The following is a 112,955-nucleotide window of genomic DNA, read 5'->3' on the forward strand; positions in this document are numbered from 1 at the left end:
CGCATCCTTCAGGCTTTCCGCCTGGTGCTGCTCGCTCACCTCCGACATCGCCTCGACGAGGCTCTCGCCCGTCACCAGCTGCTGCTGCGCTTCCTTCACGTCGAGCGGCTGGCTGTTCGCCGCCTTCGGATGCGTCGTTACGTACAGGCCCTGGCTGGCCCGCACCGCGCCGTACGCATCCGAGCGCAGGTCGAAGCCGCTGCCGAGATACGCCCCGCGTGAATTGGCGTTGTGATCGATGATGTAGCCGAGATGCAGCAGGCTGTTCGCGCTGCTGCTCATCAGCTGCACGCGGTTCTGCCCGGTCGCGTCGTCCATCACGAGCTGGTTGTAGCCGCTGCCCGAATACTCCTTCGACCGATACCCGGACAGGATCCCGTCGGTATGCCACTGCGGCTGGTTCGCGCCGTTGTACACGCGCCCGACTGCCAATGGCCGGTCGCAGTCGCCGCCGACGTAGTCGATCAGCACTTCCTCGCCGATGCGCGGCACGTGCACGCCGCCGTAGCCGCCGCCGGTATCCGACTGCACGACGCGCACCCAGCACGACGCGTTCTCGTTGCCCGGGTTCAGGCGATCCCACACGAACTGCACGCGAATCCGGTTCAGCGCATCGGTATAAACCTCTTCGCCCTGCGGCCCGACGACGATCGCCGTCTCGAGATGCATCTCGGGCTTGCGGTGTTCGAACGGGCTGCGGTAAGGCACGCTCACGCGTTGCGCCTCGACTTCAACCAGATAGAAGCCCGTCGATCCGTCGTCGTGCGGCACGCGAAACGCGGGATCGGCGCCATAGCCGTCCTGCGCCTGCGTCAGCGCTTCGCGCAGGCTGTACGGGAAATCAGCGCGGTCGCCCGCGACAGGCAGGTTGTTCTCGATCCACCACGCCACCTCGATCGCGACGAACTCGCGCTGATCGGCCGGATCGCGATCGTGCTCCGGATGATCGGCCAGCGTGAAGCGCCGCCCGGCGTCGATCGCGCGCACACCGCCCGCGGCACGAAACCGCTTCGCCTGCGACTCCCACTCCTCCATCCGCACCTTCGTCAGATGGTCGCCACGCGGCTGGTCGAGATACGTATAGGCGCCGGTGTATTCGTAGACTTCGAGCTGATCCGGCAGTTCGCCCTGTCCGCCCATCGTCGGCAGCGACGTGCCTTTCGGGTTCGACGGCTGCGAGGGATGCTTGTAGTCGAACGTGCGTGTCGTGTGCGTCACGCTCTGCAGCGTGCGCGTGCCCGACCATTGCGTGAACGCGTCCGCTTCGCTGGCCGCGCCGCCGCGGTAAAAGCGCACGGTTTCCGGCGACAGCGGCGCGAACGCCTGCAGGTTGTCGGTGATGACGAGCGTATGCGACTTGCCGTCGTCGGCCTGCTGCCATGTGCAGTAGAGCCCTTCGCTCTCCATCAGCCGATGCACGAAATGCCAGTCGGTGTCGTGCTGTCGCGTGTACGAGCGGTTCGGCAGCGGCTTCGTCAACGCGAAGCGGAAGCGCCCCTGCGCCTGCGGATGCTGGTTCAGCACGTCGCTGATGATCTGGTCGACGGTCGTATCGTTCCAGAGCCGCTGATCGCGACGGAACTTCAGGAAGTGGGTGAAATCGGCGAACGTGAGCTGATAGGTCGCGAGCCCGCCGTCGGCGCCGAGCCGGCGCGCGGTATGCACATACCCGCTGATCGGCCGGTAACCGAGATCGCCCTGCTGGATCCAAAGCGTGATCGGCTGCGCAATCAGCTTTTTAAGTTCCACATCGCTATCGGTCGACAGCACGTCGAGCGTGAATTCGTACGCGCGCCCGATGCGCGAGCAGCCGACCGCCCGCTGCACGGTCAGGACGTTCTCTCCCAACGGCGTATCGAGCTTCAGCAACCGGTCCTGCTGAAGCAATCCGCCGCGCAATGCGGCGATTGTGTTCTGCATGTTCATGAACGGCCTTTGTTCTTTTTGACGCGCCCTCGGATGGCGCGAGCATTCAACTTCGCCGGCGCGATTTTACAGACAAATTCCCGTTCGCCCATGAACCGGCCCCCGTTGCAACGCGCGCGATCCGGCCACTCCGATGAAATCGATTGCAATCAGGGCCAATTCGACTTCCGGCGCGGCGCGGTTGCGAGTAGTGTCTACGTGTCGGTATTGCGGCCGCCGCGCCCGACGGCGCGCGGCGCTCAACCCACACCACGCTGAACCCTGGAGATCTGTAATGAAACGTTCGAAGTTCCTGCTGTCCGGCCTGCTGCTCGCGTCGGCCCTCGGCTTCACGGCCGTCGCCGCGCATGCGGACGACCTGCTCGACTCGGTCAAGAAAGCCGGCGTGCTGCGCGTCGGCCTCGAAGGCACCTACCCGCCGTTCAATTCGCGCGGCACGTCGGGCCAGCTCGAGGGTTTCGATGTCGACGTCGCGAACGCGGTCGCCGGCAAGCTCGGCGTGAAGACGCAGTTCGTCCCGACCGAATGGAGCGGCATCATCGCGGGTCTGCAGGCCGGCAAGTTCGACGTGATCGTCAACCAGGTCACGGTCACGCCGCAGCGCAAGGAAGCGCTCGACTTCAGCCAGCCGTACACGTACTCGGCCGCACAGCTGATCCAGCGCAAGGACGACACGCGCAACTTCAAGTCGCTCGACGATTTCAAGGGCAAGAAGCTCGGCGTGACGCTCGGCACCAACTACGACCAGATGGCGCGCACCGTGCCGGGCATCGAGGTGCAGACGTATCCGGGCGCACCGGAGAAGCTGCGCGACCTCGCCGCGGGCCGGATCGAGGCGACGCTCGACGACCGCCTGATGCTGCCGTACATGATCAAGACGTCGAACCTGCCGCTGCGCGCGGGCGCGGTGCTGAACGGCGGCAAGCAGGAAATGGCGATCCCGTTCCGCAAGGGCAACCCGAAGTTCGAGAAGGCGATCAACGACGCGCTCGATTCGCTGCACAAGGACGGCACGCTGAAGAAGATCTCGATGCACTGGTTCGGCAGCGACGTGACCGTACCGGTCGCGCAGTAAGCGGCCCGGCGCCGCAACGCGTCACGCCCTTCGTCACGATGAAGGCGTGACGCTATCCCTCAAGCCGCTTCGTCGAAGCGCGCCAGCAGCATCTGGCCGACCGGTGTCGGCGCAGGGCGCGCGGCCACGGCGTTCATGCGCATCTGCGTACCGTCGAGCGGCCGCTTCTTGACCTGTACGGCGAGGGCCGGATTCGACGGATCGACGCCGTCCGGCGCACGTGCAACGTGCAACGCACACCAGCATCGAGAATTCATGGGGACTCGGCATGGCCCCTGTCTCCCGATCGTCCGCGATCCGGTTCGAACCGGTGTCGATCATACTTTCGAATGAAATGGCGCGAGGCACGACCACGTTCACCGCGCGCCCGAGCGCCATCCCGATCAGTACGCCCCACACCGCGAACGACAGCGTCACGAAACCGCTCGTCGCCGCCCACGGCGCGTGCACGGCGACCGCGTAATGGATGCAGGTTTCGGCGACGATCTACGCGCGCGCGGCGTGACGTACAAAACGATCGACGAAGGATTGGAGGCTGGACAGCGCCTGGCGGGCCACAGAGGACCGGGCATGACTGCGCGCTACGTGCGCGGCACGCGCCCAGTGAAACCGTCTCGATAGCTATTCTGGTACTCGATCCATCAGAGCGAGGAAGATCGGCGGTCGAGGATAAATTGATGCCGTACGAGCGACGCGGGGAAAGCTGACTCCGTTGAAAAAATATTCGCTCTTTTGTCGATTTCCTGCCGCATCGACCGTCGTTGTATTGAGGGCGAATGTTCGCGCTCAATATCTACTGGAATTCGCTAACCGTAAGGAGAAACGCCATGCGCGTGATGGTCATCATCAAAGCAACTCCCGAATCCGAAGCTGGCCAGTTGCCGAGCACTGAACTGCTTACCGCAATGGGCAAATACAACGAAGAATTGGTCAACGCTGGAATCATGCGAGGCGGCGACGGGTTGAAGCCGAGCTCGAAAGGCGCTCGCGTGAAGTTTTCCGGTGCAGCACGGACTATCATCGACGGCCCGTTTGCTGAATCCAAAGAGCTGATCGCCGGCTACTGGATCTGGGAAGTACAGTCGATGGCTGAAGCAATCGATTGGGTACGGCGCTGCCCCAACCCGATGACCGGGGAATCGGAAATCGAGATTCGCCCGTTCTTCGAGCCCGCAGACTTCGGCGAAGCCTTCACGCCTGAACTGCAAGCAGACGAGAAGCGTCTCCGCCAGCAAATGGACTCGCAGACGCGCTGACGTTTTCCCGCGGCAGAGCCCGTCCATGCGTGTGCCGCTGCCCCTTTTTCGATCGCATTGGAAACGTGAGGGGGCATTGGAAACGCGAAGGGGCTACGCAAACATCGCGTAACCCCTTGCGGAATATGGTGCCGGCTGCAGGACTCGAACCCGCCACCTGATGATTACAAATCAACTGCTCTACCAGATGAGCTAAGCCGGCGTAAGCCCGAGATTCTACCTCATTTCACGATCTTGAGGCGAGGCCTGCTACCACCTTTCGAACCGTCGCCATCGCCGTCGGTTTTCGGCGGTTCGTCGGCGCCTTCGGAAGGCTCCTCGTTCGCACCGCTGTCGGCAACCGGCGTCAACGCGGCAGGCGACTCGTCATGCTGCGCGTCATCCGCCGGCGCGTCCTCGTCGAACGCGCCCGAATCCGCGCCCTCGCCCGCCACCGCATCGACCTGGAATGCCATGCCCTGCCCGTTCTCGCGTGCATAGATCGCGAGCACATTGGCAACCGGAATCTCGATCTTGTGCGCCTTCCCGGAGAACCGGGCCGTGAACTCGATCCACTCGTTGCCCATCTGCAACTGGCTCGTCGCCTCGAAGCTGATGTTGAGCACGATCTCGCCGTCCCGCACGAACTGACGCGGCACGCGCGTCGAGTTGTCGACTCTCACCGCGATATGCGGCGTGTAACCGTTATCGGTGCACCATTCGTACAGTGCGCGCAGCAGATAAGGCTTCGTTGAAATCTCTTGCATCACAATCCTCGAACCCGGAGCGGGGGCGCGGCGCACCGCGCCGCCCTCTCCGTCATGCCCTCATTGCATCATCAACGACGCATGACCTTTTCGGACGGCGTCAGCGCTTCGATGTAGGCCGGACGGCTGAAAATCCGTTCAGCGTACTTCATCAGCGGCGCGGCGTTCTTCGACAGCTCGATGCCGTAGTGATCCAGACGCCACAGCAGCGGCGCGATCGCGACGTCGAGCATCGAGAATTCCTCGCCGAGCATGTACTTGTTCTTCACGAAGATCGGCGCGAGCTGCGTCAGGCGATCGCGAATCGCAAGACGTGCCTTCTCGTGGTTCTTCTCCGCAGCCTTGCCCTTCTCGTTCTCGAGCGTGCTGACGTGGACGAACAGTTCCTTCTCGAAGTTGAGCAGGAACAGGCGCGCACGTGCGCGTTGCACGGGGTCGGCCGGCATCAGTTGCGGATGCGGGAAGCGCTCGTCGATGTACTCGTTGATGATGTTCGATTCGTACAAGATCAGGTCGCGCTCGACCAGAATCGGCACCTGACCGTACGGGTTCATCACCGAAATGTCTTCCGGCTTGTTGAACAGGTCGACGTCACGGATTTCGAAATCCATGCCCTTCTCGAACAGCACCAGCCGGCAACGCTGGGAGAACGGGCAAGTTGTGCCGGAATACAGAACCATCATGTTTGCGTTTCCTCAAAAAAGCCGAGGGCCGGCACGCGGCGAAACCCCTTTCGGGACTCCGCCTTGCGCCGGCCCCACGCCGGTCAGGCGTGTTTACTTGATATCTTTCCAGTACGCGGCATTGAGCCGCCAGGCCAGGAAAGTCAGGACACCGAGAAAGATCAGCACCCACACGCCGAGGCGTTTGCGGGTCTGCTGGGCCGGCTCGGACATCCACGTCATATAGGCCACCAGGTCGGCAACCGCAGCATCATAATCCGGCGACGACAGCGTCCCCGGCGTGACCTGCTGGAAGCCGACGAGCGTGTGGACCTTCTCGCCCGTCTCCTCGTCCGTCTTGTCTTCGAATTTGGCGATGCGCTGCCCCTGCAGCTGCCACAGTACATGGGGCATGCCGACGTTCTCGAACACCGCGTTGTTCCAGCCGGTCGGCCGCGTATCGTCGCGGTAGAAACTCCGCAGATACGTATACAGCCAGTCGCGGCCGCGCGCCCGCTCCTCGACCGACAGGTCGGGCGGCGAGGTGCCGAGCCAGTTCTTCGCGTCTTCGGGCCGCATCGCGACGGACATCGTGTTCCCGACCTTGTCGGTCGTGAACAGGAGATTCGTTTCGATCTCCTTCGGGGATATGCCCAGATCCGTCAGACGGTTGTAGCGCATCAGGTTCGCGCTGTGGCAGTTCAGGCAATAGTTTACAAACAATTGCGCGCCGTGTTGAAGCGAAACGAGATTTTCCGTGTTATCGGGCGCCCGGTCGAGCGGAAAATTACCTTCCGCCCGAACCGCCGGCGCCGCCAGCAGCGCACACGCGGTCGCACCGATCAGCGCGAGCGTCGAAAGCAGTTTCTTCATGTCGTTCTCTCCTCGCTCACGTTAATGGGGCTTGAAGCGCACCCGCTCCGGCGGCTGCTTGAACGTGCCAAGCGGCGTCCAGACGGGCATGCCGAGGAAGAACGCGAAGTAGATCAGCGCGCAGCCCTGCGCGATCAGCGTCGCGGCCGGCGATGGCGGCCGTGTGCCGAGGAACGCGAGGGTCAGGAACGCCGCGACGAAGATCCCGAGGAACACCTTGTGGAACAGCGGCCGGTAGCGGATCGACTTCACCGGGCTGCGGTCGAGCCACGGCAGGAAGAACAGCGTGATCACCGCCGAGCCCATCACGACGACGCCCCAGAACTTCGATTCCGTCAGGTACATGAACACGACGATCGCCGCGGCCAGCACCGGCAGCCCGGCCTTCCACTTGCCGCGCGCACGGATCAGCGCGAGCACGCCAAGCAGCGCGATCACGATCATCAGCACGATCTTGAACGGGTCGGTGGTTGCCCGCAGCATCGCGTAGAACGCGGTGAAGTACCAGACCGGCGCGATCTCCGGCGGCGTCTGCAGCGGGTTCGCCGGGACGAAGTTGTTCGCCTCGAGGAAGTAGCCGCCCATCTCCGGCGAGAAGAACACGATCAGCGCGAACACCATCAGGAACACGCACACACCGAGGAAATCGTGCACCGAGTAATACGGATGGAACGGAATGCCGTCGAGCGGAATGCCGTTCTCGTCCTTTTTCGCCTTGATCTCGATGCCGTCCGGGTTGTTCGAGCCCACTTCGTGCAGCGCGACGAGGTGCGCGACCACGAGGCCGACCAGCACGAGCGGAATCGCGATCACGTGGAACGCGAAGAAGCGGTTCAGCGTGACGTCGGACACGACGTAGTCGCCGCGGATCCAAAGCGACAGGTCGGGGCCGACGAACGGGATCGCCGAGAACAGGTTCACGATCACCTGCGCGCCCCAGAACGACATCTGGCCCCACGGCAGCAGGTAGCCGAAGAACGCCTCGGCCATCAGGCACAGGAAGATCGCGCAGCCGAAGATCCACACGAGCTCGCGCGGCTTGCGGTACGACCCGTACAGCAGCCCGCGGAACATGTGCAGATAGACGACCACGAAGAACATCGATGCACCGGTGGAGTGCATGTAGCGGATCAGCCAGCCCCACGGCACCTCGCGCATGATGTACTCGACCGACGCGAACGCGAGCGTCGAGTCGGGCTTGTAGTTCATCGTCAGGAAGATGCCCGTGACGATCTGGTTGACGAGCACCAGGAGCGCGAGGGAGCCGAAGAAGTACCAGAAGTTGAAGTTCTTCGGCGCGTAGTACTCGGAAACGTGCTTTTTCCAGGTGGACGTGAGCGGGAAGCGCTGATCGATCCAGCCGGTGAGACCTGTCGTGGAGACTTCCTTGTTATCGGCCATCACGCTTCTCCTTTCTCGTCCTTGCCGATCACGAGGGTCGTCGCCGACGTGAACATGTAGGGCGGGATGTCGAGATTCTGAGGCGCCGGCTTGTTCTTGAACACACGGCCGGCGAGGTCGTAGGTCGAACCGTGGCACGGGCACAGGAAACCGCCCGGCCAGTCGTCCGGCAGGTTCGGCTGCGGACCCGGCGTGAAGCGCTGGCTTGGCGTGCAGCCGAGGTGCGTACACACGGCCATCACGACGAGGATGTTCTTGCGATCGGCCCGCGAGCGATATTCGTTCGCGCAATACGCGGGCAACGGCATCGAATACGGGGATTTCGTGGTGGGGTCGGCCACTTCCTTGTCGGCCTTGACCACGTCGGACAGCATGTCGTCGGTGCGGTTCAGGATCCACACCGGCTTGCCTCGCCACGGCACGGTCACCATCTCGCCGGGCTTCAGGCCGCTGATGTCGACCTCGATCGGCGCACCGGCCGCTTTCGCTTTCGCGGACGGCGCAAGCGACGCCGCGAAAGGTATGACGGTGGCGACGCCTCCTACGCCACCTGCTACGGATGTCGCAATCAGCCAGGTACGGCGGCCGCTGTCGACGCGTTTCTCTTCCTTGTCTCGCATCTCACGCCCCACTTCTGAGTTGGATTTTCCGTCACGACTTTCCATTCCGCCGCTAGTTTGCTCGAATGGAGTCGCCATTTACAAGGCCCGGAGATGAAAATCCGTTCGAAGTGATTGATAGTCAAGGGTTTTCCCCCACTATCGGAGCGATTAAATCATTTCTCTTTTAAGCATTCGCTACATTTCAGAATGTCGATGCACCGCCGCAATTCCGGCGGTCAGACCGGATTATGGATATCGATAAAAAGGTGTTCGATATCGAATTCCTCGGACAAGTGGGCGCCCAGCGACTGGATTCCGTAGCGTTCGGTCGCATGGTGCCCTGCCGCAACGAACGCGACGCCGCTCTCGGCCGCCGTGTGCGTCACGTATTCCGACACCTCGCCGGTCAGGAACACGTCGGCGCCGGCATCGATCGCCGCGTCGAAATAGCTTTGCGCGGCGCCCGTGCACCATGCGACGCGGCGCAGCTGCATGTCCACGTCGCCGAGCACGAGCGGCGTGCGGCCGAGCGTGCGCTCGACCTTTGCGACGAAATGCTCGAGCGTGACGGGCATCGGCAGCGTCGCCATCCAGCCGAGATCGCCTTCGCCGAAACGCTGCTCGCCGATCAGCCCGAGCCGCTCGCCGAGCTGCGCGTTGTTGCCGAACTCGGGATGCGCGTCGAGCGGCAGGTGGAACGCGAACAGGTTCAGGTCGTTCGCGAGCAGCAGCTTGAGCCGCTGGTACTTGCGGCCCGTGATCTGCGGGGCCTCGTTGCGCCAGAAATAGCCGTGGTGAACGAGCACGGCATCGGCCCCCCATTCGAGCGCGGCTTCGAGAAATGCGACCGACGCGGTCACGCCGGTGGCGATCTTCTCGATCTTGCGGCGCCCCTCGACCTGGAGGCCGTTCGGGCAATAGTCCTTGAAGCGGGCGGTTTCAAGGGTATTGTTCAAGTACAATTCAAGTTCGATCCGATCCATATAAACCTCTAATCCATTCAGATGCTTAGACGCTTCTGGCTGTTCTTCGCGCAGGCGGTTACGGTACTGCTCGCGCTGATGTTCATCGTCGTGACGCTCAAGCCGCAATGGCTGCAACGGCAAGGACAGCTCGGCAAGCAGCTCGCCACGCCGATCGTTGCGCTGCGGGAAGTCGCGCCGGGCATCGGCGGCGCGCCGGCGACCACTTCGTACGCCGAAGCCGCGCAGAAGGCGATGCCGGCCGTCGTCAACGTGTTCTCCAGCAAGGACGGCTCGCTGCCGCCCGATCCGCGCGCGAAAGATCCGCTGTTCCGCTACTTCTTCGGCGACCGCAATGCCCGCAAGCAGCAGGACGAGCCGGCCGCCAACCTGGGCTCGGGCGTTATCGTGAGCCCTGAAGGTTACATTCTAACGAACCAGCACGTCGTGGATGGCGCCGACCAGATCGAAGTCGCGCTCGCCGACGGCCGCACGGCCACCGCGAAGGTGATCGGCAGCGATCCCGAGACGGATCTCGCGGTGCTGAAGATCAACATGACGAACCTGCCGACGATCACGCTCGGCCGTTCCGACCAGTCGCGGGTCGGCGACGTCGTGCTTGCGATCGGCAACCCGTTCGGCGTCGGCCAGACGGTCACGATGGGGATCATCAGCGCGCTCGGCCGCAACCACCTCGGCATCAACACGTTCGAGAACTTCATCCAGACCGACGCGCCGATCAACCCCGGCAACTCGGGCGGCGCGCTGGTCGACGTGAACGGCAACCTGCTCGGCATCAACACGGCCATCTATTCGCGCTCGGGCGGCTCGCTCGGCATCGGCTTCGCGATTCCCGTGTCGACCGCGCGCACGGTGCTGGAAAGCATCATCACGACCGGCTCGGTCACGCGCGGCTGGATCGGCGTCGAACCGCAGGACGTCACGCCGGAGATCGCCGAGTCGTTCGGGCTGTCGCAGAAATCGGGCGCGATCGTCGCCGGCGTGCTGCAGGGCGGTCCGGCCGACAAGGCCGGCATCAAGCCGGGCGACATCCTGGTCACGGTCAACGGCGAGGAAATCACCGATACGACGAAGCTGCTGAACACGGTCGCGCAGATCAAGCCGGGCACGCCGACCAAGGTGCACGTGGTGCGCAAGGGCCGGGAGTTCGACGTGAATGTCGTGATCGGCAAGCGTCCGCCGCCGCCGAAGCAGACGCTCGACGACCAGGACAGCGACACCGAATGACGTCCGGGGCGTGCGGCCCGCGCCGCACGCAGCCGGAAAAGAAAAAGGGCAGCCGGCGGCTGCCCTTTTGCATTGCATCCAAGCCCTCGCGTTGCCGGAGCGACGGCCCTCGCCGCCCATGTTCCGGCCGGCAACGCCGCCGGGTCGCCGGGCCCGGCTGGAAGGCCAACCGCGGCACGCGGCCGCGGCGCGCTGCGGTCAATGTGCGGCTTCGCCGTTCCCCGCTTCGCCTTCGTCGGCCGGCTTCTTCGGCACGAAGAACCGCGCGGCCAGGATCCCGGCCTCGTACAGCACGATCAGCGGCAACGCGAGCATCAGTTGCGAGAACACGTCCGGCGGCGTGACGACCGCCGCGACGACGAACGCGCCGACGATCACGTACGGCCGGATTTCCTTCAGCTTCTTCACCGTCAGCACGCCCATCCGGACGAGCAGCACGACGATGATCGGCACCTCGAACGTGACCCCGAACGCGATGAACATCCCGAGCACGAAGCTCAGGTAATTGTCGATGTCGGTCGTCATCTCGGCGCCGAGCGGCGCGTTGTAGTGCGCCATCACGCGGAAGATCGTCGGGAACACGAGAAAGTACGCGAATGCCATCCCGCACAGGAACAGGAAGTAGCTGCTGCCGACCAGCGGCACGACGAGCTTCTTCTCGTGCTGGTACAGGCCCGGCGCGACGAACGCCCAGATCTGGTACAGCACGACCGGCAGCGCGATCACGAGCGCGACGAGCATCGTGACCTTCATCGGTACGAAGAACGAGCCGGTCACGTCCGTCACGATCATCTTGCCGTCCTTCGGCAGGTTCTCCATCAGCGGCCGCGCGAGCAGCCGGAAGATGTCGGGCGCCCAGTAGACGAGCCCGACGAACACGACGATCACGGCCAGCCCCGCGCGAATGATGCGATCGCGAAGCTCGACGAGATGGGAAATGAAAGTTTCTTCCGGGGCGTCGCCCGGGTTCTGCTGGGGGTCGCTCACACCGGCCCTCGGTAGGATTGACGAGCGAGCATGCGCTCGGCTCAGAAGAAGCGCGTCGGCCGGCGCAGGCTGGCCGGCTGGTGGCGCGCGACACGCGCGGCGCCCGACTGCACGTGCGTGCGGCGGGTGGTCGCGCGCTTGTACCAGACAGGCGTCGCCGCCTGCTTCACACGCCAGTTGCGGCGCTTCGACGCGAGCGCGGCGGGACTGCCGCGCCAGGACGGCGCCGCGGGCATGCCGGAACCATCGGAGCCGGCGGCGCCTGCCGCTTCGTCAAGGCCGCCGACCGCGGAATGCCACGTGTCGTTCAGTTCCTTCTCGTGCTCGCGCAGGTTGTCGTGAATCGTCGTCTCGACATTGCGCGCGGCCGCCTCGAAATCGGTCTTCATCGTCCGCAATGCGTCGAGTTCGATTTCGCGCGAGACCTCGGCCTTCACGTCGTTGATGTACCGCTGCGCGCGGCCGAACAGCGCACCTGCCGTACGCGCGACGCGCGGCAGGCGCTCGGGGCCGAGCACGACGAGTGCGACGACGCCGATCAGCGCCATCTTCGAAAGACCGAGATCCAGCATCGCAAATGCCTGTCAGCGTGCCGGCGTTACGCCTTGTTCGAATCGGAACGCGTCGTGTCCTTCGCGTTGACGTCGACCGAGCCCGAGCCCGAGCGCGGCAGCTGCTGCGCATCCGCCGGTGCCTCGCCGTCCTTCATGCCGTCCTTGAAACCCTTTACGGCGCTGCCGAGATCGTTGCCGATGTTGCGCAGCTTCTTCGTACCGAAAACCAGCGCGACAATCAGCAGCACGATCAGCCAGTGCCAAATGCTCAATCCACCCATGATGAAACCTCTCCTCAACCACACCGCCACGCGGCGCAAATCGCCGGCAACGCGCCGGCTTCGACTATCGATGCGGGGATACGCCCCGCGCCGTCAACCCATCCGCTGCCAGGGGCGCGGACCGGCCAGGATATGCGCGTGCAGGTGGTAGACCTCCTGCCCGCCGCCGGGGCCCGTGTTGATCACCGTACGGAAACCGGTTTCGCCCCCCGTATACGCGACGCCCAATTGCTCGGCGAGACGCGAGACGAGCAGCATCAGCCGGCCGAGCATCGGCGCATCGGCCTCGCCCGCCGCCGACAGCGTCGGCAGGTGCCGGCGCGGAATCACGAGCACGTGCGTCTCGGCCGCCGGGCGGATGTCGCGGAACGCGACGAATTCGTCGTCCTCGTGCACCTTCGTGCTCGGGATCTCGCCTGCCGCGATCTTGCAGAACAGACAATTCGGATCGTGACTCATGTTGCTCCTGCGAAACGCTCGCGCGCGGCCGTCAGAACCACGCCTTGGGATCGAGCGCCTTGTTGTCGTTCAGGTACAGCCAACCCTTGATGATACGGTACAGCGTCCAGATCCATGTGACAAACATCACTGCGAATCCGATCACCACGAACGCCAGCGCGAACCCTATCACGTACGCGAAAAACGCGCGCCAGAACGTGCGGATCTGCCATTCGAAGTGAGCCGCGTACGGCGTGCCGGCCACATCGTCGCGCTTCACGTAGTTGATGATGATCGCGATGATGCCCGTGATGCCGCCCGTCAGCCAATGGAACGCATAGAGGCCATAGAGCACGTGAGTCAGCGTGCGCAGCCCGTTCAGGCGTTCGGCGTCCGCCGCCCCCGGCACCGCAGGCGTCGGAAACTGGTTCGACGTATCGTTCATGATGCTACCCCCGTTAGATGACAATTCTTACAGCTTACCGCACTGTCGCCACCGCAGCGGGCCGCTGCATGTCACCCGCCGTTTTCCTCGCGCTCGCGGCGCTTGCGCAGCGCCTTTTCCTCGATGCCCGACAGCCCTTCGCGACGCTCGAGCTCGGCGATCACGTCGGCCGGGCTCAGGTCGAAGTGCGACAGCATCACGAGGCAGTGGAACCACAGGTCGGCCACCTCGCCGACGAGCGCGGTCGGCGCGCCGCCCTGGCGCACGTCCTTCGCGGCCAGTACGACCTCCGTCGCCTCTTCGCCGATCTTCTTCAGCACCGCGTCGTCGCCCTTGTGGAACAGGCGCGACACGTACGATTGGTCGGGGTCGCCGCCCTTGCGGCTATCGATCACGGCGGCGAGGCGCAGCAGCGTGTCTTCGGTCGATTGCGTCATTTGTAGATGTGTTCGGGATCTTTCAGCACCGGCTCGACCGCGACCCAGTCGCCGTTGTCGACGGTGCCTTCGAATTTCTGGAAGAAGCACGAATGCCGGCCGGTGTGGCATGCGATGCCCGACACCTGCTCGACCTTCAGCAGCACGACGTCCTCGTCGCAGTCGAGCCGCACCTCGTGCACGTGCTGCACGTGGCCCGACTCCTCGCCCTTGAACCACAGGCGCTTGCGCGAACGCGAATAGTAGACCGCGCGCTGCGTCTCGATCGTCTTCGCCAGCGCCTCGCGGTTCATCCACGCGAACATCAGCACGTCGTTCGTCGCCGCTTCCTGCGCGATCACCGGCACGAGGCCGTTGTCGTCCCAGCGGACCTTGTCGAGCCACGCGGGCAGGGATGTCGTTTCGGTATTCATCACAGCCTCACCGGGATGCCCTGGCCGGCCATGAAGCGTTTCGCCTCGCCGACCGTATGCTCGCCGTAGTGGAAGATGCTCGCGGCCAGCACCGCATCGGCGCGGCCGTCCTTGATGCCGTCGGCCAGGTGCTGCAGCGAGCCGACGCCGCCGGAAGCGATCACCGGCACCGGCACCGCGTCCGACACGCCGCGCGTGAGCGCGAGGTCGAAACCCGACTTCGTGCCGTCGCGGTCCATGCTGGTGAGCAGGATCTCGCCCGCGCCGAGTTCGGCCATCCTGCGCGCCCATTCGATCGCGTCGAGGCCCGTGTTCTTGCGGCCGCCGTGCGTGAAGACTTCCCAGCGCGGCGTCTCGCCGTCGGCCGACACGCGCTTCGCGTCGATCGCGACGACGATGCACTGCGAGCCGTACTTGTCGGCCGCGTCGCGCACGAGTTGCGGGTTCGCAACCGCCGACGAATTCATGCTGACCTTGTCCGCGCCCGCGTTCAGCAGGCGCCGCACGTCCTCGACGGCGCGCACGCCACCGCCGACGGTCAGCGGAATGAACACCTGCGACGCCACGGCTTCGATGATCGGCAGGATCAGGTCGCGCTGGTCGGACGTCGCGGTGATGTCGAGGAACGTCAGTTCGTCGGCGCCCTGCTCGTCGTAGCGGCGCGCGATTTCGACGGGGTCGCCCGCGTCGCGCAGCTCGACGAAGTTGACGCCCTTGACGACACGCCCGGCAGTCACGTCCAGGCAGGGGATGATGCGTTTAGCTAGAGCCATGATGTTGCGCCAAATGCCGCGCTGGGACGGCCGGTTGCGGAAGCCTCGCGCGAGGCTCCCGGTCGGAGCCGCCGCCTGCGGGCGGCCCCGGCGAACGGGACAAGCGCGCTTACGCGTTGTCGAGTTCGCCGTTCAGTTCGTCCGCGCGCTTTTGCGCGGCCGCGAAATCGAGATCGCCGGAGTAGATCGCACGGCCGCAGATCACGCCTTCGACGCCGTGCTCTTCCACTTCGCACAGGTTCTCGATGTCCGTGAGGTTCGACAGGCCGCCGCTGGCGATCACCGGGATGCCGACCGCCTGTGCGAGCTTCACGGTCGCCTCGATGTTGATGCCCTGCAGCATCCCGTCGCGGCCGATGTCCGTGTAGACGATCGATTCGACGCCGTAGTCCTCGAACTTCCGCGCGAGATCGATCACTTCGTGGCCGGTCAGCTTGCTCCAGCCGTCGGTCGCGACCTTGCCGTCCTTCGCGTCCAGCCCGACGATGATGCTGCCGGCGAACGCGGTGCACGCGTCCTGCAGGAAGCCCGGGTCCTTCACGGCCGCGGTGCCGATGATGACGTAGGACAGGCCCGCGTCGAGGTATTTCTCGATCGTCTCGAGGCTGCGGATGCCGCCGCCGAGCTGTACGGGGATTTCATCGCCGACCTCTTCGAGGATCGCCTCGATCGCCTCGAGATTCTTCGGCTTGCCGGCGAACGCGCCGTTCAGGTCGACGAGATGGAGCCGCCGGGCGCCGAGATCGACCCACTTGCGGGCCATCGCCGCCGGGTCCTCGGAAAAAATCGTGGCCTGGTCCATATCGCCCTGTTTGAGGCGCACACACTGACCGTCTTTGAGATCGATGGCCGGAATCAGCAACATAGCTATCGGGTGTCGTCGTGGAAAAAGAAAAGAATCCGGCGCGTACCGGCCAATCCGGTACCGCGCCGTCTCGCTAGTTTAGTACAACTCTTTCGGCGCTTTGGCGTGCCAGCACCGTGTGACAGGCCTCTGCGGCCCGCCGATTGTGGCACGCCCGCGACATTTACGGCTTCCAGTGTACGAAGTTGCGATACAGACGCAACCCGACCTCCGCGCTTTTCTCGGGGTGGAATTGGGTCGCGAAGAGGTTATCCCGCGCGACCGCGGACGTAAACGGCGCGCCGTACGCCGTTTCGCCGACCGTATGCGCCGGGTTGTCCGGGCGTACGTAATAGCTGTGCACGAAGTAGAAATACGCGTCGTCGGGCACGCCGTCCCACAGCGGGTGCGGCTGCAACTGGCGCACGCGGTTCCAGCCCATCTGCGGCACCTTGAAGCGCGAGCCGTCGTCCTGCAGGCGGCCGTCGAGCTCGAAGCGCACGACCTTGCCGGGCAGCAGGCCGAGGCCCTTCGTGTCGCCCTCCGCGCTCCAGTCGAACAGCATCTGCTCGCCGACGCATACGCCGAGCAGCGGCTTCGTGCGCGACGCCTCGAGCACGGCCTCCTGCAGGCCCGATTCGCCCAGGCAGCGCATGCAGTCGGGCATCGCGCCCTGGCCGGGCAGCACGACACGGTCGGCCGCGCGGATCGCGGCCGGCGTGTCGACGATCGCCACGTCGGCGGCCGGTTCGGCCTTCTTGAGCGCCTGCGCGACCGAGCGCAGGTTGCCCATCCCATAATCCACAATCGCAATCGAAGTTTTCATCTCAGTGCAGGCAGTAGCGCCCTCAGTCCATTGACGATGAATTCCACCGCCAGCGCCGACAGCATCAGACCCATCAGCCGCGTGGCGATGTTGATGCCCGTGCGGCCGATCCAGTTCGCGATCGGCTCGGCGAGCCGCATCGCAACGAAACACAGCAAAGCCAGGGCCGCGCCGATCGCGACCAGCCCGACCCGGTCATACCAGTGACGCGCGTTCGCCGCATAGATGATCACCGTGCTGATCGAGCCGGGGCCCGTCAGCAGCGGAATCGCCAGCGGCACGACCGCGATGTTGTCCTTCAGCTCGGCCTCGTGGCGCTCCTCCGGCGTCGATCGCGTGTTGCCGATCTGCGCGTTCAGCATGTTGATCGCCATCAGCAGCATGATGATCCCGCCGCCCACTTCGAGCGAGCCGACCGAAATGCCGAAGAAGTCGATGATCTGCTGCCCGAGCAGCGCCGTCACCGTCATCACGCAGAACACCGACACCGACGCGATCCGGATCGTGCGGCGCCGCTCGGCGTCCGTCTGCTGCGCCGTCAGGCTCAGGAAGAACGGCACCGCGCCGATCGGGTTGATCAGCGCCAGCAGCGAAATGAACGATTTGAGCAGATCCATCGCAAGCCGGCGCCGCGCGCCGAAGCCGTCAGGTTGTCCTTGGCGTGCCGCCCGTGCGGAAGGTCAGAGGCTGCCTTTCGTCGACGGGATCTGCCCCGCCGCACGTTCGTCGAGCTCCACCGCCGCGCGCAGTGCCCGGCCGAAGGCCTTGAACACCGTCTCGAGCTGATGGTGCGCGTTGATCCCGCGCAGGTTGTCGATATGCAGCGTGACGCCCGCGTGGTTCACGAAACCGCGGAAGAACTCGATCGACAGGTCGACGTCGAACGTGCCGATCCGCGCGCGCGTGAACGGCACGTGGAATTCGAGGCCCGGCCGGCCCGAGAAGTCGATCACGACGCGCGACAGCGCCTCGTCGAGCGGCACGTACGAATGGCCGTAGCGGCGGATGCCCTTGCGGTCGCCGATCGCCTTCGCGACGGCCTGCCCGAGCGTGATGCCGACATCCTCGACCGTGTGGTGGTCGTCGATATGGGTATCGCCATGCGCTTCGACCTCGAGATCGACCAGACCGTGTCGCGCGATCTGGTCGAGCATATGGTCGAGAAACGGCACGCCGGTAGCCAGCTTCTGCTGGCCCGTACCGTCGAGATCGAGCTTCACACGGATCTGCGTTTCGCTGGTATTGCGAACGACTTCCGCCACACGCATGGCAATTCCTTGACTGGGTCGATGTAAATGGGGATTGATCGTACGCGCTGCGGCGCCGGCTGGATCAACCGGGCAGCGCGAGTTTCAAAGCCGCCAGCAGGCGCGCGTTTTCGTCGGGAGCACCGACGGTCAGCCGCACGCATTCCGCCAGCAACGGATGCATTTTACTCACGTTTTTGACCAAAACCCGCTCGGTGAGCAGCGCATCGAACACGGCGGCCGCATCCGGCACGCGCACCAGCAGGAAATTGCCGGCGCTCGGAAACACCGTCGTGCCCGGCAGCGCGGCCACGGCCTGCGCAAGCCGAGTGCGCTCCGCGCGCAGATCGGCGGCCTGCGCGTCGAGCACGTCGAGGCGGTCGAGCAGGAAATCCGCGGTGGCCTGGGTCAGCACGTTGATGTTGTACGGCGGGCGCACCTTGTCGAATTCGTTCAGCCACGCGGGCAAGCCGACGAGATAGCCGAGGCGGATGCCCGCGAGGCCCAGCTTCGACACCGTGCGCATCACGACGACGTTGTCGAACTCGGCGGCGCGCGGCAGCCACGAACGCTCGGCGAACGGCTGATACGCCTCGTCGATCACGATCAGGCTGTGGCGCGCGGCGGCAACGATCCGTTCGACGTCGGCGTCGTCGTACAGCGTGCCGGTCGGGTTGTTCGGATACGCGAGATAGACGATCGCCGGCCGGTGCTCGGCGATCGCCGCGAGCATCGCATCGACGTCGAGCGTCAGGTCGGCCTTCAGCGGCACGCCGACGAATTCGAGCTGCGCGAGCTTCGCCGACAGTTCGTACATCACGAAACCCGGCACCGGCGCGAGCACCTTCGCACCCGGCTTCGCGCAGGCGACCGAGATCAGGCTGATGATCTCGTCCGAACCGTTGCCGAGCAGCACGTCGCATGCGGCCGGTACGCCCATCGCGTGGCGCAGCTTGTCGAGCAGCGCGGCCGGGCGCGGCGCCGGGTAGCGGTTCAGCGCGACCTGCGCGAGCCGCTCGCCGAGCGCCGCGGCGAGCGGCTCGGGCAGCGGATACGGATTCTCCATCGCGTCGAGCTTCACGAAGCCGCTCGCGTCGGGCACCGGGTAGCTCGTCATCGCGAGCACGTCGCGGCGGATGATGTCTTGTGGCGTCGTCATGGTCTCAAGCCGGCGTGCATCGCGCCGGCGTCAAATGGTCGGCAAGGCGGCGGACGCCGCCCTGCGCGTGTGTCCGGCTTCGGGGGGAGCCGGCCGGCGCCGGCGCATGCGCGCCCGCCCCGGCCCTGCGCGGCACGATCAGCCCTTCATCCGGAACTCGGCGCTCTTCGCATGCGCCTGCAGCCCCTCGCCGTACGCGAGCTCGGACGCGATCTCGCCGAGCGTCTGCGCACCTTCCGCGCTGACCTCGATCACGCTCGAGCGCTTGATGAAGTCGTACACGCCGAGCGGCGACGAGAAGCGCGCGGTGCGCGAGGTCGGCAGCACGTGGTTCGGCCCCGCGCAGTAGTCGCCGAGGCTCTCGCTCGTGTAGCGGCCGAGGAAGATCGCGCCCGCGTGGCGGATCTGCTGGCCCCACTGCTGGGGCTCCAGCGCGGAAATCTCGAGGTGTTCCGGCGCGATGTCGTTCGCGATCCGGCAGGCCTCGGCCATGTCGCGCACCTTGATCAGCGCGCCGCGGCCTTCGAGCGACGCGCGAATCACGTCCCGGCGCGGCATCGACGGCAGCAGCTCGTCGATCGCCTTTGCGACGCGCTCGAGGAACGCGCCGTCCGGGCACAGCAGGATCGACTGCGCGAGCTCGTCGTGCTCGGCCTGCGAGAACAGGTCCATCGCGACCCAGTTCGGATCGGTCGTGCCGTCGCACAGCACGAGGATTTCCGACGGCCCGGCGATCATGTCGATGCCGACCGTGCCGAACACGCGGCGCTTCGCCGACGCGACGTACGCATTGCCCGGGCCGCAGATCTTGTCGACGGCCGGCACCGTCGCCGTGCCGTACGCGAGCGCGCCGACCGCCTGCGCGCCGCCGATCGTGAACACGCGATCGACGCCGCCGAGCAGCGCCGCGGCGAGCACGAGGTCGTTCTTCACGCCGTCCGGCGTCGGCACCACCATCACGATCTCGCCGACGCCCGCGACCCGCGCGGGAATCGCGTTCATCAGCACCGACGACGGATACGCGGCCTTGCCTCCCGGCACGTACAGGCCGACGCGGTCGAGCGGCGTGATCTTCTGGCCGAGCACCGTGCCGTCCGCTTCCGTGTACTGCCAGCTGTGCGTGCCGCACTCGATCTTCTGCTTCTCGTGATACGCGCGCACCCGTGCGGCGGCCGCTTCCAGCGCCGCGCGCGCCTTCGGCGCGAGGCCGTCGAGCGCCGTCTGCAGCGCGTCCTGCGGCAGTTCGAGCGCGGCGACGCTGCCCGCGCTCAGCCGGTCGAAGCGGTTCGTGTATTCGAGCACCGCGGCGTCGCCGCGCGACTTCACGTCGGCGAGGATCTGCGCGACCGATTGCTCGATCGCCGCATCCTCGCTCGCCTCGAATGCGAGCAGCGCGCGCAGTTCGGCGCCGAAGCCTTCGCTCGTCGAATCGAGCTTGCGGATGGTGATGGACATGGGAGTTCCGTTACGGTGATGCGCTCAACCGCCATTCTGCGACGCGCGTTCGAACGCGTCGAGGATCGGCTTGAGCGCCGTGCGCTTCAACTTCAGCGCAGCCTGGTTCACGACGAGGCGCGACGAGATCGCCATGATCTCCTCGACCTCGACCAGATTGTTCGCCTTCAGCGTGCCGCCCGAGCTGACGAGGTCGACGATCGCGTCGGCCAGCCCGACCAGCGGCGCGAGCTCCATCGAGCCGTACAGCTTGATCAGGTCGACGTGCACGCCCTTCGCGGCAAAATGCTCGCGCGCCGTCTCGACGTACTTCGTCGCGACGCGCAGGCGTGCGCCCTGGCGCACCGCGCTCGCGTAGTCGAAGCCGGCCGGCACGGCCACCGACATCCGGCAGCGCGCAATGTTCAGGTCGATCGGCTGATACAGGCCCGAGCCGCCGTGCTCGACCAGCACGTCCTTGCCGGCCACGCCGAAGTCGGCCGCGCCGTACTCCACGTAGGTCGGCACGTCGCTCGCGCGCACGATGATCACGCGCAGGTTCGGGTCGGTCGTCGGCAGGATCAGCTTGCGCGACGTTTCAGGATCCTCGGCCACCTGCACGCCGGCCGCGGCCAGCAGCGGCAGGGTTTCCTCGAAGATCCGGCCCTTCGACAGGGCGAGGGTCAGCGGCGCGCTCATGCGTGGCTCCCGGAAAGGCGGCGCACGTTCGCGCCGACAGCGGTCAGTTTGGCTTCCATGCGGTCGTAGCCGCGGTCCAGGTGATAGATGCGGTCGACCAGCGTTTCGCCCTCGGCACGCAGCCCGGCGATCACGAGGCTCGCCGACGCGCGAAGGTCGGTCGCCATCACGTTCGCGCCCGACAGTTTCTCGACGCCCGTCACGAGCGCCGTATTGCCGTCGATCGTGATGTTCGCGCCGAGCCGGTTCAGTTCCTGCACGTGCATGAAGCGGTTCTCGAAAATGGTTTCGACGACCTGCGCGGTGCCCGTCGCGACCGTATTGAGGGCCATGAACTGCGCCTGCATGTCGGTCGGGAACGCCGGGTATTCCGACGTGCGGATCGTCACGGCCGACGGCCGGCGGTCCATCTTCACGCGCAGCCAGCTGTCGCCTTCCTCGATCGACGCGCCGGCCTCCCGGAGCTTGTCGATCACCGCGTCGAGGATGTGCGGGCGCACGCCCGTCAGCGTCACGTCGCCGCCGGCCGCCGCGACCGCACACAGGAACGTGCCGGCCTCGATCCGGTCGGGGATCACCGAGTGGCGCGCGCCGTGCAGCCGCTCGACGCCCTGGATCACCAGGCGATCGGTGCCGATGCCGTCGATTTTCGCGCCCATCGCGACCAGCAAGTGTGCGAGATCGCTCACTTCCGGCTCGCGCGCGGCGTTTTCGATCACCGTCTCGCCGTCGGCCAGCGTCGCGGCCATCAGCAGGTTTTCGGTGCCCGTCACCGTGATCATGTCGGTCACGATGCGCGCGCCTTTCAGGCGCTTCGCGCGCGCTTCGATGAAGCCGTGCTCGATGCTGATCTCGGCGCCCATCGCCTGCAGGCCCTTGATGTGCTGGTCGACCGGACGCGCGCCGATCGCGCAGCCGCCCGGCAGCGACACCTTCGCCTCGCCGAAGCGCGCAAGCAGCGGCCCGAGCACGAGGATCGACGCACGCATCGTCTTCACGAGCTCGTACGGCGCCACGAGGTTGTCGACGCGCGACGCGTCGAGCCGCACGCGGCAGCCTTCCGTCTCGCTCGCCACGCCCATCTGGTTCAGCACCTTCAGCGTGGTGCGCACGTCCTTCAGGTTCGGCACGTTGTCGAGCTCGACCGGATCGGCGCTGAGCAGCCCCGCGCACAGAATCGGCAGCGCGGCGTTCTTCGCGCCCGACACGACGATCTCGCCCGACAGGCGGTGACCGCCCTCGATCACGAGCTTGTCCGTCCCGTGGCCATGCGCTTCCCCGTTGGCGGCCGGGTGTGCCGTGGCGACGCTCTGGACGGCGTCGCGCTCGTTGACGGTGACTTGCACTCAGTGATTTCCGGTTATGCGTTCTGCCATTCGGCGGGCGTCAGCGTCTTCATGCTGAGCGCGTGAATTTCCTGCTTCATGCGATCGCCGAGCGCCGCATAGACGAGCTGGTGCCGCTGGATCGGCCGCTTGCCCTCGAAGGCCGCCGACACGATCGTCGCGAAGAAATGCTGGCCGTCGCCCTCGACTTCCAGATGCGTGCAGGCGAGACCGCCTGCGATGTATTGCTTGACCTGTTCGGGAGTCGGCAACATGGTGTAAGGCTCCTGTCGGCGCGCGCCGCCCCCGGGGGCGGCACTGCCTGTCGATATCAATGACGCAGTTTGTAGCCGGTCGCGAGCAGCCGCATCGCGATCACCGCGAGCAGCATGAAGAAACCGGTAACGATCGCGAGGCTCGCGAACGGGTTGATGTCGGACGCGCCGAAGAACCCGAAACGGAAGCCGTCGATCATGTAGAAAAACGGGTTGAGACGCGAAATCTCGCGCCACACGGGCGGCAGCGAGTGCGTCGAATAAAACACGCCGGACAGGAACGTCAGCGGCATGATCAGGAAGTTCTGGAACGCGGCCAGCTGGTCGAACTTCTCGGCCCAGATCCCGGCGATCAGGCCGAGCGTGCCGAGAATTGCCGAGCCGAGCAGCGCGAACGCAATGATGAACAACGGCGCCGCGAAGTGCATCGGGACAAACCAGATCGTCACGACGAACACACCCGTGCCGACCGCGAGCCCGCGCGCCACGGAGGCGAGCACGTACGCGCCGAAGATGTCGCGGTACGACAGCGGCGGCAGCAGCATGAACACGAGGTTGCCGGTGATCTTCGACTGGATCAGCGACGACGAGCTGTTCGCGAACGCGTTCTGCAGCACGCTCATCATCACGAGGCCCGGTACGAGGAAGCTCACGTACTCGACGCCCGGATACACTTCGACGCGGCCCGACAGCGCATGGCCGAAGATCGTCAGATACAGCAGCGCCGTGACGATCGGCGCGAGCACCGTCTGGAACGACACCTTCCAGAACCGCAGCAGTTCCTTGTACAGCAGCGTCCGAAACCCGCTTCCCGGCACTCGCCGGGCCGTACCGGGAATGCCTGGCGCGCCCTCGGGGGGCAGCGAACGCAGCGCGCGTGGGGATTCCTGTTTCATGCCAGACCCTCGATCACCTCGGCTCCGTTCATCACCTGGACGAACACGTCCTCGAGGTCGGCCTTGCGGACCTCGATCTCGTCGAATGTGCAGCCTGCCGCGCGGCATTGCGCGAGGATGCGTTCGACCTCGTCGTAACTCGCAAGACGCAGCAGGTGCTCGCCGGGCGCGCGGGCGGCCGGGTCGGACTCCAGCCCGCGCAGCTCGGCCGGCAGCGCGCCGGTCGCGAAGCGCAGGTAAAGCTGCAGCCCCGCGAAGCGGCGCAGCAGCGCGTCGGTGCGGTCGAGCGCGACCACCTCGCCACGGCGCAGCATCGCGATCCGATCGCACAGCGACTCGGCTTCCTCGAGGTAATGGGTGGTCAGCACGATCGTGTGGCCCTCGCGATTCAGGCGCGAGATGAATTTCCACAGCGTCTGGCGCAGTTCGACGTCGACGCCGGCGGTCGGCTCGTCGAGCACGATCACGGGCGGCCGGTGCACGAGCGCCTGCGCGACGAGCACGCGGCGCTTCATCCCGCCCGACAGCGCGCGCATGTTCGCGTCGGCTTTCTCGGTGAGGTCGAGATTGGCCATCACTTCGTCGATCCAGTCGTCGTTGCGGCGCAGCCCGAAATAGCCGGACTGGATCCGCAGCGTCTCGCGCACGGTGAAAAACGGGTCGAACACGAGTTCCTGCGGCACGACGCCAAGTGCGCGACGCGCGCCGCGGAAGTCCTTGAAGACGTCGTGGCCGCGCACCGAGATACTGCCTTCGTCGGCCCGGGCGAGCCCGGCGAGGATGCTGATGAGCGTGGTCTTGCCTGCGCCGTTGGGGCCGAGCAGACCGAAAAACTCGCCTTCCTCGACCGACAGGCTGACGCCCTTGAGCGCCTGAAGCGACTTGTAGCGCTTCTTGACGTGACGGATTTCTATGGCTGACATGACTGTGCGCGACACCGGGGCCGCGACGCCTATTCTGTGCTTGCTACGAAAGAAAACGAGGGCCGGATACCGTCTGGCTGCCCGGCAAAACGCTTGATTATAGGGCAAACCGGCTGGTGGAGCCGGCGCCGGAGGCGCGCGGCGTGAAGCTTGCGCGCGTCGGCTGGCGCGGCAGGCTCCGGTCGGACAGGGTCAATGTCGCCCGGTGCCGTCGATGAGGGCGTCGACGCCATAGGCGCGCGCGAGGCTGGCGAGCTTCGAGGGAAGATTGAGGATGTCGAGGGTCGCGCCGCGCGCTTGCGCGGCCCGTTGCCATGCGAGCAGCACGGCGAGCGCGGACGAGTCGAACTGCGTCAGCGCCGCGCAATCGACGGCGGTCGCGCCCGCGCCGATGCGCGCGAGACCGTTCGCGAGCGCGGCCTTCGCGCTCGCGACGGTCAGCGAGGTGCCGGCGTCGAAGCCGCTCACGACGCTTGCTTGCCGGCGGCAAGTTGCTGGTTGCGCTGCGTGAGGAACTGGATCAGGCCGTCCACGCCGCTTTGCTGGATCTTCTCGTTGAACTGCTGCTGGTACGTCTGGATCAGCCACGCGCCGAGCACGTTCAGGTCATACACCTTCCAGCCGTTCGCCGACTTGTACAGGCGATAGTCGATCTGGACCGGCTGGCCGTTGTTCATCGCGACCGTCTTGACCACCACGTCCGTATCGGCCGGATCGGCGCGGAACGGCGGGTACTGGATCTGCTGGTCCGGCTTCAGCTGGGCCAGCGCACCCGAATACGTACGGATCAGCAGCAGCTTGAACTGCTCCTGCACCTGTTGCTGCTGCTCGGCCGTCGCGGTGCGCCAGTTGCGGCCCATCGCGAGCTGCGTGGTGCGGCGGAAATCGGTGTACGGCAGGATGTCCCTGTTGACGATCGAGATGATGCGGTTGGTGTCGCCCTGCTTGATCGTCTGCTGCTTGACTTCGTCGAGGACCTGCTGCGTGGCCGTCTTGATCAGCGCCTGCGGGGTCGACTGGTCGACTTGCGCTTGAGCCACGCCGCCGAACGAGAACAGCGCCGCGAAAACGGGGACCAGGAACAGTTTTTTCATCATAGTGACCTGCATGAATGAGTCGATGCGGAGATTGGAGCAGGTAGCTTACGCGTTAGTTCGCGTACGCCACCGACTGAATCGTTTCCGGCTGTAACGAGTGTTATCGGGTCAGAACCTGATGCTCGGCAAGCGGATCCCGCCCGGCGACGGCGGCGCCACCTGCATCGGCGGCACGCTCGTCTCGCTGGCCGGGTTCGGCGCCGCGGCGGCGGAAGCGGCCGCCGGCGCGGCGGCGCCCGCCTTGCCGGATGCAGCCGTCGCCGGCGCCGGTGCCGCGCCGTCGTCCGGCAGATCGTACTTCGGCAGCGCATCGCTGCTCGACGTCGCGCCGGCTTCGCCGCGCGCATTGCTGATCAGCATCTGGCGGCGCTGCAGGTACGCGTTGCGCACGAACGAATACTTGTCGAGCGCGGCGGCATCCAGCACGTCGCCCGCACCCAGCAGGTTCGAGCGCGTGTTGACGAGGTTCACGCCGAACAGGCCCCAGCTCACGCCGTCCGGCTTCACATACGTCAGCGGATTGCCGACGTAGTCGACGCCCAGGCCGGCCGTATCGCGCAGCGTGCTCGGGCCGAGCAGCGGCAGCACCAGGTACGGGCCCGACGGCACGCCGTAGCGGCCCATCGTGATCCCGAAGTCGGCCGTATGCTTCGGCAGCTTCGCGATGGTCGCGACGTCGAACAGGCCGCCGACGCCGAACACCGTGTTGATCACGACGCGCATGATGTCGCCGACGCCGTCCGCGATCCGCAGCTGCACGATGTTGTTGGCCGCGACGTACACGTCGCCGATGTTCGAGAAGAAGTTCGTCACGCTGTCGCGCACCGGCTGCGGCACCACGTACTGGTAGCCCTTCGCGACCGGCTTCAGCGCGTACGTGTCGACCGTGTCGTTGAACTTGTACATCGTCCGGTTGAAGCCTTCGAGCGGATCGCCCTTGGTCGGCGTCTGCACGGTCGCGCAGCCGCTCAACGCGGCGACTGCCGCTACCGCCAGCGCGGCGTGCCTGATGCGGATCGTCTGCATGTTCATTACCCTCTTGCGTTCTCTCGTGTGGTTATTGGGCTGCCGAAGCGGGCGCGGCGGCCACGGCCGACGCCGGAGCCGGTGCAGCCGGTGCGCCGGCTGCCGGCTTCGCGCCGCCCGCATCGGCGGCCTTGCTGTACAGGAACTGGCCGATCAGGTTTTCGAGCACGATCGCCGATTGCGTCATCGTGATCGTATCGCCCGCCTTCAGCATTTCCGTGTCACCGCCCGGCTCGAGGCCGATGTACTGTTCGCCGAGCAGGCCCGACGTCAGGATCTTCGCCGACGAATCCTTCGGGAACGGGTACTGGCCGTCGATATCGATCGTCACCAGCGCCTGGTAGGTGTTCGTGTCGAACCCGATCGTCTTCACGCGGCCGACCACGACACCCGCGCTCTTCACGGCCGCGCGCGGCTTCAGCCCGCCGATATTGTCGAATTTCATCTTCACCGAATAGGTCGGCTGAAACGACAGCGAGCTCATGTTGCCGACCTTCAGCGCCAGGAACAGCACCGCAAGGAAGCCCACCACCACGAACAGGCCGACCCAGAAGTCGAGAGCAGTCTTTTTCATCGTCATCCCAAAATTTGGCTTGGCTGAGGCTTAGCTGAACATCAGCGCGGTCAGCAGGAAATCGAGGCCGAGTACGGCGAGCGAGGCGAACACGACCGTCTTGGTCGTCGCGCGCGACACGCCTTCGGGCGTGGGCTTCGCTTCATACCCCTGAAACAGCGCAATGAAGGTCACGGCGAACCCGAACACGATGCTCTTCAGCACGCCGTTGCCGACGTCGGCCCAGACCTGGACCCCGCCCTGCATCTGCGACCAGAACGCGCCCGGATCGACGCCGATCAGCACGACGCCGACGAAGTACCCGCCGAGCACGCCGACCGCGTTGAAGATCGCGGCGAGCAGCGGCATCGCGATGATGCCCGCCCACATGCGCGGCGCGATCACGTTCTTGATCGGGTCGACCGCCATCATCTCGAGCGCGGTGAGCTGCTCGCCGGCTTTCATCAGGCCGATCTCGGCCGTGAGCGACGTCCCCGCGCGGCCCGCGAACAGCAGCGCCGTGACGACCGGCCCGAGCTCGCGCACCAGCGACAGCGCGACCAGCAGGCCGAGCGCCTGCTCGGAGCCGTAGCGGTTCAGCGTGTAATACCCCTGCAGGCCGAGCACGAAGCCCACGAACAGCCCCGACACGGCAATGATCACGAACGAATAGTTGCCGAGGAAGTGGATCTGCTTCGTGACGAGCCGCGGCCGGCGCAGCAGCGGGAAGAATTCCAGCACGAGACGCACGAACAGCCGCGAGCCGTAGCCCGCGCGCTCGAGGCCGCCGATGACGTAACGTCCGATCGCGCTGATCATGCGCGCCCTCCGCCGAGCCCGAAATCCGCTGCAAGCGGCGGGCTCGTGTAATGAAATTTGAACGGGCCGTCCGGCGCGCCGTCGATGAACTGCCGCACGCTCGGATCGGTCGACGCCCGCAGCTCGTCGGGCGTGCCCTGCGCGAGCACGCCGCCGTTGGCCAGGAAATACACGTAGTCGGCGATCGCGAACGACTCGGGCACGTCGTGCGTGACGAGGATCGACGTGGCGCCCAGCGCCTGGTTCAGCGTGCGGATCAGGTTCGCGGTGATGCCGAGCGAGATCGGATCGAGGCCCGCGAACGGCTCGTCGTACATGATGAGCTGCGGATCGAGCGCGATCGCGCGCGCGAGCGCGATGCGGCGTGCCATCCCGCCCGACACCTCCGACGGCATCAGGTCCCGCGCGCCGCGCAGCCCGACCGCGTTGAGCTTCATCAGCACGAGGTCGCGGATCAGGTCTTCGGGCAGGTCGGTATGCTCGCGCAACGAGAACGCGACGTTCTCGAACACCGACATGTCGGTGAACAACGCGCCGAACTGAAACAGCATGCCCATCTTGCGGCGCAGCGCGTACAGGCCGTCGCGCGTTTGCGCGCCGACATCGGCGCCGTCGAACAGCACCTGGCCGCGGCGCGCGCGCACGAGGCCGCCGATCAGGCGCAGCACGGTCGTCTTGCCGCAACCCGACCCGCCCATGACCGCGACGACCTGCCCACGCCCGAAGCGCAGGTTCAGGTCGGACAGGACGAGGCGGTCGCCGTAGCCAAAGTCGACGTCGCGAAGTTCCAGCAGGGTCTCGGTAGGAGTGGGGCTCACGGAGCTGGCAGTCCTTTTACGCAGAACGCCGAATTATAGGGCCTGCCTTGGAATGATGTCGTGACGCCGTTTCGGACCCCGCGGTCAATGATTGTCAAATGGTCCGGAAAAACAGTGCTGCAACGCTGCAATCGCCGCCCGGTAATCGCTCGCGCCCGTGATCGCGCTGACCACCGCCACGCTGCCGACGCCCGTCGCCAGCACGGCCGGCAGCGCGTCGAGCCCCACCCCGCCGATCGCGACAAGCGGCACCTGCGTGCCCGCGAAGCGCACGTAGCGGGCAATCCGGGCGAGGCCCTGCGGCGGCGCGGCGACCGCCTTGGTCGCGGTCGCGAACACGGGACCGAGCGCGAGGTAGCTCGGGCGCGCGTGCAATGCCCGCAACATTTCGTAATAACCATGGCTCGAAAGTCCGAGCCGCAGGCCCGCGCGCGCAATCGCGGCCAGATCGGCCGTTTCGAGGTCTTCCTGGCCGAGATGAACGCCGTACGCGCCTTCATCTGCAGCGATCTGCCAATGATCGTTGATGAACACGCGCGCATCGGGATAGCGGCGCCCGGCCGCGACCGCCCGTGCGATTTCCCGGCGCAACGCGTCCGGCGGCGCGCCTTTCACGCGCAGCTGCACGGTCCGCGCGCCGCAATCGAGCACGCGCTCGACCCATTCGGCGTCCGGCACGACCGGATAGAGGCCGAGTTGCGCCGGGCACGGCGCGAACGCCGGTTCGGGGGCGGCCGGCAGGCCGGCGGCGCGCGGGAACCGCGCGGCGTCGACCGGCCACGCATCGGCGGCCCGCGCCTCGTCGCCGTCGCGCCACGCCAGCGCGAGCACCAGCGCGTCGACCGGCGCGAAACCGCAATCCAGAAACGCGGCGAGCGCCGCGATCCAGTCGTCCGCGAGCGGATGCGCGGCTTCGAGCGCGTAGCGCGCGCCCGCCGCGTGCAGCACCGCGCCCCGCTCATCGAATTCGATCGCAACCGCATCCGGCGCCGCGGGCCGCGAAACGGCCGACGCACGCGCCCGCGCGTCGTGATCGCCCGCCGACACGATCAGCACGTCGCCTTGGGCCGGCGCGCCCGGCACCGCCACGCAGAGCCGCCACGGCGCCGCATCGCCCGGCCAGTCGCCAAGCCGCGCGCGAATCTGCTCGGCCGCTTCGGCCAGTTCGTCGGCCGGCGGCCAGAATGCATCGGCGAAGCGCGCGCTCATACACCACCTCCGTCCTGGTGCCAGAACGGCATCCCGACGACCGGCGTGCTCGCGTGCGCGGTCTCGCGCGTGTCCATCGGGCCGGCGAGATACGCGGCGCGGCCGGCCTCGACGCCCTGCGCAAATGCGCGCGCCATGATCTCGGGGTGGGTGGCCTGCGAGACTGCCGTATTCAGCAGCACGCCGTCGAAACCCCACTCCATCACCTGGCACGCGTGCGACGGCACGCCGAGCCCCGCGTCGATGATCAGCGGCACGTCGGGCAGCCGCTCGCGCAGCACGCGCAGGCCGTACGGATTCACGACCCCCTTGCCCGTGCCGATCGGCGCGCCCCACGGCATCAGCGCCTCGCAGCCGACGTCGAGCAGGCGCCGGCCGATCACCAGATCCTCGGTGCAGTAAGGCAGCACCTTGAAACCGTCCTTGACCAGCAGCGTGGCGGCTTCGATCAGCCCGATCGGGTCGGGCTGCAGCGTGTAGTCGTCGCCGATCAGTTCGAGCTTGATCCAGTCGGTGCCGAACACCTCCCGCGCCATGTGCGCGGTCGTCACGGCTTCGGCGACGGTCTGGCAGCCGGCCGTGTTCGGCAGCAACGGCACCGCGTGGCGCTTGAGCAGGTCGAAGAAACCGGCCTCCGCCGTGCCGCCCGTCATCTGGCGGCGCAGCGCGACCGTCACCATCCCGGGGCGCGACGCCTCGATCGAATCGGACAGCGACTGCAGCGACGGATAGCGCGACGTGCCGATCAGCACGCGGCTTGCGAAGGTTTCGCCGTACAGCGTCAGCGCGTCGGCGGAGAGGGGGGACGTCATGTCGTTTTCCTGGAAGAGCGGGGACGAACCGGCGGCGCTCAGCCGCCCGCGACGGGGTGCACCACGTCGAGCTTGTCGCCCGCCGCGAGCACGCGCGCCGCATGCTGCGTGCGCGCGACGAAGTTGCCGTTCAGCGCGACCGCGTACGGCGGACGCGCGCCGTACGCGACGAGCGCGTCCGCCACCGTCGCGCCGTCGGGCAACGTCAGGGTCTGTTGGTTGATCTGGATATCCATGAGGCTTCGTCGGAATCGGGTGGCGGCGCGCGTCAGGCCGGCTGGCGCGCGTCGTCGCGGTGATGAAGGAGCGTCGGCCAGCGCGCGGCGTCGCGCCACGCGGCGAATGCGTCGGCGTCGCCGAACGCGCCGCCGAGCGCGGCTTCGGCGAGCGCGGCCGCCGCGTGCGCGACTTCCGGCGCGATCATGAAGCCGTGCCGGTACAGGCCGTTGACGGCGAGCGTCGACGCGCCGTCCCAGATCACCGCCGGGCGATGATCGGGCAGCGTCGGCCGGCACTGCGCATTGAGTTCGAGGATGCGCGCCTCGCCGAATGCCGGGTGCACGGAGAATGCCGCGCTCAGCAGTTCGAGCGCGGAGCGCACGCTGACGGGCGACATGTCCTCGCCCTCCACCTCGGTTGCGCCGATCACATAGAGATCGTCCTGCTTCGGCGCGATGTACAGCGGATAGCGCGGATGCAGCAGCCGCACGGGCCGCGTGAGCCCGATGCCGGGCGCATGCACGCGCGCGACTTCGCCGCGGATTCCGCGCAGCGCCGGCAGCGCGGGTTTCGCGCCGAGCCCGCGGCAATCGATCGTGAAATGCGCGGCGGGCAGGTGCGCGTCGTCGATCGCGACGTGCCAGTGCAGCTCGACGCCGCGTTCGGCAAGGCCGGCCGCGAGCGCCCGCAGCGCCTGCCGGTTGTCGAGCTGGCCTTCGCGCGGCAGCAGCAGGCCGCGCGCGAAGCGGCCGGCGAGCGCCGGCTCGGCCGCGTCGACTTGCGCGCCGGCGAGCGACACGAAGCCGCCGTCGAACAGGTCGGCCGGCGCGTTCGCGCGCACGCGCCGCTCGAACAGCGGCGCCTCCCCGCGGTCGGCGTGGTGCCAGACGACGAGCGTGCCGTGATGCTGGAAGAAGACGGGCTCGGGCAGTTCCGCGAGCCACTGCGGCCAGCGCGCGAGCGACGCGACGCCGAGCTCGGTGATCAGCAGCTCCGCGCTCGCCGCTTCCGCGAGCGGCGCGAGCATCGCGGCCGCGATCCACGCGGCCGACTGTTCGCCGTCCGGGCCGCCGCGTTCGTAGAGCGCGACGCGATGCCCGCCGCCCGCAAGCCGCCACGCGACCAGACGACCGACGAGGCCGCCGCCGAGCACCGCGAAATCGGGCCGGGAATCCAGGGCGTTCATCGTGCGCCCTCCACGCGAGCGCGCGCGACGAACGTCGATACGCACGCGCCGCCGCGAGCGAACACGCCCGGCATCGGGCCGGGAGACATGCAAAAGACTGAAGATTGTGCGGTCATCATTCCTTCCGTAACGCGCAATGCGCGTACCCAAAAGGACGAAACCGGCAGCATAGGCCGGCCGGGCGGGACTCGGGCGCTGACCATGTGGGATGGCAGCCAGCGCGGCCCGGCGGGATCAGAAACTTCCCTCGCCGGTATTACCCGGATCGGGTGCGAAGGGTCTTTCTCAGCCTCGCCGCGCTACCCGGAACATCTGCCGGCCGCGCCACGAAGCACCCCTGTTTCGTCGTCGGCCATTAGACCATAAAAGCGGAAAGCGCCGCAAACTGTCCCCCTTGCGGCAAATTCGCCGCCGCGCCGCGCCGCTCTGGCACAATGCCCGCAAGCGGCCGGTTGCCGCGTCACCGCCGGCCCTTAAGTGCCGTTTAAGACGCGCGGGCGACCATCCGGACACCCGCCGTCAGTCGGCGCCGCGTCCCGGCATGCCGTATCGCGGCGCGCGCCCGGCTTCGCCCGGCCCGCGCGCCGGCTACTCATCAGGAAGCACATGACCCAATCGATCGATCCCGTCCGCTCCGCCTCCGACGCGCCGCAGGACGAGCGCCCGATATCCGCGTGGAGCCTCATCAAGCCCTACTGGATATCGTCCGAATGGAAAATCGCGTGGGGCCTGATGGTCGCGATCATCGCGATCAACCTCTGCGTGGTCTGGATCAACGTCCGGCTGAACAAGTGGAACGCGGAGTTCTACAACGCGCTGCAGTCGAAGGACGTCCACGACTTCCCGAACCTGCTGATGCAGTTCTCGGCGCTCGCATTCGCCTTCATCATCCTCGCCGTGTACGGCCGCTACCTGCGGCAGATGCTCGGCTTCCGCTGGCGCCAGTGGCTCACCGACCGCTTCCTCGGCCAGTGGCTCGGCGATCGCGCGTTCTACCGGATCGAGCGCGACCGGCTCGCCGACAACCCCGACCAGCGGATCACCGACGATCTCCAGTCGTTCGCGACGACCACGCTCGCGCTGTCGCTCGACCTGCTGTCGACGGTCGTCACGCTCGTGTCGTTCATCACGATCCTGTGGTCGCTCGCCGGCGCGCTGACGTTCACGCTCGGCGCGACGCCGATCTCGATTCCGGGCTACATGGTATGGGCGGCCGCGCTGTACGCGGTGGTCGGCTCGCTGATCATCCAGAAGGTCGGCCATCCGCTCGTATCGATCAACTACCAGCAGCAGCGCGTCGAGGCCGATTTCCGCTTCGGGCTGATCCGCGTGCGCGAAAACGCCGAGCAGATCGCGTTCTACGACGGCGAGAAGACCGAGACCGGCAACGCGCAAAACCTCTTCATGCGCATCCGCGACAACTGGTGGCGCGTGATGAAGTACACGAAACGGCTCACGTTCGTGCTGAGCTTCTACGGGCAGATCGCGATCATCTTCCCGCTCGTCGTCGCCGCGCCGCGTTATTTCGCCGGTGCGTTCTCGTTCGGCGTGCTGATGCAGATCTCGTCCGCGTTCGGCACCGTCAGCGATTCGTTCTCGTGGTTCATCAACAGTTACTCGACCCTCGTCGAATGGCGCGCCACCGTCAACCGTCTGCGCGAATTCAAGCGCGTGATGGGCACGTCGCACCTGAGGGAAAGCCTGTCGCCCGCGACCGAGCACGGCGGCATCAACCTGCACTACGTCGACGCCGCGAAGCTGTCGACGTCGTCGCTCAGGCTCGCGCTGCCGAACGGCAACGCGCTCGCGAACATCGGCAGCGTCACGATCGAGCCCGGCTCGCGCTGGCTCGTGATCGGCAAATCGGGTTCCGGCAAGAGCACGTTCATGCGCGCGCTCGCGGGCCTGTGGCCGTTCGGCGACGGCGCGATCGACGCGCCAGTCGGCGCGCGGATGATGTTCGTGCCGCAGACGAGCTACCTGCCGATCGGCACGCTGAAGGCCGCGCTCACCTACCCGGCGACGCCCGACGCATTCAGCGACGAAGCCTGCCGCGACGCACTGCGCGCGTGCCGCCTCGAGGATTACGTCGAGCGCCTCGACGAGTCCGCCCACTGGACCCGCGTGCTGTCGCCGGGCGAGCAGCAGCGTCTTGCCGGCGCGCGCGTGCTGCTGCACAAGCCCGACTTCCTGTTCCTCGACGAAGCCACCAGCGCGCTCGACGCCGACAACGAAGCCCGCCTCTACCACCTGTTCGCCGAGCGGCTGCCCAGGGCCGCGATCGTCAGCATCGCGCACCGCGAATCGCTGGCCGCGTTCCACGGCGGCACGATCAACGTCGAACGCATCAACGACGACGACAAGGTCGCCGCGTGAGCGCACGCGCCGCGCCCCCCGTGCGGATCGCGCTGATCACCGGCGCCGGCTCGGGGATCGGCGCGGCGCTCGCGCGACGGCTCGCGGCGCCCGGCGTCGCGCTGGCGCTGCATGCGCGCGGCGCGGACGATGCCGCACGGGCCCGGCTCGCCGAAGTCGAGCGCGCGTGCACGGCGGCCGGCGCGGCATGCATCGCGCTTACCGGCGATCTCGCCGAGCCGGGCGTCGCCGCCTCGCTCGTCGACGCCGCCGCCGCCCGCTTCGGCGGGCTCGATCATCTCGTCGCCAACGCGGGCTTCGCCGCACGGCAGACCTTTTCCGGCCTTGCCGCCGACACGCTCGCGTCCGCGTTCGCGGCCATGCCCGGCGCGTTTTCCGCGCTCGCGGGCCGTGCGCGGCCGCTGCTCGAGACGTCGGTCGCGCCGCGGATCGTCGCGGTCAGCTCGTTCGTCGCGCACCGCTACCGCGCCGATGCGCCGTTCGCGGCCACCGCCGCCGCGAAGGCCGCGCTCGAGTCGCTCGTGCGCTCCGCGGCCGCCGAATTCGCCGGGCACGGCATCACCGTCAACGCGGTCGCACCGGGTTTCACGCGCAAGGACCACGGGCCGAGCGCCGGCAACGCCGCCGCGTGGGCGCAGGCCGAACAGGCGACGCCGCTCGGCCGGATCGCCGAGCCCGACGACGTCGCCGCGCTGATCGCGTTCCTGCTGTCGGACGCCGCGCGGCAGATCACCGGTCAGATCGTCCACGTCGACGGCGGCCTGACGCTCTGACGCGGCGCCGCCCGCCCCCGCTCCTCATATTCCCGGGCGAATCCGCATCGGCTTTTTGGCCAGCGGCCTCGCGACCGTAAAATGACTGCCGCACGGCGGCGCGCCAGGGGACGAGACAAGAGGGGGCAGCAAGCATGCAGGCATTCCAGTGGTTCACCGAATTGTCGACGCGCGAGCGCCGGACGCTGTTTGCCGGATTCGGCGGCTACGCGGTCGATGCGTTCGACTTCATGATCTACTCGTTCCTGATTCCGACGCTGATCGCCGCCTGGGGCATGACGAAGAGCGAGGCCGGGATGATCGCCACGAGCTCGCTGATCTCGTCGGCAATCGGCGGCTGGGTCGCCGGGATCCTCGCCGACCGCTACGGCCGCGTGCGCGTGCTGCAGTGGACGATCGCGACGTTCGCGCTGTTCACCTGCCTGTCCGGCTTCACGCATTCGTTCTGGCAGCTCCTCGCGACGCGCACGCTGCAGGGGTTCGGCTTCGGCGGCGAATGGTCGGTCGTGACGATCATGATGGCCGAGACGATCCGCTCGCCCGAGCATCGCGCGAAGGCCGTCGGCACCGTGCAGAGCAGCTGGTCGTTCGGCTGGGCCGCGGCCGCGATCCTGTACTGGGCGTTCTTCGCGCTGCTGCCCGAGCAGGTCGCGTGGCGCGCATGCTTCTGGATCGGCATCGCACCCGCGCTGTGGATCCTCTACATCCGCCGCAACGTGACGGACCCCGACATCTACACGGCCACCCGCCGCGCGCGCGACGAAGGCCGCGTATCGGGCCACTTCCTCGAGATCTTCTCGCCGCCGCACCTGCGCGCGACGCTGTTCGGCAGCGCGCTGTGCACCGGGATGCTCGGCGGCTACTACGCGATCACGACGTGGCTGCCCACCTACCTCAAGACCGTCCGGCACCTGTCGGTGTTCAATACCAGCAGCTATCTCGTCGTGCTGATCGTCGGCTCGTTCGTCGGCTACGTGGTCGGCGCGATCCTGTCCGACCGGCTCGGCCGCCGTGCATCGTTCATCCTGTTCGCGATCGGCTCGTTCTCGCTCGGCATGACGTACACGATGCTGCCGATCACCGATACCGCGATGCTGCTGCTCGGCTTCCCGCTCGGCATCGTCGTGCAGGGGATCTTCGCGGGCGTGGGCGCCTATCTGTCCGAACTGTATCCGGGCCCGATCCGCGGTTCGGGCCAGGGCTTCTGCTACAACCTCGGCCGCGGGCTCGGCTCGTTCTTCCCGATCCTCGTGGGCTCGCTGTCGCAATCGATGTCGCTCGTGAAGGCGATCGGCCTCGTCGCGGGGGGCGGCTACCTGCTCGTGATCGTCGCCGCGCTCGTGCTGCCGGAAACGCGCGGCAAGTCGCTCGCCGACGCGCCGGCCGTCGCGTCGTGAACGCCCGCGTCGCTCCGGACACCGCATGCACGTGATCGTTCTCGGCGCCGGCGTGATCGGCGTCACCACCGCCTGGCATCTGCGCGAAGCAGGCTGCGACGTTACCGTGATCGACCGCGAGGCCGACGTCGCACAGGCGACGAGCTTCGGCAACGCGGGCGTGATCGCGCCCGGCTACGTGACGCCGTGGGCCGCGCCCGGCATGCCCGGCAAGATCCTCAAGTACCTGTTCAGGCCCGCTTCGCCGCTGATCTTCCGGCCAACGCTCGACGCCGCGCAGTGGCGCTGGATCGCGCGCTGGCTGCGCGAATGCGAATTCGAGCGGTTCCGCGTGAACAAGCAGCGGATGCAGCGCATCGCGTATTACAGCCGCGCGTGCCTGCACGCGTTTCGCGACCGGCATCCGTTCGACTACGGCGCGAGCCGCGGCTACCTGCAACTGCTGCGCGGCCCGTTCGACGTCGAGATGGCGCAGCCCGCGCTGAACGTGCTGCGCGACGCCGGCATCGCGTTCCGTGAACTCGACGCAGCCGGCTGCGCGGCGGTCGAACCGGGCTTGCGCTGGGCGCGGCAGGCGCCCGTCGGCGGCATCTACCTGCCCGACGACGAAGCCGGCGACTGCGCACGCTTTACACGGGAACTGCGGACGCTGTGCGAAGCGAACGGCGTGACGTTCCGGTTTCGCACTGAAGTGCAGGCGCTCGATGTTGCAGCAGGCCAGGTGCACGGCGTGAGGATCGTCGGTAACGACGACGAGGATGGCGATACGCTGGGTCGGGCCCGTCCGGATCCGCGCGCAGCGAGCGCCGAAGGCAAGCAACGCGACACGCGGCTCGTCGCCGACGCGATCGTCGTCGCGCTCGGCGTCGACAGCGCAGCCCTGCTGCGGCCGCACGGCATCGACGTGCCGCTGTATCCGGTGAAGGGTTACTCGGCGACGCTCGCCGTCGTCGACGACGAAAAGGCGCCGCGCGCCGCGCTGATGGACGAATCGCTGAAGACCGCGATCACGCGCTTCGGCCCGACGCTGCGCGTCGCCGGCACGGCGGAACTCGGCAACCGCCACGCGACGTTGCGCCGGCAGGCGCTCGACACGCTGATGAAGGTGCTCGACGACTGGTTCCCGCATGCGGCCGATCGCGCGTCGGCGCGCTTCTGGGCCGGCCGCCGGCCGATGACGCCCGACGGGCCGCCGCTGCTCGGCGCGAGCGGGATCGACGGGCTCTGGCTCAACGTCGGCCACGGCTCGACAGGCTGGGCGATGTCGATGGGTTCGGGCAAGGTGCTGGCGGATCTCGTCACGGGGCGCACGCCGGAGATCGACCTGTCGGGCCTCACGCTCGCACGCTACGGCCGGTAGGCCGTACGCCGCCAACGCCGTCTGCGACGTGCCGGCGCGATACGCGCGGCGCCCGGCCATCGCGATGCGGCGCGCGCGCCGCTCACCGCGCCGCCGGGCCGATCGGCGCCGACACGATCGGCCGATGCGACACACCCTCTTGCGACAGCCGGCTTTCAAACAGCGTCAGCGCCTCGATGCGTACCGCGACCGGTCGCCCGGTCGCACCGCCGTGCGCGGGCTGGCCGACCGCGTCGCGCGGCAGCCGCGCGAGCGTCACGTGCGGCCGGAACGGCCGCCGGTCGGCCGGTACGCCGAGTTCGTCCAGCAGCGCTCCCAGCTCGACGTTCAGCGCCACGCATGCGGGTTCGGCCGCGAGCTCCGCGACGATCAGCCTCGCGCGCGGCAGGCTCGGCCACCACGCGATCCGCTCGACCGGCAGCACCGGCAGCGCGTAGGCAGCCGCAAGCGCGGGCAGGCGCGCGGCCAGCGCATCGCAACGATCCCGCTCGATCGCGCCGATGAATGCGAGCGTCATGTGCAACTGCGCGGGCGGCGTGCGCCGCGCACCGCGGGTGACCGGCAACCGGTGCAGCGCGTCGCGCGAGGCCGCATCGGGCATCAGCGCGACGAACGCACGGAGCCGGTCGCCGTTCACGACTCGCGCACCGCGGCGCGCGGCACGCCCGCCGCGTCGCCCGAAACCGGGCGCTGCGGCAGCGGGCCGTGCTCGCCCCACACGTCGGCCGGCAGCACGCGCGCGAGTTCCGGGATCGTATTGCGCGTGAACACCGGATCGGCGACGCCGGCCGCGCGCTGGCGGCGATAGTCGGCCCACGCGGCGTGCGCATACTTGCCGAGCGCGAGGATCGCGATCAGGTTGATGATCGCCATCAGCCCCATGCTAGTATCGGCCATCGCCCACACGAGCGGCAGTTGCCCGACGCTGCCGAACATCACCATGCCGAGCACCGCGATCCGGAACAGCGGCAGCACGCCGCGCCGCTTCGTGATGAATTCGACGTTGCCTTCCGCATACGCGTAATTGCCGATCACCGACGAAAACGCGAGGAAGAAGATCGCAACGGCCATGTAGATGCCGCCCCAGTCGCCGACGTGGCTCGAGATCGCGCGCTGCGTGAGCGCCGCGCCTTCCATGCCCGTGCCGATTTCGTACTGGCCCGACAGCAGGATCACGAATGCGGTCGCGCTGCAGATCACGATCGTGTCGACGAACACGCCGAGCATCTGGATCAGCCCCTGCGTGACGGGGTGCCGCGTGCTGGCCGTCGCGGCCGCGTTCGGCGCACTGCCCATCCCAGCCTCGTTCGAGAACAGCCCGCGCTTCACGCCGATCGCGATCGCCTGGCTGACCGCATAGCCGGTCAGGCCGCCCGCCGCCTGCTCGAAGCCGAACGCGCTCTTCACGATCAGCGCGATCACGCCCGGCACCAGCGTGATGTGCGTCGCGACCGCGTAGACCGCCAGCGCGAGATAGCCGATCGCCATCAGCGGCACGATCACCTGCGCGACCGTCGCGATGCGGCGGATTCCGCCGAAGATGATCGGTGCGGAAAGCAGCACGAGGCCGAGACCGACCGTCTCGCGGCTCCAGCCGAACGACGTATGGAATGCGTCGGCGATCGCGTTGGACTGCACCGCGTTGAACACGAAGCCGAACGCGAGGATCAGCGACAGCGAGAACAGCACGCCGAAGCCGCGCGAACGCAGCCCCGTCTGGATGTAGTACGCAGGGCCGCCGCGAAAGCTGCCGTCCGGATGGGACACCTTGAAGATCTGTGCGAGCGTTGCCTCGACGAACGCGGACGACATCCCGACCAGCGCGGTCATCCACATCCAGAAGATCGCGCCCGGCCCGCCGACCGTCAGCGCGACCGCGACGCCGGCGATGTTGCCGGTGCCGACGCGGCTCGCGAGCCCGGTCGCGAACGCCTGGAACGACGAGATGCTGCCCGGCTCGCCCTTGCTGCCGACCAGTTTCATGCTGAGGAACAGCGCCTTCAACTGGATCATCCGGAACCGCAACGTGAACCACGCGCCGACGCCAAGCAGCAGCGCGATCAGCACGTAGTTCCACAACACGCCGTTGACGGCGTCGATCAGCCCTTGCACGAATGCTTCCATCCGGTTTCCTTGTAAATAGGGTCAGTCACATGCGGCCACCGCGAATGCGGCCCGAGGGGCGACATGATATGACAGTTTTCAAGGATTATTACAAAACGAAAGAAATAGAGATGCTGAAAAATCGCACCCGAATGACATCAGGTTAGACGACGCTTCGCGAAAATGCGGGACACCGGCGCGACGACACGATCTCGTCGCCCGCAGGTTCGCGTCCGCTCGGCGGGACAATCCGGACGTCGAAATGACTTCGGATGCCGCTCGCCCGAGACCGGACCGGACACGGCCCGGACTACCCGAACAGGACACGAGCGGAATGCAGTTTCGCCAACCAGAGACGCATCAGCACGTGCCCATGATCCCGACCCTCGCTCGCTACGCCATCCGTGCCGCACTGATCCTCGTCACGGCGGCCGCCGCGCTCTTCCTGCTGCTGCTTGCCGCCATCGTGATTGCCCGATACGAACCCGACAGCGGCTACTGCCCCGACGCGCCAATCGCGGAGCTTGAAGCGAAAATCCTCGCGTTCGCCAGGGAGCAACGCATGGAGCTGAATGGCGCCGAATTCGTCGGCATACCGCGCTACCGCGCCGACAAGCACGGCTGGTGGGCATTCGATCTGAAGTCGCACGACGAAAACTACGTCGCAACGATCGATTGCGACGGCCGCATCACCGGCTTCGGGACGATCCGGAAACTGTCGTTCGATCCGCCGCCACGGTCGGCGCAATGACCTCGCCCGCCCGGCCAGCCATAAAAAAAACCGGGCGCCCTTTCGGACGCCCGGTTCTCATCGAAACCCGCTCGCGGTATTCAGCTCAGCGCGGCAGGTTCGAATGCCCCATCAGGTACGCATCGACCGAGCGTGCGCACTGGCGGCCTTCGCGGATCGCCCACACCACCAGCGACTGGCCGCGGCGCATGTCACCCGCCGCGAACACCTTGTCGACCGACGTGTAGTACGAGCGATCGCCTTCGGTCGCCGCACGCGCGTTGCCGCGCGCGTCCTTCGCGACGCCGAACGCCTCGAGCACCGGCGCGGCCGGCTGCGTGAAGCCCATCGCGAGCAGGACAAGATCGGCCTTCAGTTCGAACTCGGAGTCCGGCACTTCCTGCATCTTGCCGTCCTTCCACTCGACGCGTGCGGCGATCAGCTTCTCGACCTTGCCGTTCTTGCCTTCGAGACGCTTCGTCGCGACCGCCCAGTCGCGCTCGCAGCCTTCCTCGTGCGACGACGACGTGCGCAGCTTGATCGGCCAGTACGGCCACACGAGCGGCTTGTTCTCCTCTTCCGGCGGCTGCGGCAGCAGCTCGAACTGCGTGACCTGCTTCGCGCCGTGGCGGTTCGACGTGCCGACGCAGTCCGAACCCGTATCGCCGCCGCCGATCACGATCACGTGCTTGCCCTTCGCGAGCAGCTGGTCGACGAGCTTGTCGCCCGCGTTCACGCGGTTCTGCTGCGGCAAGAAGTCCATCGCGTAGTGCACGCCCGCGAGTTCGCGGCCCGGCACCGGCAGGTCGCGCGGCGTTTCCGAACCGCCCGCGATCACGACTGCGTCGAATTCTTCCTTCAGCGTGTCCGGCGAGATGGTTTCCTTCGCGAGGCTGCCGATCGACTCGGGCAGCGGCTCCTTGCCGATGAACACGCTGGTGCGGAACGTCACGCCTTCCGCTTCCATCTGGCGCATGCGGCGGTCGATCAGCCACTTCTCGAGCTTGAAGTCGGGAATCCCGTAACGCAGCAGGCCACCGACGCGGTCGTTCTTCTCGAACACCGTCACGTCGTGGCCCGCGCGCGCGAGCTGCTGCGCGGCGGCGAGGCCCGCGGGGCCCGAACCGACGACCGCGACCTTCTTGCCCGTCTTGTGCTCGGCCGGCAGCGGCTTCACCCAGCCTTCCGCCCAGGCCTTGTCGATGATCGCGTGCTCGATCGACTTGATGCCGACCGGATCGTCATTGATCCCGAGCGTGCACGCCGCTTCGCACGGCGCCGGGCAGATGCGGCCCGTGAATTCCGGGAAGTTGTTGGTCGAATGCAGGACTTCGATCGCCTGCTGCCAGTCCTGGCGGTAAACGAGATCGTTGAAATCCGGGATGATGTTGTTGACCGGGCAGCCGTTGTTGCAGAACGGGATGCCGCAATCCATGCAGCGCGCGCCCTGGACCTTCGCGTCCGCGTCGGCCAGTGCCGCGACGAATTCCTTGTAGTGCTTCACGCGCGTGAGCGGTGCTTCGTACGCCTCGTGGCGGCGTTCGAACTCCAGAAAACCGGTTGCCTTGCCCATAAGGTGCTCTTCTGTTCGGTGTATCGGGTGGGGGAGCCGCGCACGGCCGTCAGGCGTGCGCGGCATTCGCTATGTCGTTCGTCGCTCAGGCGGCCAGCACTTCCTTCGCCGCCTTCTTCGCACCGATCTCGCCCAGCGCGCGCTTGTATTCGTGCGGGAACACCTTCACGAACTGGCGGCGCGCCGCATCCCAGTTTTCCAGCAGCGACTTCGCGCGCGGCGAACCCGTGAACTGGAAATGACGCTCGACGAGCCCCTTGAGCAGCGCTTCGTCCGTCGTGCCTGCGTGCCAGAGCGCGCGGTCGACCGTACGCTCCTGCTCGGCCTGCTGCAGCACCGGATCGAGCGCGACCATCGACTTGTTGCACTTCGCCGCGAACGTGCCGTCCGGGTCGTAGATATACGCGACGCCGCCCGACATGCCGGCCGCGAAGTTGCGCCCCGTCTCGCCGAGCACGACGACCGTGCCGCCCGTCATGTATTCGCAACCGTGATCGCCCGTGCCTTCGACGACCGCCGTCGCACCCGAGTTGCGCACGCAGAAGCGCTCGCCCGCGACGCCGCGGAAGAACGATTCGCCTTCGATCGCGCCGTACATCACCGTGTTGCCGCAGATGATGTTTTCCTCGGACTTGCCGCGGAAGTCGTTGGTCGGGCGGATGATGATCCGGCCGCCCGACAGGCCCTTGCCGACGTAGTCGTTGCCGTCGCCGACGAGGTCGAGCGTCACGCCCTTCGCGAGGAACGCGCCGAAGCTCTGGCCCGCCGTGCCCTTCAGCTGGATGTGCACCGCGTCGTCGGCCAGGCCGTCGTGCCCGTGCTTCTTCGCGATCACGCCCGACAGCATCGCGCCGACCGTGCGGTTCACGTTCCGCACCGGCTGGATGAACGACACGTGCTCGCCGCTCTCGATCGCGGCCTTCGCCTTCTCGATCAGCACGTGGTCGAGCGCGCGCTCGAGGCCGTGATCCTGCACGTCGACGTGACGCGGCGCGACCTCCTCGCACTCTTCCGGCTGGTAGAACACGCGCGAGAAGTCGAGGCCCTTCGCCTTCCAGTGCTCGATGCCCTTGCGCGTATCGAGCAGATCGGCGCGGCCGATCAGGTCCTCGAACTTCGAGACGCCGAGCTGGGCCATGATCTCGCGCACTTCCTCGGCGACGAAGAAGAAGTAGTTCACGACGTGCTCGGGCTGACCCTTGAACTTCGCGCGCAGCACCGGATCCTGCGTCGCGACGCCGACCGGGCAGGTGTTCAGGTGGCACTTGCGCATCATGATGCAGCCCTCGACGACGAGCGGCGCCGTCGCGAAACCGAATTCGTCCGCGCCGAGCAGCGCGCCGATCACGACGTCGCGGCCCGTCTTCATCTGGCCGTCGGCCTGCACGCGGATGCGGCCGCGCAGGCGGTTCAGCACCAGCGTCTGCTGCGTTTCGGCGAGGCCCAGTTCCCACGGCGTGCCTGCGTGCTTGACCGACGACAGCGGCGAGGCGCCCGTGCCGCCGTCATGGCCGGCGATCACGACGTGATCGGCCTTCGCCTTCGCGACACCGGCCGCGACCGTGCCGACGCCCACTTCCGACACGAGCTTCACCGAGATGCTCGCGCTCGGGTTCACGTTCTTCAGGTCGTGGATCAGCTGCGCCAGATCCTCGATCGAGTAGATGTCGTGGTGCGGCGGCGGCGAGATCAGGCCGACCCCCGGCACCGAATAACGCAGCTTGCCGATGTACTCGGACACCTTGTGGCCCGGCAGCTGGCCGCCTTCACCCGGCTTCGCGCCCTGCGCCATCTTGATCTGGATCTGGTCGGCCGACGCGAGGTACTCGGCGGTGACGCCGAAGCGGCCCGACGCGACCTGCTTGATCTTCGAGCGCAGCGAATCGCCGTCCTTCAGCGCGATGTCGCTGACGATCTCGTCGCCGATCACCGACTTCAGCGTCTCGCCCGACTTGATCGGAATGCCGCGCAGTTCGTTGCGGTAGCGCTTCTCGTCCTCGCCGCCTTCGCCGGTGTTCGACTTGCCGCCGATCCGGTTCATCGCGATCGCGAGCGTCGCATGCGCTTCGGTGCTGATCGAACCGAGCGACATCGCGCCGGTCGCAAAGCGCTTGACGATGTCCTTCGCCGATTCGACGTCGTCGATCGGAATCGCCCTGGTCGGCTCGACCTTGAACTCGAACAGGCCGCGGAACGTCATGTGACGCTTGGTCTGGTCGTTGATCAGGTGCGCGTATTCCTTGTACGTCTGGTACGAGTTGCTGCGCGTCGCGTGCTGCAGCTTCGCGATCGAATCCGGCGTCCACATGTGGTCTTCGCCACGCACGCGGTACGCGTACTCGCCGCCCGCGTCGAGCATGTCGCGCAGGACCGGGTTGTCGCCGAACGCGTCGCGGTGCAGGCGAATCGCCTCTTCCGCGACTTCGAACAGGCCGATGCCGCCGACCTTCGACGCGGTGCCCTTGAAGTACTTCTCGACGAGGTCGCTCGACAGGCCGAGCGCTTCGAAGATCTGCGCGCCCGTGTACGACATGTACGTCGAGATGCCCATCTTCGACATCACCTTCTGCAGGCCCTTGCCGACCGCCTTCGTGAAGTTGTAGACGGCCTTCTCCGGCGACAGGTCGCCCGGCAGGCCCTCGGCCATCTTCGCGAGCGTTTCCATCGCGAGGTACGGGTGCACAGCTTCGGCGCCATAGCCCGCGAGCAGCGCGAAATGGTGCGTTTCACGCGCGGAGCCGGTCTCGACGACCAGGCCCGTGCTCGTGCGCAGCCCTTGCTGGACGAGGTGCGTGTGGATCGCCGACGTGGCGAGCAGCGCCGGAATCGCGACGTGCTCGGCGTCCGTCTTGCGGTCCGACACGATCAGCATGTTGAAGCCCGACTTCACCGCGTCGACGGCTTCCGCGCACAGCGACGCGAGACGCGCCTCGATGCCTTCCTTGCCCCAGGCGACCGGGTAGCAGATGTTCAGTTCGTACGCGCTGAACTTGCCGCCCGTGTACTGGTCGATCGCGCGGATCTTCGCGATGTCCTTGAAGTCGAGCACCGGCTGCGACACTTCGAGACGCATCGGCGGGTTGATGTTGTTCGTGTCGAGCAGGTTCGGCTTCGGCCCGATGAACGACACGAGCGACATGACCATGTTCTCGCGGATCGGGTCGATCGGCGGGTTCGTGACCTGCGCGAACAGCTGCTTGAAGTAGTGATAGAGCGTCTTGTTCTTGTTCGACATCACCGCGAGCGGCGAGTCGTTGCCCATCGAGCCGACGGCTTCCTCACCCTGCTGCGCCATCGGCGCCATCAGGAACTTCAGATCTTCCTGCGTATAGCCGAACGCCTGCTGGCGGTCGAGCAGCGCGGCGCCCTGCGTGCGGCCGGCCGCGACTTCCTCGGCCTTCGGCTCGATCTCGTCCAGCTTGATGCGCACCGCGTCGATCCAGCTCTTGTACGGCTTCGCGTTCGCGAGGTTGTCCTTCAGTTCCTTGTCGTCGATGATGCGGCCGTGCTCCATGTCGATCAGGAACATCTTGCCCGGCTGCAGGCGCCACTTCTTGACGATCTTCGATTCGGGGATCAGCAGCGTGCCGGCTTCCGACGCCATGATGACGAGGTCGTCGTCGGTCACGATGTAGCGCGCCGGACGCAGGCCGTTACGGTCGAGCGTCGCGCCGATCTGGCGGCCGTCGGTGAACGCGATCGCGGCCGGGCCGTCCCACGGCTCCATCATCGCGGCGTGGTATTCGTAGAACGCGCGGCGGTTCTCGTCCATCAGCGTGTGCTGTTCCCACGCTTCCGGGATCATCATCATCACCGCGTGCACGAGCGGGTAGCCGGCCATCACCAGCAGTTCGAGACAGTTGTCGAACGATGCGGTGTCCGACTGGCCCGGATAGATCAGCGGCCACAGCTTCGGCAGGTCGTCGGCGAGCACATGCGACGCGATCGCGCCGGTACGCGCGTTCAGCCAGTTCACGTTGCCCTTCACGGTGTTGATCTCGCCGTTGTGCGCGATCATCCGGTACGGGTGAGCCAGTTCCCACGCCGGGAACGTGTTGGTCGAGAATCGCTGGTGCACGAGCGCCAGCGCCGACACGACGCGCGTGTCCTGCAGGTCGCGGTAATACACGCCGACCTGGCCCGCGAGCAGCAGCCCCTTGTAGACGATCGTACGCGCCGACATCGACGGCACGAAGTATTCCTTGCCGTGCTTGAGCTTCAGCGCCTGGATGCGGTGGCTCGCCGTCTTGCGGATCACGTACAGCTTCCGCTCGAGCGCGTCGGTCACCATGATGTCCTTGCCGCGGCCGATGAAGATCTGGCGGATCAGCGGCTCGCTCGCCTTCACGGTCGGCGAAATCGGCATCGCATGGTCGACCGGCACGTCGCGCCAGCCGAGCACGACCTGGCCTTCGGCCTTCACCGTCCGCTCGAGCTCCTGCTCGCACGCGAGGCGCGACGCATTTTCCTTCGGCAGGAAGATCATCCCGACCCCATATTCGCCGGCGGGCGGCAGCATCACGCCCTGCTTCGCCATTTCCTCGCGATAGAACGCGTCCGGAATCTGGATCAGGATGCCCGCGCCGTCGCCCATCAGCGGATCGGCGCCGACCGCGCCACGGTGATCGAGGTTCTCGAGGATCTTCAGACCCTGCTGAATGATCTCGTGGCTCTTCTTGCCCTTGATGTGAGCGACGAAGCCGACGCCGCAGGCGTCGTGTTCGTTTTGCGGGTCATACAGACCTTGTGCGGCGGGCACCGCGGCGAGCGGCTGCTGATGGTCGTTCATGGGGACACCGTCGTAAAGGGGGCCTGGAGGCCGTTGAACCATTTTCTTGTTGCCGTCGATCCCGCTCCCGACGGGAAACGGCGCGGCCGACAGTGGTCGGGCATGCTTCGCCCGGGCCACCGGAATTCGGAATATACGCGACGAATCAAAGGAATAGCAACAAAAACCGTCTGATTGATCCCTAATTAAATGGATGCCTCGATCTGGTGCCGTTTTATTGGGGCCGTATCACTTTGGTGCAAAAAGAAGCGACGCCCTCAGCGCCGCCTCCTGTACCGCCGTCCCGTGTTACTGCTGGATCGGCGGTGTGTTTTCACGCACCTTTCTGGGGCGTCCGCGCGGCAGCGGCGACACGCGCCGGTTCGCGGTGCGCGCCGCCCATTCGCGGTAGTTCTCGCCGCCGAGCACCCAGCCCTTGAGCGTCGCCTGCTGCAGCTGGTCCGCCTGCCGCTCGTCGAGCGGCTGCTCGCACAGCTCCTTGTACGCGCGCTGGCGGTCGAACGGCGTATTGCCGAGCGCCCAGTAGAGCGGATGGTCGGTAATCAGGCTGTCGACGGTGAGCCCGACGTGATGCCGGTAGCTCGACCAGCGATAGGCCTCGGGCGCCGCCACGAGCTGCGCGCGCACCGGGCTCATCTCGACCACCCGGCTCGCGAGCAGGAAATAGCGCTCGCCTTCGATCACGGTCGCGCGATAGCGGCCTTCCCACAGGGTGCCGCGCCGCGAATAGCGCCGGTTGAAATGCGCGACATAGCGGCGGCCGACGGCCTGCATCGCCTTCGGCAGGCTCGCTTCGTCACTCGGCGTGACGAGCAGTTGCACCTGGCGCGGCAGCAGCACGTAGGCGTGTACCGACAGGTGGTGATCGCGTGCGGCGGCCTTCAGGCAATCGATGAAGAGTTCGTAGTCCTGGTCGTCGACGAACGCGGGTTGCTGATCCAGGCCGCGCAGTATCACGTGCTGCGGCTGGTCGGGAACGTAGAGTCGTGCTAACCGTGCCATGCTGAATGTCCGTTTGAACGCGTTAGGAAATACCCGGAGGTCCGAAAATGCGCACCTGCGTAGAATGCCTGTCCTGGCAAGGCGCGGAAGCGTACGGTCGTACTAATCCTAGGGTGAAAACTCTAACTTACGAGCTTGTTTGGTTTTAAACGCAGTCGTCATAATGAGCACGCCTTAGATCGGAGGAGACACAATGAAACGAAAACTGGCCATTACGGGGGTCGCGGCGCTCGCTTTCACGTTGGCGGGCGGCACGGCTCACGCACAATCCGCGGGTAGCTTCTACGTCAGCACCGGCTGGCTGCACCTTGCGCCGCAAGACAGCAGCGACCCGCTGTTCCTGTACGGCGTAGGCGGCACGCCCATCAACCAATCGATTCCCAACACCGGTGCCGGCATCAGCGACGCCGACACGATCGCGCTGGCGACCGGTTACTTCCTGACCGACCACATCGCCACCGAGTTCATCGCCGGCATTCCGCCGAAGTTCGACATCACCGGCAAGGGCCAGTTCTCAAGTTTCGGCACGCTCGGCCGCGCGTACCAGTGGAGCCCCGCGCTCCTCCTCAAGTATTACTTCAACGACGCCAACGCGAAGTTCCGTCCGTATGTCGGCGTCGGCGCGACGTATATCTGGTTCACCGGCGCGAAGATCACGAACGGCGCGTTCGAGAACGGCGCGCTCGGCGGCCCGACCAGCGCCACGACCAGCAACCAGTGGGCGCCCGTGTTCAACGCCGGTTTCACGTACAACTTCACGAAGCACTGGTTTGCCGGCTTCTCGATGTCGTACATCCCGGTCGGCGTGACCGCGACCTTCACGACGGCCAAGCGGACCCAGGTCGGCACGCTGACCGAGACGTCGAAGGCGCGTATCTCGCTGAATCCGATCGTGACCTACCTGAACGTCGGCTACCGCTTCTAAGCGTAGTCGAATATTTGGGGAATGGTTAATCCCGCTGCAATTTGTAGCGGAATTTTCCTGGCGTAATGTCTCCACGATGCAAAACGCCCCGGCGGGAATCCCGCCGGGGCGTCGCTTTTTCGCGTCAGACTCGATCCCGGCCAAGGCGTCTCGGGACCCGGGGGAGGCCGCCAGGGCCTCTTCACGCCGATAACGGGCTTGTGCCGGCCCTAGACGATGTCGATGTCGTCCAGTGCGTCCGGGCCGATCAGGTCGATGCGGTCCGTGCAGACCGCGTCGACGCCCCAGCGGGCGAGTTCGCGCGCCCGCCCGAGGTCGTTGACCGTGTAAACCAGGATGCGCAGCCCGGCCGCCTTGATCGCGCGCACGAGCGGCTCGTCGAGCCGTTTGTGGTCTGCATGCAACGATACGCAGCCGAGCGCCCCGACGACCTGCGCATGCCAGTCGTCCGGCACGGCTTCGTACAGCATGCCGCGCGGCAGCGCGGGCACGGTCGCCCGCGCCTGCTGCAGCGCGTCGAACGAAAACGACGACAGCAGCGGCGGAACCTCGACATCGCGCCAGTACGCCGCAGCATCGGCCGCCACGCGCTGCCCGGTCTCGCGCTCGCGCCCCGGGCACGGCTTGATCTCGACGTTCGCGGCCAGCCCGTGCGCAATGCAGCGCGCCGCCGCGGCCTCGAGCGTCGGCATCCGCTCGCCCGCGAAGCGCGCGTCGAGCCACGCGCCCGCGTCGAGCGCGGCCAGCGCCTCATAGCGCATGCCTGCCGCCGCGCCGTGGCCGTTCGACGTCCGGTCGACGGTATCGTCGTGCAGCAGGAACGTCACGTCGTCGGCCGACAGCTTCGCGTCGAACTCGACCATCCGGTGGCCGCGGCGCGCGCCCTCGTCGAGGGCGGCGAGCGTATTCTCCGGCGCGAGCGCGCCGCCGCCGCGATGGGCGACGACACGCGGGTAAGGCCAGTCGGAACGGGTTGTCATCGTCGGTCTCTCGGCAGGTGCGGCAGGTTCAGCCGGCACGCTTGCCGGTCTCGGGATCGAAGAAATGCAGCCGGTGCGCCGGCAGCGCCGCCGCCAGCGCCGTGCCGCGCGCCGGACGGTCCGCATGCGGCAGGCGCACCGCGACGTCGTGATTGCCCCAGCGGCCATGCGCGAGATTGTCCGCGCCGAGCAGTTCGCACGAATCGACCGGCAGCGTCGCCTGCGCGACGCCCGGCTGCGGCGTCATGTGCTCCGGCCGTACGCCGAGCACCCAGTCGCGGCCGGTGGCGATCTCCGTGCCGATGCCGGGCGCGCCGGCAACCGGCAGCGCGGGGCCGCCGCCCGCGACCGTAAACGTCGCGCCGTCTTCCGACAGCCGGCCATGCATCAGGTTCATCGCGGGCGAGCCGATGAAACCCGCGACGAACACCGTCGCCGGCTTCTCGTACACGTCGACCGGCGCGCCGATCTGCTCCGCGTAGCCGCGATTCATCACGATCACGCGCTGCGCGAGCGTCATCGCCTCGATCTGGTCATGCGTCACGTAGACGCTCGTCGTCGCGAGCCGCGCATGCAGCCGCTGGATCTCGAGGCGCATCTGCACGCGCAGCTTCGCGTCGAGGTTCGACAGCGGCTCGTCGAACAGGAACACCGACGGCTCGCGCACGATCGCGCGCCCCATCGCGACGCGCTGCCGCTGGCCGCCCGACAGCTCGCGCGGCCGCCGCGCCAGCAGCGGCTCGAGTTCGAGAATCTTCGCGGCCGCGGCGACCCGCGACTCGATCGTCGCACGCTCGATCCCGCGGATCTTCAGTCCATAGCCCATGTTCTGCGCGACCGTCATGTGCGGATACAGCGCATAGTTCTGGAACACCATCGCGATGTCGCGATCCTTCGGCTCCAGCGCGTTCACGACGCGCTCGCCGATCGCGATCTCGCCGTCCGTCACCGTCTCGAGCCCCGCGATCATCCGCAGCAACGTCGATTTGCCGCAGCCCGACGGGCCGACCAGCACGATGAATTCGCCGTCGGCAATCTCCACGTCGATGCCATGCAGCACGTGCTGCTTGCCGTCGTAGGATTTCCTGACGCCTTTCAAGCTCAGCGCAGCCATTCTTGGTCTTTCTCCCGGTTGCCGTCCGTTGTTCACTTCTCGGAATCGACGAGGCCGCGCACGAACCAGCGCTGCATCGCCAGCACGACGACGAGCGGCGGAACCATCGCCAGCAGCGTCGCCGCCATCACGTATTGCCATTCGGTCGCGGCGTCGCCGCTCGCGATCATCGTCTTGATGCCCACCACCGCCGTCGACAGCGACGCCTCCGTCGTGATCAGGATCGGCCACAGATACTGGTTCCAGCCGTAGATGAAGGTGATCACGAACAGCGCCGCGATGCTCGTCTTCGACAACGGCAGCACGACGTCCCAGAAAAACCGCAGCGGCCCGGCGCCGTCGATGCGCGCGGCGTCCATCAGCTCGTCCGGCAGCGTCATGAAGAACTGGCGGAACAGGAACGTCGCGGTCGCCGACGCGATCAGCGGCAACGTGAGCCCCGCGTAGGTGTTGGTCAGGTGCAGCGTCGACACGACCTGCACGGTCGGAAAGATCCGCACCTCGACCGGCAGCATCAGCGTGACGAAGATCAGCCAGAACGCGGTGTTGCGGAACGGGAAGCGGAAATAGACGATCGCGTAGGCGGACAGGATCGACACCGCGATCTTGCCGACCGAGATCCCGAGCGCCATCGCGAAGCTGTTCACGAGCAGCAGGCCGAACGGCGCCGTCGTGGCGCCGCTGCCGTGCCCCCAGATGTACGCGACGTTCTCGAACAGGTGCGTGCTCGGCACGAGCGACAGCGGCACCGTCAACACTTCCTGCGCGTTCATCGTCGCCGCGCAGAACGCGACGTAGACGGGAAACAGGACCAGCACCGCGCCGGCGATCAGCACCGCGTGGCAGAACAGGTCGAAACCCTTGCGATTTTCGATCATGCGTATTGCACCCTGCGTTCGACGAAGCGGAACTGGATCACCGTGAGCCCGACGACGATGATCATCAGCACGACCGACTGCGCGCCCGAACTGCCGATATCGAGCCCCTGGAAACCTTCCGCAAAGATCTTGTAGATGAGCGTCTTCGTGCTTTGCGCCGGGCCGCCGCCGGTGGCCGCGTCGATCACCGGGAACGTGTCGAAGAACGCGTAGACGAGGTTCACGACCAGCAGGAAGAAGCTCGTCGGCGACAGCAGCGGCAGCACGATGTTGAAGAAGCGCCGCACCGGCCCCGCGCCGTCGATCGCCGCCGCCTCGATCAGCGAGCGCGGGATCGCCTGCAGGCCCGCATAGAAGAACAGGAAGTTGTAGCTCACCTGCTTCCACACCGACGCGAGCACGACCAGGAACATCGCCTGCCCGCCGTTCAGCGCGTGATTCCACACGATGCCGCCCTTCGCGAGCGCGTACGTGATCAGGCCGATGCTCGGGTTGAACAGGAATGCCCACAGCACGGCCGCGATCGTCGGCGCGACCGCATACGGCCAGATCAGCAGCGTACGGTACACGCGCGCGCCGCGGATCACGCGGTCGGCGCACGCGGCCAGCAGCAGCGACACGACGAGCCCGCTCACCGTGACGAGCGAACTGAACACGAGCGTCGTGCGGAACGAATCGAGATATAGCGGATCGGCGAACAGGTGCGTGAAGTTCGCGAAGCCGACGAATTCGCTCGAGGTGCCGAACGCGTCCTGCATCTGCGTCGACTGCCACAGCGCGACGCCGGCCGGCCACAGGAAGAACACGGCGGTGATCGCGAGCTGCGGCGCGATCAGCAGGTACGGCACCAGGCTCGTACCGAAGCGGGAACGGGATTGCATCGCGGATATCCGGTCAGGCAAAACGGAAAGGAAACCGCGCCGCCGGCCGGCACGCGCCCAGGCGCGGCACGGCCGGCGGCACGCAGCGATGCGCGCTCAGCCGCCCGACTTCTCGAAGCGGCGCAGCAGTTCGTCGCCGCGCGAGGCCGCCGAATCGAGCGCGTCCTTCGGCGACTTCTTCTGCGCCCAGACTTGCTCGAATTCCTCGTCGACGATCGTGCGGATCTGCGGCATGTTGCCCAGGCGCAGCCCCTTCGTGTAAGGCAGCGGCGGCTTGTTCAGCATCTGCTTGATCGCGGTTTCCGCGCTCGGGTTCTTCGCATAGAAGCCCTGCTGGCGCGTGAGGTCGTACGCGGCGGTCGTCACCGGCAGGTAGCCGGTGTCCTGGTGCCACTTCGCGGCGACGGCCGGCGAGGCCAGGTACGCGAGGAATTTCGCGACGCCCTTGTAGGTCGCCGGATCCTTGCCGGCCAGCACCCACAGGCTCGCGCCGCCGATGATCGCGTTCTGCGGCGCGCCCTTCACGTTCGCGTCGTACGGCAGCATGCCCGTGCCGAAGCTGAATTTCGCGAACTTCTGCAGGTTCGCGAGCGCGCCCGACGACGTCGTCATGATCCCGCAGTCGCCGCTGTAGAACTTCGCCGACGCTTCGTCCTTGCGGCCCGCGTACGTGAACGTGCCGTCCTTCGCCATCTGCTGCAGGAACGCGACGTGGGCGATCTGGTGCGGCTTGTTGAATTCGAGCACGGCGTCGGTGCCGTCAAAGCCGTTGTTGCGGCTCGCGAACGGCAGCGCTTGCCATGCGCTGTAATTCTCGAGCTGGATCCAGCCCTGCCAGCCGGTCGTGAAGCCGCACGCCATCCCCGACTTGCGCAGCTTCTCGGCATCGGCCTGCACGTCGGCCCAGGTCTTCGGCGGCTGGTTCGGATCGAGGCCGGCCTTCTTGAACGCGTCCTTGTTGTAGTACAGCACCGGCGTCGAGCTGTTGAACGGCATCGACACGAGGTGGCCCGTCTTCGCATCGCTGTAGTAGCTCGCGATGGTCGGCACGAACGCCTTCTCGTCGAGCGGCACGCCGGCCTGCTTGAACACGTCGTAGACGGGCACGACGGCCTTCTTCGCCTGCATCATCGTGGCCGTGCCGACTTCGTAGACCTGCAGGATCGCCGGCGCGTTACCGCTGCGATAGGCGGCGATGCCTGCCGCGAGGGCCTGGTCGTAGGTGCCCTTGTAGACCGGCACGATCTTGTAGTCGCTCTGCGACGCATTGAACTGGTCGGCGATCGCATTGACCCGCTCGCCGAGCGCGGCCTCCATCGCATGCCAGAACTGGATTTCCGTCGCGGCGAACGCCACGTGCTGCGCGCCGAACAGCAGCGCGCCGCCGAGCGCGATCGAGCGAACCAGGGTCCCCGCAGGCTTCTTCTTCATCGACCTCTCTCCTATGAAAACGTTACCAACCGCGTCTGCAACATTCCTGTCGCCATTGAACCGGCGAAGTCTAGTGATCGTTTGTGACAGTCAGTTGTCGCTGATGACGAACAGGCGCTGATATTCCTTCAGCGCGAAGCGGTCGGTCATGCCGGCGATGTAGTGTGCGACGAGGCGCGGCTGCTGCGCGGCGTCGTCGGACTGGTAGGGCGGCGGCAGCAGGCGCGGATCGTCGATGAACGCGTCGAACAGGCCGGTGACGACGCGCTGCGCCTTGCTCGCCATGCGCATCACCTTGTAGTGGCGATAGAGGTTCTTGAAGAGGAAACGCTTGAGGGCGGCCGCCTGCGCAGCGACCGTTTCGCTGTGCGACACGAGCGGCGGCGCGGCGCGCACGTCGTCGAGCGACGCGGGCGCGACGCGCGCGAGGTTGCGCGTCGTCTCGTCGATCAGGTCGACGATCAGCGTGTTGATGATGCGCCGCACCGTTTCGTGCACGAGACGGCGTCCTTCGAGGTGCGGGAATTCGGCGAGCGCCGCCTCGTAGTGGCGCTGCCACAGCTCGACTTCCGCGAGCTGCGCGATCGTGATCAGGCCCGAGCGCAGGCCGTCGTCGACATCGTGGTTGTTGTAGGCGATTTCGTCGGCGATGTTCGCGAGCTGCGCCTCGAGCGACGGCTGGCGCCCCTGCAGGAAACGCTCGCCGAGCGGGCCGAGCTTGCGCGCATTCTCGCGCGAACAGTGTTTCAGGATACCTTCGCGCGTCTCGAAGCACAGGTTCAGCCCGTTGAACGCGCCGTAATGCTCCTCGAGCTCGTCGACGACCGCGAGGCTCTGCAGGTTGTGCTCGAAACCGCCGTGCTCGCGCATGCATGCATTCAGCGCGTCCTGCCCGGCATGGCCGAACGGCGTATGGCCGAGATCGTGCGCGAGCGAGATCGCCTCGACGAGATCCTCGTTCAGGCGCAGGTTGCGCGCGACCGAGCGGGCGATCTGCGCGACTTCGAGACTGTGCGTGAGACGCGTGCGGAACAGGTCGCCTTCGTGATTGACGAAAACCTGCGTCTTGTATTCGAGCCGGCGAAACGCGGTCGAATGGACGATGCGGTCGCGGTCGCGCTGGAATTCGGTGCGCGCCGCCGGCGGCGTTTCCGGATGGCGGCGGCCGCGCGACTGCGATGCGTGCGCGGCATACGGAGCGAGATGAGCTTCCAGCGCCGCCAGCGTCGGCGGCTCGGCCACCGGCGCGGCGGATGCGAGGATGGCTTCGGGCAGTGTACTGCTGGATGTCTCGCTCACGTCTCCTCCAGGTTGGGGGCGCCGGGGCGTCCGGGCCGCCGTTAGCGGGTTGTCTGCGCCAGTGTAGCGAACACGGCCTCGTCCGGCGCCTGTGTGATCAACGTATCGCCGAATCGCTTCAACAGGATGAACTTGATCGCGCCTGCCTCGGCCTTCTTGTCGACCCGCATCAGGTCCATGTAGCGGTCATCGCCGAGCGTGGGCCCGCGGGTCGGCAGGTGCGCGGCCGCGATCACCGCGTCGAGGCGCTGCCGCGACGCTTCGTCGAGCAGGCCGAGCCGCACCGACAGATCGCCCGCCATCACCATCCCGCAGCCGACCGCCTCGCCGTGCAGCCACTCGCCGTAGCCGAGCCCGGCCTCGATCGCATGGCCGAACGTGTGGCCGAAGTTCAGGATGGCGCGCAGGCCGCCTTCGCGCTCGTCGGCGGCAACCACGCTCGCCTTGATCTCGCACGAGCGCTTCACGGCGTGCGCGAGCGCGGCCGGTTCGCGACGGTTCAGCGCATCGACGTTCGCCTCGATCCAGTCGAAGAATGCCGCATCGGCGATCGCACCGGTCTTGATGACCTCGGCGACGCCTGCGGCCAGCTCGCGGTCGGGCAGCGTCGTCAGCGCGCCGATGTCCGCGATCACGGCCTGCGGCTGGTAGAACGCGCCGATCATGTTCTTGCCGAGCGGGTGGTTGATGCCCGTCTTGCCGCCGACCGACGAATCGACCTGCGACAGCAGCGTCGTCGGCACCTGGATGAACGGCACGCCGCGCATGTAGCACGCGGCGGCAAAGCCCGTCATGTCGCCGATCACGCCGCCGCCGAGTGCGACGAGCGTGGTCTTGCGGTCAGCGCGCCCGGTCAGCAGCCCGTCGAAGATCAGATTCAGCGTTTCCCAGTTCTTGTACGCTTCGCCGTCCGGCAGCACGACCGTCGACACGTGCTTGCCGAGCGGCGCGAGCGCCGCGCGCAGCGTATCGCCGTACAGCGGATCGACCGTCGTGTTCGTGACGATCGTGACGGACGAACCCTTGATGTGCGGCGCGAACAGCTCGGCGCGGCCGATCAGGCCGGCGCCAATGTGAATCGGGTAGGCGCGGTCGCCCAGGTCGACGTTGACAGTAATCATGCTTGTAGCGGCTTGGCAATGACGCCCGCCAGTTCGAGTTGCATCAGCACCATGTTGACGAGACCGTTGACCGACGGACGGCCGGTCTCGATGACGAAATCCGCGCATTCGCGGTACAGCGGGTCGCGCACTTCATACAGCGCCTCGAGACGCCCCTTCGGGTCGTCGGTCTGCAGCAGCGGGCGGTTCTTGTCCTTGCGGGTGCGCAACCAGAGATCGTGCGGATTGGCGCGCAGATAAACGACGATGCCGTGATTTTTCAGGAAATCGCGATTTTCCGGGCGTAGCACCGCACCGCCGCCCGTCGCGAGCACGATGTTCTCGCGCTGCGTGAGTTCGGCGATCACCTGCGTTTCGCGATCGCGAAACCCGCCCTCGCCCTCCATCTCGAAGATCACCGGGATGCGCGCGCCCGTGCGGGCCTCGATTTCGTGGTCGGAGTCGAAGAACGTCCTGTCGAGACGACGCGCGACCGCGCGGCCCACGGTGGTCTTACCCGCTCCCATAAGGCCGACGAAAAATACGTTTGCATGTGGGTCCCGCGCTTGCAACGGCTTCCTCTGCTTCAATCTTGCTGGTGTGTGGCGCAGCTTACTGGCAAAGCGGCTGCCTTGTCGAGCCTGCGCCGGCGGCTTCCGGCCCCGTTATTTCGGTATTCACGTCGCCCGCGCTGCCCGCATCGCAGCGCGCATCGACAATGGTCGGCGTAATGAAGACGACCAGTTCGTTGCGCTGGTCGCGCTGCGCGCGGTGCCGGAAAAGCGCGCCCAGAAACGGTATTTTGCCCAAGAGCGGCACGCGCGTCACATCGTTCCGGGTCAGTTGTTCATAGATCCCGCCGATCGCGACCGTCCCGCCGTTCTCGACCTCGACGCGCGTCTGCACGTGCTTCGTATGAATCGCCGGGCCGGCCGCCGTCGGTTCGCCGACGCTGTCCTTGGTCACATCCAGGTCGAGCACGACGCGCCCGTCGGGCGTAATTTGCGGCTCGACCTCGAGCTTGAGCGTCGCGCGGCGGAACTGCACGCCGCTCACGCCGTTGCCGACCTTGGCCTGGTACGGCAACTCGGAGCCCTGCTCGACGATCGCCTTGATGCGGTCGGCCGTGACCACGCGCGGACGCGAAACGATCTGGCCCCGCCCCTGCGCCTCGAGCGCGCTCAGTTCGACGTCGAGTACGCGGCTGAGCGGGGCGGCGAACAGCGTGAAGCCGGCGGTCGCCGCCTCGAAACCGCCGAGCGGCCGCGCGGCAAGGTCGAGCGCGTTGCGCGGGCCGGTCGCGGGCGTGGCACCGTCGCCCGCCGACGGCTGCCCCTGCGCACGCAGTGCGACGCGCGCACCTAGGTTGCGCGAGAAACCCTGTTCGCCCTCCACGATGCGGGCCTCGATCCGGACTTGCCGCGACGGCCGGTCGATCGCGTCGATCAGGCTCGCGATCTGGACGAGACGCGGCGCGAGATCGGTAACGAACAGCAGGTTCATGCGCGGATCGGCCGCCGCCGCGCCCCGCTTGGACAGCAGACGCTGGCCGGTCGCGCCCGCCAGCAGCCGCTGCACGTCCTGCGCGCGCGGATAGTGCAGCGCGAACGTGCGGCTCGCGAGCGGCTCCAGGTCGGCGGCCCGCGCATGCATGTCGAAGCGCTCGCGTTCGCGTGCGGCCAGCTCGGCCGCCGGTGTGATCCAGATCACGTTGCCGCGTCGGGACATCGCAAGCCCGTGCGTATCGAGCAGCGTGTCGAAGGCATCGCGCCAGCGGACATTGTTCAGACGCAACGTGACGGTGCCGCGCACCTGCTCGCCGACGACGATGCTGAGCCCCGTGAACCGCGCGAACGCGTCGAACGCGGCCGCGAGCCCGGCTCCCTGCAAATGCAGCGAGATGCGCCGCTCGTCGTCGGCATCGCCCGGTTGCCGTGCCGCGGGATCGCTCATCCGCGCCGGGGGCGCCAGCGGGATCGGCGGCCCCTCCAGCCCTGACGCCGGGGTGGCAGCTTCCGCCTGCCGCGCCGCACGCCCCGCCTGGTCGAACGGCAGCGGGCCAGCCTCAGCCGGCGCCATGCCGTCCGCGCCTTCCACCATGCGTTGCGGCAACGGCAGGCCCGGCACCGGCGTCTCCATCGACGCGACGGGCCAGTCTGCCGGCAACGGCGGCAACGCGGCGCTCGCACCGGCCGCCGTCAATCCGGCCCAGACGACAAGCGCCCGACCCCGATGCCTGATCATGGCCGTCCTCCTTCGCCCAGGACGATCCGGTAGGCGCCGTCGGCCATCGCCAGCGTCACGGCTGCGGAATCGACCCGCATCACGCGCGCGATCCCGAGCGCTTCGCCGGGCACCACGGCCACATACGTGCCAGCGCCGTCGTCGAACAGTGCGAGACCGGCACGCGCGTCGCGAATCGTGCCGGCCAGGCGGGTAGCCGCCCCCTCGTCTCCGGACGCCACGGCCCAGCCGAACGGATCGGCATCGGGCGCGGCAGCCAGAACCTGCGCCTCGCCACCCATGAACGTTGCCGCTTGCAACCCGGGAAACACGTCGACGGATATTTCCACGCGCGCGGACTGCGTGCCGCGTTCGACGCGCAACGCAGACGGCACCGCCAATACCGGAAAGCGCGCCAGCCCGCCGACCACGCTCAGCAACGCGCGAAAGCCGCCATCCGCGACGATGCGCACCGTGCGCCGGCGGCTGTCCGGTGCAGCACCGTCGGCGCGTTGCGGTTCGAGCGATACGCCGTGCAGCCCGCCCGAGGCAGCGAGGTCGGCCAGTTCCAGCATCAGTTCGGCCCACTCCGGCACCCGCGGCAAACTGTCGTCCCGCGATGGCTCCGGATGCAGGTCGCGCCGCCGCGCCGCGGCTTCGATTACCCGCTGCGCGTCGGCGGCACGGGCCTGCGCCGCCGCCAACAGTGCGCGACCATGCGCGAGCCCGCTCCAGTCGGCGGCATTCGCCAGATGAATGCCGCCCGCCAGCACGGCAGAGAATGCGGCCACACAGCCTGCGATGTGCGCCACCTGCGGCGACATTCGCCGCAAGCCGCCCCGCCATGCGGCGCCGTGCGGCGTGGCCCGATCCATGAGCGCCGTCATGCGCCGCCTCCCGATACAGCCCGCGACGGCGTCGCGTCCTGCCAATGCAGATGGACCGAAAACCTGAACGGCATCCCGTCCGTGGTCGCCCCGGCACCCGACGCAGGCTTCAACGCATCGATATCGATCCGCCAGTCGTGCTGCTCACGTGCGATCCCCGCGAGCCATCTCGCGGCCGCACGGTAACTCGCGGCACGGATATCGAGCACCGCACCGGCCGACGTCGTACGCAGCGCGTCGAGCCGGACGGTGCCGTCGCGCACCCGGGCCAGTGCCGCCAGCAGGGCGGCAGCGCGCCGGTAAGGCAGGGCAAGCGCGGCTGCCTGCGCATCGCGCTGGGCCGCGACGGCCACCGCTTCGACGGCGCGCGTCGCGGCGCCTACCTGCGGATGCAACTGCCGCAGCCGCGCCTCCACGCCCGCACGCTCGGCATCCACACGCCACCTCGACCACGTGGCCGCGCCCGTCCACAGGCCGACGCCCAGCGCGCCGAGCAGAATCGCCGCGCCGCATTGCGCAGCCCGACGACGTCGCGATGCCTGCGCCAGCCGCTCGCGGTACGGCAGCAGGTTGAAACCGCCCGCCCTCACACGATCCGCCGTCATTCCCACACCCCGCGCAACGCCAGCCCGAAGGCAACGGCGAATGCAGGGCCGCCCGGCACCCCGGCCGGCGAACACGGCGGCCCGTCCCGCCCTGCGCATTCGAAGGGCACCGCGATCGTGCCGAGCACGTCGCCGATCTCGGCGACGGACGTACCCAGGCGGGCAATGCACCGCTCGTCCCCCGCCACGAGTACGCAACGCACGGCCCCCAGCGCTCTCTGGCGCAATGCGTCGGAGAACGCCCCCGGAACGGTACCGGACAGCGTCAGCACCGGCACGGCCAACGGGCCGTCGATGCGCCATCCATGTACGCCCGAGTCATGGAACCAGAGCGCCCCGCAGGCGCCCTGCGCAGCGGGCTCGAAGTGCGCGGCATAGCGTAATGCACGCAGCGCGGCGGCCGACTCGCCGTCGACCACCGTCAGGTCGACACCGGCCTGGGCGGCCACGTCGATCCGCCGTTCGAGCAGCGCCAGCGGTGCCACGGCAATCTCGATCTCGCCGGACCGTGCGGCGCCGTCGTGCCGCCAGTCGAACGCCAGGCTGTCCGGCGCCAGCCCCGAGATTCGCTCGGCCGCCTGCCGTGCCGCGTCCTGGACGTCGTCTCGCCCGGCCAGATCGAGCGTCGCGGTGCGCATCTCGTCGTCGTGCAACGCCATCACGCCGCGTGCGTCGCACCGTACGTCGGCCGCCGACAGCCGCGACACCGCTGCCGACAGCGCACGCGCGACCGCCGCCCAGCGCGCGTCTTCCGGCCCGCCCGCCAACCCGACCGGCTCCCGGTCGAGCCCCTCGATGCACACGTCCGCGCCCCGGCCGCGCCGGCCCAGCACGACCACCCTCACCTCGTCCGCGCCGACGTCGATACCCGTCGACCGGTGCCTGCCCCGCGCAAACCGTGCCACCCATCGTCCCGCCATGCCGCCTCCCGAGATCGTCGCGGCCCATGCCGCGTGTCCGAGACCTGATTCTGCAAAGCGGTGGGCGCGGCCGACAGTCGGCCGAACGGCCAGCATCCGCTCGCGGCGAACCCGCGAGGGCTATGCTGGAAGCACGCCGGCCCGCGGCTTTGCGACGGGCGCGCCCCGTGTCAGGAGCGGCCTTACCGGGCAGCTATAATCGCGGGACTGTTTTCCGGTATGCCTATGCAATCCACGACTCCTACGTCCCCGCCTCCTGCCCCGGAGCCGAAGAAGCGGCCCTGGTGGCAAAAAGTCCTGCTCGGCCTCGCCGCGACATGCGTGGCCCTCGTCGTGGCCGGCGGCCTCGTGCTCGGCTACGCGCTCGTCGTCGCCTGGCCGAACATGCCGTCGCTCGATGCGCTGACCGACTATCGCCCGAAGGTGCCGCTGCGCATCTATACGTCCGATCACGTCCTGATCGGCGAATTCGGCGAGGAGCGCCGCGACGTCGTTCATTTCAAGGACGTGCCCGACTCGCTGAAGAAGGCGATCCTGGCGATCGAGGACGCGCGCTTCTACGATCACGGCGGCGTCGACCTTACCGGCATCGTCCGCGCCGGCTTCGTCGCGCTGACGAACGGCCACGCGTCGCAGGGCGCCAGCACGATCACGATGCAGGTCGCGCGCAACTTCTTCCTGTCGAGCGAGAAGACCTACACGCGCAAGATCTACGAGATGCTGCTCGCCTACCGGATCGAGCGCGCGCTGACGAAGGATCAGATTCTCGAGGTCTACATGAATCAGATCTATCTCGGCCAGCGCGCCTACGGGTTTGCGAGTGCCGCGCGGGTCTACTTCGACAAGGACCTGAAGGACATCACGCTGGCCGAGGCGGCAATGCTCGCGGGGCTGCCGAAGGCGCCGTCCGCGTATAACCCGGTCGTCAATCCGAAGCGTGCGAAGGTGCGCCAGGAATACATCCTGCAGCGGATGCTCGAGCTGAACTTCATCTCGCGCGAACAGTACGACGAAGCCGTCGCGCAGCCGCTCGTCGTCAAGGGTCCGAGCCGCGATTTCAGCGTGCACGCCGAGTACGTCGCGGAAATGGTCCGCCAGATGATGTACGCGCAGTACCGCGAGGAAACCTACACGCGCGGCTTCAACGTCGTCACGACCGTCGACTCCGCGGACCAGCAGGTCGCGTACACCGCGCTGCGCAAGGGCATCATGGATTACGAGCGCCGCCACGGCTATCGCGGGCCGGAAGGCTTCATCGAGCTGCCGGCCGGCGCCGACGACCGCGAACAGGCGATCGACGACGCGCTGCTCGAGCACCCCGACAACGGCGAATTGATTGCCTCGGTCGTCACGGCCGCGAGCCCGCGCCAGATCACGGTCGCGTTCATCGACGGCAGCACGGCGACGATCGAAGGCGACAACCTGCGATTCGCGTCGGGCGCGCTGTCGACCAATGCGCAGCCCAACCGCCGCATCCGCCCCGGCGCGATCGTCCGCGTCGTGAAGAACGACACCGGCAACTGGTCGATCACGCAGTTGCCGCAGGTCGAAGGCGCGTTCCTGTCGATCGTCCCGCAGGACGGCGCGATCCGTTCGCTCGTCGGCGGCTTCGACTACAACAAGAACAAGTTCAACCACGTCACGCAGGCGTGGCGGCAGCCGGGTTCGTCGTTCAAGCCGTTCATCTACTCGGCGTCGCTCGACAAGGGCCTCGGGCCGGCAACCGTGATCAACGACGGCCCGCTGTATTTCAGCGCCGCCGAAACGGGCGGCCAGCCGTGGGAGCCGAAGAACTACGGCGGCGGCTTCGAAGGCCCGATGTCGATGCGTACCGCGCTGCAGCGTTCGCGCAACCTCGTGTCGATCCGGATCCTGAACCACATCGGCACGAAGTACGCGCAGCAATACATCACGCGCTTCGGCTTCGACGCCGAACGCCATCCGGCCTACCTGCCGATGGCACTCGGCGCCGGACAGGTCACGCCGCTGCAGATGGCCGGCGCGTACTCGGTGTTCGCGAACGGCGGCTATCGCGTCAATCCGTACCTGATCGCCGAAGTCACCGATCCGAACGGTGCCGTCGTCGCGCGCGCGCAGCCGCTCGTCGCCGAGCAGAACGCACCGCGCGCGATCGACGCGCGCAACGCGTATGTGATGAACAGCCTGCTGCAAAGCGTCGCGCAGCGCGGCACGGGTGCACGGACCAACGTGCTGAAGCGCACCGATCTCGCGGGCAAGACCGGTACGACGAACGACTCGCACGACGCATGGTTCGCCGGCTACCAGCACACGCTCGCCGCGATCGCATGGATCGGCTACGACAACCCGCGCAGCCTCGGCGATCGCGAAACGGGCGGCGGCCTGTCGCTGCCGGTCTGGATCGACTACATGAGCGCCGCGCTGAAGGGCGTGCCCGAGTTCAAGCCGACGGTGCCGGACGGCGTCGAATCGCTCGGCGGCGAGTTGTACTTCACCGAGTTCACGCCGGGCCACGGCTTCGTATCGACGGTCGGCGTGCCGCAGGCACCCGCCGCGCAGGACGTCGACGCCACCGTGCCGCACGTCGACGAGCAGGAAAAGCAGGACATCATGAACCTGTTCCAGGCCCACTGACCGGCGGCCCGGACCAACAAAAAGCGCCCCGCGGGGCGCTTTTTGTTTTGGACGACGCGTCGGGGCCGGGCCCCGGACGTCACTCGGCGAACGTGATCGGCAGGCCTGCCTGCTGCGTCGCGTATTCGCTGAGCGCCGAGAAGAACTCGGTGCCCGTGCGCGAATCGCGCCACGCGCCGTCGATGAAACGATAGTGGAATCCGCCCGCCTTCGCGGCGATCCACACTTCCTTCATCGGCGGCTGCAGGTTGATGATGATCTTCGAGCCGTTTTCGAACGTCAGCGTGAGGACGCTGCCGTTGCGCTCCAGATCGATGTCGTGGTCGCCGTCGTTCGCGGCGTCGACGGTACGCTCGACGGCCGCCAGGACGGCCTCGGCACGGGTCAGGTATTCGGTATCGGACATGCTAAACTCTATCGGTTCAATTGTTCAGGGACGATCATGCGAGTCGTTTTCCGGATGAGCGCGATTGTAGCGGCTTTGGCGATTCTTGCCGGCTGCGGTCAAAGCGGCGCGCTCTATCTGCCCACCGTGCCTCCGCTGCCCAAGCCACTCCAGCAGCCGGACACGCCGCCGTCGGACGTGAAACCGACCGACGACAGCGCATCGACCGACAGTGTGCCCGATTCGTCCGGCACGCCGCTCACGCTGTCGCCCGAATTGTCGAGCGGCAACGCGCCCGTCCCCGCACCGGCATCGAGCCCGGCCGCCACGAAGTAACCGCACGGCGCGGCTTGCGAAACAAGGCGATGACTTCCCGGTCGTCGCCTTTTGTTTTTTCGGGCCGCGGCGTCACGCGCGCACGCGCCGCCATCCCCATGCGATCAGCCGCCAGCCGAGCAGCACGGCGACGATCGTGGCGTAGAGCTTCGGCTGCGCGAGATTGTGCTTGCCGGCCCGCATCCACCAGAAGTGCAGCACGCCGAACAGCACGATCGCGTAGATCGCGCTGTGCAGCGTCGCCCAGTGACGGCCGAGGCGGCGCACCATCGCGCGCGGCGACGTCACGGCGAGCGGAATCAGCAGCACGAACGCGGCAAAGCCGACCGTGATGAACGGGCGCTTGCCGACGTCCTTCAGGATCGCGACGACGTCGAACCACTTGTCGAACCACAGATAGGTCGTGAAGTGCAGCGTCGCGTAAAAGAACGCAAACAATCCGATCATCCGGCGAAAGCGCAGCAGTGCGGCAACGCCCGTCATGCGCCGGAGCGGCGTGACGGCGAGCGTCACGCAAAGCATCACGAGCGTCCAGAGGCCGGTCGAACGCGTGATGGATTCGATCGGATTCGCGCCGAGCCGGTCGGTCAGCCCGAACAGCACGAGACGCGCGAGCGGATACAGGCCGGCCGCGAACGCCAGCACCTTGGCCGGCGCGAGCCAGCGCGGCGCGGCGGAACGGATCGCCCCGGCCCGCGCGGCACTGGCGGCCGCACCTGCGCCGGCCGCCCGTGCCTGCGTCAATGTCGAAGGAGGCATGTCGTTTCTCGTCATCGCGGTCAGAAGTTCCGCTTCAGGTCCATGCCCTGATACATCGACGCGACCAGGTCGCCGTAGCCGTTGAACATCAGCGTCTTGCGCTTAGGCGTGAAGAAGCCGTCCTCGCCGATGCGCCGCTCGGTCGCCTGGCTCCAGCGCGGATGATCGACATTCGGGTTCACGTTCGAATAGAAGCCGTACTCGTTCGATGCGTAGGTGTTCCAGCTCGTCTTCGGCTGCTTGTCGACGAAGCGGATCTTCACGAGCGACTTCGCGCTCTTGAAGCCGTACTTCCAGGGCACGACGATCCGCACCGGCGCGCCGTTCTGGTTCGGCAGCACCTGCCCGTAGACGCCCATCGTCAGCAGCGTCAGCGGATGCATCGCCTCGTCCATCCGCAGCCCTTCCGAGTACGGCCAGTCGAGCACGGGGGTCGAGAGGCCCGGCATCTGCGACGGATCGGCCAGCGTGATGAACTGCACGTATTTCGCGTTGCCGGTCGGCTGCACGCGCTTGATCAGTTCGGACAGCGGGACGCCGATCCACGGGATCACCATCGACCATCCCTCGACGCAGCGCAGCCGGTACACGCGCTCCTCGAGCGGCGCGAGCTTCAGCAGTTCGTCGAGATCGAACACCTTCGGGTGCTGCACCTCGCCCTCGACGCTCACGCGCCACGGGCGCGGCCGCAGCGTGCCGGCATTCTGGGCGGGGTCGCTCTTGTCGGTGCCGAATTCGTAGAAGTTGTTGTAGGACGTGATGTCCTTGAACGGCGTCACCTTGTCGGCCGCGACGAACTTCGGATTCGTTTTCGCCGCGAGCTTCGCGGCCCGCGCGTCGGAGGACGCATACGCGGCGAAGGCCGCGCCGCTGGCGCCGAGCAACCCGCCCGCCGCCGCGAGGCCGGCCGCCTGCAGGATGCGCCGGCGGTTCTCGAATATTTCGCGCGGCGTGATTTCGCCGAGTGCGATATCGCCGCCGGTCAGGACGTTCCGTTCAGGTCGTTTGATCCACATCGTGCTGCTCCTCCTGCATGCGCGGCGCACATGCGTCATCGGCATTCGACCCGCCCCATCTTGCGCCGTTCGACGCCCGGATCGCCCGCCCGTTACAAAAGAAAACCGCCGGGCACGCAGTGCACCGGCGGTCTTGTAGTCGGACGAGCGGCGGAAATCTTACAGCTTGCCGTAGCTATGCAGCCCGGACAGGAACATGTTGACGCCGAGGAACGCGAACGTCGTCACCAGCAGGCCGGTGAGCGCCCACCATGCGGCAACCGCGCCACGCAGGCCCTTCATCAAGCGCATGTGCAGCCATGCCGCGTAGTTCAGCCACACGATCAGCGCCCAGGTTTCCTTCGGGTCCCAGCTCCAGTAGCCGCCCCATGCCTCGGCCGCCCACAGCGCGCCGAGAATCGTCGCGATCGTGAAGAACGCAAAACCGACCGCGATCGACTTGTACATCACGTCGTCGAGCACCTCGAGCGTCGGCAGGCGATCCGCGAGCACGCCGCGCTCCTTCATCAGGTAGGCGACCGACACCATCGCCGACAGCGCGAAGCTGCCGTAGCCGATGAAGTTCGCCGGCACGTGGATCTTCATCCACCAGCTCTGCAGCGCCGGCACGAGCGGCTGGATCTGTTGCGCATCGCGCGCGACCGAGTACCACATCAGGAAGCCGACCGCCGCGCTGATGACCAGCAGCACGAACGCGCCGAGCGAGCGCGTGCCGTAGTGACCTTCGTAGTACAGATAGAGCAGCGCGGTGATCAGGCTGAACAGCACGAACACTTCATAGAGGTTCGACACGGGGATATGCCCGACGTCCGCACCGATCAGGTAGGACTCGTACCAGCGCACCATCAGCCCCGTGAAGCCCATCAGCACGGCGACCCACGTGAGTTTCTGGCCGATCGCGGCGCCCGTCTCCGAGCGCGCGAGCAAGCCGATCCAGTAGAAGATCGTCGCGAGCACGAACAGCGCGCTCATCCACAGGATCGCCGACTGGCTCGACAGGAAGTACTTGAGGAAGAACGCCGAATCCGCTCGCGCGAGATCGCCCTGGTAGATCTGGATCGACAGCAGCGCCAGCACGGCGATCGACGCCATCATCAGGCGCGCGGGTTTCCAGCGCCAGCCGAGCGTGACCAGCGCCGGCACGGTGCCGATCAACACTACCTTGTCGTAGTAATTCATGTGCCCGTTGTAGTGCACGAGCGCATAGCCCGCGCCCGCCACGAGCGCCAGTGCGAACAGCCAGTCGAGCAGCGACAGGCGCGCGAGGAACGGACGGTCGTCGAACAGCGGCGCCACGGCCGGAGCCTGGGCCGACGCCCGACGGGAAGAGGAAACTTGCGTGAGATCCATGATGTTACCGGGTGGAATTCTCGGATTCGGAACCGCCGCCGGCAGGCGGGCGGGCCGTCGATGCCGTGCCGGCAGGCGCGGCATCGCGAGGGGCGGCGCGCAAGGCGACGCCGGCCGCGTCGCGCGTCTGCACGAATTCTTTCTCGAAATCGAAGGTCTTGCGGGCCGTGGACATGGCCATCACCACGTCGACGCCCGAACCGGCGTCCTTCAGCCAGAACCAGAGGCGCCGCTCTCGCACGTAGAACATCGAGAAGATACCGGCGACCAGCAGCAGGCTGCCAAGATACACCAGATTCTTGCCGGGTGCGCGCGTCAACTGAAATACCGAAGCTTGCACCTGCTTGAATGAATCAAGCTGCAAATAGACGGGCGATCCATACAGGAAGCTGTCGGATAGCGCATTGATCGCGTTCTGCACGAAGCGGATCGTGTCGGCGCCCTGCTGCGCGGCCGGCTCGCCGGCCCGCTCGCGCGCGATCTGCCATACCTCCCACATCGAGCCCTCGAGCATCCGCAGCAACAGGCTCGCGGCCTTCTCCTGCTCGGCCTTCGGCACCGAGCGGTCGATGAACGTCGCCACGGCCTGGAAGCCGCCGATCGGCTCGCCGTCGGCGCCGCGCCCGACGCTGTCGTCGCTCGCCGCAAAAAGGGTCAGCACCTTCGACGCGCTGTCCTGCAGGCGGCTGCGCAGCGACGCATCGGTGCCGGGCAGCGAACGCTGCGCGAAGCGCGCGGCGGCTTCGGCGCGCACGGCCGGATCCTCGAGCGCGGCGCGCAGGCGCATCCATTCGCCGATCGAATCCTGGCTGTCGGCCGGAATCCGCATGTAGCGGAACGGATCGTTCGGGCTCGCCCGCACGCCGGCGAGGAACACGCGCTCGCCGTTCATGTCGACGGGCAGCATGTAGTTGTTGAATTCGCGCGCCTGGCCGTCCTTGCCGCGGATCTTGTACTGCACGGACGGGCCGATGTTGTGCAGCTGCGTCGGCTTCGAGGTCTTCGCGCCGGAGCCGAGCCGTTCGTCGAACACCTCCTTCAGCGACTCCGTCTTCGCGACGCCGCGCACGTCCGGCTTGCCGTTCGCGTCGGCCATGTTCTCGACGTTGATCGCGCGGAAATCGGAGAACTCGATCGTGTCGCCGTCGGCGCCCGGCATCTGCAGCGGCGCCGAACTGCCGATCGTGCCCTGCACGGGGAAGGTCTTCGCGTTGCCGCCCGTCATCGGGTAGGCCGTCATCTGCATCTGCGAACCGCCGTCCTGGAAGCTCGACTGGTAGATCGACACACCCTTGTACGTGAACGGCTTGTTGACTTCGACGCGCGCCGGGATCTTCTGGCCCGTCTCGCGATCGATCACGACGATGTCGCTCGCGAACAGCTTCGGCATGCCCGTCGTGTAGTAGTCGACGATGAACTTGTTGAGCTGGATCGAGAACGGCAGGTCCTGGATCAGCGAGCCGCTCGGCTGGTTCAGGATCGCGGTCGACACGAACTGGCCCTCGGGCACCCAGGCATAGCCGCGGAACGTCGGGTTCGACGCGGACAGGCGATGGTCGGGCGAGATCTCGCTGATCGTCGCGCTCGTGTTGACCGGGCTCTTGCCGAAGATCAGCATCTGGAATTTGATCGGCAGGTTGCTGTCGAGCAGGCCGCCGATACAGATCACGACGATCGCCAGGTGCGCGGAGATGTAGCCCCACTTGGTCATCGCGCCGCGCTTCGCGGAGATCAGCGTCGCGTCGCCGGTTTCACGCACGACGTGCTTGTAGCCGGCCTTCGCGACGAACGTGGCGAGCGTCGCCGCGACGGTCGCACGCGTGCCGGACGCCGTGTATTCGGCCTTGTGGTGGAATGCGCGCAGGCTGCCTTCGCGGACCTTGTCCTTCCAGCTCTTCGCATCGGCGAGCATCTTCGGCGCGTTGCGGATCACGCACAGCGAGATCGACACGACGAGGAAGATCAGGATCAGCATGAACCACCACGCGCTGTACACGCTGTACAGGCCGAGCGAGCGGAAGATGTCCGCCCAGAACGGCCCGAACTGGTTCACGTAGTTCGGATACGGGTCGTCCTGGGTCAGGACCGTGCCGATGATGCTGGCAATCGACAGCACCACCAGCAGCGCGATCGCGAAACGCATCGAGCTCAGCAGCTCGACCGCGCGCCTCGACGCACCCTGACCCGACTTCGACTGCAACCCCGACGTGGTAACGCTCATTCACACTCCGACTGACAACAAAAAAGGGCAAGGCGGCCGCAACGACGCGGCGCCCCACCCTTTTCTTGTTCTGACTCCGGTTGCCCTTCGGGCGCCCGGTCATTCCATTCGCGGCTGACCGCTCAACGCAGGCCCGCGATGTAATCCGCGACGGCCTTGATCTCGTTGTCCGACAGCCGCGTCGCGATCTGATGCATCGCCTCGTTGTTGTTGCGCGCGCCGGTACCCTGCTGGAACGCGGCCAACTGCGCGACCGTGTAATCGGCCCACTGCCCCGACAGACGCGGATACTGGACCGGAATCCCCTGCCCCGTCGGCCCGTGGCAGCTCGCGCAGGCGGGGACGCCCTTCTCCGCGATGCCGCCGCGATAGATCTTCTGGCCGATCGGCACCGTCGCCGCATCGCGGGCGGTGCCGAGCTTCGTCGTCTGCGACCCGTAATACGCGGCGACGTTGCGCATGTCGTCCGCGCTCAGCGCGCTCGCGAATCCGACCATCACCGCGTTGGTACGCGCCGGCCCCTTCGCGCCCGACTGCGTCTTGAAGTCGTTCAACTGCTTGACCAGATACTCGGGGTGCTGGCCGGCAAGCTTCGGAAAACTGCCCGACGCGCTATTGCCGTCGGCGCCGTGACACGACGCGCAGACCTGCCCGGCAATCGCCTTGCCGCGATCGAGATCCGGTTTTGCCGCCTCCGCCGCGTTTGCCTCCGCCACGAAACCTACGAACCCTGCTGCAACCTGAAGCACCATCAGAGACTTGCACAGTCGATTCATTCGCACACCCTGTTTCGTCTTGTGGGAATTTGAGGTTCTGCAAAAAACGACGGCGTTCAGTCTACCGCAGAAGCCACATAAAAGCGCGAGGCAGGCGCCCGGTGGCCTTCGGCAAAACCGCCGTATTGTACAATATCGTGCTGAAAGCTCCCGCGCCTATCGGGGCTACCCCGCCTCCACCACGCGGCTCGTGCCGCCCGTCCTTCCGGTTCCCATGGCCTTTCTGCTCCATCAAGCCCGCTTCTACACGACCGTCAACCATCTGCGCGACCTGCCGCCGACGGTGCAGCCGGAAATCGCGTTCGCGGGCCGCTCGAACGCCGGCAAATCGACGGCGATCAACGTGCTGTGCAACCAGAAACGGCTGGCCTTCGCGTCGAAGACGCCCGGCCGCACGCAGCACATCAACTACTTCTCCGTCGGCCCGGCCGCCGAGCCCGTCGCGAATCTCGTCGACCTGCCCGGCTACGGCTACGCCGAAGTGCCCGGCGCCGCGAAGGCGCACTGGGAAATGCTGCTGTCGTCCTACCTCGCGACGCGCTCGCAGCTCTGCGGCCTGATCCTGATGATGGATTCGCGCCGCCCGCTGACCGATCTCGATCGCCGCATGATCGAGTGGTTCGTGCCGACCGGCAAGCCGATCCACACGCTGCTGACGAAGTGCGACAAATTGACGCGGCAGGAAAGCATCAATGCGCTGCGGACCGCCCAAAAGGGGCTCGATGCGTATCGCGACCAGGGTGTCCAGGGCAAGCTGACGGTCCAGCTGTTCTCCGCGCTGAAGCGCACGGGGCTCGACGAGGCGCACGAGCTGATCGAGAGCTGGGTGCGGCCGTCCGCCGCCGACGAAAAAAGCGAGCCTGTTGCACAATGAGCGGGCAGCGCGCGGCCGGGATCGGCGGCGCGCACCTGACGGCGCCTGCGGATTCGGCCGGCTCAAAAAAAAACCCGCCGTTGAACGGCGGGTCAAACAGCCTAATCGAAAAACGACAGGCACCCGCTCAGGGAGGAGAAGCGGGGAGCTGCACGCAACGCGTACCGCTCGATCGCTATCATATACCAACGCTCTCAAAAATGACCTAAGGGTTCCGTAAGGTCCTTACTGCCCTGATTTCTGCCCAATCGCCATGAGCTTCCATCCGCTTCATCGTCCGCGCCGGATGCGCCGCGACGACTTCTCCCGGCGCCTGATGCGCGAAAACCGCCTGACCACCGACGACCTGATCTATCCGGTGTTCGTCGTCGAAGGCGCCAACGAACGCCAGCCGGTGCCGTCGATGCCCGGCGTCGAGCGCGTGTCCGTCGATCTGCTGATGCACGTCGCCGAGCAATGCGTCGAACTCGGCGTGCCCGTGCTGTCGCTGTTCCCGGCCATCGAGCCGTCGCTGAAAACGCCCGACGGCCGCGAAGCGGCCAATCCGGAAGGCCTGATCCCCCGTGCGGTGCGCGAGCTGAAGAAGCGCTTCCCCGAGCTCGGCGTGCTGACCGACGTCGCACTCGATCCGTACACGAGCCACGGCCAGGACGGCGTGCTCGACGAGTTGGGCTACGTGATCAACGACGATACGATCGAGATCCTGGTCGACCAGGCGCGTACGCAGGCGGAAGCCGGCGTCGACATCGTCGCGCCGTCGGACATGATGGACGGCCGCATCGGCGCGGTCCGCGAAATGCTGGAAAGCGACGGCCACGTCCACACGCGCATCATGGCCTATTCGGCCAAGTTCGCGTCGGCGTTCTACGGCCCGTTCCGCGACGCCGTCGGCTCGGCGTCCAATCTGGGCAAGGGCAACAAGATGACCTACCAGATGGATCCGGCAAACAGCGACGAAGCGCTGCGCGAGGTGCGCCTCGACATCGACGAAGGCGCCGACATGGTGATGGTCAAGCCCGGCATGCCGTATCTCGACATCGTGCGCCGCGTGAAGGACGAGTTCCGCTTCCCGACCTACGTGTACCAGGTAAGCGGCGAATACGCGATGCTGAAGGCGGCTGCGATGAACGGCTGGCTCGACCACGACAAGGTCGTGCTCGAATCGCTGCTCGCGTTCAAGCGCGCGGGCGCCGACGGCGTACTCACGTACTTCGCGCTCGACGCCGCGCGCCTGCTGAAAGCGCAGCGCTGATTACCCGCCGGCGGGCGGAAACACAAACGGCGGGACACTTCGGTGTCCCGCCGTTTTTTGTTTGCCGTCGCTCGATGCTGCCTGTCCAGCCGGATATCGGCTCATGCCGCACGCGCGCCCCGGCTCGCTGCCGTCGCTTGCCCGGCGGGTGCCGTCATGCCGTCGGAACGGCGGCCCGGTCGAGACTGCGCAGAAAGGTCTCGGCGGCCTGGTAGCCGACCACGCGCCCGATCTCGTTGCCGCTGCGATCGAAGAAGATGATGCCCGGCGGCCCGAACAGGTTGAAGCGCTTCAGCAGGGCCTGGTCGTCCGGGTTGTTCGCGGTGACGTCGGCGCGCACAAGGTGCAGCTGCGCGAGCCGCGCCTGCACGCGCGCATCGCTAAACGTCAGATGCTCCATCTCCTTGCAGCTCACGCACCAGTCGGCGTAGAAGTCGAGCATCACGGGCTGGCCCGACGTCTTCAGCAGCGCGTCGAGTTCTCCGCTGGAGCGCACCGACGCGAACGCCGGGCCGTCCTGTGCGGCAGCCGCACCGGCCGATGCCGCAGCACCGCCCGACGCCACCGTACGCGCCGCGAGCACGGCCAGCGGCTTGACGGGATCGGTCGACCCCGCGGCAAGGCCGACGAGCAGCGTCGCCGCCCAGATTGCGAGCGCGGCGCCGAGGCCTCGGCCCAGGCGCCGCCAGATCGATGCGGCGCCGGCATTCGGCGTGAACAGCCCGAGCGCCGCGGCCGCGATCAGCAGCCACAACGCGGCGAGCACCATCTTCAGCCCGCCCGCGAGCACCGGCCAGACGATCCACAGAGCGGCCGCGAGCAGCACGATGCCAAAGAACACCTTCACGCCGTCCATCCACGCGCCCGCGCGCGGCAGCACCGTCCCGGCACCGACGCCGACGACGAGCAGCGGCACGCCGAGCCCCAGCCCCATCGCGAACAGCGCGGCCCCGCCGAGCAGCGCATTGCCGGTGTGCGCGATGAACGCGAGCACCGCGAACAGCGGCGCGGTCATGCAGGCGCCGACGACCAGCGCCGACAGCGCGCCCATCGCCGCGACCGCGATGAAATGGCCGCCCTGGCGTGCGCTCGACGCCTCGGCCGCGCCATTCTGCCAGCGTGCGGGCAGCGCGAGGTCCTTGCCCGAAATCAGCGACACGGCAAACGCGGTCAGCAGCACGCCGAATGCGCCGAGCACCCACGGATTCTGCAACCACGCGCCGAGGCTCTGGCCGACCAGCGCCGCGGCGATGCCGAGCACCGTGTAGACCAGCGCCATGCCGACCACATAGGTGAGCGACAGCGCGAAGCCGCGCGCATGCGTCGCGCGCGTGCCCTGGCCGATGATGATCGCGGACACGATCGGAATCATCGGATACGAACACGGCAGGAGGCTCAGCACGACGCCGGCGACGAAATACAGTGCGACGATCGTGAAAAAGCCATGCCCTTCGAGCAGCGACTGCGCGAAATCGGCGCTCGTGACCTTGTCGAACCAGCTGCCCGCGGCAGCTGCGTCGCCCGACGACGGTGCCGCTGCGCCCAATGCGGCGCCATCGACCTTCACGACGTGCTCGGCCGGCGGATAGCAGATGCCCTCGTCGGCGCACCCCTGCGACGTCACGGCGAGCTCGAACGGTCCCGATGCCTGCTTGACCGGTACGTGCACGACGACTTCGTCACGATAGGTCTCGACGTCCTTCTGGAACGTCTGGTCGAACTTCACGTGACCCGCCGGGAATTGCGGCTCGCCGAGCGTCGCCTGCCCGCTCTTCACCGCGAACGCAAATCGCTCGCGGTACAGGTAGTAGCCGTTGGCCACCTTGAAGCGGACGTCCACCTGCCCAGGCGATTCACTCGCACTGAACTTGAACGCCACCGACGGATCGAGGAAATCGTCGGCCGCCCGGGCAACCGACAGGCCGCCCAATACGAACACGAACGAAAACAGGACTGCGATGAGCCGCAGCGCGCGCGCACGCACGGAAAGCGCCATACCGTTAAACATGAAATAGACGTTGAGTTTCGCTGGTCACCCACTGACCGTACGCAGCCGAAGCCGTCGCCTGCCAGGAGACGATTTCGGGCGTCTCGTATGGATGATGCGCGAGAATAAATCGCTCCAGTTCGAGCGCCCGCACGGGGCTCGTCTTGAACAGCAACTGGATCTCGTCGGCCGTTTCGACCTTGCCCTGCCAGTGATAGCGCGACCTGATCGCGCCGAGCTCCGACACGCAAGCGGCAAGCCGCGCGTCGAGCGCGCCGTCGGAAAGGGCCGCTGCCGTCGCCGCATCGGGTACCGTCGTCAGCATCAGCACCACTATCATCCGCGCCCTCCTGGCTGGTCTATCGGCTCCTGCCGACACGGGTGGCCACCTGGGGCACGCGCCGGCTGCCCCGTATCGTAGCGCAGCACGCACAACGCTGCCGGCACCGCCTCGCGACAATCGATCGCAGCCGGCGCCTCGAAAACAAAAAGGGCCAAGCAATTGCTCGGCCCCTTTCAGATACTGCTGCGTACCGGAAGCTTACTCGGCTTCTTGCACGTTTTCCGTTTCGTCGACTTCCGGACGATCGAGCAGCTCGACCAGTGCCATCGGTGCGTTGTCGCCGACGCGGAAGCCGAACTTCAGCACGCGCAGGTAGCCGCCCGGACGGTTCGCGAAACGCGGACCGAGCACGTCGAACAGCTTCGCCACCGAGTCACGATCGCGCAGGCGGTTGAACGCCAGGCGACGGTTTGCCAGCGACGGCTTCTTGCCGAGCGTGATCAGCGGCTCGACGACTTTACGGAGTTCCTTCGCCTTCGGCAGCGTCGTCTTGATGACTTCGTGCTCGATCAGCGAGTTGGACATGTTACGGAGCATAGCCAGACGGTGGCTGCTCGTGCGGTTCAGTTTCCGCAGACCATGACGATGGCGCATTTCAGTTTCCTTGATTCAAAGTTTTGATCCAGCTCTTCTATCGCACCTCGACGGGTGCACGGGCCGGTAGCGAAAAAAGCAAGATGCGGATTTTAAAGGAAAATCCGCATCTTTGCCAACTACTGCAACAACCGTGATTACTTGTCGAGACCAGCCGGCGGCCAGTTTTCGAGCTTCATGCCCAGCGTGAGACCGCGCGAAGCGAGTACTTCCTTGATCTCGTTGAGCGACTTGCGACCGAGGTTCGGCGTCTTCAGCAGCTCGTTTTCCGTGCGCTGGATCAGGTCGCCGATGTAGTAGATGTTCTCGGCCTTCAGGCAGTTCGCCGAACGAACCGTCAGCTCGAGATCGTCCACCGGACGCAGCAGGATCGGATCGATCTGCGGTGCACGCGACGGCGCTTCGGCTGCCGTTTCCGTGCCTTCCAGCGCCGCGAACACCGACAGCTGGTCGACCAGGATGCGGGCCGATTGACGGATCGCCTCTTCCGGCGTGATCACGCCGCTCGTTTCGATGTTCATCACGAGCTTGTCGAGGTCGGTACGCTGTTCGACACGTGCGCTTTCGACTGCGTAGCTCACGCGGCGAACCGGCGAGAACGATGCGTCGAGGACGATGCGGCCGATGATCTTGGCCGTGTCTTCGCCGTAGCGACGGACGTTGCCGGGCACGTAGCCGCGACCCTTTTCGATCTTGATCTGAACGTCGAGCTTGCCGCCCTTCGACAGGTGCGCAATCACGTGATTCGGGTTGATGACTTCGCAATCGTGAGCCAGCTCGATATCGCCGGCCGTGACAACGCCTTCACCTTCCTTGCGCAGCGTAACCGTCACTTCGTCACGGTTATGCAGCTTGAACACCACGCCCTTCAGGTTCAGCAGCAGGTTGACGACGTCTTCCTGCACGCCATCCAGCGTCGAGTACTCGTGCACCACGCCTGCGATCGTGACTTCGGTCGGCGCGTAGCCGACCATCGACGACAGCAGCACGCGGCGAAGCGCATTGCCCAAGGTATGGCCGTAACCGCGTTCGAACGGTTCCATGACCACCCTCGCGTGGTTCTCGCCCAGCGATTCCACGGCGATGATCTTGGGTTTCAGCAAACTGGTTTGCATGGGCTTTCCTTTTCAATACCCTCGGCTCGTTACACCGATAAGGCTGACCGGTAACAACCAGAAAATAAACAGCCGAGGCCCCTCCTTGCGCAACGCAATCGGGGTACCTCGGCCGTCAATCGGATTAACGCGAATACAATTCGACGATCAGGCTTTCGTTGATGTCGCCTGCGATTTCAGCGCGTTCCGGCATTTGCTTGAACGTGCCTTCGAACTTCTTCGCATCGACTGCAACCCAGCTCGGCATGCCGCCTTGCTCGGCCAGCGACAGCGCTTCGACGATACGCGCTTGCTTCTTCGCCTTTTCGCGAATCGCGACGACGTCACCCGACTTCACTTGCTGCGACGGGACGTTCGCGACGACGCCGTTCACCGTGATCGACTTGTGGCTCACCAGCTGACGCGCTTCAGCGCGGGTCGAGCCGAAGCCCATGCGATACACGACGTTGTCGAGGCGCGACTCGAGCAGTTGCAGCAGGTTTTCACCCGTGTTGCCCTTGCGGCGGTCGGCTTCAGCGAAGTAGCGGCGGAACTGACGCTCCAGCACGCCGTAGATACGCTTGACCTTCTGCTTTTCGCGCAGCTGCGTACCATAGTCGGACGTACGTGCGCCCGAGGTACGGCCGTGCTGACCCGGCTTGCTGTCGAGCTTGCACTTGTCGGCGAGCGAGCGGCGCGCGCTCTTCAGGAACAGGTCGGTGCCTTCACGGCGGGACAGCTTGGCTTTGGGGCCGATATAACGTGCCACTTTGCATTCCTTTATCAATCAGTCACGCGGATCGAAATCCACGCTAGTCCGCTCCCTTTGGGGCGAACGGTGGGCTTAGTCAATCAAAAAAGCAACGCCCGTCGACGCTACGCGGCGACAGGCAATGTGCCAGCACGAACGTGCCAGCACACCTTTAGATACGACGACGCTTCGGCGGGCGGCAGCCGTTGTGCGGAATCGGGGTGACGTCCGAAATCGCGGTGATCTTGATGCCGAGGCCGTGCAGTGCGCGCACTGCCGACTCGCGACCCGGGCCCGGGCCCTTGATCCGCACTTCCAGATTCTTCACGCCGTATTCCATCGCGACGCGGCCAGCCGACTCGGCTGCGACCTGGGCAGCGAACGGCGTCGATTTGCGCGAGCCCTTGAAGCCCTGACCGCCCGACGTCGCCCATGCCAGTGCGTTGCCTTGGCGATCGGTGATCGTGATGATCGTGTTGTTGAACGACGCGTGAACGTGAACCACGCCTTCAGCGACGTTCTTCTTAACCTTCTTGCGAACGCGTTGCGCCGCGGTGTTCGAAGCCTTAGCCATTACGTTTTCCTGTAACTGTCAGTTCCGCTTACTTCTTCAGCGCTTGCGCTGCACGACGCGGACCCTTGCGAGTACGTGCGTTCGTACGCGTACGCTGACCGCGCATCGGCAGGCCCTTGCGATGACGAACGCCACGGTAGCAACCGAGGTCCATCAGGCGCTTGATGTTCATCGTCACTTCACGGCGCAGATCGCCTTCGACGACAAACTTGCCCACTTCTTCACGCAGCTTTTCCAAGTCTGCGTCGGTCAGGTCCTTGACCTTCTTCGAAAAATCGACGCCAGCTGCCACGCAGATGCTGCGCGAACGGGTGCGGCCGATACCAAAGATAGCCGTCAGGCCAATCTCGGTATGCTGGTGATTCGGGATGTTAACCCCTGCGATACGAGCCATTGTTTTTCCTCAAACAAAAAGCGCAAACAAACGCGCGGTCAGCCTTGGCGCTGCTTGTGGCGCGGATCCGAGCTGCAGATCACGCGAACGACGCCTTTGCGCTTGATGATCTTGCAATTGCGGCAAATGCGCTTAACCGATGCCATCACTTTCATGATAATACCCTTTTTTCAAATCACTTCGCCCGGAACACGATCCGCGCACGAGACAGATCGTAAGGCGTCAATTCAACCGTCACCTTGTCGCCCGGGAGAATGCGGATGTAGTGCATCCGCATCTTTCCGGAGATATGCCCCAACACGACATGGCCGTTTTCCAGCTTCACACGGAAGGTCGCATTCGGGAGGTTTTCGATCACCTCACCTTGCATCTGGATTACATCGTCTTTGGCCATAGTCCTTTTTAACGCATTGGGATGTTGCCGCCCTTGAAGTTGGCCTTCTTGAGCAGTGACTCATACTGTTGCGACATAACGTACGACTGCACCTGCGCCATAAAGTCCATCGTGACGACGACAATGATCAGCAGCGACGTTCCACCAAAATAAAACGGCACGTTCCAGCGCAGCACCAGGAATTCCGGCAGCAGACACACAAAGACGATGTAGATCGCACCGGCCAGCGTCAGACGCGTGAGGATGCGGTCGATATATCGTGCGGTCTGATCGCCCGGACGGATGCCCGGAACAAACGCGCCGCTCTTCTTCAGGTTGTCCGCGGTTTCCCTGCTGTTGAACACCAATGCGGTGTAGAAGAAGCAGAAAAACACGATCGCCAGCGTGTACAGCAGCACGTAGACCGGCTGGCCCGGCTTCAGCGCTTCCGCAACGTTATGCAACGTATTGGAAATCCAGCTTCCCGACGGCTGACCGGTACTGAACCAGCCGAGAATCGTTGCCGGGAACAGAATGATCGACGACGCGAAGATCGGCGGAATCACGCCCGACATGTTCAGCTTCAACGGCAGGTGCGACGACTGCCCGCCGTAGATCTTGTTGCCGACCTGGCGCTTCGCGTAGTTCACGAGGATCTTGCGCTGACCGCGTTCGATGAACACGACCAGGTAAGTCACCGCGGCAATCAGAACGACGATGATGATCGCCGAGAACGGCCCCATCGAACCCGTTTTCACCAGTTCGAGCAACCCACCCACGGCATTCGGGAACCCTGCTGCGATCCCGCCGAAGATGATGATCGAGATACCGTTGCCCAGACCGCGCTCGGTAATCTGCTCGCCAAGCCACATCAGGAACATCGTACCGGTTACCAGCGTCACGACCGTGGTCAGGCGGAACAGCATGCCGGGATCGGTGACGAGGCCCGGCTGGTTTTCCAGCGCAGCCGCGATACCGAACGCCTGGAAGGTCGCGAGCACCACGGTGAAATACCGCGTGTACTGCGTGATCTTCCGTTGCCCTGCCTGCCCTTCCTTCTTCAGCGCCTCGAGCTGCGGCGAGACGATCGCCAGCAACTGCATGATGATCGACGCCGAAATGTACGGCATGATCCCCAGCGCAAAGATCGTGAAGCGGGAAAGCGCGCCACCCGAGAACATGTTGAACATGCCCAGGATGCCGCCCGCCTGGCTCTGGAACAGCTTCGCCAGTTGATCCGGATCGATGCCCGGCACGGGAATGTGCGCGCCGATGCGATAGACGATCAGCGCCAGGAGCAGGAACATCGCTCGCCGGCGCAGATCGCCGAATTTCGCCGTGCTTCGACCGGGTTTTGCAAGACTCGGGCTGTTAGCCAAGTACCTTCTCCGATGAATGCAAGTGACGACGCGCTACGCGTGTCACTCGGCGAACGAACCGCCAGCCGCTTCGATCGCAGCGCGCGCACCCTTGGTGGCACCGAGACCCTTCACGACGATCTTGCGCTTCAGTTCGCCCGTCGCGATGATCTTTGCGCTCTTCGTCAGCTCGCCGACCAGGCCGGCTTGCTTCAGTGCGAGCAGATCGATTTCATCGACCGGCAGCTTCTCGAGGTCGCCCAGGCGCACTTCACCGACGAATTCCTTCGTCAGCGACGTGAAGCCGCGCTTCGGCAGACGACGTTGCAGCGGCATCTGACCGCCTTCGAAACCGACTTTGTGGAAGCCGCCCGAACGCGATTTCTGACCCTTGTGACCACGGCCAGCCGTCTTGCCGAGGCCCGAACCGATGCCACGGCCGACGCGACGCTTGGCGTGCTTGGCGCCAGCTGCCGGCTTCAGGTTATTCAATTCCATATCAACTCCTTGATCCGTAGCGCCGCTTACGCGATGACCTTAACGAGGTACGAGACCTTGTTGATCATGCCGCGGACCGCCGGCGTGTCCTGGAGCTCGCTAACCGAGTTGAGTCGGCGCAGGCCCAGACCACGCACGGTCGCACGGTGCGATTCGCGGGTCCCGATCAGGCTCTTAACGAGCTGAACCTTGACAGTTTTTTCAGACATGGTGACCACCCGGGCTTAGCCCAAAATTTCTTCGACGGACTTGCCGCGCTTCGCCGCGATGTCTGCCGGGGTGGACTGCTTGCGCAGACCGTCCAGCGTGGCGCGAACGAGGTTGTACGGGTTCGTCGAACCGTGGCTCTTCGCCACGACGTTCTGAACGCCCATCACGTCGAACACTGCGCGCATCGGGCCGCCGGCGATCACGCCCGTACCTGCCTTCGCCGGAGCGAGGAGGACGGCCGATGCGCCGTGCTTGCCGTGCACTTCGTGTTGCAGCGTGCCGTTCTTGAGCGGCACCTTGAACATGTTGCGGCGAGCTTGTTCCATTGCCTTCTGGACAGCGACCGGCACTTCCTTCGCCTTGCCCTTGCCCATACCGATGCGGCCATCGCCGTCGCCAACCACGGTCAGTGCGGCGAAGCCGAGAATACGGCCACCCTTCACGACCTTGGTCACGCGGTTGACCGAAATCATCTTTTCACGAAGGCCGTCGTCGCGCTCGTCAGCCTGAACTTTCGCTTGCATCTTTGCCATGACGAATTCCTTCCTTAGAACTTGAGCCCAGCTTCGCGAGCTGCCTCAGCCAGCGCCTTGACGCGGCCGTGGTAGCGGAAGCCCGAGCGGTCGAAGGCGACGGATTCGATGCCGGCAGCCTTTGCCTTCTCGGCAATACGCTTGCCGATCAGCGTCGCGGCATTAACGTTGCCGCCCTTGCCCGACTTGTCGGCCAGTTCTGCGCGCACTTCTGCTTCGAGCGTCGACGCGCTGGCGAGCACCTTGGTGCCGCAGGGCGAGAACACTTGAGCGTAGATGTGCGTGTTCGTGCGATGCACGGCGAGACGCGCGACCTGCAGCTCAGCGATCTTGATACGCGTCTGGCGAGCGCGGCGCAGGCGAGATTGAGTCTTATCCATGATTGCGCACCCTTACTTCTTCTTCGTTTCTTTGAGGATCACAACCTCGTCGGCATAGCGCACGCCCTTGCCCTTGTAGGGCTCCGGCGGACGGTAACCGCGGACTTCCGCAGCCACTTGACCGACTTGTTGCTTGTTGATCCCCTTGATCACGATTTCGGTTTGCGTCGGGGTTTCAGCCTTGACGCCTTCCGGCATCTGGTGCACCACCGGGTGCGAGAAACCCAGCGACAGGTTCAGCTTGTCGCCTTGCGCTTGTGCACGATAACCGACGCCAACCAGCGTCAGCTTGCGCTCGAAACCCTTGGTCACGCCGTGCACGGCATTCGCGATGATCGCGCGCATCGTGCCCGACAGTGCATTTGCTTCGCGGCTTTCGTTCACCGGCGACAGGTTCAGCGTGCCGTCGTTGTTCGCCACGTTCACGAGCGGATTGATCGCTTGCGTGATGGTGCCCAGCGGGCCCTTGACGATGATTGCACCGTCGGCCAGCTTGACTTCCGCGCCTTGCAGCGCGATCGGGCTTTTACCTACTCGAGACATGTTTCTCTCTCCTCGGCTTTAAGCGACGTAGCAGATGACTTCGCCGCCGACGCCGGTAGCGCGCGCCTTGCGGTCGGTCATCACGCCCTTCGGCGTCGACACGATTGCCACGCCGAGGCCGTTCATGACCTGCGGAATGTCGTTACGACCGCGGTACACGCGCAGGCCAGGCTTCGACACGCGCTCGAGGCGTTCGATAACCGGACGGCCGGCGTAGTACTTCAGCGCGATGTTCAGTTCTGCCTTCGCGCCTTCGCTCTTCACCGCGAAATCGTCGATATAACCTTCGTCCTTCAGGACTTGCGCGATTGCAACCTTGACCTTCGACGAGGGCATCGCGACCGATACCTTCTCGACCATCTGCGCGTTGCGGATGCGAGTCAGCATATCGGCGATAGGATCACTCATGCTCATTTACGTTTCTCCTATTACCAGCTCGCCTTGGTCAGGCCAGGAATCTCGCCACGGAATGCGATTTCACGAATCTTGTTACGCGCGAGGCCGAATTTACGGAACGTGCCACGCGGACGGCCCGTGATCGCGCAGCGGTTACGCTGGCGGGTCGGGTTTGCGTTGCGGGGCAGTTGCTGCAGCTCCAGGCGTGCTTCGTAGCGCTCTTCTTCCGACTTGCTTTGGTCTTCGACGATCGCCTTCAGCGCTTCGCGCTTAGCTGCGAACTTCGCGACCAGGCGGGCGCGCTTCTTTTCACGTTCGATCAGTGCCAGTTTAGCCACGGTAACCTCAGTTTCTGAACGGGAACTTGAAGCTGGCGAGCAGAGCCTTTGCTTCGTCGTCGGTCTTCGCAGTCGTCGTGATGCTGATGTTCAGCCCACGCAGTGCGTCGATCTTGTCGTAATCGATTTCGGGGAAAATGATCTGCTCTTTCACACCGATGTTGTAGTTGCCACGGCCATCGAAAGCACGACCCGACACACCGCGGAAGTCACGCACGCGGGGCAGGGCGACCGTCACGAAACGGTCGAGGAATTCGTACATTGCACGGCCACGCAGCGTCACCATCGCGCCGATCGGGTAACCCTGGCGGATCTTGAAGCCTGCGATTGCCTTGCGCGCCTTCGTGACGACCGGCTTCTGGCCGGCGATCTTCGTGAGGTCGCCAACGGCGTTCTCGATGATCTTCTTGTCAGCGATCGCTTCGCCAAGACCCATGTTCAGCGTGATCTTGGTGATGCGCGGCACTTCCATGACCGACTTGTAACCGAACTTCTCGATCAGGCCGGGCACAACCTTTTCTTTGTAAAACTCTTGAAAACGAGCCATTTTTTACTCCGCTGCGTCAGGCGCTCAGTACGGCACCGGTCGTCTTCAGGAAGCGAACCTTCTTGCCTTCCTCGACCTTGATGCCAACACGCGACGCCTTGCCATTCGCGTCGACCAGTGCGACGTTCGAAATATGCAGGGGCATCGTCTTCGCTTCCACACCGCCCGTCGTACCCTTCATCGGGTTCGGCTTCACATGCTTCTTGACGAGGTTGATACCTTCAACCGTCACATGCTCAGCACCGACAGCCAGCACGACGCCGCGCTTGCCCTTGTCCTTGCCGGTGACAACGATAACTTCGTCACCCTTGCGAATCTTGTTCATCGCGACTCCTTACAGCACTTCCGGCGCCAGCGAAACGATCTTCATGAATCGTTCGCTACGCAGCTCACGCGTCACCGGCCCGAAGATACGGGTGCCGATCGGCTCGAGCTTGTTATTCAAAAGCACAGCGGCGTTGCCGTCGAACTTGATCAGCGAGCCGTCTTGACGGCGGACGCCCTTGGCGGTGCGGACCACCACGGCGTTGTAAATTTCGCCTTTCTTCACGCGCCCGCGCGGCGTTGCCTCTTTGACGGTCACCTTGATGATGTCGCCAATGCTGGCATAACGACGCTTCGAGCCGCCGAGCACCTTGATGCACATGACTTCACGTGCACCCGTGTTGTCGGCTACTTCGAGCCGAGATTCGGTCTGGATCATGGTTTGTCTTTCCCAACTTAATCCGGATGCACCACCATGATGCATACGGTCAGTCTTGGTCCCGTCAGCCAATCGGCTGCTTGGGTTGGAACAGCAGCGACGGCAAACGAAACCCGCCATCGCAATTCGGTGAATCTTTCGGACAGGCTGGCGCCAGTCCGCTTCCCCCACCAACTTCGCCCGCGACGGGGCTCCCATAAAGAGGGAAGACCAGGATTATAACAAATAATCCTGGCCACGCAAGCAAAAACTTTGCGATTTCAAGCACTTCGCGGAGAAGTGCCCGTTACTGCCTACTGCACTGCCCGCTTAGATGACGCGAGCTGCTTCGACGAGGCGCGACACCGTCCAGGCCTTCGTCTTCGAAACAGGACGAGTTTCCTGGATTTCGACGAGATCGCCTTCGTTGCAGGTGTTCGCTTCATCGTGCGCGTGGTACTTCTTCGAGCGCACGACGTACTTGCCGTAGATCGGGTGCTTGACGCGGTGCTCGATCAGCACGGTGACGGTCTTGTCCATCTTGTTGCTGACGACCCGACCGACCAGCGTCCGCTTCAGCGAGGTTTTCACGCTATCGTTCATTTCTGGTTCGCCTTCTGAGTCATGACGGTCCGCACACGTGCGATGTCGCGACGAACCTTCTTCAGCTGGCTCGTGTTCGTGAGCTGCTGGGTCGCGAGTTGCATGCGCAGGCCGAATTGCGCCTTCAGCAGGTCCGCCAGCTCCTTGTTGAGCGCGGCCTGGTCTTTCTGGAGAAGTTCGGAAGCCTTCATGTTTTCTCCTTAGGCGCCGAGCTGGCGCACGATGAATGCCGTCTTCAGCGGCAGCTTGGCTGCAGCCAGACGGAACGCTTCGCGTGCCAGTTCTTCGGTTACGCCGTCCATTTCATAGAGCATCTTGCCCGGCTGAATCTCGGCGACGTAGTACTCCGGGTTACCCTTACCGTTACCCATACGCACTTCCGCCGGCTTCTGCGAAATCGGCTTGTCCGGGAAGATCCGGATCCAGATGCGGCCGCCACGCTTGATGTGACGCGTCATTGCACGACGCGCCGCTTCAATCTGGCGTGCGGTCAAACGACCGCGACCGATCGCCTTCAGGCCGAAGTCACCGAACGACACTGCGTTGCCGCGCGTCGCCTTGCCGGTGTTACGACCCTTCTGCTCTTTACGATACTTCCTGCGTTTCGGTTGCAGCATCGTTATTCTCCAGTCTTGCCGTCTTCGGGCTTGCCGGCGCCACGGCGCGGTGCGCCACGACGAGCACCCGGAGCGCCGCCTTCGCCGTCACGGCGCGGACGACGGTCGCCCGGACGCGCATTGCGACGCGGACGCTTGTCTTCGGCTACTTCTTCCACCACCGGTGCGTCGTTGCGGCCGAGCGTGTCGCCCTTGTAAACCCACACCTTGACGCCGATGATCCCGTAGGTCGTCTTCGCTTCCGAGGTCGCGTAGTCGATATCAGCACGCAGCGTGTGAAGGGGCACGCGACCTTCGCGATACCACTCCGTACGAGCGATTTCGATACCGTTCAGACGGCCCGCGCTCATGATCTTGATGCCCTGGGCACCCAGACGCATCGCGTTCTGCATCGCACGCTTCATCGCGCGACGGAACATGATCCGGCGCTCGAGCTGTTGCGTGATCGAGTCAGCGATCAGCTGAGCATCGGTTTCCGGCTTGCGGATCTCTTCGATGTTGACGTGAACCGGCACGCCCATGCGGCGTTGCAGTTCCGTCTTCAGCTGTTCGATATCCTCGCCCTTCTTGCCGATGACCACACCCGGACGCGAGCTGTAAATCGTGATGCGCGCGTTCTTCGCCGGACGCTCGATGACGACCCGACCGACCGAAGCGTTCTTCAGCTTCTTCTTCAGGTATTCACGAACACCGATGTCTTCCTGAAGCATCGCCGCGAAATTGTTGTTGTTCGCGTACCAACGCGAAGCCCAATTGCGGCTGACAGCCAGGCGGAAGCCAGTCGGATGAATTTTCTGTCCCATCGTATGGCTCCTTAATTCCCGACCGTCACAGTGATGTGACAGGATTGCTTCTCGATGCGGTTACCGCGGCCCTTGGCGCGCGCGGTGAAACGCTTGAGCGATGCAGCCTTGTCGACGTAGATGCTCTTGATCTTGAGCTCGTCGATATCGGCGCCTTCGTTGTGCTCCGCATTCGCGATTGCCGACAGCACAACCTTCTTCACGATGCCAGCCGCTTTCTTCGGCGAGAACGTCAGAACGTTCAGCGCCTTGTCGACCGGCAAACCGCGGATCTGGTCAGCCACAAGGCGCGTTTTTTGCGCCGAGATGCGGGCACCGCGATGAATTGCTTTCACTTCCATCTTGATTGCCCCTTATTTCTTGGCCTTCTTGTCGGCCGCGTGACCCTTGAACGTACGGGTCAGTGCGAACTCGCCAAGCTTGTGGCCGACCATGTTTTCCGAGATGTACACCGGAACGTGTTGACGGCCGTTATGAACGGCGATCGTCAGGCCGATGAAATCCGGCAGAATCGTCGAGCGACGCGACCAGGTCTTGATCGGCTTTTTGTCGCGCGAAGCTGCAGCCGCCTCAACTTTCTTCAGCAAATGGGCGTCGCAGAACGGACCTTTTTTTACAGAACGTGCCATTGCCTACTCCTTAACGCTTGTGACGGCGCTGGACGATCATCGTCGTCGTGCGCTTGTTGCTACGGGTGCGATAACCCTTAGCCGGCGTACCCCACGGGCTAACCGGATCGCGACCTGCAGCCGTCTTGCCCTCACCACCACCGTGCGGGTGATCAACCGGGTTCATCGCAACGCCACGCACCGTCGGGCGGATACCGCGCCAGCGGTTCGCGCCAGCCTTGCCGATCTGGCGCAGGCTATGCTCTTCGTTGCCGACTTCACCGATCGTTGCACGGCACTCGATGTGCACGCGGCGGATTTCGCCCGAACGCAGACGAACCTGCGCGTAGACGCCTTCACGTGCGAGCAGCATGGCCGACGTGCCAGCCGAACGCGCCATTTGCGCGCCCTTGCCCGGCAGCATCTCGATGCAGTGGATCGTCGTACCGACCGGAATGTTGCGGATCGGCAGCGTGTTGCCTGCACGGATCGGCGCTTCCGAACCCGACATCAGCTGTTGGCCGACGGTCAGGCCCTTCGGGGCGATGATGTAGCGGCGTTCGCCGTCTGCGTAGAGCACCAGCGCGATGTTCGCGCTACGGTTCGGGTCGTACTCGAGACGCTCGACCTTTGCCGGAATGCCATCCTTCGTGCGACGGAAATCGACGATACGATAGTGCTGCTTGTGACCACCACCCTTGTGACGCGTGGTGATACGGCCGTTGTTGTTACGGCCGGCGGTCGAGCTCTGCGAGTCGAGCAGTGCCGCGAACGGCTTGCCCTGGTGCAGGTTCTTGTTGACCACCTTGACCATCGCGCGGCGACCCGGCGAAGTCGGTTTAACTTTAACGATTGCCATGATTACTTGGCCTCCGCTTCAAAGTTGATTTCCTGGCCGGGCTTCAGGCAGACATACGCCTTCTTCACGTCCTTGCGGCGGCCCATCGAACGGCCAAAGCGCTTTTGCTTGCCCTTCTGAACCAGCACGTTGACGGAATCAACTTCAACCTTGAACAGCAGCTCGACAGCCGCCTTCACTTCCTGCTTCGTGGCATCCGGTGCGACTTCGAACACGACTTGCTCGTTCTTGTCGGCAACCAGCGTCGCCTTTTCCGAGATCACCGGTGCGAGCAGGACCTGCATCAAACGATGATCGTTCTTGCGAATCTCGCTCATGACAGCAACTCCTCGATCTGGGCGACCGCAGCCTTCGTGACCAGCACTTTCTTGAAGTAGATCAGCGACAGCGGGTCAGCGTAGCGCGGCTCGACAATTGCCACGTGCGGCAGGTTGCGCGATGCCAGGTACAGGTTTTCGTCAACCGTGTCGGTGATGATCAGCACGGAGTCGAGACCCATGGTCTTGAATTTTTCGGCCAGCAGCTTGGTCTTCGGCGCTTCGAGGATGATGTCCTCGACAACCGACAGACGGCCTTCACGGGCCAGCTGCGAGAAGATCGAGCAGAGACCTGCGCGATGCATCTTCTTGTTGACCTTGTGCGAGAAGTTCTCTTCCGGCGAATTCGGGAAGATACGACCACCGCCACGCCACAACGGGCTCGACGACATACCGGCACGAGCACGGCCCGTACCCTTCTGGCGCCACGGCTTCTTGGTCGTGTGCTTGACTTGCTCACGGTCCTTCTGTGCGCGGTTACCCTGGCGAGCATTCGCCTGGTAAGCGACGACGACCTGGTGGATCAGCGCTTCGTTGTAGTCACGACCGAACACGACGTCCGATGCGTTGACCACTGCACCTTCCTGACCATTTTCGTTCAGGAGCTTGAGTTCCATTATTTCGCCCCCTTGGTCTTGACGGCCGGCGTCACGAAGACCTTGCCGCCCTTCGCGCCCGGAATCGCACCCTTCACGAGCAGCAGCTTGCGCTCTGCGTCGATACGAGCGATTTCGAGGTTCTGCACCGTCACCGTCACGTCACCCATGTGACCCGTCATGCGTTTACCCGGGAAAACACGACCCGGATCCTGCGCCATACCGATCGAGCCCGGCACGTTGTGCGAGCGCGAGTTACCGTGCGTGGCACGGCCGGAGGAGAAGTTGTAACGCTTGATCGTACCGGCGTAGCCCTTACCGATCGACACGCCTTGCACGTCGACCTTCTGGCCCACTTCGAAAAGATCTGCACCGACCACGGCGCCATTCGACAGCTCGGCTGCCTTGGCCGCGTCAATGCGGAATTCCTTGAGGATTTCACCGGCTTCGACACCGGCTTTGGCGAGATGACCTGCCAGCGGCTTCGTCACGCGCGATGCGCGGCGGGAGCCGAATGCAACCTGCACGGCCGTGTAGCCGTCGGTTTCAACAGTCTTGATCTGCGTCACGCGGTTGTCCGACACGTCCAGCACGGTGACGGGAATCGAATCCCCTTCCGCCGTGAAGATACGGGTCATGCCAACCTTGCGACCTACGAGTCCAAGGCTCATCATTTTCTCCATTCCCGACTGCGATTGGTCGGGGCTGATTTACAAAATGCCGGGCACGCAAGGCCCAACTTTTTTACGCGAATACGCGAAAAGCCAAGCAGTATAGCCCGACCTCGCGATTTCCGCAAGCAATACAAAGACTTAGCGCCACACGGCAGACCGGTTGGCGCCGAAAGCCTTACTGCAGCTTGATTTCCACGTCGACGCCAGCCGGCAGGTCGAGCTTCATCAGCGCGTCAACCGTCTTGTCGGTCGGATCGACGATGTCCATCAGGCGCTGGTGGGTGCGGATTTCGAGCTGATCGCGCGACGTCTTGTTGACGTGCGGCGAACGCAGGATGTCAAAACGCTGAATGCGCGTCGGCAGCGGCACCGGGCCACGGACGATTGCGCCAGTCCGCTTCGCGGTATCGACGATCTCGGCTGCCGATTGATCGATCAGACGATAGTCGAAAGCCTTCAGGCGAATGCGGATTTTCTGTTGCTGCATGACGATTCCTTGAAAAGAGCGAGGCGATCTTGCATCGCCGGACACCAAAAGAACGTGAAACGTGACGCCTGCGGGGAGCGAGACATCAGGTTCCGGACAGTACTTCCACTGCTAAGCCCGCGATTCTACACGAAATTCTGGAGCGATGGTGCGAGTTTGTCGTCCCGCTTGCCGTCGCACGCAGCGCACCGAAAAAACAAAACCGGGTGCCAGCGCAAGCTGGACACCCGGTTTCGACGGTACAACTGCATACCGCGGAATCGCGGACCCCGTCGGGATCCGCGGATCGTCGATGTTACTCGATGATCTTGGCGACGACGCCGGCGCCGACCGTACGGCCGCCTTCGCGGATTGCGAAGCGCAGACCTTCTTCCATCGCGATCGGAGCGATCAGCTTCACCGTGATCGACACGTTGTCGCCCGGCATCACCATTTCCTTGTCCTTCGGCAGCTCGATCGAGCCCGTCACGTCCGTCGTACGGAAGTAGAACTGCGGACGGTAGTTGTTGAAGAACGGCGTGTGACGGCCGCCTTCGTCCTTGCTCAGCACGTACACTTCAGCCGTGAAGTGCGTGTGCGGCGTGATCGAACCCGGCTTCGCCAGAACCTGGCCACGCTCCACGTCTTCACGCTTCGTGCCGCGCAGCAGGATACCGACGTTGTCGCCCGCTTGACCTTGGTCCAGCAGCTTGCGGAACATTTCCACGCCCGTGCAGGTCGTCTTCACCGTCGGCTTGATACCGACGATTTCGATTTCCTCGCCGACCTTGACGATGCCGCGCTCGACGCGACCCGTCACCACCGTGCCACGACCCGAGATCGAGAACACGTCTTCCACCGGCATCAGGAATGCGCCGTCAACTGCGCGCTCCGGCGTCGGGATGTACGTGTCCAGCGCGTCCGCCAGGTTCATGATCGCCACTTCGCCCAGCTCGCCCGTGTCGCCTTCCAGCGCCAGCTTGGCCGAACCCTTCACGATCGGCGTGTCGTCGCCCGGGAAGTCGTACTTCGACAGGAGTTCGCGAACTTCCATCTCGACCAGCTCGAGCAGTTCAGCGTCGTCCACCATGTCGCACTTGTTCAGGAACACGATGATGTACGGAACGCCAACCTGACGCGCCAGCAGGATGTGCTCACGCGTTTGCGGCATCGGGCCGTCTGCTGCCGAGCAAACCAGGATCGCGCCGTCCATCTGCGCTGCGCCCGTGATCATGTTCTTCACATAGTCAGCGTGGCCCGGGCAGTCGACGTGTGCGTAGTGGCGGTTAGCCGTTTCGTACTCGACGTGTGCCGTGTTGATCGTGATGCCGCGCGCCTTTTCTTCCGGTGCCGCGTCGATCTGGTCGTATGCCTTCGCTTCGCCGCCGAACTTCTTCGTCAGAACCGTCGTGATCGCTGCCGTCAGCGTCGTCTTGCCGTGGTCAACGTGACCAATCGTACCAACGTTCACGTGCGGCTTGGTCCGCTCGAATTTACCTTTTGCCATGATTCTCTTCTTTCAAAAATAATCGATTGTGATAGCGAATTACTTCGACTTCGCGCTGATGATCGCTTCTGCAACGTTCTTCGGAGCTTCAGCGTAGTGCTTGAACTCCATCGTGTACGTTGCGCGACCTTGCGTGAGCGAACGCAGCGACGTGGAATAGCCGAACATTTCCGACAGCGGCACTTCGGCGCGCACGATCTTGCCGCCGCCCACCATGTCGTCCATGCCCTGGATAATGCCGCGACGACCCGACAGGTCACCCATCACGTTACCCATGAAGTCTTCCGGCGTTTCCACTTCAACGGCCATCATCGGCTCGAGCAGAACCGGATCCGCGCGGCGCATTGCTTCCTTGAACGCCATCGAACCAGCCATGCGGAACGCATTTTCGTTCGAGTCGACGTCGTGGTACGAACCGAACGTCAGCGTGACCTTCACGTCGACGACCGGGAAGCCTGCCAGCACACCGCTCTTCAGCGTTTCCTGGATACCCTTGTCAACCGACGGAATGTATTCACGCGGAATCACGCCGCCCTTGATCGCGTCGATGAACTCGTAGCCCTTGCCCAGTTCGCTGCGCTCGAGCGTGATGACCGCATGGCCGTACTGACCGCGACCGCCCGACTGCTTGACGAACTTGCCTTCGACGTCCGCGGCCGACTTGCGGATCGTTTCGCGGTAAGCAACCTGCGGCTTGCCGACGGTCGCTTCCACGCCGAATTCACGCTTCATCCGGTCAACCAGAATTTCGAGGTGGAGCTCGCCCATGCCCGAAATGATCGTTTGACCCGATTCTTCGTCGGTCTGCACGCGGAACGACGGATCTTCCTGTGCCAGACGGTTCAGCGCCAGGCCCATCTTTTCCTGGTCAGCCTTGGTCTTCGGCTCGACAGCCTGCGAAATCACCGGCTCCGGGAACACCATGCGCTCGAGCACGATCGGATGTGCCGGATCGCACAGCGTGTCGCCGGTGGTCGCTTCCTTCAGGCCGACCGCGGCAGCGATGTCGCCTGCACGGACTTCCTTGATTTCTTCACGCTGGTTCGCGTGCATCTGCAGAATACGGCCGAGGCGTTCCTTCTTGCCCTTGGTCGCATTGAGCAGCGTGTCGCCCGAATTGACGACGCCCGAGTAGACGCGGAAGAAGATCAGCTGGCCGACGAACGGGTCGGTCATGATCTTGAACGCGAGCGACGAGAACTTCTCGTCGTCGGAAGCACGACGCTCCGTCTTCTCGCCGTTTTCGAGTTCGCCCGTAACCGGCGGAATGTCGACCGGCGACGGCAGGAAGTCGATCACGGCGTCGAGCATACGCTGCACGCCCTTGTTCTTGAACGCGGTACCGCACAGCATCGGCTGGATTTCGCACGCGATCGTACGGTCACGCAGACCCTTCACGATCTCGTCTTCCGTCAGCGAACCTGCTTCCAGGTACTTGTTCATCAGGTCTTCGCTCGACTCGGCAGCGGCTTCGACCATCTTTTCACGCCACTCGTTGCACGTGTCGGCGAGTTCCGCCGGGATGTCGACGTAGTCGAACTTCGTGCCTTGCGACGCTTCGTCCCAAATGATCGCCTTCATCTTGATCAGATCGACGACGCCCTTGAAGCCTTCTTCCGCACCGATCGGCACCACGACCGGAACCGGGTTCGCCTTCAGGCGCAGACGGAGCTGGTCGTAGACCTTGAAGAAGTTCGCGCCGGTACGGTCCATCTTGTTGACGAACGCGAGACGCGGCACCTTGTACTTGTTCGCCTGGCGCCACACCGTTTCCGACTGCGGCTGCACGCCGCCCACTGCGCAGTACACCATGCACGCGCCGTCGAGCACGCGCATCGAGCGCTCGACTTCGATCGTGAAGTCGACGTGGCCCGGGGTGTCGATGATGTTGATGCGGTGTTCCGGATAGTTGCCGCCCATGCCCTTCCAGAAGGCCGTGGTAGCAGCGGACGTGATCGTGATGCCACGCTCCTGTTCCTGCTCCATCCAGTCCATCGTGGCTGCGCCGTCGTGGACTTCACCGATCTTGTGGTTCACACCGGTGTAAAACAGAATGCGCTCGGTCGTCGTCGTTTTGCCGGCGTCGATGTGAGCGCTAATACCGATATTGCGGTAGCGCTCGATAGGAGTCTTGCGAGCCACTTTGATCCTCTACTGGGATGACACGATGCAGCCCTGCTGCATCGTGCTTCAACACAAACGGGCGAGGCGCCTGAAAAGCGCACCCGCCCGGAATTTATTTCCGCAAACAGCCCAGCCAGGCGCTTAGAAACGGAAATGCGAGAACGCGCGGTTGGCTTCTGCCATGCGGTGAACTTCGTCGCGCTTCTTCATCGCGCCGCCACGGCCTTCGGCCGCTTCGGAGAGTTCACCTGCCAGGCGCAGGGCCATCGACTTCTCGCTACGCTTCTTCGCAGCCTCACGCAGCCAGCGCATCGCCAATGCCATACGACGCGACGGGCGCACTTCGACCGGAACTTGATAGTTGGCACCACCAACGCGGCGGCTCTTCACTTCGACCACCGGCTTCACGTTGTTGAGCGCAACCGTGAACACTTCCAGCGGGTCCTTGCCACCCTTGGTCTGGATTTGTTCGAATGCGCCATAAACGATGCGTTCTGCGACCGACTTCTTGCCGGACAGCATCAGCATGTTCATGAACTTGGCAACATCAACGTTACCGAACTTCGGATCCGGCAACACTTCCCGCTTGGGGACTTCGCGACGACGCGGCATGATTCTTCCTTTACTTGTTCAGTTGGAGCTGGTTCCAGCTCCGCGGCCACCAACAAACCCGATCACATCTTCACGACTAACCAGCTTGGCCGGGTGACCACTTACTCGACAGCACCGGCAATCCGGCACTCCCGCCTTGACCGCCCTGCGGCGATCCCTGATCAAAAACTGCTTACTTGGCAGCCTTTGCACGCTTCGCGCCGTACTTCGAGCGCGCTTGCTTACGGTCCTTGACGCCCTGGGTATCCAGCGAGCCGCGAACCATGTGGTAACGCACACCCGGCAAGTCCTTCACACGGCCGCCGCGGATCAGCACAACCGAGTGTTCCTGCAGGTTGTGGCCTTCACCGCCGATGTACGAAATCACTTCGAAGCCGTTCGTCAGACGAACCTTGGCGACCTTACGGAGTGCCGAGTTCGGCTTCTTCGGCGTCGTCGTGTACACACGGGTGCACACGCCGCGACGCTGGGGGCAGTCCTGCAGGGCCGGGCTCTTGCTCTTCGTCGTTTCCGACTGACGGCCTTTGCGAACCAGTTGGTTGATGGTTGGCATTGTTTATTCCTGAAATTGAACAAAATCTGCGCATCGATTTCGGGCAAAGCGAGAATCGGCGCACAGTTGACTTCCGAACCGGCGAAACGGGTGCGAACTTTCGAATGCGACTCGGCCCACCGAATACCGGAACCCAGCATGATATTCCGGAAATACCAACTAAGTCAACGGCTTGCGTGATTCGCCGGCCGGACGCGTGGTTTACCGGAAGGGTCGGAACGCCTGTGTCAGGCCGACTCGACGACGTCGATGATCTCGTCGCCGAAGCGCTCCAGCTTGCGCACCCCCATGCCGGGGATATGGCGCAGGTCGTCGATCGACTCCGGCGCGTTGCGTGCGATCTCGGCGAGCGTCGCGTCGTGGAAGATCACGTAGGCCGGCACGCCGTCCGTCTTCGCGGTTTCCGCGCGCCACGCGCGCAGCGCATCCCACCGGGCGCGCTCGCGCGCGCCCATGCCGGCCGTCGGATCGACGCGCGTACCGCTGCGGCTCGACGACTGGCGCGTGCGCTGCGGCTTCACGTAGCGACGCAGCGTGACCTTCTCCTCGTTCTTCAGCACGGGCTTCGCGGCTTCGGTCAGCACGAGCGCGCCGAAGCCCCCATGATCGACGGCCAGATAGCCGTACGCGACGAGCTGCCGGAAAATCGCGCGCCACTCGGGTTCCGACAGCGACGCGCCGATCCCGAACGTCGTCAGCTGGTCGTGGCCTCGTTGCAACACCTTCTCGGTGCGCCCGCCGCGCAGGATCTCGATCAGGTGGCTCGAGCCGAAATTGAAACCGCTTGCGCGCTGTGCGCGGAACACGCAGGACAGCGCCATCTGCGCCTCACGCGTCGCATCCCACGAATCAGGCGGCTCGAGGCACGTGTCGCAGTTGCCGCACGGCTTGCTCTCCTCGCCGAAGTAGTTCAGCAGCCGCACGCGGCGGCACGAGATCGTCTCGCACAGCCCGAGCAGCGCGTCCAGCTTCGACGTCTGGACGCGCTTGTGCGCGTCGTCCGCATCGGACTCGTCGATCATCTTGCGCTGCTGGACGACATCACCGAGGCCGTACGCCATCCACGCATTCGCGGGCATCCCGTCACGACCGGCGCGGCCCGTTTCCTGGTAGTAGCCTTCGACGCTCTTCGGCAAATCCAGGTGCGCGACGAAGCGCACGTCGGGTTTGTCGATGCCCATGCCGAACGCAATCGTCGCGCACATCACGATGCCTTCCTCGCGCTGGAACATTTCCTGGTGCTTCTGCCGCACCTCGAACTCCATCCCGGCGTGATACGGCAGCGCGCGCACGCCCTGCGCCTTCAGCCACTCGGCCGTTTCCTCGACCTTGCGGCGCGACAGGCAATACACGACACCCGCATCGGTCGTACCGTCGGCATTCGTGTGTTCGGCGCGGATGAAGTCGAGCAGCTGCGAACGTGCGTTGTCCTTCTCGACGATCCGGTAGCGGATGTTCGGGCGATCGAAGCTCGACACGAACACGCGTGCGTCGTCGAGCGCGAGGCGATGGATGATCTCGTCGCGCGTGATCGCGTCGGCCGTGGCGGTCAGCGCGACGCGCGGCACCGACGGGAACCGCTCGTGCAGCACCGACAGCTGAATGTATTCCGGGCGGAAATCGTGCCCCCATTGCGACACGCAGTGCGCTTCGTCGATCGCGAACAGGCCGATCTTCGCGCGCTCGAGCAGGTCGAGGAAGCGCCCCGTCATCAGCCGCTCGGGCGCCACGTACAGCAGGTCGATTTCGCCTTCGCGCAGCGCGCGCTCGGTTGCCGCCGCCTCGGCGCCCGACAGCGTCGAATTCAGGTAGGCCGCGCGCACGCCGACTTCGCTCAACGCGGCGACCTGGTCCTGCATCAGCGCGATCAGCGGCGACACGACGATGCCGGCGCCCTGCCCGGCCTCGCGGCGCAGCAACGCCGGGATCTGGTAGCACAGCGACTTGCCGCCGCCGGTCGGCATCAGCACGAGACAATCGCCGCCGCCGGCGACGTGCTCGACGATCTCACCCTGCTGGCCGCGAAAAGCGGGATAACCAAATACTTCGTCGAGGATTTCGAGGGCGCGGGACATGAAAGAGGACAGGGACGGCTGGACGATGACCGCAATTTTAACAACCCGCTCGCGCAACGCGTGGCGAATCGTGCGGTTTGGCCGATCGGCCAGGGTTCGTTCGCGCGCATGACGTGCCTGCAACGGCCTCGCTGCATGTGATTGCGATGCCTGCGGCGGCATGTGCGGCCTGGCGACGCATCGCTCGCAAGCGGCCTCGGCCGGCACTGCGCAAGCGCGTCATGCGCGTGAACGACGGATAAAAAAAACCGCCCGGCAGAACCGGGCGGTTTCGGTGACAGCGTGGTGAGGCGAGGCGGCTCGCGCCGCCCGCGCTTACTCGGCTGCCGGGTGCTGTTGCGGCTCTTCCGCGGCAGGCGCGCTCGGCGTGCCGAAGTCGAATGCCTCTTCCGCTGCGATCTGGTCGAAACGCTCGCGATCCGACGATTCCTTCGCCTTGCGTGCCTTGTGGAACGCGAGACCCGTACCGGCCGGAATCAGACGGCCGACGATCACGTTTTCCTTCAGGCCGCGCAGATCGTCGCGCTTGCCCATGATCGCCGCTTCGGTCAGCACGCGGGTCGTTTCCTGGAACGATGCCGCGGAGATGAACGAGTCGGTCGACAGCGATGCCTTCGTGATACCGAGCAGCACGTTGTCGTACGAAGCCGGACGCTTGTCCTCGGCGATCATGCGATCGTTCTCGTCCAGCATGTCGGAACGCTCGACCTGTTCGCCCGGGATGAAGCGCGTATCGCCGTTGTCGGTGATCTGCACACGACGCAGCATCTGGCGAACGATCACCTCGATGTGCTTGTCGTTGATCTTCACGCCCTGCAGACGATACACGTCCTGCACTTCGTCGACGATGTAGCGCGACAGCGCCTCGATACCCTGCAGACGCAGGATGTCGTGCGGATCGGCCGGACCGTCCACGATCATTTCGCCCTTGTTGACGACCTGGGCATCGTGAACCAGAACCTGCTTTTCCTTCGCGATCAGGAACTCGTGCTGGTTGCCCTCGAGATCCGTGATGACGAGACGCTGCTTGCCCTTCGTGTCCTTACCGAACGACGTCGTACCGGTGACTTCCGCGAGAATGCCGGCATCCTTCGGCGAACGCGCTTCGAACAGTTCCGCCACCCGCGGCAGACCGCCGGTAATGTCACGCGTCTTCTGCGCTTCCGTCGGGATACGTGCGAGCACTTCACCGACCTGCACCTGCTGACCATCCTTCACGGTGATCAGTGCGCCGACCTGGAAGCCGATCTGCACTGCGTGCTCCGTGCCCGGAATCTTCACTTCGTCGCCGTTCGCGTCGAGCAGCTTGACCTGCGGACGCACGCTCTTCGAAGCCTGCGAACCACGACGCTTCACGTCGATCACGACCAGCGTCGACAGGCCGGTCACGTCGTCGATCTGCTTCGCGACGGTCACGCCTTCCTCGACGTTCTCGAACTTCACCGTACCACCGTACTCGGTGATGATCGGACGCGTCAGCGGATCCCAGGTGGCGAGCTGCGTGCCAGCCTTGATCGTCACACCGTCGAGCTGCAGCAGCGTCGCGCCGTACGGCACTTTGTGACGCTCGCGCTCGCGACCGAAATCGTCGGTGATCATCGCTTCGCCCGAACGGGAAATGACGATCTGCTCGCCCTTCGCGTTCGTGACGTAACGCATCGTCGCCGTGAAGCGCACGATACCGTTGCTCTTCGCTTCGACCGACGAGGCCACTGCCGCACGCGATGCCGCACCACCGATGTGGAACGTACGCATCGTCAGCTGCGTGCCCGGTTCGCCGATCGACTGTGCCGCGATCACGCCGACTGCTTCGCCGACGTTCACGAGCGAGCCGCGGCCAAGGTCACGGCCGTAGCAGGCTGCGCACAGGCCGTAGCGCGTTTCGCAGGTCAGCGGCGTGCGCACGCGCACTTCGTCGATGCCCAGACGTTCGATTTCCTCGACCGCCGTTTCATCGAGCAGCGTGCCCGATTCGTACACCGTTTCCTGCGTTTCCGGGTTCACGACGTCCGCGACCGCAACGCGGCCGAGGATACGGTCACGCAGCGCTTCGACGACTTCACCGCCTTCGACCAGGGCCTTCATCGCCACGCCGTTCGACGTGCCGCAATCGTCTTCCACCACGACCAGATCCTGCGTGACGTCGACGAGACGACGCGTCAGGTAACCCGAGTTCGCGGTCTTCAGTGCCGTATCAGCCAGACCCTTACGTGCACCGTGGGTCGAGATGAAGTACTGCAACACGTTCAGACCTTCGCGGAAGTTCGCGGTAATCGGCGTCTCGATAATCGAGCCGTCCGGCTTCGCCATCAGGCCGCGCATACCGGCCAGCTGACGAATCTGAACCGCCGAACCCCGGGCGCCCGAGTCGGCCATCATGTAGATCGAGTTGAACGATTCCTGGCGCGTTTCCTTGCCGTCGCGGTCCGTCACCGGCTCCGTCGACAGCTGCTCCATCATCGCCTTGCCGACCGCTTCCGACGTTGCCGACCAGATGTCGACCACGTTGTTGTAGCGTTCCTGCGCGGTGACGAGACCCGACATGTACTGGCGGTCGTACTCCTTCACCTTCTTCGCGGCGTCGCCGACGATCGTTTCCTTCTGCGGCGGCACGAGCATGTCGTCCACGCAGATCGAAATGCCGGCGCGCGTCGCGAGACGGAAACCCGACTGCATCAGCTGGTCGGCGAACACCACCGTCGCGCGCAGACCGCACTTGCGGAACGCCGTGTTGATCAGGCGCGAGATTTCCTTCTTCTTCAGCGGCTTGTTCAGCACCGAGAACGGCAGGCCGTGCGGCAGGATCTCCGACAGGATCGCGCGGCCGACGGTCGTCGCGTACAGCGAGATCTTCGGCACGAATTCCGGCGCGCCTTCCGACGTGTCCTCGTTGCGGACCATTTCGGTGATCCGCACGTTGACGCGCGAGGCCAGCTCGACTTCCTTGTTCTCGTACGCGCGGATCGCTTCCGACACGCCCGTGAACGACAGGCCTTCGCCCTTGCCGTTGATCGCTTCGCGGGTCGCGTAGTACAGACCCAGCACGATATCCTGCGACGGCACGATCGACGGATCGCCGTTGGCCGGGAACAGCACGTTGTTCGACGCAAGCATCAGCGTGCGCGCTTCCATCTGCGCTTCGAGCGACAGCGGCACGTGAACGGCCATCTGGTCACCGTCGAAGTCGGCGTTGAACGCCGCGCAGACGAGCGGGTGCAGCTGGATTGCCTTGCCTTCGATCAGCACGGGCTCGAACGCCTGGATACCGAGACGGTGCAGCGTCGGCGCACGGTTCAGCATCACCGGGTGCTCGCGGATCACCTCTTCGAGGATGTCCCACACCACCGGCGTCTGGTTCTCGACTTCCTTCTTCGCCGCCTTGATGGTCGTCGCGACGCCCATCACTTCCAGCTTGTTGAAGATGAACGGCTTGAACAGCTCGAGCGCCATCAGCTTCGGCAGACCGCACTGGTGCAGCTTCAGCGTCGGGCCGACCACGATGACCGAACGGCCCGAGTAGTCGACGCGCTTGCCCAGCAGGTTCTGACGGAAACGGCCGCCCTTGCCCTTGATCATGTCGGCGAGCGACTTCAGCGGACGCTTGTTCGCGCCCGTCATCGCCTTGCCGCGACGACCGTTGTCGAGCAGCGAGTCGACGGCTTCCTGCAGCATCCGCTTTTCGTTGCGGACGATGATTTCAGGCGCCTTCAGCTCGAGCAGACGCTTCAACCGGTTGTTACGGTTGATCACGCGGCGATACAGGTCGTTCAGGTCCGACGTCGCGAAACGGCCGCCGTCCAGCGGCACGAGCGGACGCAGTTCCGGCGGCAGCACCGGCAGCACTTCGAGGATCATCCACTCGGGCTTGATGCCCGAGCGCTGGAATGCCTCGAGGACCTTCAGGCGCTTCGCGTACTTCTTGATCTTCGCTTCCGAGCCGGTGTTCTTCAGCTCGGTGCGCAGCGTCTCGACCTGCTCGTCGATGTTGATCGCGCGCAGCAGTTCACGCACGCCTTCCGCGCCCATTTCGGCACGGAATTCGTCGCCGTATTCCTCGACCTTGTTGTAGTAATCCTCCTCGGTCATGATCTGCCGCGCCTTCAGCGGCGTCATGCCCGGTTCGATCACCACGTACGCTTCGAAGTACAGCACGCGTTCGATGTCGCGCAGCGTCATGTCGAGCACCATGCCCAGACGCGACGGCAGCGACTTCAGGAACCAGATGTGCGCGACCGGCGAGGCCAGCTCGATGTGGCCCATGCGCTCGCGACGCACCTTCGCCAGCGTCACTTCGACGCCGCACTTCTCGCAGATCACGCCGCGGTGCTTCAGGCGCTTGTACTTGCCGCACAGGCACTCGTAGTCCTTGATCGGCCCGAAGATCTTCGCGCAGAAGAGACCATCACGTTCCGGCTTGAACGTACGGTAGTTGATGGTCTCCGGCTTCTTCACCTCGCCGAACGACCACGAACGGATCTTGTCAGGCGAAGCCAGACCGATCTTGATCGCGTCGAAAACTTCTTCCTGTTGGACTTGCTTGAATAGATCGAGCAGAGCTTTCATTGCTTTCTCTCCGTAGTCCGATTAATTGCGGTCGAGATCGATATCGATACCGAGCGAGCGGATTTCCTTCACGAGCACGTTGAAGGATTCCGGCATGCCTGCATCGATCACGTGATCGCCCTTGACCAGGTTCTCATAGACCTTGGTCCGGCCGTTCACGTCGTCCGACTTCACCGTCAGCATTTCCTGCAGCACGTAGGACGCGCCGTACGCTTCGAGTGCCCACACTTCCATTTCACCGAAACGCTGGCCACCGAACTGCGCCTTACCACCCAGCGGCTGCTGCGTGACGAGCGAGTACGGGCCGGTCGAACGCGCGTGCATCTTGTCGTCGACCAAGTGGTGCAGCTTCAGGTAGTGCATGTAGCCGAGCGTCACGCGACGTTCGAACATTTCACCCGTGCGGCCGTCGTACAGACGGACCTGGTTCTTCGACGGGTTCATGCCGAGCTGTTCAGCGATGTCGTCCGGGAACGCGAGGTCGAGCATCTTGCCCATTTCTTCCTCGGTCGCACCGTCGAACACCGGCGTTGCGAACGGCACGCCTTCGCGCAGGTTCTTCGCGAGTTCGAGGATCTCGTCGTCGGTGAAGCTTTCCAGATCTTCCTGGCGGCCCGAGTCGTTGTAGATCTTCGTCAGGAACACGCGCATTTCCTCGATCTTCGCCTGACGCTGCAGCATTTCGCCGATACGCCAGCCGAGGCCCTTAGCGGCCCAGCCGAGGTGCACTTCCAGAACCTGACCCACGTTCATCCGCGACGGAACGCCCAGCGGGTTCAGCACGACGTCTGCCGGACGGCCGTCGGCCATGTACGGCATGTCTTCGATCGGGACGATCTTCGACACGACACCCTTGTTACCGTGACGGCCTGCCATCTTGTCGCCAGGCTGCAGGCGACGCTTGACCGCGAGGTACACCTTGACCATCTTCAGCACGCCCGGCGGCAGTTCGTCGCCTTGCGTGAGCTTCTTGCGCTTCTCTTCGAACGCGAGGTCGAACTGGTGACGCTTCTCTTCGATCGAGTTCTTGATCGCTTCGAGCTGCGCCGCTGCTTCGTCGTCCGCGAGGCGGATGTCGAACCAGTGGTAGTGGTCGAGGTCTTCCAGGTAAGCCTGGTCGATCTTCGTACCCTTCGCGAGCTTCTTCGGACCGCCGTTCGCGACCTTGCCCACGAGCATGCGCGCGAGACGCTGGAACGCGTCGCCTTCCACGATGCGCAGCTGGTCGTTCAGGTCGAGACGGTAACGCTTCAGTTCGTCGTCGATGATCTGTTGCGCGCGCTTGTCGCGCTGGATGCCTTCACGCGTGAACACCTGGACGTCGATCACGGTACCGCTCATGCCCGACGGCACGCGCAGCGACGTGTCCTTCACGTCCGAAGCCTTCTCGCCGAAGATCGCGCGCAGCAGCTTCTCTTCCGGCGTCAGCTGGGTCTCGCCCTTCGGCGTGACCTTGCCGACCAGCACGTCGCCCGCTTCGACTTCCGCACCGATGTACACGATGCCCGATTCGTCGAGACGGCCGAGCTGGACTTCCGCCAGGTTCGAGATGTCGCGCGTGATTTCTTCCGGCCCGAGCTTCGTGTCGCGTGCAACGACGTTCAGCTCTTCGATGTGGATCGACGTATAGCGATCGTCCGCAACCACCTTCTCCGAGATCAGGATCGAATCTTCGAAGTTGTAGCCGTTCCACGGCATGAACGCGATCAGCATGTTCTGGCCGAGCGCGAGCTCGCCCAGGTCCGTCGAGGCGCCGTCGGCCAGCACGTCGCCGCGCGAGACCTTGTCGCCCATCTTCACGATCGGACGCTGGTTGATGTTCGTGTTCTGGTTCGAACGCGTGTACTTGATCAGGTTGTAGATGTCGACACCGACTTCACCCGCGACCGCTTCGTCGTCGTTCACGCGAATCACGATACGGCCTGCATCGACATAGTCGACGACGCCGCCGCGGAACGCCTGGACCGTCGTACCCGAGTCGACCGCGCAGGTGCGCTCGATGCCCGTACCGACGACCGGCTTTTCCGGACGCAGACACGGCACGGCCTGACGCTGCATGTTCGAGCCCATCAGTGCACGGTTCGCATCGTCGTGCTCGAGGAACGGGATCAGCGAGGCTGCCACCGACACGATCTGCGACGGCGCGACGTCCATGTACTGGATGCGGTCCGGCGTGACCATCATCGTTTCGCCCGCTTCACGCGACGACACGAGTTCGTCGATCAGCGTGCCGCTCTCGTCGATCGCGGCGTTTGCCTGCGCGATCATGTAGCGGCCTTCCTCGATCGCCGACAGATAGTCGATCTGGTCGGTCACCTTGCTGTCCACGACCTTGCGGTACGGCGTCTCGAGGAAGCCGTATTCGTTCAGGTGCGCGTACAGTGCGAGCGAGTTGATCAGGCCGATGTTCGGACCTTCCGGCGTTTCGATCGGGCACACGCGGCCGTAGTGGGTCGGGTGCACGTCGCGGACTTCGAAGCCTGCGCGCTCACGCGTCAGACCGCCCGGGCCCAGTGCGGAAACACGGCGCTTGTGCGTGATTTCCGACAGCGGGTTGGTCTGGTCCATGAACTGCGACAGCTGCGACGAACCGAAGAACTCGCGGATCGCCGACGAAATCGGCTTCGAGTTGATCAGGTCGTGCGGCATCAGGTTTTCGCTTTCGGCCTGGCCGAGGCGTTCCTTGACCGCGCGCTCGACACGCACGAGACCTGCGCGGAACTGGTTTTCCGCCAGTTCGCCGACGCAACGCACGCGACGGTTGCCGAGGTGGTCGATATCGTCCACTTCGCCCTTGCCGTTGCGCAGCTCGACGAGGATCTTGATGGTCGCGAGGATGTCGTCGTCCTGCAGCGTCATCGGGCCGGTGATCTCGTCACGGCTGACGCGGCGGTTGAACTTCATGCGGCCGACCTTCGACAGGTCGTACGCTTCTTCGCTGTAGAACAGACGGTTGAACAATGCCTCGACCGCTTCTTCGGTCGGCGGCTCGCCCGGACGCATCATGCGGTAGATCGCGATGCGCGCGGCCGTCTTGTCGGTCGTTTCGTCGACACGCAGCGTCGACGAAATGTACGGGCCCTGGTCCAGGTCGTTCGTGTAGAGCGTCTGGATGTCCTTGATGCCCGCTTCGCGCAGCTTCTCGAGCACGCTTTCCGTGACTTCGTCGTTCGCGCTCGCGATCACTTCGCCGGTGTCGCCGTCGACGACGTTCTTCGCCAGCACGCGGCCGAGCAGATAGTCTTCCGGCACCGAGATGTACTTGGTCTTCGCGGCTTCGAGGTCGCGAATGTGCTTCGCGTTGATCCGCTTGTCCTTCTGGACGATGACCTTGCCGTCGCGATCCGTGATGTCGAAACGCGCGACTTCACCGCGCAGGCGCTCCGGCACGAACTCGAGTTGCGCGCCTTCGTCCATCAGCGTGAAGTTGTCGAACACGAAGAAGTTCGCGAGGATCTGTTCCGGCGTCAGGCCGATGGCCTTCAGCAGGATCGTGACCGGCATCTTGCGGCGACGGTCGACGCGGAAGTACAGGATGTCCTTCGGGTCGAATTCGAAGTCGAGCCACGAGCCGCGGTACGGAATGATCCGCGCCGAGAACAGCAGCTTGCCCGAGCTGTGCGTCTTGCCCTTGTCGTGTTCGAAGAACACGCCCGGCGAACGGTGCAGCTGCGAGACGATGACACGCTCGGTGCCGTTGATGACGAACGAGCCCGTCGGCGTCATGAGCGGAATTTCGCCCATGTACACTTCCTGCTCCTTCACTTCCTTGACGACCGGCTTGTTCGGCGATTCCTTGTCGAGAATGACGAGGCGGACCTTCGCGCGCAGCGCGGAGCAGTACGTCAGGCCGCGCTGCTGGCATTCCTTGATGTTGAATGCCGGCGCGGACAGCGCATAGCTCACGAACTCGAGGCGCGCGAAGCCGTTGTGCGAAACAATGGGAAATACCGATGTGAAGGCTGCCTGCAAACCTTCAGGCTTGCGTTGCGTCGCCGGCACATCAGCTTGCAGAAACGTGCTGAATGATTCAAGCTGGGTAGCCAGCAAGAACGGAACTTGGTGAACGATGGGGCGCTTCGCGAAACTCTTGCGAATGCGCTTCTTCTCGGTGAAGGAATATTGCATACGATCTCCGAATCACGGCGGGTGCTATCGAGGCGGAATACCTGGACGTTTCAAACCCGAGTGTTCACCGACTGAGACCCGATGGCCGTCCGACGGCTTGAACGAGCCGAGAAGCTTGGTGGTTGGCCGCTACCAACCGCTGGCTGACGGCAGCGGATGCCTGTGTTGCCCGCTACCCGACCAAACTTGCCTTCTGCAGTCGCTTCAGAAGACAAAGAGAACCGCCAATCGTGACCAATGACAACGATCAGGCGGTTTTCTTTGGCTTCTGGGGCCGATTATTCGGGCTCCCGAATGAGTGCCAGAATAACGTCCCCACAAAGCACAAAAAGGCCGGCGGTGAAAATACCGCCAGCCTTCGCACAGCGCGCCGAAACTTACTTGACTTCGACCTTCGCGCCTGCTTCTTCCAGCTTCTTCTTGGCTTCTTCAGCAGCAGCCTTGTCGACGCCTTCCTTGACGGGCTTCGGTGCACCGTCAACCAGGTCCTTCGCTTCCTTCAGGCCCAGGCCCGTCAGTTCGCGAACGGCCTTGATGACCGAAACCTTGTTGGCGCCGGCTTCAGCCAGGACGACCGTGAATTCGGTCTTCTCTTCTGCAGCAGCAGCAGCGCCGCCGCCTGCCGGGCCAGCGACTGCCACTGCAGCTGCCGACACGCCAAACTTCTCTTCGAACGCCTTGACCAGTTCGTTCAGTTCCAGAACGGTCATCCCTTCGACTGCTGCCAGGATGTCTTCTTTTGCGATTGCCATTTGAAATACTCCTAAATTGAATTCGGATACAGCCAGCGATCAGTAACGCTGATGCACGTTCGCTTACGCAGCTTCCGCTTGCTTCTTCTCGGCCAGCGCGGCCAGAGCGCGCGCGAAGCCCGAAACAGGCGATTGCATAACGAACAGCAGCTTCGAGAGCAGTTCTTCGCGGCTCGGGATGCTTGCCAGCGCTTGCACGCCAGCCTTGTCCATCACCTTGCCATCGAACGAACCAGCCTTGATGATCAGCTTGTCATTGCTCTTGCTGAAGTCGTTCACGACCTTAGCAGCGGCAATTGCATCTTCCGAGATGCCGTAGATCAGCGGGCCAGTCATCTGCTCTGCCAGCGGAGCAAACGGCGTACCTTCGACGGCGCGACGCGCCAGCGTGTTCTTCAACACGCGCAGGTAAACCTTTTGCTCACGCGCTTGCGCGCGCAGCTTGGTCAGATCGCCAACCGCAATTCCACGATACTCAGCCAGCACAACGGTCTGGGCCTTCGCGACTTGCGCGGAAACCTCAGCTACGACGGCTTGCTTGTCTTCTCTATTAAGCGGCACGGTTAGCCTCCAGAAACGATACGTTCGGCATGAACCTCACGTACCTCGTTCAACAACGGCGTCCGACCTCGTTAGGAGTATTTCCACCTCACGCCGCGAATCGCTTCACGGCCTGCGGCTTCACCACTGCAAAACTTTTTCGGGTTCGCCATCTGCGTTGGCTTGAATTAAGGGGATCACCCGACTGCTGCGCCCCACCAACGGTCTTTGATAACCGGTTGCTCGCCCTGCTGCACGAACAACCGCCCAAAGCCCATGTAGGCCGCTTCGCGAACGAAGCGGCCCGAATACTTGCTTACTGCGCTGCCAGCGTAGCCTGGTCGACACGCACGCCGACGCCCATCGTGCTCGACAGTGCGATCTTGCGCAGGTACACGCCCTTGCTCGTTGCCGGCTTTGCCTTCTGCAGCGCTTCGATCAGCGCCGACAGGTTCGAACGCAGCGCGGTCGGCTCGAACGATGCACGGCCGATGGTCGCGTGGATGATACCGGCCTTGTCGACACGGAATTGCACCTGACCAGCCTTCGCGTTCTTGACGGCGGTTGCGACGTCCGGCGTGACCGTACCGACCTTCGGGTTCGGCATCAGGCCGCGCGGGCCGAGGATCTGGCCGAGCGTACCGACGATACGCATCGTGTCCGGCGAAGCGATCACGATGTCGAAGTCCATCTGGCCAGCCTTGATCTGCTCTGCCAGGTCTTCCATACCGACGATTTCCGCGCCTGCTGCACGAGCCTGCTCGGCCTTTTCGCCTTGCGCGAACACGGCAACGCGAACCGACTTGCCCGTACCTGCCGGCAGAACGACCGAACCACGAACGACCTGGTCCGACTTCTTCGCATCGATGCCGAGCTGAACAGCAACGTCGATCGACTCGTCGAACTTCGCGCTCGCGCATTCCTTCACGAGGCTCAGTGCGTCTTCGATCGCGTACAGCTTCTGACGATCGACCTTGGCGGCAAATGCCTGACGGCGCTTGGAGATCTTAGCCATTTACACGCCCTCCACAGTGATGCCCATCGAGCGTGCGCTACCAGCGATGGTGCGAACGGCTGCGTCCAGATCAGCTGCCGTAAGGTCCGGCATCTTGGTCTTCGCGATTTCTTCGGCTTGAGCGCGCGTGATCGAACCGACCTTGTCGGTGTGCGGCTTGCTCGAGCCCTTGTCCACCTTCGCCGCCTTCTTGATCAGGACGGTCGCCGGCGGCGTCTTCATCACGAACGTGAAGCTCTTGTCAGCGAATGCCGTGATGACCACCGGCACCGGCAGACCCGGCTCCATGCCTTGAGTCTGCGCGTTGAACGCCTTGCAGAACTCCATGATGTTCAGGCCGCGCTGGCCCAGTGCCGGACCGACCGGCGGCGACGGGTTGGCTTTACCTGCAGGGATCTGCAGCTTGATAAAGCCGATAATCTTCTTTGCCATTTGTGAACCTCATTGGAACGCCGGAGGGGCGTTCGGTGAGTAATAACGCGCTTTCGCCGCTGGCTACTGACGCTCCTCAACGGCCATGACGCGGGCCGTAAGCGCGAAGGTGGGCAGCCGAGGCTGCCCACCGAATCGGGATCAAACTTTTTCGACCTGGCCGAATTCGAGTTCGACCGGGGTTGATCGGCCAAAGATGGTGACCGACACACGCACGCGCGATTTTTCGTAGTTGACTTCTTCGACAGTGCCGTTGAAGTCCGTGAACGGGCCTTCCTTGACACGCACCATCTCGCCGACTTCGAACAGGGTCTTCGGGCGTGGCTTTTCGACGCCTTCCTGCATCTGCGACATGATCTTCTCGACTTCCTTCGGGGAAATCGGGGTCGGGCGGTTACGCGCACCGCCGACGAAACCGGTGACCTTCGCGGTGTTCTTCACGAGGTGCCACGTTTCGTCCGTCATTTCCATTTCCACCAGCACGTAGCCGGGGAAGAAACGACGCTCGGTTACAGCCTTGTGGCCGCCCTTGACTTCGACCACTTCTTCGGTCGGAACCAGGATCTGACCGAATTTGTCCTGCATGCCAGCACGTTCAATGCGCTCCTGAAGCGCACGTTGCACGCTCTTCTCCATACCGGAGTAGGCGTGCACGACGTACCAACGCTTTCCGCTCGGGGATGCCGGAGTATCGCTCATATCATTTCCAACCCAGAATCGCCGAGAAAATCACCCATTCGATCGATTTGTCACTCAACCAGAGGAAAATCGCCATCACGAGCACGAAACCGAACACGACGAGTGTGGTTTGCGTTGCTTCCTTGCGGGTGGGCCAAACGACCTTCCGGACTTCCTTGTACGAATCCTTGGCAAATGCGATGAGGCTCTTGCCAGGTGCGGACATCAGCCCGACGGCCACGCCGGCGATGAGACCTACCGCCAACGCGGCACCGCGGACATACCACTGCTGATTACCCAGCCAGAAGAAGCCCACGAATCCGGCCAAGACCAGCAATACGCCCAGGGCCAGCATCAGCTTATCGCCGGAGGTATTTACAGTTTCGACGGATGGATTCGCCATAACACCTTAAAACAAATGCCACGTAGGACACGTGGCTATTTTTTGGCAGGGGCAGAGGGAATCGAACCCCCAACCTTCGGTTTTGGAGACCGACGCTCTGCCAGTTGAGCTATACCCCTAAACCATGTTGGGGCCGGCTGTTGCCAGCCCCAAAACTGTCGATCAACGAATAACTGGCTTACTCGATGATCTTGGCGACGACGCCGGCGCCGACCGTGCGGCCGCCTTCGCGGATTGCGAAGCGCAGACCTTCTTCCATCGCGATCGGAGCGATCAGCTTCACCGTGATCGACACGTTGTCGCCCGGCATCACCATTTCCTTGTCCTTCGGCAGCTCGATCGAGCCCGTCACGTCCGTCGTACGGAAGTAGAACTGCGGACGGTAGTTGTTGAAGAACGGCGTGTGACGGCCGCCTTCGTCCTTGCTCAGCACGTACACTTCAGCCGTGAAGTGCGTGTGCGGCGTGATCGAACCCGGCTTCGCCAGAACCTGGCCACGCTCCACGTCTTCACGCTTCGTGCCGCGCAGCAGGATACCGACGTTGTCGCCCGCTTGACCTTGGTCCAGCAGCTTGCGGAACATTTCCACGCCCGTGCAGGTCGTCTTCACCGTCGGCTTGATACCGACGATTTCGATTTCCTCGCCGACCTTGACGATGCCGCGCTCGACGCGACCCGTCACCACCGTGCCACGACCCGAGATCGAGAACACGTCTTCCACCGGCATCAGGAATGCGCCGTCAACTGCGCGCTCCGGCGTCGGGATGTACGTGTCCAGCGCGTCCGCCAGGTTCATGATCGCCACTTCGCCCAGCTCGCCCGTGTCGCCTTCCAGCGCCAGCTTGGCCGAACCCTTCACGATCGGCGTGTCGTCGCCCGGGAAGTCGTACTTCGACAGGAGTTCGCGAACTTCCATCTCGACCAGCTCGAGCAGTTCAGCGTCGTCCACCATGTCGCACTTGTTCAGGAACACGATGATGTACGGAACGCCAACCTGACGCGCCAGCAGGATGTGCTCACGCGTTTGCGGCATCGGGCCGTCTGCTGCCGAGCAAACCAGGATCGCGCCGTCCATCTGCGCTGCGCCCGTGATCATGTTCTTCACATAGTCAGCGTGGCCCGGGCAGTCGACGTGTGCGTAGTGGCGGTTAGCCGTTTCGTACTCGACGTGTGCCGTGTTGATCGTGATGCCGCGCGCCTTTTCTTCCGGTGCCGCGTCGATCTGGTCGTATGCCTTCGCTTCGCCGCCGAACTTCTTCGTCAGAACCGTCGTGATCGCTGCCGTCAGCGTCGTCTTGCCGTGGTCAACGTGACCAATCGTACCAACGTTCACGTGCGGCTTGGTCCGCTCGAATTTACCCTTGGCCATTTTCGACTCCCAAAAGGAATTTCACAGGTTGCGCCGCGCGCAAACAAGACACTGACTTTTTACTGCTGGTGCCCATGGGCAGGATCGAACTGCCGACCTCTCCCTTACCAAGGGAGTGCTCTACCACTGAGCCACATGGGCGCTTAAAGCTTCAACTTAGCGGTCTGGAGCGGGTGAAGGGAATCGAACCCTCGTCGTAAGCTTGGAAGGCTTCTGCTCTACCATTGAGCTACACCCGCACGGGCCACTAACGATTCCTGCCGCTCACTGCGCTGATATTCTGGTGGAGGAGGTTGGATTCGAACCAACGTAGGCGTAAGCCAACAGATTTACAGTCTGCCCCCTTTAGCCACTCGGGCACCCCTCCGTAGAGAACTGACGATTATGGGGGTGCATCGCACACCTGTCAAGCACATCCGGAAGATTATTTGCATTCTCTTCCCGACACCTGCCTTACCGCCGATTCTCGCGTCGCCCGGCTAAGGCGATGCTACTGATCGACACACATCCTCGTCAGACTCCGTTTTCAGCACCGACCTGGATCTTTGCTAAAAACGAAAGACCGCCATCATACGACCTCTTGAGCAGAATGCCAAGCGGGTAGATGCAAAAAATTTTGCAACTTTCGTGCCGGAGGGCTTCGGCGGCCCGCTTTTCGATATTGCGAGCCTCCACATTCGATGTCATTACGCTTCCCGCGGGCAATCTGCGCGGCAAGCTTCCCGTCGCTTTTCTGTGGTAGCGCCGGATACCCGGACAAGGCCTCCCGGCAGGATGCTCTAGCGATGGGACCTTGCCAAGCCGGCTTCAACGACAGACTCGATACCCCCTGGGCTACCGCCCACCTCCAGCCTGGATCCTCATGCGCTCGCCAACCCCTGCGAAGGCATTCGACGCTTTGAGTGCCCACACTCTGCCCGACAGATACCCGGGCGCCACTCGAGCATGATCGCGGATATTCCATTCTCCCGCTGCACCGAGCCCTGATGACGTTGCGCCCCAACCATATCGACTACTGCACGTACATGATTGAGGCTACCCCTTGACGCCGGCTGTCGCGGCTCTTTACGTGGCGCCGCGACTGCGCCGCCGCCGCCGGCCTGCCCTGGATTCGGCCTCCGATGCGCGCGGCCGCCCAGCGACGATAGCGCCCCTTCCTGTCGCCGCTACCAACGGCTATGACGGGCCGCAGGGTGAATCTTGTAGCTCAACCGGTTTCGCCGCACTCCCGCACGCTCTCGGCGACGACAGACATTAACGCCCCAGGCCAACCCCCTTTAGCTCGCCAAGGCTTCGTCGCGAAGGGCTGTGGTCCGCACCCACACTATCGAGTTGCCAGAAGCCATTCGCGGCCTGCGTCGAAGCGACTTAGCGCCGCAAATCCGGCTGGCAAACGTGACGCCACCGAGTGACCTGCCCGATCCCCAACCTCGCTCAGTTGGATACCATTACCTACGAGACTGGACTCCGGGCCAACGCACCTCTCGTCGCGTCCCTCAGACAACAGTGAGCCGATATTCGGCACATACGCCCGACCCACCGTTCGCTACCTGGTGGTGCCAATGCCCTCTGGAACACCACACACCAGCTTGGCCTCTGCGCCCACGCTCCGAGCACTTAGCCGACTACGCCCCCTCTTTCAGCCCGGAACAACTCAAATCAAAATATGCCACGTTAGATGAAGAATCTCGC

The 112,955-nt window shown here is 64.9% G+C and carries 118 protein-coding genes, 5 tRNA genes and 1 riboswitch; of the genes, 13 read left to right on the plus strand and 110 right to left on the minus strand.

All coding sequences use genetic code 11. The features are described from left to right. Positions 1–1,926: type VI secretion system Vgr family protein (locus GQ57_RS20055; RefSeq protein WP_034198858.1), on the minus strand; the 1,926-nt coding region annotated here is incomplete at its 3' end. A 274-nt stretch (positions 1,927–2,200) separates the two neighbouring features. Between GQ57_RS20055 and GQ57_RS20060 the strand changes: the two genes are divergently transcribed. Continuing rightward, on the plus strand, positions 2,201–3,001 hold the full coding sequence (locus GQ57_RS20060) for a transporter substrate-binding domain-containing protein (RefSeq protein WP_034198859.1): 801 nt from the start codon (positions 2,201–2,203) through the stop codon (positions 2,999–3,001). Positions 3,002–3,060: 59 nt separating this feature from the next. On the opposite strand, the gene GQ57_RS20065 is transcribed toward GQ57_RS20060, so the two are convergent. Then, positions 3,061–3,258, minus strand: coding sequence for a hypothetical protein (locus tag GQ57_RS20065; protein WP_235215102.1), 198 nt, complete (start codon positions 3,256–3,258; stop codon positions 3,061–3,063). A 570-nt stretch (positions 3,259–3,828) separates the two neighbouring features. Between GQ57_RS20065 and GQ57_RS20070 the strand changes: the two genes are divergently transcribed. Continuing rightward, entirely contained in the window at positions 3,829–4,257 is a 429-nt protein-coding gene (locus tag GQ57_RS20070; protein WP_034198889.1) for a YciI family protein, read from the plus strand. A gap of 126 nt (positions 4,258–4,383) precedes the next feature. Here the strand turns inward: GQ57_RS20070 and GQ57_RS20075 are convergent. The 7 genes from GQ57_RS20075 to GQ57_RS20105 all read right to left on the minus strand — a co-directional run bounded on the left by GQ57_RS20075 (position 4,384) and on the right by GQ57_RS20105 (position 9,524). Beyond that, positions 4,384–4,459 (minus strand) — tRNA-Thr (locus tag GQ57_RS20075). A gap of 19 nt (positions 4,460–4,478) precedes the next feature. Continuing rightward, positions 4,479–5,003, minus strand: coding sequence for a ClpXP protease specificity-enhancing factor (locus GQ57_RS20080; protein ID WP_034198860.1), 525 nt, complete (start codon positions 5,001–5,003; stop codon positions 4,479–4,481). A 71-nt stretch (positions 5,004–5,074) separates the two neighbouring features. Beyond that, positions 5,075–5,686, minus strand: a complete 612-nt coding sequence (locus GQ57_RS20085) for a glutathione S-transferase N-terminal domain-containing protein (RefSeq protein ID WP_006400565.1) — start codon at positions 5,684–5,686, stop codon at positions 5,075–5,077. A 93-nt stretch (positions 5,687–5,779) separates the two neighbouring features. Then, a complete protein-coding gene (locus GQ57_RS20090) occupies positions 5,780–6,538 on the minus strand; it encodes a cytochrome c1 (RefSeq protein ID WP_031400075.1) in 759 nt (252 codons plus the stop codon). Positions 6,539–6,559: 21 nt separating this feature from the next. Next, positions 6,560–7,942: a cytochrome b gene (locus GQ57_RS20095; RefSeq protein ID WP_152603318.1), complete on the minus strand. Its 1,383-nt coding sequence runs from the start codon at positions 7,940–7,942 to the stop codon at positions 6,560–6,562. Then, complete coding sequence (gene petA / locus GQ57_RS20100; RefSeq protein ID WP_031400077.1) at positions 7,939–8,559, minus strand: ubiquinol-cytochrome c reductase iron-sulfur subunit; 621 nt, start codon at positions 8,557–8,559, stop codon at positions 7,939–7,941. Before petA ends, GQ57_RS20095 begins: the two co-directional genes overlap by 4 nt. A 218-nt stretch (positions 8,560–8,777) precedes the next feature. Then, entirely contained in the window at positions 8,778–9,524 is a 747-nt protein-coding gene (locus tag GQ57_RS20105; RefSeq protein ID WP_034198862.1) for a Nif3-like dinuclear metal center hexameric protein, read from the minus strand. A 21-nt stretch (positions 9,525–9,545) separates the two neighbouring features. Between GQ57_RS20105 and GQ57_RS20110 the strand changes: the two genes are divergently transcribed. After that, positions 9,546–10,751: a Do family serine endopeptidase gene (locus GQ57_RS20110; protein ID WP_031400079.1), complete on the plus strand. Its 1,206-nt coding sequence runs from the start codon at positions 9,546–9,548 to the stop codon at positions 10,749–10,751. Positions 10,752–10,949: 198 nt separating this feature from the next. Here GQ57_RS20110 and tatC read toward each other — a convergent pair whose 3' ends face one another. The 29 genes from tatC to GQ57_RS20255 all read right to left on the minus strand — a co-directional run bounded on the left by tatC (position 10,950) and on the right by GQ57_RS20255 (position 32,446). Continuing rightward, positions 10,950–11,738: a twin-arginine translocase subunit TatC gene (gene tatC, locus GQ57_RS20115; RefSeq protein ID WP_031400080.1), complete on the minus strand. Its 789-nt coding sequence runs from the start codon at positions 11,736–11,738 to the stop codon at positions 10,950–10,952. Positions 11,739–11,779: 41 nt separating this feature from the next. Beyond that, positions 11,780–12,310 carry a Sec-independent protein translocase protein TatB gene (gene tatB / locus GQ57_RS20120; protein WP_034198863.1) on the minus strand — a complete coding sequence of 177 codons (531 nt, stop codon included), beginning with the start codon at positions 12,308–12,310 and terminating at the stop codon, positions 11,780–11,782. 26 nt (positions 12,311–12,336) lie between these two features. After that, positions 12,337–12,573 carry a Sec-independent protein translocase subunit TatA gene (tatA, locus tag GQ57_RS20125; protein WP_031400082.1) on the minus strand — a complete coding sequence of 79 codons (237 nt, stop codon included), beginning with the start codon at positions 12,571–12,573 and terminating at the stop codon, positions 12,337–12,339. A 93-nt stretch (positions 12,574–12,666) separates the two neighbouring features. After that, on the minus strand, positions 12,667–13,032 hold the full coding sequence (locus tag GQ57_RS20130; RefSeq protein WP_031400083.1) for a histidine triad nucleotide-binding protein: 366 nt from the start codon (positions 13,030–13,032) through the stop codon (positions 12,667–12,669). A 31-nt stretch (positions 13,033–13,063) separates the two neighbouring features. Beyond that, entirely contained in the window at positions 13,064–13,456 is a 393-nt protein-coding gene (locus GQ57_RS20135; RefSeq protein WP_031400084.1) for a DUF4870 family protein, read from the minus strand. Between the two features lie 71 nt (positions 13,457–13,527). Further along, complete coding sequence (locus tag GQ57_RS20140) at positions 13,528–13,893, minus strand: phosphoribosyl-ATP diphosphatase (RefSeq protein WP_006485344.1); 366 nt, start codon at positions 13,891–13,893, stop codon at positions 13,528–13,530. After that, a complete protein-coding gene (gene hisI, locus GQ57_RS20145) occupies positions 13,890–14,306 on the minus strand; it encodes a phosphoribosyl-AMP cyclohydrolase (RefSeq protein ID WP_031400085.1) in 417 nt (138 codons plus the stop codon). The genes GQ57_RS20140 and hisI overlap by 4 nt, the downstream gene beginning before the upstream one ends. Further along, entirely contained in the window at positions 14,306–15,079 is a 774-nt protein-coding gene (gene hisF, locus GQ57_RS20150; RefSeq protein ID WP_031400086.1) for an imidazole glycerol phosphate synthase subunit HisF, read from the minus strand. Before hisF ends, hisI begins: the two co-directional genes overlap by 1 nt. 109 nt (positions 15,080–15,188) lie before the next feature. Beyond that, entirely contained in the window at positions 15,189–15,944 is a 756-nt protein-coding gene (hisA, locus tag GQ57_RS20155) for a 1-(5-phosphoribosyl)-5-[(5-phosphoribosylamino)methylideneamino]imidazole-4-carboxamide isomerase (RefSeq protein ID WP_031400087.1), read from the minus strand. A 163-nt stretch (positions 15,945–16,107) separates the two neighbouring features. After that, on the minus strand, positions 16,108–16,749 hold the full coding sequence (hisH, locus tag GQ57_RS20160) for an imidazole glycerol phosphate synthase subunit HisH (RefSeq protein ID WP_031400088.1): 642 nt from the start codon (positions 16,747–16,749) through the stop codon (positions 16,108–16,110). Continuing rightward, complete coding sequence (locus GQ57_RS20165) at positions 16,746–17,366, minus strand: YchE family NAAT transporter (RefSeq protein ID WP_031400089.1); 621 nt, start codon at positions 17,364–17,366, stop codon at positions 16,746–16,748. Before GQ57_RS20165 ends, hisH begins: the two co-directional genes overlap by 4 nt. Positions 17,367–17,429: 63 nt before the next feature. Then, positions 17,430–18,017 carry an imidazoleglycerol-phosphate dehydratase HisB gene (gene hisB / locus GQ57_RS20170; RefSeq protein WP_006477126.1) on the minus strand — a complete coding sequence of 196 codons (588 nt, stop codon included), beginning with the start codon at positions 18,015–18,017 and terminating at the stop codon, positions 17,430–17,432. Between the two features lie 64 nt (positions 18,018–18,081). Next, a complete protein-coding gene (hisC, locus tag GQ57_RS20175) occupies positions 18,082–19,155 on the minus strand; it encodes a histidinol-phosphate transaminase (protein ID WP_034198864.1) in 1,074 nt (357 codons plus the stop codon). Between the two features lie 138 nt (positions 19,156–19,293). Next, the gene (hisD, locus tag GQ57_RS20180; RefSeq protein WP_031400091.1) at positions 19,294–20,610 is read right to left on the minus strand and encodes a histidinol dehydrogenase; all 1,317 of its coding nucleotides are present in this window, start codon (positions 20,608–20,610) and stop codon (positions 19,294–19,296) included. Between the two features lie 24 nt (positions 20,611–20,634). Continuing rightward, the gene (hisG, locus tag GQ57_RS20185; RefSeq protein WP_031400092.1) at positions 20,635–21,288 is read right to left on the minus strand and encodes an ATP phosphoribosyltransferase; all 654 of its coding nucleotides are present in this window, start codon (positions 21,286–21,288) and stop codon (positions 20,635–20,637) included. Beyond that, positions 21,285–22,634, minus strand: a complete 1,350-nt coding sequence (murA, locus tag GQ57_RS20190; protein WP_034198865.1) for a UDP-N-acetylglucosamine 1-carboxyvinyltransferase — start codon at positions 22,632–22,634, stop codon at positions 21,285–21,287. Before murA ends, hisG begins: the two co-directional genes overlap by 4 nt. A 14-nt stretch (positions 22,635–22,648) precedes the next feature. After that, positions 22,649–22,888: a BolA family protein gene (locus GQ57_RS20195; protein WP_006477131.1), complete on the minus strand. Its 240-nt coding sequence runs from the start codon at positions 22,886–22,888 to the stop codon at positions 22,649–22,651. Between the two features lie 56 nt (positions 22,889–22,944). Further along, positions 22,945–23,784: an ABC transporter permease gene (locus GQ57_RS20200; protein ID WP_235212710.1), complete on the minus strand. Its 840-nt coding sequence runs from the start codon at positions 23,782–23,784 to the stop codon at positions 22,945–22,947. Continuing rightward, complete coding sequence (locus GQ57_RS20205) at positions 23,781–24,707, minus strand: ABC transporter ATP-binding protein (RefSeq protein WP_031400095.1); 927 nt, start codon at positions 24,705–24,707, stop codon at positions 23,781–23,783. The genes GQ57_RS20200 and GQ57_RS20205 overlap by 4 nt, the downstream gene beginning before the upstream one ends. 192 nt (positions 24,708–24,899) lie before the next feature. Next, positions 24,900–25,175 (minus strand): STAS domain-containing protein, encoded by a 276-nt coding sequence (locus tag GQ57_RS20210; protein ID WP_034198866.1) that lies wholly within the window; start codon positions 25,173–25,175, stop codon positions 24,900–24,902. After that, on the minus strand, positions 25,172–25,801 hold the full coding sequence (locus tag GQ57_RS20215) for an MlaC/ttg2D family ABC transporter substrate-binding protein (RefSeq protein ID WP_031400097.1): 630 nt from the start codon (positions 25,799–25,801) through the stop codon (positions 25,172–25,174). Before GQ57_RS20215 ends, GQ57_RS20210 begins: the two co-directional genes overlap by 4 nt. Before the next feature lie 111 nt (positions 25,802–25,912). Further along, positions 25,913–26,830, minus strand: coding sequence for an MlaA family lipoprotein (locus GQ57_RS20220; protein WP_034198890.1), 918 nt, complete (start codon positions 26,828–26,830; stop codon positions 25,913–25,915). Between the two features lie 31 nt (positions 26,831–26,861). After that, positions 26,862–27,410 carry an outer membrane lipid asymmetry maintenance protein MlaD gene (gene mlaD / locus GQ57_RS20225; protein ID WP_174923283.1) on the minus strand — a complete coding sequence of 183 codons (549 nt, stop codon included), beginning with the start codon at positions 27,408–27,410 and terminating at the stop codon, positions 26,862–26,864. A gap of 24 nt (positions 27,411–27,434) precedes the next feature. Beyond that, a complete protein-coding gene (mlaE, locus tag GQ57_RS20230; protein ID WP_031400100.1) occupies positions 27,435–28,202 on the minus strand; it encodes a lipid asymmetry maintenance ABC transporter permease subunit MlaE in 768 nt (255 codons plus the stop codon). Next, positions 28,199–29,020: an ABC transporter ATP-binding protein gene (locus GQ57_RS20235; RefSeq protein ID WP_031400101.1), complete on the minus strand. Its 822-nt coding sequence runs from the start codon at positions 29,018–29,020 to the stop codon at positions 28,199–28,201. The genes mlaE and GQ57_RS20235 overlap by 4 nt, the downstream gene beginning before the upstream one ends. An 84-nt stretch (positions 29,021–29,104) precedes the next feature. After that, a complete protein-coding gene (gene thiE / locus GQ57_RS38510; protein WP_034198867.1) occupies positions 29,105–30,229 on the minus strand; it encodes a thiamine phosphate synthase in 1,125 nt (374 codons plus the stop codon). Continuing rightward, positions 30,226–31,041 (minus strand): thiazole synthase, encoded by an 816-nt coding sequence (locus tag GQ57_RS20245; RefSeq protein ID WP_034198868.1) that lies wholly within the window; start codon positions 31,039–31,041, stop codon positions 30,226–30,228. The genes thiE and GQ57_RS20245 overlap by 4 nt, the downstream gene beginning before the upstream one ends. A 38-nt stretch (positions 31,042–31,079) precedes the next feature. Further along, on the minus strand, positions 31,080–31,277 hold the full coding sequence (gene thiS, locus GQ57_RS20250) for a sulfur carrier protein ThiS (RefSeq protein ID WP_034198869.1): 198 nt from the start codon (positions 31,275–31,277) through the stop codon (positions 31,080–31,082). A 32-nt stretch (positions 31,278–31,309) separates the two neighbouring features. Then, positions 31,310–32,446, minus strand: coding sequence for an FAD-dependent oxidoreductase (locus GQ57_RS20255; protein ID WP_031400105.1), 1,137 nt, complete (start codon positions 32,444–32,446; stop codon positions 31,310–31,312). Positions 32,447–32,671: 225 nt separating this feature from the next. Next, positions 32,672–32,795: riboswitch (TPP riboswitch) on the minus strand. Positions 32,796–33,052: 257 nt separating this feature from the next. Here GQ57_RS20255 and GQ57_RS20260 point away from each other — a divergent pair. The 4 genes from GQ57_RS20260 (at position 33,053) to GQ57_RS20275 (ending at position 38,352) form a co-directional block, all read left to right on the plus strand. Further along, positions 33,053–34,822: an ABC transporter ATP-binding protein/permease gene (locus GQ57_RS20260; RefSeq protein WP_034198870.1), complete on the plus strand. Its 1,770-nt coding sequence runs from the start codon at positions 33,053–33,055 to the stop codon at positions 34,820–34,822. Then, complete coding sequence (locus tag GQ57_RS20265; RefSeq protein WP_034198871.1) at positions 34,819–35,595, plus strand: SDR family NAD(P)-dependent oxidoreductase; 777 nt, start codon at positions 34,819–34,821, stop codon at positions 35,593–35,595. The genes GQ57_RS20260 and GQ57_RS20265 overlap by 4 nt, the downstream gene beginning before the upstream one ends. Before the next feature lie 134 nt (positions 35,596–35,729). Continuing rightward, on the plus strand, positions 35,730–36,992 hold the full coding sequence (locus GQ57_RS20270; protein ID WP_031400108.1) for an MFS transporter: 1,263 nt from the start codon (positions 35,730–35,732) through the stop codon (positions 36,990–36,992). Between the two features lie 25 nt (positions 36,993–37,017). Then, positions 37,018–38,352: a D-amino acid dehydrogenase gene (locus tag GQ57_RS20275; protein ID WP_034198872.1), complete on the plus strand. Its 1,335-nt coding sequence runs from the start codon at positions 37,018–37,020 to the stop codon at positions 38,350–38,352. Positions 38,353–38,434: 82 nt separating this feature from the next. On the opposite strand, the gene thpR is transcribed toward GQ57_RS20275, so the two are convergent. Both thpR and GQ57_RS20285 read right to left on the minus strand, forming a co-directional pair. Beyond that, positions 38,435–38,989 carry an RNA 2',3'-cyclic phosphodiesterase gene (gene thpR, locus GQ57_RS20280; protein WP_034198873.1) on the minus strand — a complete coding sequence of 185 codons (555 nt, stop codon included), beginning with the start codon at positions 38,987–38,989 and terminating at the stop codon, positions 38,435–38,437. Beyond that, positions 38,986–40,476: an alanine/glycine:cation symporter family protein gene (locus GQ57_RS20285; protein WP_034198874.1), complete on the minus strand. Its 1,491-nt coding sequence runs from the start codon at positions 40,474–40,476 to the stop codon at positions 38,986–38,988. The genes thpR and GQ57_RS20285 overlap by 4 nt, the downstream gene beginning before the upstream one ends. Positions 40,477–40,789: 313 nt before the next feature. Here GQ57_RS20285 and GQ57_RS20290 point away from each other — a divergent pair, with 313 nt between their 5' ends. Continuing rightward, positions 40,790–41,206, plus strand: a complete 417-nt coding sequence (locus GQ57_RS20290) for a hypothetical protein (protein WP_235212711.1) — start codon at positions 40,790–40,792, stop codon at positions 41,204–41,206. A gap of 85 nt (positions 41,207–41,291) precedes the next feature. Here the strand turns inward: GQ57_RS20290 and GQ57_RS20295 are convergent, their stop codons facing one another. The 3 genes from GQ57_RS20295 to GQ57_RS20305 all read right to left on the minus strand — a co-directional run bounded on the left by GQ57_RS20295 (position 41,292) and on the right by GQ57_RS20305 (position 48,549). Next, positions 41,292–42,758, minus strand: a complete 1,467-nt coding sequence (locus GQ57_RS20295; RefSeq protein ID WP_031400113.1) for a glutamate synthase subunit beta — start codon at positions 42,756–42,758, stop codon at positions 41,292–41,294. An 85-nt stretch (positions 42,759–42,843) separates the two neighbouring features. Further along, on the minus strand, positions 42,844–47,547 hold the full coding sequence (locus tag GQ57_RS20300) for a glutamate synthase-related protein (protein WP_034198875.1): 4,704 nt from the start codon (positions 47,545–47,547) through the stop codon (positions 42,844–42,846). 288 nt (positions 47,548–47,835) lie between these two features. Continuing rightward, a complete protein-coding gene (locus tag GQ57_RS20305; RefSeq protein ID WP_034198876.1) occupies positions 47,836–48,549 on the minus strand; it encodes a transposase in 714 nt (237 codons plus the stop codon). Positions 48,550–48,742: 193 nt separating this feature from the next. Between GQ57_RS20305 and GQ57_RS20310 the strand changes: the two genes are divergently transcribed. Further along, positions 48,743–49,474 carry an OmpW/AlkL family protein gene (locus tag GQ57_RS20310; RefSeq protein WP_031400115.1) on the plus strand — a complete coding sequence of 244 codons (732 nt, stop codon included), beginning with the start codon at positions 48,743–48,745 and terminating at the stop codon, positions 49,472–49,474. Between the two features lie 209 nt (positions 49,475–49,683). On the opposite strand, the gene ugpQ is transcribed toward GQ57_RS20310, so the two are convergent. The 12 genes from ugpQ to GQ57_RS20370 form a co-directional block, all read right to left on the minus strand. Continuing rightward, a complete protein-coding gene (ugpQ, locus tag GQ57_RS20315; RefSeq protein ID WP_034198877.1) occupies positions 49,684–50,454 on the minus strand; it encodes a glycerophosphodiester phosphodiesterase in 771 nt (256 codons plus the stop codon). Between the two features lie 28 nt (positions 50,455–50,482). Beyond that, positions 50,483–51,568, minus strand: a complete 1,086-nt coding sequence (locus GQ57_RS20320) for a sn-glycerol-3-phosphate import ATP-binding protein UgpC (protein ID WP_031400117.1) — start codon at positions 51,566–51,568, stop codon at positions 50,483–50,485. 32 nt (positions 51,569–51,600) lie between these two features. Then, the gene (gene ugpE, locus GQ57_RS20325; RefSeq protein WP_031400118.1) at positions 51,601–52,446 is read right to left on the minus strand and encodes a sn-glycerol-3-phosphate ABC transporter permease UgpE; all 846 of its coding nucleotides are present in this window, start codon (positions 52,444–52,446) and stop codon (positions 51,601–51,603) included. Next, complete coding sequence (gene ugpA / locus GQ57_RS20330) at positions 52,443–53,327, minus strand: sn-glycerol-3-phosphate ABC transporter permease UgpA (RefSeq protein WP_031400119.1); 885 nt, start codon at positions 53,325–53,327, stop codon at positions 52,443–52,445. Before ugpA ends, ugpE begins: the two co-directional genes overlap by 4 nt. Positions 53,328–53,423: 96 nt before the next feature. Then, a complete protein-coding gene (ugpB, locus tag GQ57_RS20335; protein WP_031400120.1) occupies positions 53,424–54,758 on the minus strand; it encodes a sn-glycerol-3-phosphate ABC transporter substrate-binding protein UgpB in 1,335 nt (444 codons plus the stop codon). A gap of 90 nt (positions 54,759–54,848) precedes the next feature. Then, positions 54,849–56,057 (minus strand): deoxyguanosinetriphosphate triphosphohydrolase, encoded by a 1,209-nt coding sequence (locus tag GQ57_RS20340; protein ID WP_034198878.1) that lies wholly within the window; start codon positions 56,055–56,057, stop codon positions 54,849–54,851. 41 nt (positions 56,058–56,098) lie between these two features. Then, the gene (aroB, locus tag GQ57_RS20345) at positions 56,099–57,178 is read right to left on the minus strand and encodes a 3-dehydroquinate synthase (protein ID WP_034198879.1); all 1,080 of its coding nucleotides are present in this window, start codon (positions 57,176–57,178) and stop codon (positions 56,099–56,101) included. Continuing rightward, positions 57,175–57,729, minus strand: a complete 555-nt coding sequence (locus GQ57_RS20350; RefSeq protein ID WP_031400123.1) for a shikimate kinase — start codon at positions 57,727–57,729, stop codon at positions 57,175–57,177. Before GQ57_RS20350 ends, aroB begins: the two co-directional genes overlap by 4 nt. A gap of 40 nt (positions 57,730–57,769) precedes the next feature. Beyond that, positions 57,770–59,401 (minus strand): type IV pilus secretin PilQ, encoded by a 1,632-nt coding sequence (gene pilQ, locus GQ57_RS20355; RefSeq protein ID WP_034198880.1) that lies wholly within the window; start codon positions 59,399–59,401, stop codon positions 57,770–57,772. After that, on the minus strand, positions 59,398–60,267 hold the full coding sequence (locus tag GQ57_RS20360) for a hypothetical protein (protein ID WP_034198881.1): 870 nt from the start codon (positions 60,265–60,267) through the stop codon (positions 59,398–59,400). The genes pilQ and GQ57_RS20360 overlap by 4 nt, the downstream gene beginning before the upstream one ends. Then, a complete protein-coding gene (locus GQ57_RS20365) occupies positions 60,264–60,872 on the minus strand; it encodes a hypothetical protein (RefSeq protein ID WP_052001419.1) in 609 nt (202 codons plus the stop codon). The genes GQ57_RS20360 and GQ57_RS20365 overlap by 4 nt, the downstream gene beginning before the upstream one ends. Then, entirely contained in the window at positions 60,869–61,792 is a 924-nt protein-coding gene (locus tag GQ57_RS20370; protein ID WP_034198883.1) for a hypothetical protein, read from the minus strand. Before GQ57_RS20370 ends, GQ57_RS20365 begins: the two co-directional genes overlap by 4 nt. 225 nt (positions 61,793–62,017) lie before the next feature. Between GQ57_RS20370 and GQ57_RS20375 the strand changes: the two genes are divergently transcribed. Next, positions 62,018–64,405: a penicillin-binding protein 1A gene (locus GQ57_RS20375; protein ID WP_152603319.1), complete on the plus strand. Its 2,388-nt coding sequence runs from the start codon at positions 62,018–62,020 to the stop codon at positions 64,403–64,405. 79 nt (positions 64,406–64,484) lie between these two features. On the opposite strand, the gene cyaY is transcribed toward GQ57_RS20375, so the two are convergent. Beyond that, entirely contained in the window at positions 64,485–64,811 is a 327-nt protein-coding gene (gene cyaY / locus GQ57_RS20380) for an iron donor protein CyaY (protein WP_034198885.1), read from the minus strand. A 36-nt stretch (positions 64,812–64,847) separates the two neighbouring features. Here cyaY and lptM point away from each other — a divergent pair, with 36 nt between their 5' ends. Further along, positions 64,848–65,126, plus strand: coding sequence for an LPS translocon maturation chaperone LptM (lptM, locus tag GQ57_RS20385; RefSeq protein ID WP_034198886.1), 279 nt, complete (start codon positions 64,848–64,850; stop codon positions 65,124–65,126). A gap of 72 nt (positions 65,127–65,198) precedes the next feature. On the opposite strand, the gene msrQ is transcribed toward lptM, so the two are convergent. The 5 genes from msrQ to GQ57_RS20410 all read right to left on the minus strand — a co-directional run bounded on the left by msrQ (position 65,199) and on the right by GQ57_RS20410 (position 71,248). Continuing rightward, on the minus strand, positions 65,199–65,885 hold the full coding sequence (gene msrQ / locus GQ57_RS20390; protein WP_034198892.1) for a protein-methionine-sulfoxide reductase heme-binding subunit MsrQ: 687 nt from the start codon (positions 65,883–65,885) through the stop codon (positions 65,199–65,201). 20 nt (positions 65,886–65,905) lie between these two features. Beyond that, positions 65,906–66,901, minus strand: coding sequence for a protein-methionine-sulfoxide reductase catalytic subunit MsrP (gene msrP, locus GQ57_RS20395; protein WP_034198893.1), 996 nt, complete (start codon positions 66,899–66,901; stop codon positions 65,906–65,908). A 159-nt stretch (positions 66,902–67,060) separates the two neighbouring features. Continuing rightward, the gene (gene ccsB, locus GQ57_RS20400) at positions 67,061–68,251 is read right to left on the minus strand and encodes a c-type cytochrome biogenesis protein CcsB (protein ID WP_031400133.1); all 1,191 of its coding nucleotides are present in this window, start codon (positions 68,249–68,251) and stop codon (positions 67,061–67,063) included. Between the two features lie 4 nt (positions 68,252–68,255). After that, positions 68,256–70,472 (minus strand): cytochrome c biogenesis protein ResB, encoded by a 2,217-nt coding sequence (locus GQ57_RS20405; protein WP_034198887.1) that lies wholly within the window; start codon positions 70,470–70,472, stop codon positions 68,256–68,258. 122 nt (positions 70,473–70,594) lie between these two features. Then, the gene (locus GQ57_RS20410) at positions 70,595–71,248 is read right to left on the minus strand and encodes a c-type cytochrome (RefSeq protein WP_031400135.1); all 654 of its coding nucleotides are present in this window, start codon (positions 71,246–71,248) and stop codon (positions 70,595–70,597) included. Between the two features lie 214 nt (positions 71,249–71,462). Here GQ57_RS20410 and yihA point away from each other — a divergent pair, with 214 nt between their 5' ends. Both yihA and hemB read left to right on the plus strand, forming a co-directional pair. Next, positions 71,463–72,122: a ribosome biogenesis GTP-binding protein YihA/YsxC gene (yihA, locus tag GQ57_RS20415; RefSeq protein WP_031400136.1), complete on the plus strand. Its 660-nt coding sequence runs from the start codon at positions 71,463–71,465 to the stop codon at positions 72,120–72,122. A 253-nt stretch (positions 72,123–72,375) separates the two neighbouring features. Continuing rightward, entirely contained in the window at positions 72,376–73,374 is a 999-nt protein-coding gene (gene hemB / locus GQ57_RS20420; RefSeq protein WP_034198888.1) for a porphobilinogen synthase, read from the plus strand. 154 nt (positions 73,375–73,528) lie between these two features. On the opposite strand, the gene dsbD is transcribed toward hemB, so the two are convergent. From dsbD to GQ57_RS20665, 49 genes are all read right to left on the minus strand, one after another. Then, positions 73,529–75,382 carry a protein-disulfide reductase DsbD gene (gene dsbD, locus GQ57_RS20425; protein ID WP_031400138.1) on the minus strand — a complete coding sequence of 618 codons (1,854 nt, stop codon included), beginning with the start codon at positions 75,380–75,382 and terminating at the stop codon, positions 73,529–73,531. Continuing rightward, positions 75,375–75,701, minus strand: a complete 327-nt coding sequence (gene cutA, locus GQ57_RS20430; RefSeq protein WP_031400139.1) for a divalent-cation tolerance protein CutA — start codon at positions 75,699–75,701, stop codon at positions 75,375–75,377. The genes dsbD and cutA overlap by 8 nt, the downstream gene beginning before the upstream one ends. Before the next feature lie 201 nt (positions 75,702–75,902). Next, complete coding sequence (rplQ, locus tag GQ57_RS20435) at positions 75,903–76,298, minus strand: 50S ribosomal protein L17 (RefSeq protein ID WP_006477175.1); 396 nt, start codon at positions 76,296–76,298, stop codon at positions 75,903–75,905. A gap of 137 nt (positions 76,299–76,435) precedes the next feature. Next, the gene (locus tag GQ57_RS20440) at positions 76,436–77,413 is read right to left on the minus strand and encodes a DNA-directed RNA polymerase subunit alpha (protein WP_006477176.1); all 978 of its coding nucleotides are present in this window, start codon (positions 77,411–77,413) and stop codon (positions 76,436–76,438) included. A gap of 124 nt (positions 77,414–77,537) precedes the next feature. Continuing rightward, positions 77,538–78,161: a 30S ribosomal protein S4 gene (gene rpsD, locus GQ57_RS20445; RefSeq protein WP_011350679.1), complete on the minus strand. Its 624-nt coding sequence runs from the start codon at positions 78,159–78,161 to the stop codon at positions 77,538–77,540. 154 nt (positions 78,162–78,315) lie between these two features. Further along, a complete protein-coding gene (gene rpsK, locus GQ57_RS20450; RefSeq protein ID WP_004197937.1) occupies positions 78,316–78,717 on the minus strand; it encodes a 30S ribosomal protein S11 in 402 nt (133 codons plus the stop codon). A gap of 28 nt (positions 78,718–78,745) precedes the next feature. Further along, entirely contained in the window at positions 78,746–79,111 is a 366-nt protein-coding gene (gene rpsM, locus GQ57_RS20455; RefSeq protein WP_006400641.1) for a 30S ribosomal protein S13, read from the minus strand. Between the two features lie 38 nt (positions 79,112–79,149). Continuing rightward, positions 79,150–79,266 (minus strand): 50S ribosomal protein L36, encoded by a 117-nt coding sequence (gene rpmJ / locus GQ57_RS20460; protein WP_004199844.1) that lies wholly within the window; start codon positions 79,264–79,266, stop codon positions 79,150–79,152. A gap of 20 nt (positions 79,267–79,286) precedes the next feature. Further along, positions 79,287–79,505, minus strand: a complete 219-nt coding sequence (infA, locus tag GQ57_RS20465; protein WP_004521905.1) for a translation initiation factor IF-1 — start codon at positions 79,503–79,505, stop codon at positions 79,287–79,289. A gap of 8 nt (positions 79,506–79,513) precedes the next feature. After that, positions 79,514–80,863, minus strand: a complete 1,350-nt coding sequence (secY, locus tag GQ57_RS20470) for a preprotein translocase subunit SecY (protein ID WP_031400140.1) — start codon at positions 80,861–80,863, stop codon at positions 79,514–79,516. A 42-nt stretch (positions 80,864–80,905) separates the two neighbouring features. Then, a complete protein-coding gene (rplO, locus tag GQ57_RS20475; protein ID WP_006482880.1) occupies positions 80,906–81,340 on the minus strand; it encodes a 50S ribosomal protein L15 in 435 nt (144 codons plus the stop codon). A 26-nt stretch (positions 81,341–81,366) separates the two neighbouring features. Beyond that, positions 81,367–81,549 (minus strand): 50S ribosomal protein L30, encoded by a 183-nt coding sequence (gene rpmD / locus GQ57_RS20480; protein WP_006400644.1) that lies wholly within the window; start codon positions 81,547–81,549, stop codon positions 81,367–81,369. 15 nt (positions 81,550–81,564) lie between these two features. Next, a complete protein-coding gene (gene rpsE / locus GQ57_RS20485; protein WP_006482895.1) occupies positions 81,565–82,083 on the minus strand; it encodes a 30S ribosomal protein S5 in 519 nt (172 codons plus the stop codon). A gap of 14 nt (positions 82,084–82,097) precedes the next feature. Further along, on the minus strand, positions 82,098–82,463 hold the full coding sequence (gene rplR, locus GQ57_RS20490) for a 50S ribosomal protein L18 (RefSeq protein ID WP_006477183.1): 366 nt from the start codon (positions 82,461–82,463) through the stop codon (positions 82,098–82,100). 12 nt (positions 82,464–82,475) lie between these two features. Beyond that, the gene (gene rplF, locus GQ57_RS20495; RefSeq protein ID WP_031400141.1) at positions 82,476–83,006 is read right to left on the minus strand and encodes a 50S ribosomal protein L6; all 531 of its coding nucleotides are present in this window, start codon (positions 83,004–83,006) and stop codon (positions 82,476–82,478) included. 18 nt (positions 83,007–83,024) lie between these two features. Then, a complete protein-coding gene (rpsH, locus tag GQ57_RS20500; RefSeq protein WP_009687199.1) occupies positions 83,025–83,420 on the minus strand; it encodes a 30S ribosomal protein S8 in 396 nt (131 codons plus the stop codon). Positions 83,421–83,434: 14 nt separating this feature from the next. Beyond that, positions 83,435–83,740 carry a 30S ribosomal protein S14 gene (gene rpsN, locus GQ57_RS20505; RefSeq protein ID WP_006482884.1) on the minus strand — a complete coding sequence of 102 codons (306 nt, stop codon included), beginning with the start codon at positions 83,738–83,740 and terminating at the stop codon, positions 83,435–83,437. A gap of 7 nt (positions 83,741–83,747) precedes the next feature. Then, positions 83,748–84,287 carry a 50S ribosomal protein L5 gene (gene rplE / locus GQ57_RS20510; protein WP_006482882.1) on the minus strand — a complete coding sequence of 180 codons (540 nt, stop codon included), beginning with the start codon at positions 84,285–84,287 and terminating at the stop codon, positions 83,748–83,750. A gap of 16 nt (positions 84,288–84,303) precedes the next feature. After that, the gene (rplX, locus tag GQ57_RS20515) at positions 84,304–84,612 is read right to left on the minus strand and encodes a 50S ribosomal protein L24 (RefSeq protein WP_006477187.1); all 309 of its coding nucleotides are present in this window, start codon (positions 84,610–84,612) and stop codon (positions 84,304–84,306) included. A 9-nt stretch (positions 84,613–84,621) separates the two neighbouring features. After that, positions 84,622–84,990 (minus strand): 50S ribosomal protein L14, encoded by a 369-nt coding sequence (rplN, locus tag GQ57_RS20520; protein ID WP_013696372.1) that lies wholly within the window; start codon positions 84,988–84,990, stop codon positions 84,622–84,624. Positions 84,991–85,299: 309 nt separating this feature from the next. After that, positions 85,300–85,572, minus strand: coding sequence for a 30S ribosomal protein S17 (gene rpsQ, locus GQ57_RS20525; protein WP_006752928.1), 273 nt, complete (start codon positions 85,570–85,572; stop codon positions 85,300–85,302). Continuing rightward, positions 85,569–85,763: a 50S ribosomal protein L29 gene (gene rpmC, locus GQ57_RS20530; protein WP_006400652.1), complete on the minus strand. Its 195-nt coding sequence runs from the start codon at positions 85,761–85,763 to the stop codon at positions 85,569–85,571. Before rpmC ends, rpsQ begins: the two co-directional genes overlap by 4 nt. A gap of 9 nt (positions 85,764–85,772) precedes the next feature. After that, positions 85,773–86,189, minus strand: a complete 417-nt coding sequence (gene rplP, locus GQ57_RS20535; protein ID WP_006752927.1) for a 50S ribosomal protein L16 — start codon at positions 86,187–86,189, stop codon at positions 85,773–85,775. 2 nt (positions 86,190–86,191) lie between these two features. Continuing rightward, a complete protein-coding gene (gene rpsC / locus GQ57_RS20540; protein WP_006482899.1) occupies positions 86,192–86,992 on the minus strand; it encodes a 30S ribosomal protein S3 in 801 nt (266 codons plus the stop codon). A gap of 11 nt (positions 86,993–87,003) precedes the next feature. Further along, positions 87,004–87,333: a 50S ribosomal protein L22 gene (gene rplV / locus GQ57_RS20545; RefSeq protein ID WP_004199272.1), complete on the minus strand. Its 330-nt coding sequence runs from the start codon at positions 87,331–87,333 to the stop codon at positions 87,004–87,006. Between the two features lie 12 nt (positions 87,334–87,345). Beyond that, positions 87,346–87,621 (minus strand): 30S ribosomal protein S19, encoded by a 276-nt coding sequence (gene rpsS, locus GQ57_RS20550; RefSeq protein WP_004199273.1) that lies wholly within the window; start codon positions 87,619–87,621, stop codon positions 87,346–87,348. Between the two features lie 10 nt (positions 87,622–87,631). Then, on the minus strand, positions 87,632–88,459 hold the full coding sequence (gene rplB, locus GQ57_RS20555; RefSeq protein WP_006482900.1) for a 50S ribosomal protein L2: 828 nt from the start codon (positions 88,457–88,459) through the stop codon (positions 87,632–87,634). A gap of 2 nt (positions 88,460–88,461) precedes the next feature. Beyond that, complete coding sequence (gene rplW / locus GQ57_RS20560; RefSeq protein WP_004199275.1) at positions 88,462–88,776, minus strand: 50S ribosomal protein L23; 315 nt, start codon at positions 88,774–88,776, stop codon at positions 88,462–88,464. Beyond that, positions 88,773–89,393 (minus strand): 50S ribosomal protein L4, encoded by a 621-nt coding sequence (gene rplD / locus GQ57_RS20565; RefSeq protein WP_011350675.1) that lies wholly within the window; start codon positions 89,391–89,393, stop codon positions 88,773–88,775. The genes rplW and rplD overlap by 4 nt, the downstream gene beginning before the upstream one ends. After that, the gene (gene rplC, locus GQ57_RS20570; RefSeq protein WP_006482922.1) at positions 89,393–90,043 is read right to left on the minus strand and encodes a 50S ribosomal protein L3; all 651 of its coding nucleotides are present in this window, start codon (positions 90,041–90,043) and stop codon (positions 89,393–89,395) included. The genes rplD and rplC overlap by 1 nt, the downstream gene beginning before the upstream one ends. A gap of 178 nt (positions 90,044–90,221) precedes the next feature. Then, positions 90,222–90,533, minus strand: coding sequence for a 30S ribosomal protein S10 (rpsJ, locus tag GQ57_RS20575; RefSeq protein ID WP_004199280.1), 312 nt, complete (start codon positions 90,531–90,533; stop codon positions 90,222–90,224). Between the two features lie 295 nt (positions 90,534–90,828). Further along, a complete protein-coding gene (tuf, locus tag GQ57_RS20580; protein ID WP_017333531.1) occupies positions 90,829–92,019 on the minus strand; it encodes an elongation factor Tu in 1,191 nt (396 codons plus the stop codon). Positions 92,020–92,058: 39 nt separating this feature from the next. Then, positions 92,059–94,161 carry an elongation factor G gene (gene fusA, locus GQ57_RS20585; protein WP_031400142.1) on the minus strand — a complete coding sequence of 701 codons (2,103 nt, stop codon included), beginning with the start codon at positions 94,159–94,161 and terminating at the stop codon, positions 92,059–92,061. A 123-nt stretch (positions 94,162–94,284) separates the two neighbouring features. Further along, a complete protein-coding gene (gene rpsG, locus GQ57_RS20590; protein ID WP_006477195.1) occupies positions 94,285–94,755 on the minus strand; it encodes a 30S ribosomal protein S7 in 471 nt (156 codons plus the stop codon). Between the two features lie 172 nt (positions 94,756–94,927). Further along, on the minus strand, positions 94,928–95,308 hold the full coding sequence (gene rpsL / locus GQ57_RS20595) for a 30S ribosomal protein S12 (protein ID WP_006400662.1): 381 nt from the start codon (positions 95,306–95,308) through the stop codon (positions 94,928–94,930). 227 nt (positions 95,309–95,535) lie between these two features. After that, complete coding sequence (gene recQ / locus GQ57_RS20600; RefSeq protein WP_152603320.1) at positions 95,536–97,383, minus strand: DNA helicase RecQ; 1,848 nt, start codon at positions 97,381–97,383, stop codon at positions 95,536–95,538. A gap of 315 nt (positions 97,384–97,698) precedes the next feature. Continuing rightward, on the minus strand, positions 97,699–101,946 hold the full coding sequence (gene rpoC / locus GQ57_RS20605) for a DNA-directed RNA polymerase subunit beta' (RefSeq protein WP_031400144.1): 4,248 nt from the start codon (positions 101,944–101,946) through the stop codon (positions 97,699–97,701). 21 nt (positions 101,947–101,967) lie between these two features. After that, positions 101,968–106,074, minus strand: a complete 4,107-nt coding sequence (gene rpoB / locus GQ57_RS20610) for a DNA-directed RNA polymerase subunit beta (protein ID WP_031400145.1) — start codon at positions 106,072–106,074, stop codon at positions 101,968–101,970. Positions 106,075–106,451: 377 nt separating this feature from the next. Further along, positions 106,452–106,826, minus strand: coding sequence for a 50S ribosomal protein L7/L12 (gene rplL, locus GQ57_RS20615; protein WP_006477198.1), 375 nt, complete (start codon positions 106,824–106,826; stop codon positions 106,452–106,454). A 63-nt stretch (positions 106,827–106,889) separates the two neighbouring features. Then, positions 106,890–107,387: a 50S ribosomal protein L10 gene (gene rplJ / locus GQ57_RS20620; RefSeq protein WP_031400146.1), complete on the minus strand. Its 498-nt coding sequence runs from the start codon at positions 107,385–107,387 to the stop codon at positions 106,890–106,892. 295 nt (positions 107,388–107,682) lie between these two features. After that, complete coding sequence (gene rplA / locus GQ57_RS20625; RefSeq protein ID WP_006482906.1) at positions 107,683–108,381, minus strand: 50S ribosomal protein L1; 699 nt, start codon at positions 108,379–108,381, stop codon at positions 107,683–107,685. Next, positions 108,382–108,813, minus strand: a complete 432-nt coding sequence (gene rplK, locus GQ57_RS20630) for a 50S ribosomal protein L11 (RefSeq protein WP_006477201.1) — start codon at positions 108,811–108,813, stop codon at positions 108,382–108,384. It abuts the gene before it with no gap. A gap of 141 nt (positions 108,814–108,954) precedes the next feature. Next, positions 108,955–109,512, minus strand: a complete 558-nt coding sequence (gene nusG / locus GQ57_RS20635; protein WP_006400672.1) for a transcription termination/antitermination protein NusG — start codon at positions 109,510–109,512, stop codon at positions 108,955–108,957. Between the two features lies 1 nt (position 109,513). Continuing rightward, positions 109,514–109,894 (minus strand): preprotein translocase subunit SecE, encoded by a 381-nt coding sequence (secE, locus tag GQ57_RS20640; protein ID WP_031400147.1) that lies wholly within the window; start codon positions 109,892–109,894, stop codon positions 109,514–109,516. Positions 109,895–109,937: 43 nt separating this feature from the next. After that, positions 109,938–110,013: transfer RNA gene (locus GQ57_RS20645), tRNA-Trp, on the minus strand. A gap of 59 nt (positions 110,014–110,072) precedes the next feature. Next, the gene (tuf, locus tag GQ57_RS20650; RefSeq protein ID WP_017333531.1) at positions 110,073–111,263 is read right to left on the minus strand and encodes an elongation factor Tu; all 1,191 of its coding nucleotides are present in this window, start codon (positions 111,261–111,263) and stop codon (positions 110,073–110,075) included. A 66-nt stretch (positions 111,264–111,329) separates the two neighbouring features. Beyond that, positions 111,330–111,404: transfer RNA gene (locus GQ57_RS20655), tRNA-Thr, on the minus strand. A gap of 24 nt (positions 111,405–111,428) precedes the next feature. Continuing rightward, a tRNA-Gly gene (locus GQ57_RS20660) sits at positions 111,429–111,502 on the minus strand. Positions 111,503–111,544: 42 nt separating this feature from the next. Continuing rightward, positions 111,545–111,630: transfer RNA gene (locus GQ57_RS20665), tRNA-Tyr, on the minus strand. Positions 111,631–112,955: the final 1,325 nt, after the last annotated feature.

It is taken from the genome of Burkholderia sp. MSh2 (assembly GCF_000731655.1).
GTDB classification, from domain to species: Bacteria; Pseudomonadota; Gammaproteobacteria; order Burkholderiales; family Burkholderiaceae; genus Burkholderia; species Burkholderia paludis.

Coding starts and splice junctions, on each gene's coding strand:
- aroB (WP_034198879.1), bottom strand. CDS start 57,178: ATGATTACTGTCAACGTCGACCTGGGCGACCGCGCCTACCCGATTCAC.
- GQ57_RS20360 (WP_034198881.1), bottom strand. CDS start 60,267: ATGACGGCGCTCATGGATCGGGCCACGCCGCACGGCGCCGCATGGCGG.
- rpmJ (WP_004199844.1), bottom strand. CDS start 79,266: ATGAAAGTGATGGCATCGGTTAAGCGCATTTGCCGCAATTGCAAGATC.
- GQ57_RS20410 (WP_031400135.1), bottom strand. CDS start 71,248: ATGAATCGACTGTGCAAGTCTCTGATGGTGCTTCAGGTTGCAGCAGGG.
- ccsB (WP_031400133.1), bottom strand. CDS start 68,251: ATGGATCTCACGCAAGTTTCCTCTTCCCGTCGGGCGTCGGCCCAGGCT.
- mlaE (WP_031400100.1), bottom strand. CDS start 28,202: ATGATCAGCGCGATCGGACGTTACGTCATCGGCGGCCTCGAGCGCGCG.
- hemB (WP_034198888.1), top strand. CDS start 72,376: ATGAGCTTCCATCCGCTTCATCGTCCGCGCCGGATGCGCCGCGACGAC.
- GQ57_RS20255 (WP_031400105.1), bottom strand. CDS start 32,446: ATGAACGCCCTGGATTCCCGGCCCGATTTCGCGGTGCTCGGCGGCGGC.
- GQ57_RS20320 (WP_031400117.1), bottom strand. CDS start 51,568: ATGGCTGCGCTGAGCTTGAAAGGCGTCAGGAAATCCTACGACGGCAAG.
- tatB (WP_034198863.1), bottom strand. CDS start 12,310: ATGCTGGATCTCGGTCTTTCGAAGATGGCGCTGATCGGCGTCGTCGCA.
- yihA (WP_031400136.1), top strand. CDS start 71,463: ATGGCCTTTCTGCTCCATCAAGCCCGCTTCTACACGACCGTCAACCAT.
- nusG (WP_006400672.1), bottom strand. CDS start 109,512: ATGAGCGATACTCCGGCATCCCCGAGCGGAAAGCGTTGGTACGTCGTG.
- rplQ (WP_006477175.1), bottom strand. CDS start 76,298: ATGCGCCATCGTCATGGTCTGCGGAAACTGAACCGCACGAGCAGCCAC.
- rpmD (WP_006400644.1), bottom strand. CDS start 81,549: ATGTCTGAAAAAACTGTCAAGGTTCAGCTCGTTAAGAGCCTGATCGGG.
- GQ57_RS20200 (WP_235212710.1), bottom strand. CDS start 23,784: ATGAAACAGGAATCCCCACGCGCGCTGCGTTCGCTGCCCCCCGAGGGC.
- GQ57_RS20140 (WP_006485344.1), bottom strand. CDS start 13,893: ATGACGCAATCGACCGAAGACACGCTGCTGCGCCTCGCCGCCGTGATC.
- rpsL (WP_006400662.1), bottom strand. CDS start 95,308: ATGCCAACCATCAACCAACTGGTTCGCAAAGGCCGTCAGTCGGAAACG.
- hisA (WP_031400087.1), bottom strand. CDS start 15,944: ATGTTGCTGATTCCGGCCATCGATCTCAAAGACGGTCAGTGTGTGCGC.
- GQ57_RS20205 (WP_031400095.1), bottom strand. CDS start 24,707: ATGTCAGCCATAGAAATCCGTCACGTCAAGAAGCGCTACAAGTCGCTT.
- GQ57_RS20090 (WP_031400075.1), bottom strand. CDS start 6,538: ATGAAGAAACTGCTTTCGACGCTCGCGCTGATCGGTGCGACCGCGTGT.
- rplP (WP_006752927.1), bottom strand. CDS start 86,189: ATGCTGCAACCGAAACGCAGGAAGTATCGTAAAGAGCAGAAGGGTCGT.
- GQ57_RS20215 (WP_031400097.1), bottom strand. CDS start 25,801: ATGAAAAAACTGTTCCTGGTCCCCGTTTTCGCGGCGCTGTTCTCGTTC.
- GQ57_RS20065 (WP_235215102.1), bottom strand. CDS start 3,258: ATGAATTCTCGATGCTGGTGTGCGTTGCACGTTGCACGTGCGCCGGAC.
- rplR (WP_006477183.1), bottom strand. CDS start 82,463: ATGGATAAGACTCAATCTCGCCTGCGCCGCGCTCGCCAGACGCGTATC.
- tatA (WP_031400082.1), bottom strand. CDS start 12,573: ATGGGTGGATTGAGCATTTGGCACTGGCTGATCGTGCTGCTGATTGTC.
- GQ57_RS20110 (WP_031400079.1), top strand. CDS start 9,546: ATGCTTAGACGCTTCTGGCTGTTCTTCGCGCAGGCGGTTACGGTACTG.
- GQ57_RS20305 (WP_034198876.1), bottom strand. CDS start 48,549: ATGGCACGGTTAGCACGACTCTACGTTCCCGACCAGCCGCAGCACGTG.
- hisC (WP_034198864.1), bottom strand. CDS start 19,155: ATGACGACGCCACAAGACATCATCCGCCGCGACGTGCTCGCGATGACG.
- GQ57_RS20375 (WP_152603319.1), top strand. CDS start 62,018: ATGCAATCCACGACTCCTACGTCCCCGCCTCCTGCCCCGGAGCCGAAG.
- infA (WP_004521905.1), bottom strand. CDS start 79,505: ATGGCCAAAGACGATGTAATCCAGATGCAAGGTGAGGTGATCGAAAAC.
- GQ57_RS20285 (WP_034198874.1), bottom strand. CDS start 40,476: ATGGAAGCATTCGTGCAAGGGCTGATCGACGCCGTCAACGGCGTGTTG.
- GQ57_RS20165 (WP_031400089.1), bottom strand. CDS start 17,366: ATGGATCTGCTCAAATCGTTCATTTCGCTGCTGGCGCTGATCAACCCG.
- GQ57_RS20300 (WP_034198875.1), bottom strand. CDS start 47,547: ATGAACGACCATCAGCAGCCGCTCGCCGCGGTGCCCGCCGCACAAGGT.
- ugpQ (WP_034198877.1), bottom strand. CDS start 50,454: ATGACAACCCGTTCCGACTGGCCTTACCCGCGTGTCGTCGCCCATCGC.
- GQ57_RS20085 (WP_006400565.1), bottom strand. CDS start 5,686: ATGATGGTTCTGTATTCCGGCACAACTTGCCCGTTCTCCCAGCGTTGC.
- hisF (WP_031400086.1), bottom strand. CDS start 15,079: ATGGCTCTAGCTAAACGCATCATCCCCTGCCTGGACGTGACTGCCGGG.
- dsbD (WP_031400138.1), bottom strand. CDS start 75,382: ATGTTTAACGGTATGGCGCTTTCCGTGCGTGCGCGCGCGCTGCGGCTC.
- GQ57_RS20440 (WP_006477176.1), bottom strand. CDS start 77,413: ATGCAAACCAGTTTGCTGAAACCCAAGATCATCGCCGTGGAATCGCTG.
- rpsM (WP_006400641.1), bottom strand. CDS start 79,111: ATGGCTCGTATCGCAGGGGTTAACATCCCGAATCACCAGCATACCGAG.
- rpsE (WP_006482895.1), bottom strand. CDS start 82,083: ATGGCAAAGATGCAAGCGAAAGTTCAGGCTGACGAGCGCGACGACGGC.
- ugpA (WP_031400119.1), bottom strand. CDS start 53,327: ATGCAATCCCGTTCCCGCTTCGGTACGAGCCTGGTGCCGTACCTGCTG.
- GQ57_RS20070 (WP_034198889.1), top strand. CDS start 3,829: ATGCGCGTGATGGTCATCATCAAAGCAACTCCCGAATCCGAAGCTGGC.
- GQ57_RS20270 (WP_031400108.1), top strand. CDS start 35,730: ATGCAGGCATTCCAGTGGTTCACCGAATTGTCGACGCGCGAGCGCCGG.
- hisI (WP_031400085.1), bottom strand. CDS start 14,306: ATGAATACCGAAACGACATCCCTGCCCGCGTGGCTCGACAAGGTCCGC.
- rplW (WP_004199275.1), bottom strand. CDS start 88,776: ATGAGCGAGATTCGCAAGAACGATCATCGTTTGATGCAGGTCCTGCTC.
- rplK (WP_006477201.1), bottom strand. CDS start 108,813: ATGGCAAAGAAGATTATCGGCTTTATCAAGCTGCAGATCCCTGCAGGT.
- rplE (WP_006482882.1), bottom strand. CDS start 84,287: ATGGCTCGTTTTCAAGAGTTTTACAAAGAAAAGGTTGTGCCCGGCCTG.
- rplO (WP_006482880.1), bottom strand. CDS start 81,340: ATGGAATTGAATAACCTGAAGCCGGCAGCTGGCGCCAAGCACGCCAAG.
- GQ57_RS20220 (WP_034198890.1), bottom strand. CDS start 26,830: ATGCAGACGATCCGCATCAGGCACGCCGCGCTGGCGGTAGCGGCAGTC.
- hisD (WP_031400091.1), bottom strand. CDS start 20,610: ATGTCCATCACCATCCGCAAGCTCGATTCGACGAGCGAAGGCTTCGGC.
- hisG (WP_031400092.1), bottom strand. CDS start 21,288: ATGAGCGCGCCGCTGACCCTCGCCCTGTCGAAGGGCCGGATCTTCGAG.
- GQ57_RS20295 (WP_031400113.1), bottom strand. CDS start 42,758: ATGGGCAAGGCAACCGGTTTTCTGGAGTTCGAACGCCGCCACGAGGCG.
- rplC (WP_006482922.1), bottom strand. CDS start 90,043: ATGAGCCTTGGACTCGTAGGTCGCAAGGTTGGCATGACCCGTATCTTC.
- thiE (WP_034198867.1), bottom strand. CDS start 30,229: ATGAGCGCGCGCTTCGCCGATGCATTCTGGCCGCCGGCCGACGAACTG.
- rplB (WP_006482900.1), bottom strand. CDS start 88,459: ATGGCAATCGTTAAAGTTAAACCGACTTCGCCGGGTCGCCGCGCGATG.
- GQ57_RS20370 (WP_034198883.1), bottom strand. CDS start 61,792: ATGGCGGGACGATGGGTGGCACGGTTTGCGCGGGGCAGGCACCGGTCG.
- GQ57_RS20135 (WP_031400084.1), bottom strand. CDS start 13,456: ATGAACGATACGTCGAACCAGTTTCCGACGCCTGCGGTGCCGGGGGCG.
- lptM (WP_034198886.1), top strand. CDS start 64,848: ATGCGAGTCGTTTTCCGGATGAGCGCGATTGTAGCGGCTTTGGCGATT.
- rpmC (WP_006400652.1), bottom strand. CDS start 85,763: ATGAAGGCTTCCGAACTTCTCCAGAAAGACCAGGCCGCGCTCAACAAG.
- GQ57_RS20080 (WP_034198860.1), bottom strand. CDS start 5,003: ATGCAAGAGATTTCAACGAAGCCTTATCTGCTGCGCGCACTGTACGAA.
- GQ57_RS20290 (WP_235212711.1), top strand. CDS start 40,790: ATGCAGTTTCGCCAACCAGAGACGCATCAGCACGTGCCCATGATCCCG.
- rplF (WP_031400141.1), bottom strand. CDS start 83,006: ATGTCTCGAGTAGGTAAAAGCCCGATCGCGCTGCAAGGCGCGGAAGTC.
- rpoC (WP_031400144.1), bottom strand. CDS start 101,946: ATGAAAGCTCTGCTCGATCTATTCAAGCAAGTCCAACAGGAAGAAGTT.
- GQ57_RS20245 (WP_034198868.1), bottom strand. CDS start 31,041: ATGACGTCCCCCCTCTCCGCCGACGCGCTGACGCTGTACGGCGAAACC.
- rplN (WP_013696372.1), bottom strand. CDS start 84,990: ATGATCCAGACCGAATCTCGGCTCGAAGTAGCCGACAACACGGGTGCA.
- rpoB (WP_031400145.1), bottom strand. CDS start 106,074: ATGCAATATTCCTTCACCGAGAAGAAGCGCATTCGCAAGAGTTTCGCG.
- rplX (WP_006477187.1), bottom strand. CDS start 84,612: ATGAACAAGATTCGCAAGGGTGACGAAGTTATCGTTGTCACCGGCAAG.
- msrP (WP_034198893.1), bottom strand. CDS start 66,901: ATGTGGATCAAACGACCTGAACGGAACGTCCTGACCGGCGGCGATATC.
- secE (WP_031400147.1), bottom strand. CDS start 109,894: ATGGCGAATCCATCCGTCGAAACTGTAAATACCTCCGGCGATAAGCTG.
- rplV (WP_004199272.1), bottom strand. CDS start 87,333: ATGGAAGTGAAAGCAATTCATCGCGGTGCCCGCATCTCGGCGCAAAAA.
- rpsH (WP_009687199.1), bottom strand. CDS start 83,420: ATGAGCATGAGTGATCCTATCGCCGATATGCTGACTCGCATCCGCAAC.
- rpsK (WP_004197937.1), bottom strand. CDS start 78,717: ATGGCTAAGGCTTCGAACACCGCGGCGCAACGCGTTCGCAAGAAGGTT.
- ugpE (WP_031400118.1), bottom strand. CDS start 52,446: ATGATCGAAAATCGCAAGGGTTTCGACCTGTTCTGCCACGCGGTGCTG.
- GQ57_RS20405 (WP_034198887.1), bottom strand. CDS start 70,472: ATGAGCGTTACCACGTCGGGGTTGCAGTCGAAGTCGGGTCAGGGTGCG.
- msrQ (WP_034198892.1), bottom strand. CDS start 65,885: ATGCCTCCTTCGACATTGACGCAGGCACGGGCGGCCGGCGCAGGTGCG.
- GQ57_RS20060 (WP_034198859.1), top strand. CDS start 2,201: ATGAAACGTTCGAAGTTCCTGCTGTCCGGCCTGCTGCTCGCGTCGGCC.
- rplD (WP_011350675.1), bottom strand. CDS start 89,393: ATGGAACTCAAGCTCCTGAACGAAAATGGTCAGGAAGGTGCAGTGGTC.
- rpsJ (WP_004199280.1), bottom strand. CDS start 90,533: ATGCAGCAACAGAAAATCCGCATTCGCCTGAAGGCTTTCGACTATCGT.
- pilQ (WP_034198880.1), bottom strand. CDS start 59,401: ATGATCAGGCATCGGGGTCGGGCGCTTGTCGTCTGGGCCGGATTGACG.
- GQ57_RS20275 (WP_034198872.1), top strand. CDS start 37,018: ATGCACGTGATCGTTCTCGGCGCCGGCGTGATCGGCGTCACCACCGCC.
- hisH (WP_031400088.1), bottom strand. CDS start 16,749: ATGAAAACTTCGATTGCGATTGTGGATTATGGGATGGGCAACCTGCGC.
- rpsC (WP_006482899.1), bottom strand. CDS start 86,992: ATGGGACAGAAAATTCATCCGACTGGCTTCCGCCTGGCTGTCAGCCGC.
- rpsS (WP_004199273.1), bottom strand. CDS start 87,621: ATGGCACGTTCTGTAAAAAAAGGTCCGTTCTGCGACGCCCATTTGCTG.
- rplL (WP_006477198.1), bottom strand. CDS start 106,826: ATGGCAATCGCAAAAGAAGACATCCTGGCAGCAGTCGAAGGGATGACC.
- GQ57_RS20130 (WP_031400083.1), bottom strand. CDS start 13,032: ATGAGTCACGATCCGAATTGTCTGTTCTGCAAGATCGCGGCAGGCGAG.
- rpsG (WP_006477195.1), bottom strand. CDS start 94,755: ATGCCGCGTCGTCGCGAAGTCCCCAAGCGGGAAGTGTTGCCGGATCCG.
- GQ57_RS20195 (WP_006477131.1), bottom strand. CDS start 22,888: ATGTTGCCGACTCCCGAACAGGTCAAGCAATACATCGCAGGCGGTCTC.
- cutA (WP_031400139.1), bottom strand. CDS start 75,701: ATGATAGTGGTGCTGATGCTGACGACGGTACCCGATGCGGCGACGGCA.
- petA (WP_031400077.1), bottom strand. CDS start 8,559: ATGCGAGACAAGGAAGAGAAACGCGTCGACAGCGGCCGCCGTACCTGG.
- GQ57_RS20260 (WP_034198870.1), top strand. CDS start 33,053: ATGACCCAATCGATCGATCCCGTCCGCTCCGCCTCCGACGCGCCGCAG.
- GQ57_RS20365 (WP_052001419.1), bottom strand. CDS start 60,872: ATGACGGCGGATCGTGTGAGGGCGGGCGGTTTCAACCTGCTGCCGTAC.
- recQ (WP_152603320.1), bottom strand. CDS start 97,383: ATGTCCCGCGCCCTCGAAATCCTCGACGAAGTATTTGGTTATCCCGCT.
- rplA (WP_006482906.1), bottom strand. CDS start 108,381: ATGGCTAAGATCTCCAAGCGCCGTCAGGCATTTGCCGCCAAGGTCGAT.
- tuf (WP_017333531.1), bottom strand. CDS start 92,019: ATGGCAAAAGGTAAATTCGAGCGGACCAAGCCGCACGTGAACGTTGGT.
- ugpB (WP_031400120.1), bottom strand. CDS start 54,758: ATGAAGAAGAAGCCTGCGGGGACCCTGGTTCGCTCGATCGCGCTCGGC.
- mlaD (WP_174923283.1), bottom strand. CDS start 27,410: ATGACGATGAAAAAGACTGCTCTCGACTTCTGGGTCGGCCTGTTCGTG.
- hisB (WP_006477126.1), bottom strand. CDS start 18,017: ATGCGTGTGGCGGAAGTCGTTCGCAATACCAGCGAAACGCAGATCCGT.
- tuf (WP_017333531.1), bottom strand. CDS start 111,263: ATGGCCAAGGGTAAATTCGAGCGGACCAAGCCGCACGTGAACGTTGGT.
- GQ57_RS20310 (WP_031400115.1), top strand. CDS start 48,743: ATGAAACGAAAACTGGCCATTACGGGGGTCGCGGCGCTCGCTTTCACG.
- GQ57_RS20105 (WP_034198862.1), bottom strand. CDS start 9,524: ATGGATCGGATCGAACTTGAATTGTACTTGAACAATACCCTTGAAACC.
- thiS (WP_034198869.1), bottom strand. CDS start 31,277: ATGGATATCCAGATCAACCAACAGACCCTGACGTTGCCCGACGGCGCG.
- rpsQ (WP_006752928.1), bottom strand. CDS start 85,572: ATGAACGATAGCGTGAAAACCTCGCTGAAGCGGACGCTGGTCGGTCGG.
- cyaY (WP_034198885.1), bottom strand. CDS start 64,811: ATGTCCGATACCGAATACCTGACCCGTGCCGAGGCCGTCCTGGCGGCC.